The organism is Bacillus sp. m3-13, from assembly GCF_000175075.1.
Classification (GTDB): domain Bacteria; phylum Bacillota; class Bacilli; order Bacillales; family Bacillaceae_I; genus Sutcliffiella_A; species Sutcliffiella_A horikoshii_C.
This window is the reverse complement of sequence record NZ_ACPC01000046.1, coordinates 1-113,874: the sequence shown is the minus strand read 5'-3', so window position 1 is coordinate 113,874 and position 113,874 is coordinate 1. Positions and strand designations below refer to the sequence as shown.

Here is a 113,874-nt window from a genome sequence, read left to right as displayed (position 1 = left end):
TGATAATGATAACAATTAAAATGGTCGCAAGGTCGAGCCAAAAGTTCATCAAACCGGTGATAACAAAATTCTTAGTCTGTTCCACATCATGGATGACTCTTGAAATCACTTCACCTGCCCGGTTGTTGGCATAAAAACGCAAACTCAGCCTTTGAATATGATCGAACAACTTGTCCCTTAAATCATATAGGACCTTACTTCCTGTCCATTGTGCAAAATATTGTCTGTAGTACTCTATCGGCGGTCTTAACACCAAAAAGGTAATAAAGATTGCCCCCATGATTATGAGCAGCTCGTTCGTTTTCTCCTCTGCTGACCTACCGTCTACAAGCAATATATCATCTACTACGTATTTCAATAATAATGGAATTAATAATGGCAACCCGAATTTCAGCATTCCAATAAGGATGGTACCGACTATTTGCCACCGGTATGGTTTCACAAATTGCATGTACCGTTTTATACTATCCAATTGACTTCCTCCCAAATGATGACTGCTAGCTTACTATTTAGCTTCCGCTTTTCAATTTGAAACATGTATGTATTTCTTAAATACGCCGCTGTTGATTTCCGCACTGGGCTTCGCTTTCCTAGGGGCGGTGCTTGAGCCTCCTCACTTCGTTGCTGGGTCTCAAGCTACCGCTATCTCCCTCAGGACAAGGAAGGCTGCGGCAGCTATACATCGCACGAAGAAAATGCGTAGCATTTTCGAGGAGTCTTCGCCCTGTGCTCCAATCAACAGCTAGAGAACACTCATTAATTAAAGGGTGCTTTAACTCGCCATAAAACAAAAAAGGCCTGGCATATCAAGTTACCAGTTGCCTTTTGCATGAAACTATCCTCGGTATGTGAGGTATCGCTCGTACCACAAGTCAATAAAGTCCGGAGCAAACGGACCTTTTCGCTGCCTGATCCAGGAGATCAACGTTTGAACATTACTCTTCAAGATTTTATCTATTACCTCTGGATAGTTCATCTCTTTACGATGTTTCTCGTACTCATCTTCATCTAGCAAAATAAACGTCATATCCGGAAACACTTTTATATCCAAGTCATAATCTATGTATTTCAACGCTTCGTCATCCGCTATAAAGGGTGAACTAATGTTGCAGTAATAGTACACGCCATCTTCTCTAATCATGCCGATGATATTGAACCAATGCTTTCCATGAAAATAACAAATTGCTGGTTCTCTTGTGACCCAGGTTCTACCGTCCGACTCTGTCACAATGGTTTTGTCGTTTCCACCAATAACAAGGTTTTGCGTCCCCTTAAGCACAGTCGTTTCATCCCACACTCTATGAATGTGACCGTTGTGCTTGTAGCTATGTATTTGTATTGTTTCACCTTCTTTGGGACAACCCATTCCTCTTCCCCTTCTTTCTATTTTTATGCCCGCACTTCTCAGCTAAAAGCAAACCATTTTCTACTATTATAACGGTTCCCGTGAGATTTTAAAACAAAAGAGCCATCTTTATGAAAAGAAGATAGCTCCACCGTATTAATTAAACTATTATTTCATACGAAAATATCCGCTTAAATAGACTCCTGCAAGTGAAAAGATTTAATCGCCTCTTCTGTTTGTGTTTCAAAAATTGATTGAATTTCCGCGAGTTCTTCTTTCATTTTTGCAATATCTTCTTTTAGTTTTCTTAGCTTTTCAGCTTCCTCCTTTAACTGTTCCAACTGCTCTATCGCCTTTTCGTTCCGTTCGATCTCCCCTTGAAGTAACAATAGTCTATCCATCGTCTTCAACTGCTCTACCACCGCCACATCAAACCTATCCACCACAACATCCTCCTCCTTACCAAATACCATACCCTCTACCCATAACATTCTCCCCCTGCCCCCCAAACCCTTTGACTACATATGTTGAGCAGAGGGAAGTTTTGTCGAGTGAAAAAAATTTGCAAAAGGGGTCAGACCCCAGCAGGAATTTCGTCCTCCACAACGAAGAAGCACTCCCTATCGGTTTGATAAGGAGTGCTTCGTGTTATTGCTTGATTATTGTTGTTGTTGGTTTTGTTGGTTCTTTTTCGCTGCAGATTGAGCGTTTTGTTGTTTCACGTGTTGCGCGCTAGTTTCGCTCGCATACTCAGCACCGTATTGTTGTTGTTGGTTTTGTTGAGCATTTTGTTGTTTCACGTGTTGTACACTTGTACCAGAAGCTGTTTTACCTGCTTGGTTTTGTTGGTTGTTGTTTGCCATTGTTTATCACCTCCACGAAATTTAAGATAACCATTTCGGAAGGAAACTATGACAAAAAACAAAAAAATATTTTCTGTATATTTTAGACCAGTAAAGAACGGCCGCCATCCACGATAATCGTCTGCCCTCGAATCATGCTAGCCTGGTCTGATAATAAGAATAGAACCGCATTGACAAGGTCATCAGGTTCTACCATACGTCCAGCAGGGGTATTATTCTTTGCATCCTCAAGAAGTTCATCTCTATTTGGGAAGTGCTTCAAGGCGTCTGTATCTACCGCTCCACCGGAAACTGCATTCACAACAATATTCTTATCTGCAAGCTCGACTGCCAGATAACGAGTCAATGCTTCAATTGCAGCTTTGGAAACTCCAACAGTGGTGTAATTTTTCAAATAGCGAATGGAGCCTAGGGAGCTGATGCTGACAATCTTCCCGCCGCCGACCTTCTCCATTCTTTTGGCAGCCTCTTGCGCTAAAAATAATAAAGCCTTGGAGTTGATATTCATCGTCCAATCCCAATGAGATTCCTCCAGTTCCATTACGTGACGCAAGACACCAGATGCAGCGTTACTCACCAATAGGTCAAGTCGACCGAACTCTTCGTCAATTTTCACAAACATTTCTTTAATCTTTTCCGGCTGGCCTACATTCGCCTTCACGGTTAATGCCTTCACACCCAGCGCTTCAATTTCAGCAGCTGTTTCTTGCGCCGCAGATTTACTGCGATTATAGTTGATGACAATGTTATAGCCATCCTTAGCCAACTCCAACGCAATTTTTTTACCGATTCCACGGCTGCTTCCCGTTACTAATGCCACTTTATTTGTCATTTTCTCTACTCCTTTATGTATGGAAACTTTATATAATATCTTTCAGTATAAGGCTTATTGAATCATCAAACAATAACAGCATAGACATTGCCATAAAGGAGGCAGAAAGCTATGTACGTTGGACGTGACATGACCGAATTATCCATGCATTCCAAAAAAGAATGGAAAGATACTGAACTTGCTTACTTTCATCATTCTCTTCAACAAATGGTCCCTTATCTAAATGCAGAGGGACAGAGCATTCACAGGGAGATTGTGAAAGAAATCGAAGCCCGTGGCGGGTTTCAGCGCCACGAAGCAGATTGGACACATGGAACAAGAATAAGTTATGACTAAACATCAATAGGAAAGGATCAACCCGTAAAGGTTGATCCTCATTTTTTGCTTACTCCACTGATTTCAGGTATTCTTTCCACATGTTTTGATGCGAAACCGGAAAAGCAAACTCCTTCATTTCCTCTGCCGTAACCGCAACAAGATCACTTCCCTCAAGAAGCTCTCCGTCCCATCTTCCAACATACACATTAACATCCCAAACTAAATGGGAGAAAACATGTTTAATATCGCATACAAATTCACCTGGTGCCACATTTAAACCATACTCGGTTTTCATCAATTGCTGTAACTGCTGCTTCGCCGTTCCAAGCTCATCTACTTTTACAAAATTCGGGAACTCCCACAGATTTGCCAATAAGCCTTCACTTGGTCTCCGGTGAATTAAAAAACGACCATCATTATCTTTAAAGATTCCTGCAACAAGTGCTACCTGCTTTGTTGACTTCTTTTTAGTTTTAACAGGAAGTTCTCGCTGAATTCCTTCTGCAAAAGCACGGCAATGCTCGCGAACAGGACATAACAAACAGGATGGTGAGGTTGGTGTACATACCATTGCACCTAGTTCCATCAACCCTTGATTGAAAAAAGACGGGTTCTCTTTTGAAATAAGATCGCGGATTACTTCTTCGAAAATTTTCCTGGTCTTCGGTTTGGCAATATCATCTCTAATCAAAAGAATCCGAGATAATACCCTCATGACATTTCCGTCGACAGCAGGTTCTGGAACACCATAAGCGATGCTAAGAATCGCTCCTGTTGTGTATGGTCCTACTCCTTTTAATGTGGAGATTTCCTTAGGCGTATTAGGCACAATGCCTTCATAGCTTTCATGAACTTCTCTTACCGCACTTTGCAAATTCCGGGCACGTGAATAATAGCCAAGTCCTTCCCAAGCCTTTAATACCTTGTCCTCTTCTGCTTCCGCTAAGCTTTGGATGTTTGGGAATTGTTCAATAAAGGAATTAAAATAAGGGATAACTGTGTCCACTTTCGTTTGTTGGAGCATGATTTCTGACACCCATACTTTATAAGGATCCTGATCTTTACGCCATGGAAGATGTCGTTGCTCCCGCTCAAACCAAGTAATTAAATCATGTTGAAAACCATATATATCAAAGTCAACTAGTCGTTCGTGATGGGTACTTTCTTTTTTCAAAATAAACCTCCATGTCGTTAGCTAGAAATTTTCAAGCCGATATATTCAACCGCGCCGGCTTCTGTATCAATATATTGGGACAGTTCATGAAAAATGTTGCTCTGCCTGGAACCTCGCAATGCTTTCATGGCAAAATAATGTGATTCGGTTGGAAGTAAGAAAGATTCACGATAATAAGCAGCTCCTTTTTCAGAACCGGCTTTTGTCCAGCGGTAATCATTTGCTCCCATCTGATTCATAGCGTGCAGAACCCGCTGCATCGTTTCTTCGTATTGAAGAGTCACTGTTTCCTTTATAGGATATTGAATGAAAATATGCAACTGTTTTGTTATCATGTTTGAAAACACTCCTTTTGCATCAGACTAAATAGAAAAGAGAAAAGCATCCGTTTCACCGAAAAAACCGGAAGGAGGCCGACCATTGGATACTGGAACACATGTTGTAATGGGTATTGCTATCGGTTCCATGGCTACCATAGATCCATTTGTGGCAAGCAGCCCTGAAACAGCAACAGCTATCATGATAGGAGCAATAATTGGTTCACAGGCGCCTGACACGGATACCATCTTAAAATTCAGGAATAATGCGACATATATAAGAAATCACCGTGGAATCACACATTCCATTCCGGCTGTGTGCCTCTGGCCGCTATTAATCGCACCGGCCATTTATTTGTTCATTCCAGAAGCTAATTTTCTTTACTTATGGATTTGGACATTTATAGCAGTAATCCTTCATGTTTTTGTCGACATTTTCAACGCTTATGGGACACAGGCGCTCCGACCTTTTACAAAAAGATGGGTGGCACTCGGGATCATTAATACCTTTGATCCTGTCATATTTGGATTTCATATCGCCGGATTAGTCCTTTGGGGTGCTGGATTTCACCCTGGCTACACATTCTTGGCCATTTACGGCATATTGATTGCCTATTATGTGTTGCGATATCGCATGCAGCAAAAAGTGTTGCAACAAGTGAGGGAAATCATCCCAAGTGTGAGGCAGACCTTGATATCACCGACACTTTATTGGAACCAATGGCATCTCGCAATTACTACTAAAGATAATTTTTACGTGGCTCGGGCGGTCAAGTATCAGATTTTCATACATGATACTTTTGAAAAAGTACCGCTTCCGGAAAACGCCATTATCGAAGCGGCAAAATTCGACGACAATGTTTCCGCGTTTCTTTCCTTCTCTCCAGTCTATCGATGGGAAATGGAAGAATATGATGACCATTATGAGGTTCGGTTCATTGACCTCAGGTACCGTAGCAAAGATTATTATCCTTTTGTGGCCATCGTACAGCTTGACCACGATTTGAATATCATTAGCTCCTACACAGGATGGATTTTCAGCGAGGAAAAGCTGCGAACGAAACTGGAGATAATCCCAAATATAGACTAAACCGCCCGCCCAAACGATGGGCCGAGCGGTTTTTTAATGTGTCAGATGATCATCTGCATTCAAGAGATGCTTGTATTTGGGATTATTCGAAAAGAATTCGTGAAGGCTGTCTCCATGGCGGTCAATAATTTGCATGACCATTCTCTCTGTCATGTCTTTTCCCTTATATTCATATCCTGCCTTTGCATAGGAGCTCTCAAAATCTTCCCATAAAAGCTCCACCCAGGTTCTCGCCTTATCATATGTTAATGCAGAGTTCTTTTCCATCAGACGATCTGCCAATCGTTCAAAATATTGCTCCATCGTAACACTCCGCTTTCGTTTGGTTTAATTTCACTATGCTTATCATTACATATAATCACATCTAAAATCCAATATTAAAGATAGATGTTGGGTTATCTTACGGTTGATTTTTTCACTGAAGGTACCCTCATCCACTTACCGAGGAGGCGAGTCGCATGAGGAACAAAGCGAGAAACTTTCCAAACCCCAATGACAACAAGTTTGAAGGGGAAGGTCGTGCAAAGTCTGAATATGCTTCAAAGCGTGCTAATGGAACGATTAATACGCATCCACAGGAGCGCATGCGTGCTTCTGGTGCCAGAGAAGAAGATACATTCTAAACTTTGTGGATAAGGTTTTTTTCGTGTTTATAGCTTATCTGCCGCTATGAATATCGGATCTACCCAACTAATAGGAGGTTGTTATCATGGCAAAACAAAATCACAAGCCATCACGCAGTAATCCTTTTACGTTAAATGACCATCCGTTTCCGCAGCCTAATGCACATTCCAAGCACTCGTTCCGTCAAGTAAACGGTGAGACGCAACAAGCTCAGAATATCCAGATCTTAGAAGTGCAGACAAGAAAAAGATCTTAGTCAAGCAAAAAAGCAAAGAGGCCTCACGCTTCTTTGCTTTTTTCGTTCATAAGCATGGATATTGGTAATCCTTCTTCTTCTTTGCTAGTGGTATCGCCGTGCATTCTATGTCCCCACGCAAATACACCATTCATATATGTAATTTTAAAATGAACGCCGGGATCTCCTTCTATTTCATACACTTCTTCTGGCTTAAAGTCATCTGGATCTAACATATAAGCCTTTGCCATTGTGATCTTTCGTTCCAGGACGGCAAATTCATTTACAATACCGAGCTGTTCGGCCTTTCGCGCCTTTTCTTTTAATGTCGCGATTTCCTGATGAAGTTCATGTGGTGTCATTTGACTGTAACGCTTATCCTGTTCCACTTGCTTTCCCCCTAAAAAATCTATATAAAATAAGAATAGCACGATTCTCACATTACAAAAAGCTATTATGAAAAGAGTGATGTACATGCATACCATACTGATAACAGGTGCAGGCACAGGTCTTGGCAAGGAATTGGCACTGTCATATGCAAAAAAAGGTCACACAATTATATTGACAGGCAGAAGGTTAGAACCTTTAGAGGCTGTAAAAGAAGAAGTTCAATCTCTTGGGACGAAAGCATTCGCCTATCAAATGGATATAACCAATGCAGAAGATGTTAAAAAGACTGTAGGGATCATCACCTCAGAACATGAGGTTGACTATTTACTGAACAATGCGGGTGTAGGCTGCTTTGGTCCGTTAACAGAATTAGATTCCGATGAAATCGAAACAGCGATTCAAACGAACGTACTTGGGACGATTTTTTTGACGAAGGAACTACTTCCTCAATTGTTGAAAAGAGAAGACGCTAAAATCATGAACATCATCTCCACTGCCGGCCAAAAAGGAAAGGTCAATGAAAGCGTCTATGTTGCAAGCAAGTTTGCAGTCCGCGGTTTTACCGAAAGCCTTCAAAAAGAATTAGAGGGAAAAGTCCATGTTATCGCAACTTATATGGGCGGAATGGACACCCCATTTTGGAACGACACAGATCATATTAAAGACAAGTCTAGGTTGAAATCCCCCAGAGAAGTGGCGGAAATGATAGTTGCTCAGGATGACAAGTTGGAAATACAAATATGATTTAATAGTTGCCGTTTGGAACGAGGTTTGTCCCAAACGGCTGTTTTTCTCTAATTCCCCTCATTTTCCTCGAGCCACCGGTCAATTAAGTCCATTCCAAATCCCTTTCTATACAAAGCACCCTTCATTTTCATCTTATATTCGTATCCCTCTAGTTTTGCGTACTTTCGGTGGTATTTTTCTGCCTGTTTTGCAATTGCTTCCCACTCTTCAGATGTATCTTCTTCAAGTTCCGCTTCTTCCACCGCAATTTTAATAACAGAAAAAGCGTACCCTTTTCTCATTAAAGCTTGCTCCACCTTTTGAATCATAATTTTAAAGGAGTCTTTCTTATATTTTGGTGCATACTTTAAGACAAGCTTTACCGCATGCTCAATCTCTGTTTCCTGACTGTATTGTGCTTCAAGTACTTCTTGGATAATTTCCTTGTTCACGCCTTTTTCGAGTAATTCCTGTTCAATGACGCCTCGTCCCTTCAAGGTCGTGTTCACCTGAGTCCTTACATACGCGTTTGTGAATTCCCTGTCATTCAAATAGCCCTGCTCCTTTAGTCTTACGACAATTTCTTTACCGACAAACGGTTCATATTCTTTTTCTTTTAAATAGTCTAGAATCTCTTTTTCTGTTCTCATTCGAAACGAGAGATAGTGGACAGCTGTATGATATGCCTTATTTATTTGATCACTAAAGAGGATTTCTTCTATATCCAGATCATCTAGTTCCTTGCCTTTTACTAGTTGAAACTTCATTAGCGTTCCTTCGTACACAGCAAACGCATATTCCTCGTCCAAGAAAATATTGAACCGCTCTTTGTTTTTTTGCTGCACAGATATTTTTGTTATTTTACCCATTTCTGCTCTCACTCCGTTTCATAGCACATTGGCCCGTATTAAATAAAGGATAATTAGGGAAAAGAACTAATATAGTATGTAAGATATTCTCTATGGAGGGTGATATAGATGAAGATTGCCATTGCTGGCGGTACGGGGCTTGTTGGTCAAGCTCTGACAGACCATTTAACTGATAAAGGACATTCTATCTTTATTTTAACGCGAAACAGCTCGAATAAAAAGGAAAAAAGCAAATGTCACCTATGTAGAGTGGCTTAAAGAAGCTTCCTCCCCGGAAACAAGTTTGGATGGAATGGATGCTTTTGTTTAACCTAGCGGGCGAATCCATCAACAGTGGGCGCTGGACGGAAGAACAGAAAAAGAAAATAAATTGAGAGCCGCATTTCTTCGACAAAAGAAAATCAATAGAATTATCGGCTCCATGCAAAAATAAACCGGAAGTTTTGGTGAATGCAAGTGCCATTGGCTATTACGGCACTTCTGAAACGCAAACTTTTACAGAAGAAAACTCTACTCCTGGATCTGACTTTCTTGCTTCGACCGTTTATGCCTGGGAAAAAGAAGGCGGAACATGCGAAAGCTGAAGGTGTTCGCACCGTTTTTACCCGTTTTGGTATTATTTTGGACAAAGGCGAAGGTGCACTGCCAAGAATGATGCTTCCTTACAAAATGTTCGTTGGAGGGAAAAATCGGTTCTGGTGAACAATGGATGTCCGGGGTGCATATCAAAGATGTAGTTGGTGCAATTGCTTTTTGTTTGGAAAATAAAGAGTTAGAAGGGCCTGTGAATGTCGTGGCCCCAGAGCCAAAAACAAATGAAAGACTTTGGTAAAACGCTCGGAAAAGTGAAGGGCCGCCCACACTGGTTTCCAACGCCTGGTTTCGCTCTGAAAGTTGCTCTTGGGGGAAATGAGTGTGCTTGTACTTGAGGGTCAAAAAGTGTTGCCAGCAAAATTAGAGCAAAAAGGCTATAATTTCTTATTTTCCCATCTTGATGACGCTCTGTCCGACATATTACAATCATAGTAATGACAGAAAATTAGGAGTATTCTATGGGAATCGTTATGTTTCGAAACGCGACCGTCTACCCCGTCACTTCACCTCCGATTTATAACGGAGATGTGATTGCCGAAAACGGTAAAATAAAGATGATTGGCAAAAGATTAGCCGTCCCGGAGAACGGGAAAGTGATAGAATGTAATGAAAAATATTTAATGCCTGGTTTTATTGATGTACACACACATCTTGGCTTATATGATGAGGGTACCGGATGGGCGGGAAATGACGCCAATGAGACAGTCGAGCCCTTGACTCCACATATCCGAGCACTAGATGGAGTACACCCTTTTGACCCTGGTTTTCAAGATGCCATCCAGTATGGAATCACAACCGTTCACATTATGCCCGGAAGTGCGAATGTTATCGGAGGAACCACCTCGGTTATCAAAACGCATGGCGTGAACATTTCTAATATGATCATTCAGGAAACTGCTGGCCTCAAGGTTGCTTTTGGAGAAAATCCAAAGCGAATTCACAGTCAGGGCAATAAGGACTCCATTACACGTATGGGGATAATGGGTATGCTGCGCGAAGCCTTTTATCAGGCAAAACATTACGACAATCCTGAAAACCTGCGGGTAAAGCCCATTGTCATGGCACTTGAACAGAAGATTCCTGTACGCATCCATGCGCACAGGGCGGATGATATTATGTCTGCCGTCCGTTTTGCAGATGAATTCAATCTACGTTTTACGATTGAACATTGCACAGAAGGGCATCTAATCGCAAACGAATTGCGAGGACGAAACATGAAAGTCTGCGTCGGTCCGACAATGACAAGGAGATCTAAGATAGAACTGAAAAACAAAAACTGGAGAACCTATCAAGCATTAGCAGAAGCTGGTGTCGAAGTTTCCATTACAACAGACCATCCATATACCCCAGTACAGTATTTAAACGTGTGTGCTGCATTGGCAGTTAGGGAAGGTTTAGATGAACAAAAAGCACTAGAGGGAATAACGATTACAGCTGCTAAAAACCTTAATGTTTCCGACCGCGTCGGGAGTATAGAAACAGGGAAGGATGCCGACTTGGTACTATGGTCTCATCACCCGTTTCAATTCCTCGCAAAGCCTGTCATGACAGTGGTTGAAGGTGAAATAATTTACCAAAAAAATTAACAAAAAAGTTGTTTCTTTTTTAAATAAAATCGAGTATGATACGTAGGTAAACAAAATTAAATCAACTAACAATTTGTGTTTAAAATGTTAGGGAAGGCAAATGGTGCGCCACCAGTTTAACTGGTTCTAGTGGGTTCGATTCCCACCCCGAAATTTTTTGTAATTTAAAAAATTTCGAGGGTGGGCCAGTCTTCACGTGAACGTGACAGTTCTGCCCTCAATTGGAGGGTTAGACATGCTCAAAAAACGTGATTTCCAAGAATCTCAAACTCTTTATGAGTTAATGGTGCACCCTGAAGTCTTCCCTTTTGTGCGTCATAAAGCGTATTCCTACGATGAGTTTCTTTTCCTAACAAAACAAACCATCGAAGCGGAAGAACGCGGAGAATTGATTTCACGTACCATTCTTGATGAGTGGGGCACTCCAATTGGAACAATCAATCTTTTCGACGTGCAAGACGGAGCAGGCTTCCTCGGCACTTGGCTAGGCAAACCATACCATGGCAAAGGTTACAACCAGCCTGCCAAGGATCAATTCTTCGAGGAACTCTTTTACGAACTCGATATTCAATCCATTTTCATGCGCATCCGCAAGGTAAATGTTCGTTCCACTAAAGCGGCGGAAAAGCTACCTTATGTGGTCCTTGCAAATGAAACCCGGAAAAGCCTGTTAGATGAAATTAACGGCGGAGAAGATATCTACAATCTTTACGAAATCTCACGCGACCAATATACACTATACAAACTGCGCACAGGTCACGAAGTGCTGCATGAAGAGCATCAGTTAAAAGAAGCATAATAATATCGCGTCTGCCCTATGTTGTGGGGCAGGCGTTTTTTTAGTATATTTTCCCACCTTTTAGCTAAAACTATTGGTATGCAGATAGTAAGGAGGGATTCTTGATGAATGATAAAAAGCGTCGTGAAAAAACAAAAACTACATTGAGCAAAACGCAGGAAGTTACCTACTCTCGTGAGTTTAAAATGGCAGACCGAGTTGGAGGTTTTACGGAAAGACGCAGATAGTTTTTTTATCTTGGTGACTTGGTTGACTTGGTTGACCCTTTCCTTAAGGCTGTTAAGCTCTAAAGGGAAGGGGTTTTTCATTTGCCGGGGCTCGCTCTAAGGACTTGACTCGCTCGGATTTTCGAATCGGGCGATATCTGAGCATAATCGGGCGATTTTTCGATTTTACGGGCGATAATTGAGATTTACGGGCGACTTTTTGAAGTAATCGGGCGAAAATTTAAAAATTACGGGCGATAATAGAAATAATCGGGCGATTTGCAAAAAAAACCAAATTTTTGGACAGTAACAAATTATCCATCAGCCATCAGCATCTTCTTCCTCTCCAACATCTCCCTCACATCACCCTCCTCTTCTCCGGTTAACCTATTCAAGAAGACATAAAGGGTCAACAAACGTATGTACCTAATGTCTATCGCATATTCTTAGGAGGGGTTTCGAATGGGACGTTCACGCGGACATCAATCTGGTGGTAAGAAACAAATCGTCACTTCCACAAGTACCTAAGAACATGAAAAAAGTTGCACAAGATGCAGAATTCGCGAACGAGCAACATGCAGATAATGAAATCCTTGAAGCACAAGCTCGCGCATCAGCAGCTGGAATTAAACGGAACAGCAAGAAAGATACCTTTAGATAGTTCCACTTTTGGGCCGGGCTTGATTAAACCAAATCAAGCCCGGCTTTTTAATGAACTAAAAAAAGCACTTACCCTCAGGTAACTGCCATTTGCCAATATTAGATCATGGTCCCAAATGCTTTGTAATATCAGCCGGCCCCTGCCTTTGTGCTTCATCCTTGATTGATTCAATGCCTTCCTTCACCTTCTTATCAGACATGGATTTATAACGATCCGTTTTTCTATCTAACATATATCCAAAAACCAAAAATGATACAACAACGATAGAGACTACTATCCAAAAAATCATCAATCCCGCCCCCTTTATTACTACTCTATTCTACACGTATCCAATAATCCCCTTTTTGTTTTTCCCAAACTAAAAAAGCAACATGAAAACATCTCACGTCGCTTTCTCAAATCAATCTCCTATATTTAATGTGCCGCTACATAACCGCCATCCATGGCCTTACGCCCGTTCCCACCTTTACGTTTCATCTTGCGTTCATCCATTTTCTCTTTAATATATCTAATCGCAAACCGATCTAACCCATAGAAGGTAGCTGCCGTACCTGCTGCAATCAGTAGTATCGCTGCTGTATATAGTATCGGGTTCGTGCTGACTGTTCCGGCCAACAGGAAGTTCAAGTTCATAAATGCTGCTCCTATAAGTGCCGGTATTGTTGCTAAACCAAGTATTAGTGCAATTCCTACCAGTACTTCTCCCCAAGGGATTAGAATGTTAATCAAACCAACGTTAGGCAGTGCCACATTCTCAAGAAATGCTGCGTACCATCCTTGTACCGCTGGATGCGCTCCTTCCGCCTTTGCGATGGCGCCGTGCAAAAATCCCTCTGCATCAAATGTTCCTATTTTCGGCAAACCGGCCTTTAGCCATTGTACCCCCAACCAAACTCTTAAAATTGTCCAAAGGATTGCCATTTTCGGTCCACGTAACCATTTCATGATTTACTCCTCCTAGAATTTTAGTTTGTTAAGTTTTTCACAATGACCTGTAAAAAAATTTAGCCGGCTAGCTCTCTTACTTTTGCTTCAGAAAGTTTGTGAAGTTTTTCACTTACTTTCTATCTTTACTATACATCCATTTTCCATCCTTTACAATGGAGTTCACAAATTGTTCGCAATATTTATTTTGTTAATAACTTAAATATCATAATACGACCTTTTATCTTAATATAAATAAATCACTTAATTCTGAATAGTATTTTGTGAATAAATTTTCAGAATGTTGTTGATAATGTGGATAAACGTGTGTATATCCCGTCTATCAAGATAACTGGCTGTGCACAACTGCAAATATACATGACTTTAGCACCATGAAACATCAATTATTATGTTACCCAATACCTATATTGAAATAATTCTTATCTTTTTCAAACGGATTGATATTAACTGCTCACAACGATTAAAATAAAGATATTACGATAAAGCGAGGTGTGGCACATAATGAGCAACTATGTCATCGGATTGGATATTGGCACCTCCACAACCAGATCTGTCATTTTTAATAGAAATGGAGAAGTGGTCTCTGAATCAGAGCATGCCTATTCTACCTACCGTCCGAAGCCTAATTACTCTGAACAAAATCCATTGGAGATCGAGAGTGCTGCACGTCTTGCCATCTCTACTTCCATCAGTAAATTAAAAATCACACCAAACGATATTATTGGTCTAACTATTTCTGCTCCTATGCACAGTTTAATTTGTATAAATGATCAAAACGAACCGATTTCGCCCCTGATTACTTGGGCTGACGGTAGAAGCTATCCACAGGCTGCCATTATGAAGGAGTCGTACGGACAGGACTTATATGAGCAAACAGGAACACCCATTCATCCTATGTCCCCTTTTGTGAAGCTTGTCTGGATGAAAGAGAATCAATATACGCCATATTATGAAGCAACACGCTTTGTTTCTATAAAAGAATATATCTTATACAAATGGTGCGGGACGTGGCAAGTGGATTATTCTATTGCCTCTGCAACAGGGCTTTTCAATATCCATACACTCCATTGGGATGAGGAGGCACTTGCCATAGCAGGTATAAATGAGTCTCAGCTATCCAAAGTGGTTCCCTGTACCACACAAGTTGGACCACTTTCCGCTGAAATTGCAAAAGAATTACTTCTACATACTTCCACCCCCATTATCATCGGGGCTAGTGGCGGTGTGCTTGCCAATATCGGTGTAGGCGCCACAGAGGAAGGAGAAACTGCCTTATCGATTGGTAGCAGTGGGGCTATCAGAAGATTCACCACCCAAAAAACAATCGACGCGGAACAACGTACCTTTCAATATGCGTTTACGAAAGAAAGTCGCATCGTTGGGGGTGCAACTAACAATGGTACAATTTTAATGCAATGGCTGGCAAGACAATTTTCTTCCTTAACCAAAAAAGAAACGGTGGAAGTGGCAGATCTTGAAGCACTTGCTGCAACATCAAGCGCAGGGGCTAACGGGCTATTTTTTCTGCCACATATGAATGGAGAACGTGCTCCAAAATGGAATGCTAAAGCAAAGGGTGGTTGGATGGGGCTCACTCTATCTCATACGAGTGCTGACATGATTCGCAGCGTAATGGAAAGTGTTATTTTCAATATGTATGAGATTCACGAAACCCTTCACGAAAAAGAAAACCCTACTAAAAAGTTGATAGTCAGCGGTAGCTATGCTCGCTCGCCACTATGGGTACAGATGACAGCAGATATTTTTCGCAAGACTGTCATTTTAACGGATAGTACACATGCTACGGCGTGGGGCGCTGCCTGGCTTGGGATGTTTGCACTTGGAGAAGTTGAGTCCCTTGAAGCCATTAAAGCATATATCCCGATAAAGCATGAGGTATTGCCTACAGTCCGAAATGTGGCCATGTACGAGGAATATTACCACCTCTACCGTGAACTATATAATAAAAATAAACCATTATTTGCGGAAATAGATCGTTTGCAATACTGACTATTCTAAAGAATAATCCGGCAAAATACGCCCGGTCCAATCTAAAACTTTATATGATTGGTTAATCTCCGCTGTTCCTTTCCGCAAATAGCTGGAAAGTATAAATACTTAATGTTTATGTTTTACAGTTAACTCAGTGAGATAGCTTTTTATTTATCCTACATTGAATGAAACTTCTTTGTTGGTTGGAGTGGAAGACGCGCAGACGCCCACGGGAGAAAGGGACAGGTGAGACCCCACAGGCGGAAGCGAGGTCACTGAAAAACCTAGTAACCAATCTTTTGGATAATTTATAGCTGTTGATTGGAGCAATAGGCGAAGACTCCTACGGGGGAGTAGCGACAATGTTGAGACCCCGCAGGGCGTAGCCCGAGGAGGCTCAAGGTCGCCCCGTGGAAAGCGAAGCCGTTTGCGGAAATTAACAGCGGTGTCTTAAAATAATCTAACATCAAAGACTTTTTCAGTGGCCAAGCGGAAGCCGAGGAGGCTCACGGACCGCCCGCAGGCAAGCGAAGCGCCTGGAACGGAAATCAACTGTTTTATTCAATTTAGTATGCTCAAGAAAAGAGCTAGCAGCCATGTAGATGACTGCTAGCTCTTTATAATTTCAATCACCTTTACCCTTTTACTTCTTCTCTTTTCCTAATACTGATCCCTGTAAAACCATAAAACAGGCTTAATAAAGGACTAACCAAGCAAAAGAGGGCAAAAGGCAAGTAATCCAACACAGGCACTTCAAGCACCCCTGCCATGAACACACCACTTACTCCATACGGAATTAATGGGTTGATGACTGTGCCGGCATCTTCTAGTACTCGTGCTAAATTTTTTGGTGCAATTCCTTGTTTTTCATATTCCTTTTCAAAAGCCTGACCGGTTAATATGATGGACATATACTGCTCACCAACTGTTACGTTTACTCCAATTGCGGTTGCAACAGTGGCGAAAATCAATTTTCCAGTAGATGAAACAAACGATTGGATCATGACGAGTATGCGTTCCATTACACGTAACTGCTGAATTAATCCACCCATACTTAAGGTAAGCAACACAAGGGATACCGACCACATCATGCTTTGGATGCCGCCCTTTGTCAAAATGCTGTCTATCGCTTCGTCACCTGTTGCTCCGGTATATCCATTTTGCATCACCTCCATAAGTTGGGCCACTTGAACGCCAGGTTGAAGAACGAATGTCATCACAGAACCAACGATAATGCCGACCATCATGACAAAAATAGCAGGCACGCGTTTTAGTGCAACTCCAAACATGATAACAGCCGGTAATAATGCCCAAATGCTGACCATGCCTTCTTCTTTTAATACCTTAGGCAACTCTGCAAAATCTCCTACCTGCCCACCGCCATTACCAAAAGAGAAAAATCCGAATACCACCAAACAAATGACGGTTGCAGGTATGGTTGTCCATAACATGTGACGGATATGCTCAAATAAATCAACCTTGCAGACTGCTGATGCAATATTGGTTGTATCTGAAAGAGGAGACATTTTATCTCCTAAAAGGGCCCCCGAAATGATCGCTCCTGCAACAATAGCCGGGTTAAACCCCATGCCTGTTCCAAGCGCGATAAAGGCCACTCCGACCGTCGCGGCAGTAGTGAAAGAACTACCGATGCTTATCCCGATAATAGCGGTAATGATAAACACGCTGGGAAGAAAGAATGAAGCGGAAATGAGCTGTCCTCCATAGTAGATGAACGTTGGTATGGTACCAGACAGCATCCATACCCCGATTAAAATTCCAATTAGAATAAATAATAAAATGGGGGTAAGCCCTTCCTTTAAACCATTTTTCAAGCCCGTTTCAATATAGTCCCATGAATGCCCTTTAACTAAGGAAAATACAATCAAGACCATGATACTCGCAAAAATAGGTATATGAGGCTCTGCTTTAAAAATAAACAATGATATAGAAATAATTGTGATAATGCTAAAAATCAAGAAAAGAGCTGCAAGGCCGCTAATGTGTATCTTTTCTTTTTGTATTTGCTGCTCCATGATGTTCCCTCCAAAAATAAAATTGCCTACCTGTTAATTTGCAACAAAAAAGCTCCTTCATCCCTAAAGCAAGGGACGAAGAAGCTCCGCGGTACCACCCTAATTGGCAAAAATAATGATTGCCCACTCATCTGCATGGATAGCCGTTAAAAAATATGTACTGTACTTCATTTTCCTCTATGCCTGGATTTTCACCAACCATCCAGTCTCTATCTGCTGCAATAAGGAGAACTACTTTTATACATGGCTACCATTCTATTTATCTACTAAGCTCTACTCGTCTAAATTTCGCTAACACACTTAAACGCTTAAACGCTTTTAGGTGTTAAAGTGTTGTTATTAAGATAATACATATTTCAACGCTTGTCAACAAAAAAAATCCTCCTGCATGTTGCTTAGGAGGATTTCTGACTTTTTAAAGTGTTAGGTAAACGAATAACAAAACTGGTCTTGTCATCATTTGAGCGACAATATATTTCCCCATCATGCTTTTCAATTAGTTTTTTGCAAATATACAAACCTATCCCTGTACCTAAGTCCTTAGTTGTAAAGAACGGTTCAAAAATAGCGTGGATTGCTTCCTCTTCAATTTTCGGTCCATTATTGGTAATGGACAGCTCGGTAAATGCTCCGTTTTCCACACATACTACTTGAATGGTACGAGATCCGTCCGTCATCTGTTGCAGCGCATCGATTGAATTAATAATCAGATTCAGAAAAACCTGCCTTAATTCATCTTTATTGGCCACCATGTTTATGGAAGGATCAATGTCCAATTGTATGACCACGTCTCCATCTAGTAAGCTCGGATACAAGAACTCTACCAATTCCTGCAATAGGAAGGACAGATTCACTTCTTCTCGCTTACTCTCAATCAACTCTTTTCTAGAAACATGTAAAAATTGAGAGATACGATAATTAAGTTGATCCAATTCATGACGCATTATTTCCAAATACGGATGATCAGGAAGTTCGTTTTGCAAGAGCCTCGTGAACCCGATAACAGAGGTTAGGGGGTTTCTGAATTCATGGACAAAGCTCGAGCTCATCTGACCGAGAATCGTGAGTCGCTCTTTATGGGTTTGGTTAATATATAGTTTCTTTTCTTCCAACTGCTTTTCTTTAATTTGCGTGTATTTTCTAACTGCCAGATAAGAAAACTTGTCAAAAAGAGCATTTATTTGGTCGATAATAGGTTGCAGTTCCTCACTTGGAATGCCTGAATTCCACACCCACTTAACAACTTCACTCCTGCCCGTATTCACATTGAAAACGAACTCGCTGATGTTTACATTGGCTTGGACTCGTTCATGCGCTGTCTTGTTTGCGAGCTTAATGATTTCGTCTTCAGTCAATGGATCTTTAATGGCTTTTTTAATAAGCTGATACATTTGCCAGCCGTTGCGCACTACTTCTTCCTTGTATATATCATCTTCCGAAATGACACTTTTATTTCGCCAATTCCGAATAAATTGATCATGATTTTCTTCTAAAAACAAAATGAGTTTCTGAGCAGCGTCCATACTTGCCAGCCACCTTCTACATTATTTTCGGAGAATCTATATCTATCATACCAGAAAATTCAAATAGAAGATAAAATATTCTGAACATCAATACCGATAGTAGGACACTTCCTATTTTTTCATCATGGAAAAAGGACATTTACCTTCCATAGGTTTTACATCGTCTCCAATAAAATATTGTTTCCATTCTCGATGGTCAGGGTCTCCGTAGTGACTGATATTTGGGTGTGTTGGAAGCTGATCCCATTTCTCTACACGCTCCCTTACCTTCTCACGGGACATAATACCACCCTTTGATGTACCTTCCAGTCCTTCAAATATCCTTCTTGGCTGGAACCCTAGGATGAGGCTGTTCCCTAAATCTCTTGTCTTTCTCTGCTTGTAGGCAGGAGCATTGCCGAAGACGAAATACGGCTCTTCTGCAAAGGAAAAGGCCCACAGGTGATGATCTGGATCTGTTGGATAATCTTTAGGCCATGGTTGATCATCTTTCATATGTAAAAATTGTAATATATCCCAAAAATATTCCCGATAGTATGAGATAGTTTTTTCTTCTTTCTCTGGCTCCACAAAAAGAAACAGTCCATGTCGAACGAGTGGTTTCTCAGGATCAAACAAGGCGTTAAATTCCTTTAACGTATCCGGTAGATGGCTCCAATTATCATGACTAATATACGAATACCGAAGTTCACCTTTCTTCTCTGCACTCATTCCAAAATAACAAGGGAATGTTTTATTTGTAACAACTTCCCGGAAATTTTTATATTCTTGCACCACCCATTTGGGTACAATCTTCTCATTTGTCATTTGTTCCTTTGTCAGCAACTTACCTTTGGTGGAACGAACTGCGGTTTCCATTACATCACCTCTAAAGTTAGTAGTTAAACAACCTTCCTAACAAGCAAACTACCCTTAAAACTTGTAACCAAAACGTGGACAAACTTTCAGCTAAATATATTGCAAAAAAAGGTTTTATCTATATATTGAAAGGGTATAAACATATGGGGTGTTTACCATTTTAGAAAGATAGAGGAGACAAAAGGATATGGGCATACTAATTGTAGATGATAACCAAGTAAATTTATTCGTCATAGAAAATATCTTAAAAAGAGCGGGATATAAAGATTACTTATCCTTCACATCCGCTAATGAGATGTTTACATATTTACATAACGATAATTCCGCTTCAACTAAAATGCCCGTCGATATCATCTTGATGGATATCATGATGCCTGAAATTGATGGTATTGAAGCGTGTAGAACTCTCCAGACTATCCCACACTTGAAAGACATCCCTGTCATTTTTGTAACGGCACTAGAAGATTCTAATAAAGTAGCAGAAGCATTGGATGCAGGTGGATTGGATTATGTAATGAAGCCAATTAACAAGACAGAACTATTGGCGCGCATCCGGGTGGTCCTTAGGCTGAAACAGGAGAAAGACAAGAATAAAAAACACGCAGAAAAAATCAAAAATCAGTTGGATCTTTCCCAACAAGTGCAAAACAGTCTGTTGAGTGAACCCATCATTGAAGACAGATTTGTTGTAAAAGCCTCCTATATCCCCGCTTATAAACTGGCAGGCGACATGTACTATTGGTATAAGATCGACGATTCGAGGTATGCGGTCATACTGTTGGACATGATGGGACACGGAATTTCCGCTTCCTTAGTATGCATGTTCATCTCTTCGGTACTGCGTGACTCCATCAGAGGATGTGCTGACCCTGAATTCGTTATCAGTGAATTGAATCGATGGATGCATGCGCTGAATTTACGCAATCAGCAAATTCCATATTATTTTACAGCTATTTACCTTGTCATAGATACAAAAGAAAAATCAATGGAATATGTTAATGCTGGTCACCCCGCTGGTTTTGCACTCATTGATGAAGATGAAGTAGTGGAGCTATCTAATAGAACATGTGCCCTTGGATTCTTCGAGAACGTGGATGTTAGAAAGACGAAGATCCCTTACAAAGATTCCGTTCAAATCATGCTTTATACAGATGGTGTGGTTGAAACAATGGAAAAGGTGGGCATGAATCAATACCCTCAGTTCATTAAATCAGCCTCAAAACTCTGGGATCTTCCAAACATTCCAGAACCTATTAATCTAGTTTTACCTGATGACATGCAAAAAGAAGCCTCAGACGATATGTGCGTCGTAATGATACAAGCAAGATAATAAACTTAGAGTAGAATTATACAGTTAATATAATCCCTATTGATCGAAGTGGAAAGCGCGCAGACGCCCCCGGGAGGAAGGGACAGGTGAGACCCCTCAGGCGATGTCAGGAGGCTCACGGACCGCCCCCAGGCAAGCGAAGCGCTTGGAACGGAAATCAATGTATTTAGGATAACCTAAATAAAAAACGGAGAGCAGGATTAGAATCCTAGCTCTCCGTTTTTTTGCGGTATAACTTATCATACAAATCAAACTCTTCAAAACCAGGATGTGCATCAAGACGCAACGCCTCTTTGCTCCCAAGACCCAGGAAACCCTCTGCTCCAAGACTCTCCTGAAACAATTGAATCACATTGTGCTGTAGCTCCAAAATTAAAATAAATCAATACATTACGGCAAAACAATTATATGAAACTCATTGAACGATCGGTCTGTCACAAGATTATGCTGTGCAAAAATAATTCTATTCAACAAGTCTTCATTAATATACGCAAACTCATGATCAGAATGATAATATTCCGAAAAGGCCGTTTTTTCCGCCAGCTTGCATATTAATTTTTCGTGTAGGTCTTCATTTTAGAAAGGGGGATAATCCCTTTTTGTGCTTTCTCCAATATCTTCTCATTCATGTCGGTCGCATAGATTTTCGCCTTATGGCCTACTCCTTCTTCCTCCAAAAGGATAGCCATCGAATAGGCTTCCTCACCCGAAGAACACCCTGCGTGCCATACCCGAATTTCCGGCAATTCTCTTAAGAGAGGAATTACCTTTTCTCTGAATGACAAGAAAAAGGAAAGGGTCACGGAACATCTCTGTAACATTGATAGAAAAGTCATCTAATACTTTTTGCAAAAATACATCGTGGTGTATCACTTTTTCCGTCAGCTGAGAGATGTTTTTCAATCCTTCCAGCCTTAATCTATTTTCCACTCTTCTCATAATGGAAGACTTCATATATTTCCGAAAATCAAACCCTGAGAGACGATAAACTGCGGTTAAGAATAAATCTAACTCCAAGTCTTGCTTGTCCACTTGTAATCTTGCCTCCAAAATCTCAAATCTTACAAAAAGGAACGGCTACTCGCGTCCAACGAACCGTAACCGTCCCCTTTGTCTATACCTAATTTTTCGCTACCCAAACTCGCATCGCAGATAATAGCTGATCTAGTTTAAGTGGTTTGCTGATATAATCCGAAGCTCCCACTTCCAGACATTTTTCTCGATCACCTTTCATCGCTTTAGCCGTTAGGGCAATGATTGGAACGTCTTTATGTTTTTCTAGATTACGTATCGTTTTGATAGCTTTATATCCATCCATGACCGGCATCATGATATCCATTAAAATGATATCTACATGCTCATTTTCATGCAGAATATCGAGGCACTGCAACCCGTTCTCGGCTGTTAAGATATTCATATCCTCTTTATTTAAGGCATTGTTAAGGGCATAGACGTTTCGGTGGTCATCATCTACCACTACAACCGTTTTCCCTTTCAGGATATTGGAAATGTCATCCTCTTCCACTGTTTGCGGCTCTCTAGTAACTCCCTCTTTTCTTGCCATATTTAGAACCATGTTTTCTTCTTCCAACAGTTCTGTTTCAGAAGTGGATGCTACTTCTTGCCACGCTGCTTCTACTTCTTGCAGTTGAGGCATGCCTTTTGGCAAACTAGGAATTAATAGAGTGAAGACACTTCCTTCGCCCTCTTCGCTTTCCACAAACACACTGCCTCCCAATAGATTGGAGAATTCCTTGGAGATGGAAAGGCCAAGTCCAGTTCCGCCGTACTTTCTCATAGTCGCACCATCGCCTTGGTGGAAGGCTTCAAAGATGAGGGACTGCTTGTCCTTGGAAATACCGATTCCGGTATCTTCCACAGAAATCTTCAACCAAGTATCGGCCTTTACATTTACATTTGCTCTTAGAAGATCCCTCTTTGGAGCTTTTTCAATTTTCACGGACACTTTTCCTTGTTCTGTGAACTTAAAGGCATTGGATAATAGATTTTTTACAATCTGCTGTAGACGCTGTTCATCGGTGAAAAACACATCAGGTAACTGATTGCCGCGGACTATTTCGTAATTCAGCTTTTTATGTTTTGCGATATGGGTAAACTGGAGCTCCAGACGGTTGATGAACTCTTCCACGTTCACTTCCCCAAACATTACTTCCAGCTTTTTCACTTCTACTTTGGAAAGATCCAAGATGTCATTGATTAGATTCAACAGATCCTGACCAGAAGAATTGATGACACGGGAGAACTCTCTTTGTTCATCTGTCAGTTGGTCTTCCGGATCTTCTGCCAGCATTTCTGATAGAAGTAGAATACTATTAAGCGGTGTTCTCAGCTCATGGGACATATTTGCCAAGAACTCTGATTTATATTTGGAACTAAGTTGAAGCTGTTTCGCTTTTTCTTCAAGCTCCGTTTTCGCTTTTTGAAGATCAGAGGATTTCTGTTCCGCATCACGAGAACGCTCTTCAAGCTGCTCGTTGATCATGCGCAGCTCTTCTGATTGAGTTTGTAGCTCTTCTGACTGAGCCTGTAATTCTTCGGATTGAGATTGGAGCTCTTCTGTCTGCGCTTGTGATTCAAGTAACAAACGCTCGACTTCCATTCTTCCTAAAATATTCGTAATAGCAATACCTAGGGTTTCAAGCACTTTATTTAAAAGCTGGCGATGTGTCTTTGTGAATCCCGTCAGCGTTGCCATTTCAATGACGGCAATGACTTCATCTTTTATAATGACAGGAGCAATGATAATGCTCTTCGGTTTAATATGGCCAATTCCTGTTGTTACGACGGAATATCCTTCAGGTACATCTTCAAGGATAATCACCTTTTTGTCCCAAGCACACTGCCCTACCAATCCTTCACGAAGCTTATATGCTTCTCCACCAATATCTTCCGCACCGTCGGCATATGTGGCAATCTTCTTGTAAGTACCATCTTTTCCTTCACTGTCCAACAGGTAGAACGCGCCAAGTTTTGCATCCATCAGAGGTGTCAAGGTGGCGATGAACTTTTCAGCAAGCGAATCGGTGGAAACATTCCGATGGTAAAGGTTGATAATATCGGCAGAATTCGTTTGCACCCAGTTTTGTCTGCCAATCTCTTCTGTAAACTGTTTTTCTTTCAAATGATAGGATTCAATGGAAGACGCCATCGTGTTAAAAGCTTCCGATATCTCTCCTATTTCATCCTTTATGTTTGTACTTAGTCTTGGCAAAGTGGATAGGTCATCATAGTTAATGTCCTTAATTCCATTCTTCACTTCATCTAGTCTTCTGTTAGTGCTTCGTATCACCCAGAGTGTGGTCATGATTATTATTAGCAATGAAAGAATCACAGCCGCAACCATGGTGATTATAAGAGTTTGATAGGTTTCATTGGCGCTTGCCAAAGTATCTTCCATATCCGATTCCTGTAAATCTTTGAAATCTGATATGTCTTGCAGAAGCGCTGATCTTGTATCTAGTTGAGAGACATAAATTTCTTGCAGGTCTTCATTGGAAGCACCATTATTAATTTGAGAGACAATTTCTTGCTCCATACTCCAAAAAGAGTTGTAGCGCTCTTCAATATTCCTCAATAAAACTTTCGTCTCGTTTTTATTCAGTACAGCTTCCAATTCAACTATATTGTTTCTGACAGTTTCCCTGTTTTCTGCAATATTTTCTAGATTATCAGTAATATCCTCCGCATCGTCCCTATTGATAACAAACAACAGCTGTCTGTCTGTCTCATAGAACAATTGCCTGATATCAGTTGCTTTGTTAACTTTGTAATACCTGTCCTCAACTATTTCCAGCATATTTGTCTTCATCGAATTGGTCATAATTAAAATTACAGACAATAGCACAACAAGCGAAATTACCGTAATTCCCAGACCGACAAATTGTTTTTTCTTAAAGCTCACCGCAACTCCCACTTTCATTGGTTTTTGATGCTGAAAACGTGCATAAATATATAGATTGATTATACCAGTAAGAGGAAACCGTGGTCGAGTTTGGATACTCGAATCGACAGATTTTTTCACAAAAAAAGGGCTCTGTCCATTAATTGTTGGATTTGCCCTTTCTTCTTCATATTTCCTTTGATGAAACTGGCAGGAATAGTTTAATCCCTCTTTTATTGAAAGGCAATACTTTCATATCAGCAATTAAGTGGCTGATATAGGAAATGGTGCATGTTATGAATACGCCGTTGATAGAAAGAGAGTGTTCAAGTTTTAAAGCTATGTAAGCGAAGAATGCTGCACCAAGTATGGAGTGGGTATAACTCCTGTGGGATACCAGTGAAGCTATTATGATGTAGACACCAAATAGTATCATCCACATTTCCTGCAAGGACACCCCTCCAAGTAGAACACCGGCACCAGTGATGGTCAGCATATGTTTCTGTTTTATTAAAGAAGAAATAAGAATCATAAGTGCTCCTATTCCGATCCCTCTCAATTTTTCCTCCATTGTTCCCTCATATAAACTATAAAGAATCATCATTGTCCCTATAATTTGTGCGATTGTTCTTGTCACCGTGTGGGATAACGTTATGCGTCCACGGAGTTTTCCGTCAATATCAAGGTCTGGCACAAGACCTGATATGGTTCCCAAGCTGACTAAAATAAGAGTTGTAGTTGGTGTCGTCTGCAACGTGTTTGCCACGGCAAAACCTGTTGCTGCCCCAATGGCTGCATGCGCTGTACCATTCATGTTATGTTTCACCTCTGTCTGACCTTCTGTAGTAGTGATGTGTCGGGATTTTTAAATCACCGGGTTATACAGCACCATATTTCAGCTATTTTACACGAAAACATTTGTTCTGTTTAGGGGCAAAAGTCCTGATTGGTGGGGGTATGTTCGGTAAATTCAGGTTTATTTTCATCTTTTGGCGGAGTTGAAATTACGAATCGCCCGATTGCACCTGTAAATCGCCCGATGATCTCAATAATCGCCCGTAAATTGAAATTTTCGCCCGATTCGTCGCTATTTTCGCCCGATTACCATGGATTTTCGCCAGATTACCGTTTCGAATACCCCCTGAAGGTATATACACATCCTCCTTTTAGTAATACTTCCATCTAGCATTTCATGTAAAAGAGCCCTCTCGCCACTTAGTAACGCGAAAGGGTCTCATCCTCACTCCTTCTCCTTCAAAAAATGCTCCACCAGCTCTACATGTTCGCGAAGGTCCGTTTTCCCCTTCTCGCTTATCACATAGGTCCCCCGTTTCACTCGCTCAAACCATCGGTAATAGTTCTTTGTCAAAATAGAAGAGGTTTTTTCACCAGTACCTAAATCGCGCAGTGCCTTTGGGGACAAAGGACCGAACTTCTCCAAATAACAGGCAATCTTAACGCAATTTTCTTTATAAGCCGTTCTTATCTTAACCCGGCTGCTTCCGCCAAGGTTCACATCCGAAGAACGGCCGTCCATTTCCTTCAACAACGCGTCACGCTTGCGTTTATTTTGGCGCATGCTTCGCGACCGATCAAACGGTACTGGATCGAACATGACCTCCACACGCTTACCACGCCCGCTGAATGACACGACAATCAAGCCCAGGTCAAGCCGCTTAATTAAATGGCATAAATCTGTCCAACGCTTTGAACGTCTGCTGAAAGACGGTTTCGGGATTGCTATATACACAAGATCCGTCAACTTTTGCCTTTTTGTCGCTTGGATGAGTAGCTGAACATTTAAAGTCAGTTTTAACTCCACAACCACTACTGCATCTCCCTTCACCATCGCAATATCGCAGTCGTTCACTTCCCCGTAAACCTCATAGCCTTCTTTTACAAAATGCTTTTGAATAGGCTTATACAAGTCTACTTCATATAATTTTTTCTTTTCTGTCATCGCTCACACACCAACCTCCCCTAAATGGACAGAATCTCTCGGATGTCGTCCTCCGTCAATGATTTTGATACTCTCTCGTCAGGGTCTATAATTTCTTCTATTAAATGTCTCTTTTTATCTTGCAGTTCGTTCATTTTTTCTTCAATTGTTCCCCGTGCCACAAGCTTAATCACTTGGACCGTCTGCGTTTGCCCCATTCGATGTGCACGGTCCGCAGCCTGCTCTTCCACTGCCGGATTCCACCAAAGGTCATATAAGATAACAGTATCGGCACCAGTCAGGTTAAGACCAGTCCCACCTGCCTTCAGCGAAATCAAGAAAAAGTCTCTTTCCCCAGAGTTGAACCGTTCACAACGCTCTACCCTTTCTTCTGAAGGGGTTTGGCCGTCTAGATAAAAATAGGGCAGTCCCTGATAGGCAAGCTCTCTCCCTATCAACTCCAACATCTTTGTGAATTGGGAGAATATAAGCACCCTTCTGCCTGAACGCTGAGACTCTTCAATCAACTGTAGGAGCATTTCGAACTTAGCAGAGCTACCCTTATATCCGTTTACGAAAAGTGAAGGATGGCAGCAGATCTGACGAAGCCTTGTTAGCCCCGCTAGTATACGAATTTTATTTTTCCTCAAAGTGTCTTTGTTCAAATGCTTTAATGTATCATGTCGAAGTTTTGCAAGATAGGCCGCATAAAGCTTCTTTTGCTCAGGTAAAAGCTCTACCGATTCCAAGCTTTCGATTTTCTCTGGCAACTCTGCCAATACATCCTCTTTCACGCGTCGAAGCATAAATGGCCGGATCCGCCGCGCTATGGTTTTCCTAGTCAGATTGCTGTATTCCTTCAATCCCATAAACAACTCAGGGAAGACAACATGAAAAATAGACCACAGCTCTTCCAAAGAGTTTTCTACAGGTGTCCCGGTTAAAGCAAATTTATAATCAGATTTCACTCTTTTCACTGCTCGAAACGTCTGTGTTACTGGGTTTTTGAAGGCCTGTGCTTCGTCAAAAAATACTGTATGGAATAGGTTAGTCGCATAAAGGTTAATATCACGTCGCAGCAAAGGATACGAGGTGATGACTACATCCACTTCTTTTAGTCTAGAAAAGGCCTGTTCGCGATCTTTCCGAGTCCCATCCATAATGATTGCCTTGATCTCTGGTGCAAACTTCTTCAGTTCACTCAGCCAGTTATAAGTTAGAGAAGAAGGCGTTACAATTAAAGCCGGACATTTTTTTTGGCGAATATCAGGTAGCTCTGAGAGGATGAATGTGATACTCTGCAAAGTTTTCCCGAGCCCCATATCATCTGCTAAAATACCGCCAAAACCATAGTGAGCCAACGTTTTCATCCATTTGTATCCATGTATTTGATAATCTCTTAAAATCTTGTCCACTTGCTTTGGTACTGGAATATTTTCACTGGTGGGGTTTCGGATTTCCTCCAAGAATTGTCGGAAGCTTTCTTCTAAAGAGAACACGGCATCATCTTTTACAGAATCCAGCATCTTGAATCCTTTAATAATAGGCACATTCAAACCATGTTCTAGATCCTCATCCTGCACTGGATTGGCTTGCAAGAAGCGTTGAATCTCTTCAAATTCCCTGGTTTCCAAGGAAAGCAAGGAACCATTGTTCAAGCGATAATATTTTCTTTTTTCCTCCAGTGCACTTAACAGCTCCCTGATTTGTGATTCCGGAATGCCATCCATTTCAAATTTGAATTCAAGCCAATTGGTACGCTCTTTTTTTACCCTGATACGAATACGGGGTTTAGCCGACTCCCTGAAAATTCTATTTCTAATAGCAGTCGTTGCATACACTTGTACAAAACGTTGCAACTTAGGCAGCACATGATAGAGAAAATGATACTCCAACTCTTCGTTGTGCAGAAAGTATCCTTCTTCCGTACTTCCGAATTCACTGTCCTCCATTAAATCAAGGATTATTTGCTCCTTATCATAATCGCGGATAACCATAGTGTTCATGCGATGTTCTTTTGGATCTAACGGATTGATCATCACCTGTTCATATTGAAACTCAATACTTGCTAAAAGCCGGTTTTTTACTCTGTCCAGATAGAGCTTCGCTACTAACGGAGTTTTGGCAAACCGTTTGGCAACCGTTTCATCAAGTTCCACTTTTCCAAGTTTCCGTAAACCTGGGACTACCTTTTCGACAAACATCTGCACTTGATTGAGAGCAATAGGGATCGAATTTGTCTTAGAAGCATCCAACATTCTTTTCAATTCAGCAAGTCTACGACAGTCATCTGTGTCCAAGGAAATAAAGGAACCGTCCTTGAAAACAGTATTATAGGCTCTAAAAACGAATAAATCATTTAACCCATCAATCTTCAGCACAACCCCATTTGCATGTTCTTCTGTAAAAGAAAAATGAAGGGAAAGGGGCTCTTTTACTAACGTAAAGCCATTGTATGCTTGTTTATTAACATGCATTTTCACATCTACCTGCTGTAAAAGCGTTGCGACTTTTCTAAAGGAGGATGGTGGGAGAATTAGTTCTTGCGGCAATAAATCTATTTCCTCCAAAAATGTTTTTTCATCATCAAGCATGTCTATCAAATACTGAATAACAGCATCCGCTTCTTTATTAAAGCAATGACCCTCTGGATCAAACAAGTCACTACGTTTTCCATTCTTTATCGCCTGTAGTAGTTTACGTGGATCTTGTACAATGCTCTGGTTCAACGAAAGCTCTATACCAAGGAAATTCTCCTTGTCTTTTACTACCGGTTTCAGAGCAAATACTACGTCTACCACTTTTCTTTTTTCAAAATGAAGCTGACTGCCGCTTGTTGGTTTCTTATCTGCTTGGAATAGTCGGAACACTTCTTCTGACAGGTCATGTTGTGACAAATGGTTTTCATAGATCGTCAAAAGCACAGCTGCAATATGCTGACATTCTAATTTTACAGAAGCAAGCTTTGGACAAGTACAGCTCGTGTGAAAGTCCCCCGTACCAACCGCCGTCACGACAACATGGAAATCCTCAGACGTTGAAACGACAGCAATACACCTATCGTTCGTCCATTCTTCTATTTTCACTTTATCCGCTCTGCGAAATGCCTCCCCGCTTTTTAAGGAAACAGAACCACATCTTTCTTGGATGAGTTTTTTATCTACTTTTATGTTCATGTGGTGTTCTCCTTTCAGGGTGGATTTCGACTTTCTAAAGTAGATTGTAACACACAATAAGAAGCACAGCCCCCTAGTCTGGCAAGCTGTGTCTCCGCTTTTCTATATAGTTCTTATACTTTTTGATTTCATATCATCAACTGCTTCGTTCATTCTTGCTAGGTCATAGATCCCCTTCATCAGAAAGAATCTGGCTACAAGGTCTGGGATATCATTTCCGGATAAGGAATACCCAGCGGCACCAAGCAGGTCTTCTGTTTCTTCCTCATCAAGTCCCAAGGCAAAAGCCAATGCTACCATCGTCGTTTTTCTTGGGCGATATTCTGGGTTTGTTCGTATTTTTGAAAAGTGTTTGCGGTCCAAACCGGCCTTTTTATATATTTCCGCATCTGTTCCGCCATTGCGGTCCATATACTGAAACAGGACCTGTTGCAGAGTCGGCTTTTTATTGTTTTTAATGAACTCTTCAATTTCAAAGATATCACTTTTTTCATGTAAAACAGGTGATTCGTTGTAGCAAATGTACTCTTTTGCCTCCAGCTCATCATGTATTTGATGCTGCCATATAAATTCTTCGAGTTCCTCCAAAAACTTTTTATCTACCATTCTCCGACCTCCAAATGTCGCTTTGAAGGCGACCATTTAATGGATATTATTAGTTATTATTATAGCATGAAGGAGGATGATGAAAATGAATAAAAACTTAACAGAAATTATTTTTCTAATGGACAGAAGCGGGTCAATGAGCGGCCTGGAAAAGGACACGATTGGAGGATTCAACTCATTTCTAGAGAGGCAATGCAGACATGAAGGCGAGACAATTGTCACCGCCGTTCTTTTCGACGATGAAGTGGAAACTCTGTGGAACGGGGTGGATGCGAGGAATGTTACGTTAACAAGAGAAGACTATTACGTTAGAGGCACTACTTCCCTTTTGGACGCAATCGGGAGAACGATAATGGACGTAGGAAACCGTTTATCACGTACTGAGAAAGCTTTAAGACCAGGAAATGTAATCTTTGTCATTACTACTGACGGTATGGAGAATTCAAGCGTAGAGTTCACCTATCCGAGAGTAAAGGAGTTAATCCGTCACCAAGAAGAAAAGTACAGTTGGCAGTTCATCTTCATGGGAGCGAACATTGATGTTGCAAAGGAAGCAGAAAACTTGGGGATACACGAGGATCAAGCATTTAACTTTGAAGCTACCAACCAAGGCGTGGAGATGATGTATGAAAATGTCTGTGACATCGTATCTGAAAAAAGGATACAAGTAATAGAAGATTGATAGTATGTAAGAAAAAGTAAAAAGGGAACCGCAACTTCTACATCTTTTCGGGTTCCCCTCATTTTTTCTACTATTTTGCAGCAATGGATAGTAACTCTTCCATACCTACCCAAAGCTCTGTTTTTTCTATCTGCCCTGCGATCTGCAAGAGCAGGTCTTCTTTCCCGCGCCCTGCCATAAACTGGACACCTACAGGGAGGCCTTCCTCTGTTACATGCACTGGTAACGACATTGCTGGCTGGCCGGTCAAATTTGCAAGCTGCGTAAAAGGGACTCTCTTTAAACTTTCTTGCACGAGTTGTTCCACGATACCCATTTTCTTTAGGAGCGTGGCAGATCCCAATTTCCCCGTCACTTGGAGTGCAATGCTTTCAAGGGGCTTTAGCTTATGATCACCAATTTTCGCAGGTGGGAAGGCTGTTGCAGGTGTTATATAAAAATCATAGGTTTCATGGAATTCTTCCATAGCATATGCGGCCACATCCCACTCCCTCATATTGAGAACGAATTCTTGCGCAGACATGGACTTTCCGATTAGACTAAGCAGCCAAGTCGCAGGCTCCACATCATTCAGCGTCGCTTTTCTCCCTAGTATCTCCTCAAGAGCAGCAATCATGGCGCTAACTTCTCCAAAGTAGAGGGAGAGATAGCTTGTGGCAACTTTTTTTCCATCTACCGGTGCATCGATTTCTTCTATACTATGACCTTCTAATTCTAAATACTTCAACGTTTTCTTGACCGCCTCTAAACATTGTTGGTCTACTTCTGTACCAATTGGTGATTTAGTAGAGTACGCGATGCGCAGCTTTTTCTCTATCGGTTGTGGAAGGATTTCCAAATAACTTCTATTATAATCTGGGATGGAAAATGCTGCTCCTTTTTCCACTCCCTTTAATTCATCTAGGACAGCCGCGCTATCTCTTACTGTGCGTGTAAGCACATGTTCTACTGCCGCCCCCTGCCAAAAACGGCCAAGTTGCGGCCCTACAGGGGTCCTTCCTCTCGTTGGCTTTAACCCAAACAGCCCGCAGTAAGCTGCTGGAATTCGGATAGAACCCCCTCCATCATTAGCACCGGCAATTGGAACCATACCTGATGCCACTGCCGCTGCCGATCCGCCACTTGAACCACCAGGGGTGTGAGTAAGTTTCCATGGATTTCTTGCAGGTCCGTATGCAACAGGTTCTGTTATGGCCATTAAACCAAACTCTGGTACATTTGTTTGCCCTAAAAACTGAAAGCCACTTTTCCTTAACCGACTAACATATTCAGAGTCCCTCTTTGATCTATATTTGCTTAGAGCTCTAGATCCCAGCGTTTTCGGTTCACTTTTTATTTCTTGACCTATATCTTTTAATAGAATCGGAACTCCTGCAAATTGCCCTTTAGGATCCATTTCTGTAACAGCTCTTGCCTGTTCGTACATCCTATGGATAACCGCATTCAGTTGGGGATTTTGCGTCTCAATTTCACTGACCGCCATTTCTAACAGTTCAATGGGCTTGACTTCCTTCTTTTTGACCAATTCTGCCAGTCCAAGTCCATCATATTTTTTGTATTCTTCCCTCTTCAACGTTTATCACCTCTTTATACTCTATTCCTCAATGAAGGTGAATAAACCTCTGTCTCAAAATCAAACATTATTCCATTTGCCAGATGAAGTCCTTCCTATCAACACCAAAGCCCACCCTCCAACATAGGCTATATGACACAGATATATTTTTTAGATCTTGGGCTTGTTCGCCTTAGAGAGGAGCTTGGTATAGATGGAGTTGACTGCAGCACATTGGATGTACTTGATTGGGACACTCGTTATTATCTTTACAATGTTGTTCAGGCAGAATGTGGTGGTTCCTGCCATCCTAGTAACGTTTTTAGTTGGGTGGATTTTCAGCGGTTCATTCATTTTTGGGCTTCAAACCATATTTAACGCCAGCTTGGTTGCAGCGGGAGAACTGTTCAATATCTTCCTGATTATAGCCATCATGACGGCACTATTACATTCCCTTAAATCTTTGGGTACTGATGAACAAATGATTACACCTTTTCAACGGGTGATGAAAAATGGGCATATCTCGTTTTGGGTCATTGTGTTTGCCACCTATGCAATTTCCCTTTTCTTCTGGCCGACACCAGCCGTACCACTTGTGGGCGCACTTTTAATTCCAGTTGCCATTAGAGCGGGACTTCCTCCGATTGGAGCAGCTATTGCCATTTCACTAGCCGGTCAAGGAATGGCCTTATCATCGGACTACATTATTCAAATAGCCCCATCCTTAACCGCTACCGCTGCTGCAGTTGATATTGGAACGGTTGCTGATCGCGGGTTCATTTTGTCACTTGTTACGGGAGTGGTAGCTATCACTCTTGCTTATTTTTCAATCCGCAAGCTTATTGCACGGCCGTCAAATGAGCATTTAGTAAAATGGAACGAAACAGACAACCAGAGCGGGGAGACAGAAGGACTGTCAGAAGGCGGACCAGTGACAAAAAGTAAATACAGTTCTTTGTTTGCTATTTTAGTTCCAGGCACTTTTCTCGCCATCATTATTTATATGGTACTGGCGAAGTTTTCCGATGTTCTTCCTTCTCTAGAAGGTGGAGCCGGTGCCGCCCTTATCGGTGGGGCTTCACTATTATTATTAATTGGAGCGTCGTTCTTCCTTAACGCCCGAACCTCCCTTCAAACAGTCAGTGACAATATCGTCAAAGGTTTCTTATTCGCCTTTAAGGCGATGGGTCCGGTTATTCCGATTGCTGGTTTCTTCTTTATTGGTAGCGGAGAACTGGCTTCTAGAATCCTGGGCACATCTGCTGATGAGACTCCTTCCTTCCTATTTGATCTCATACTTGCAGGCCAATCCTATATTCCGGAAAGTTTCTTTTGTTGCAGGGTTTGGGATACTTCTAATTGGAATGATAACAGGCTTAGATGGTTCTGGATTCTCAGGCCTTCCTCTTGTGGGGGCACTTTCTGGTGCACTTGGGGAGAGTGTTGGTGTGGAGGCTGCCACTCTTGCTGCGATTGGACAGATGGGATCTGTCTGGGTTAGCGGAGGTACGTTGATCGCCTGGTCTTCCCTTGTGGCCGTTGCAGGATTTGCTAAGGTTCCTGTCATGGAGCTTGTGCGGCGGAGTTTTGTACCAGTCATTATTGGATTGATTGTGGCGACGTTAGTTGGACTGTGGTTGTTTTAGTGGTAAAGCCCTTCATTCAATTGTGAATGGAGGTTTTTTCTTTGTGTTTTGAAACCTTTTATATCGTTTGTCCGTATCTTATGATATACAAAATTCAAAACACTCTTTTCGGAGGCTCATGATATATGATTAAAAAAATGATGAACTATTTAAATATCGGTTCTCCTCATGTAGATCTTGTTCTAGATAACCATGAATTGAAGCCAGGTAACAAAGTGACTGGTGCCTTTCATGTGGAAGGCGGATGGGCGCAGCAGCACATTAAAAGGTTGGAGTGCGATTTGGTGAAGGAGTTTCAAGGAGACACGATTGAAACAGTGGAAGCTGTTACCACCATCCTCATGTCCAAAAGCTTGGGGGCGAACGATAAAGAGGAATATCCTTTTTGCTATCAGTTGCCTAAAGATATCGAACCTTCCACGGAATATATAAGCTACCGCTTAAACACAAGGCTAATCTTTCAGGATAATGTAAAAAGAATTGATCATGATGAAATTGTTATTCTCGGCTTAAAATCAATGAAGGCCTGACTCTTTTTTGTGGAGGCAGGCCTTTTTATTTATATCATTATTTCAATAACTCTATCCAATTTCTTTTCCCATACAGTAGCCTAATTACATATACCTGTTTTTTTTCTTCTGAGACAATGTAGAAAACAAGAAAATTATGGATAATTAATTTTCGGTATTCCTTTGAAGCGAATTCTTCCTCCTGAAGAATAGGGCTTTTATACGGAAACTGCTCGAGTCCCAGCACTGATTCACTGATATCTGCTATTATACTGAGTCCTAACTCTCTTTCCTGCAACTCATATAAGTAATAATCAAATATATTCCTTAAATCTTTTTCGGCAGTAGCAGTTATTTGTACAGTATAAAAATTCATTTCCTGCGTTCCTCTTGCAAGTCCTCCATCACATCTCGAAATGGCCTCACTTTTTCATTTCTAACATCTTCTAATCCTTCATCTAATAGATTATGAAGCTCAAATTTACCAACAAGCCTCTCATACGTTTCAATACTCATTACCGCTAAGTCTCCTTGGCCATTTTTTGTGATAAATACTGGTTCAGAATATTTGTGACATAACTCAGATATCTCATTATATTTATTTCTCAAATCAGAACTTGGTCTAATGTTAGGCATATATTCACCTCCAGATAGCATTATATATATCGTTATTTTATCTTAATTACGATATATAAACAAACGGAAAGTTACTTTTTAATTAATGCCACATCATTATCTAAAACTTTTTTTAAACACATTTTGAACATTTCTGGATAGTTAGCTGATAGTTGCGCTTGAGGAGAAGCCAATCCATCTTCCAAGTTGCATGTGTACTGAATAATTTGCTTGGCAAGAGACGGCGAGAGTTTATATGGGACAGCAAAGAGGTCAAAGAGGGTCATATAATAGTGGTTTCCTAGAGGTAAAAGGATCCCTGTCATGAGATCACCGTGGTTAGGTTCGAAATAATTAATTTCACTAACACTTGTGAATCTTGTTTTCCCTAAAAACATGTCAGTAAGGGACCAAACATATTTTGCATGCACGTTCTCTAAGTAATAAAAGCCAGGAGTCGCATATTGCCATTCTTGGAGGAGACGGTACAGTATTCTTTTATTCTTGAATTTCTTCTTACGTCTCTTCAGATACATTTGGTAGATTGTTTGACGGTTTGGAGCAATTTTCGAACAGAGAATAATCCACCAGTAGTAGTAAACCAATACATACTCCAATTCTTCCTCAGTAAGGGTATATTCCTCAAAAAAACTCACAACCTTTTCTTCCATGAGGTCTCCATATTCTTCAAAAGAAAAATGGAGAATATCCGATAGGATACTAGGAATATCTTCTAAGGCCTTGTCCATTAGAGATGTAACACTATTTACTTTTAATTTCTTAGTCAATCAAACACTTCCTTTCTTGTTTGTAATTAATAAGGGTCTAAAGTTTTGGAAATTCACATCAGATGAGTTTGTAAAGAGAAAAGGAGAAAATCAGGAGAAAAGGAATACACTTCAAGTATAAATAACCAACAGCCGAAAGACAAGAAAAATTTTCCATATAAATTCACAGTGATACGTTAAATAATTAAAGAGGGGTCTGACCCTCACCGCTCTAAAGCGATAAAGCCATCCCCCACTCTTACAGGTTTATTCTGCTGTTGGTAGTGTCAGTTTGTATTTGGCGAAGCCGTTTTGGGAGGATCCATCGTATTGGATAGGTCCGTTTTCCGGTAGTGCATCGACAGCATCAGGTGAGGAGTCGAATGTTACGTTGACGGGATCATTGATTAGCGCGTATGCGAGTTCGTGCCAAAACGCATCTAGTAGTTGCTGCCAAATCGATATCTCCCCCCTTCTACACAACATAAGCTCATGTCAGAAGACAACGAGTTGATACTATAATTTGACGAGATTATTTCCCACTAGCTTTTATCGTTCTTTTTTTCCAATTTCGCTTTATCTTTTATAATATCTTGTTTGTTTTGCTCTATTAGTTGTTGCATCAGTTTCTTTCTCATTATCCGTGTCCTTTCTATAGATAAGTACTTGTTACGCGGACTTCTTTAGTTTCCCAACCACTTCTAAGACAAATTTAATAATCTCTTCTTCATCCTCCGGTTCAGGGTTGAACTCTATTTTCAGCGGATCAGACAACACGGTCCCCCCACGGGTTTCAAGCAATTCTTTAAGATGGTCAAGGGCACCGCAGAATTCAGGATAAGAAGTGTCCCCAGAGCCGAAAATCGCAAAAGAGCGACCTTCAAGATCCATTTCCTCCAGTTCTTCTACTATATCTAAGCATTCATCTGGGTAATCACCATCCCCCCAAGTATACATACCTAAAATGGTAATGTCATAGTGTAAAAGTTCCTCAGCACTATCTAGACTATGAACGTCCTCCAATACCACCTCATGTTGATGTTTTTTAAGTTTTTCTGTGATACTGTCCGCTATTGCCTCTGTGTTCCCGGACATGCTTGCATAAAAAATTCCTATTTTCATCTTCTATCACTCCTCTCAATGTAGCAGACTTGGAACTTGATATCTGTTGTTGATTCATTTACTTTCCAAGGGGGATGATATAAACAATTGGTCCTCAAAACCAGCACCTCTGAATCCATGCCCCTCCACACAGTCCCTATTGGAATTAAACTCATACTCTCTTTATGTATCTCATAAATCCTCGAATACCCGAATTCATCTCGGCTTGTAGTAGCATGCAACCTATTATTGGCCAGGATTATATCCTAAAAAGCTTTCTCTGAAAGAGGCTGATTAAAACAAATCCATGAATTTTCAGCCTTTCTCATTTCCACAGAGCCTTCGCCTGTCTTAACGTTTCCTTTGGAAATGAACATAGAATCCCTATCTGAAATGTAAATCGATGAAACCTTCGAATTCTCTTCTCTTTTCACAAGATTTAATTCCCCTGTTAAGAGGGAGTACTTCCATACGCCACCGTGCTCCTTATTTACTTGTGTACCAATGTAAATGCAATCATCTGAAAAAAAGAGCGACCTGATTAATGGAGGCCACTGAAAAACCTAGTAACCAATCTTTTGGATAATTTATAGCTGTTGATTGGAGCAATAGGCGAAGACTCCTACGGGGGAGTAGCGACAATGTTGAGACCCCGCAGGGCGTAGCCCGAGGAGGCTCAAGGTCGCCCCGTGGAAAGCGAAGCCGTTTGCGGAAATTAACAGCGGTGTCTTAAAAAAATCTAACATCAAAGACTTTTTCAGTGGCCAAGATTAATGGGGGAGCACTAAAAGATGCGAATGGCTTAACGACAGCCCAGCTAGAACCATAGTTTCTGGACATATATAATTTACTTCCACCATGTGTTACGATTAGGCCCTTATCGTTTCCGGCTATATCCCATAAACGCTAGGAAACGGAAAATGTCGTATGGGTCCACTTTTTCTGATATGGTTCATATCGTAAAATCGTCCCATAATCCCCAATGCCAAAAATAAACCTTCCTAGTCGTACAAGCTTATAAATGTCTTGGGAAAGGCCATATTGCAATACCCATTCCCCCTCCTCGAAAGAATAGATACCAGATTTCTTTACCGCAACAATGAATGGAATGTCAGGAGTAGATAAAACGGCAGTGGATCCTTTGTTAAACATAATGAAAATTCTCTTCCACTTTTTTAACCCATGTAATGAATCTTTGAGCAAATTGTCTACATTCCAATTCTTGTTCCTGTGTTTCAGGACTAGACTCCACCTTTAATGTTTGATCATAAACGGCGGCCCCACAACTCTTTAGCTTCTCAGAAAAGGTATCCACTGCTGCACAAAATTTAGGATATGTGTGGTCTCCTGAACCAAAGCATGCTGCAGGAATACTGTTTAACTTTAATCCATTCAACTCTTCATAAAAGTCCTCCGCCTCATATGGGAGATCACCGTCCCCCCAGGTGTAGGAACCGATAAAAATACCGTTATAGGTTGTGATTTCCTCTACATCTACTGTATCCAAACACTCCAAGACAACCTCGCATCCTTTTGCAAGCAGTTCATCCTGCAAAATATTAGCAATGTCTTCTGTGTTTCCCGACATACTTACATATCCAATAAATATTCGCATTCCAGAACACCTCTAGTTGATAATTGTTTTCAATTAATATACTGGTATCATAGTTAATAATGATTATCATTGCCAATTGTTTTCTATAAAATTTTGAGAAAGATTCTCATTTTGGCACATATAATCTTCATGTAAATGTCATTTAGAGGAGGCGGAATTAATTGAACAGCGTGAATGATTATCGGCTGAGAAAGATACAAGGACTCGCACAAGAAATCATGGATGAAGTCAACAAACATAAACTGGCGGAAAGTGATCTGGAATTGTTGCACTTAGTAATAGATAACTTATCAAGAGCTGTCGTAGATGTAACAGATCCAAATGGAAATTATTCAATAGATTATTTAGAAAAAAAGGTAGTAAAAGCTCACTCACTATTAATGAAACAGGGATAGCCAATTTCCACAAAAAAGAACCGTTGCAACTTGAAATGCAACGGTTCTTCTCATTTTTCAATTTATGAAATAGTTACGCGACCCTTTTCCCCAACTCTTACACTACCATCCTTAATTTCAACTGCTTCACCAGCAGCCAAGTTTGTAAATATTATAGGTGTGATGATGGATGTCGCTTCTTCTGACACAATGCGCAGGTCTACGTTCAGTAACGCTTGTCCTTGCTCCACTGTGTCGCCTTGTTCTACTAAACTTTCAAAACCTTTTCCTTTTAAGTTAACTGTGTCGATTCCCACATGCACAAGGACTTCGCGTCCGTCAGCCGTTTCGATGCCGATTGCATGTTTTGTCGGGAACAGGTTCACGATTTTACCTGCAACAGGTGAAACCACTTTGCCGTCCGTTGGTTCAATGGCAAAACCGTCACCCATCATTTTTTGTGAGAAAATCTTATCAGGAACTTCAGTAATAGGTAGTAGTTTACCAGTCATCGGCATAACTACGTCAAACTCTGCTGAAGGTGAAGTAGCAACTGCACCAGCATCCGCTGATTCAGTTTCAGAAGTTGCCGCCACTTCTTGCTTCACTGGAGTTTTTCCACTCAAGATATCTTGGATCTGTCCTTTAATCGTTTCAGAACGTGGTCCGAAAATTGCTTGGATGTTGCGGTCAATTTGCATAACGCCCGCAGCACCTAACTTTTTCAATCGCTCTTTATCTACTTGCTCCACATCTTTTACACTTACACGAAGACGAGTGATACAAGCGTCAAGGTTTGTAAGGTTTTCTCTTCCGCCAAGTGCTTCTAGTACTCCGAATGGCAGTTCATCAACGGAACCAGTACCAGCTTCCGCTTCCTCTGTTTTTTCCTCACGACCTGGAGTCATCAAGTTAAACTTCTTGATCGCAAAACGGAATCCGAAGTAGTAGATAACGGAGAATACTAGTCCAACAGGAATTACCAACCACCATGCTGTTGCATTTGGAAGGATACCAAATAGAATGTAGTCAATGACACCACCGGAGAATGTCATTCCGATTTTTACATCTAAAATATGCATGACCATGAAAGAAAGTCCTGCAAACACTGCGTGAATTCCGAATAATACTGGTGCTACAAATAAGAAACTAAACTCAAGTGGTTCTGTGATGCCTGTTAAGAAAGATGTTAATGCAGCAGAACCCATGATACCTGCTACAAATTTTTTGTTTTCTGGACGTGCGCAGTGATAGATTGCTAGCGCTGCTGCTGGAAGACCGAACATCATGAATGGGAATTTACCCGTCATGAACGTTCCTGCCGTAAGCTCGGCACCGTCTTTCACCTGCTCCATGAAAATACGTTGATCACCGCGAACCAATTCTCCTGCAGCATTTGTATAAGAACCAAATTCAAACCAGAATGGAGAATAGAAAATATGATGCAAGCCAAATGGAATCAATCCACGTTCTATGACACCAAAAATAAATGCTGCCAACGTACGGTTTGATTCTGTCATAAAGTAAGAGAATGTATTTAGTCCATCTTGCGCGAACGGCCAGATGAAGTTCATGACCACCCCAAGCACAAGTGCGGAAGCTGCCGTTACAATCGGTACGAAACGCTTACCGGCAAAGAATCCTAAGTAGGATGGCAATTCGATATTGTAAAATTTATTGTACATATAGGCACCGAGCACCCCGGCTATGATACCCCCGAACACCCCGGTTTGAAGGGTCGGAATTCCTAAAACATTCGCAAGCGCAGGGTCACTTCCAACCTGGTCAGCGGTAACTCCACTGATAACACTCATCGTAACGTTCATAATTAAGTAACCGATCATTGCTGCAAGACCGGCAACCCCGTCTCCTCCAGCAAGTCCAATGGCTACCCCAATGGCGAAGAGTAGTGGCAGGTTGGAGAATACGATGCTTCCCGCCTGTTCCATAATTTGTGCCAGTAGCACAAGTGAGTCTGCCTCTAGAAAGCCGAGGCGGCTTGTTAAGTTCGGGTTTTGCATGGCATTACCGAATGCAAGCAGGATTCCTGCTGCCGGTAGCAATGCAACAGGAAGCATGAGGGCTTTCCCGATACGTTGCAGTAAACCGAATGATTTCTTAAACATATGTGTTCCTCCTAGATATTTTTATATGCTTGGCAGGACTTTTTTAAGTTTAGCCGTTGATTTCCGTTGCAGGTGCTTGCTTTCCGCGGGCGGTCCGGGAGCCTCCTAGGCTTCGCCTGTGGGGTCTCCCCTGTCCCTTCCTTCCGCAGGAGTCAAGCACCTTCCACTGCAATCAACTAGTCACTTAAACTCTAAAACAACAACAAAAAGGCATGAGTGAAAAGAAAAGGTACACGAAGGAAAGGTAGATAGACTTCTACCGTGTTTCTTCGTTTACGCTTTCTTCCGCTCATGCCTGCATGACCAGTAACACGTGAAAAAAGTGTTTTGGATATTTATTGTTTTGCAAGCCTTTGCAAATGTAGGGTCAGGTATACCGCCTCAGCATCTGGGACTGGCTTGTGTAAGTTCTGCTGCATAATTTTTATCAATTTCCAAGCTAGATTGTAGCACACAGGATATTCGGCTTGCAACACTTTTGCGAGCGCTTCCTGATTTTCTGGCCGGTTCTCGTCTTTTTGCACCCTTTCAATTGACGCGTGAAAATGACGAATGAGTCTCAGATAGTTCACATCAGTGCGGTCAACGGACATTTTCAGGGATTCCTCTATCACATCCACCATTCTGCTGATCAACTGTGTATGTTTGTTAACCTCAGACAACTCACGGTTGGTTAACGCACTATGGATATGCAATGTAATGAAACCTACCTCTCCTACTGGTACCGAGATCCCAAGCTTCTCATTTAACCACTCGACGATTTCAAGTGCCACCGTATATTCTTTAGGGTAGGCGAGTTCCGTCTCCGTCAGGAAGGGATTTTTTATATCCAGTCCCTGTTGAATTCTTTTTACGGCAAAATAAAGATGATCCGTCAAACCGACATGGATATGTTCATTCAACCTTACCTCAAACCTTTTTTCAATTCGCTCTATACATTCATTCATCAGACCGATGAATGACTCATCGACATAACTAAGTAACTGTTTATATTGTTGCTGCTCTTCCTGGTCACGAAGCACAAAGAACTTTTCCGCACTCTCGACGGAAATATCCTCACCGGTACGTTTCCCAAAGCCAATTCCTTTTCCTGTCAGGATCACTTCATTGTACTCCGGGTGGGCAGCAATCAACACATTGTTATTCAAGACTTTCTTTACACGCATGGCCATTCCTCCGGTGTATCTAAAACTGCAATATATACTAAAGTACGCTACGGAGGAGGCAGAGTCAAGCGAGCAAATTTTCCAAATGGTTCCGTCGTGATAAACACTGATCCATAATCCATTTTCCAACGTTAAGAAAGTAGGAAAACCTTATTTCTTCTTTTAAACCGACAAATAAAGATATAATGAAGATAATCACATAAAAAAGGAGAAAACCTATGCAGAATAAGGACTCTCTTCTGTATGAGCGGATCAGGAAAAAAGATAAAACCGCTCTGGAAGAACTGTACGACAGGTACGAAAAGATCTTGTATTCTTTTTTATTGAAAATAACCAATGACCACGACACTGCCGAAGAAGCGATGCAGGATGTCTTTATTAAAATTTGGCAGGGAACAGGAATCTATGACGAGTCAAAAGGGAAGTTTCGATCATGGCTGTTCACCATCGCCCGTAATAAAGCCTTGGATATTATTCGTAAGCAGCAACGAACACAAAGTGCCCCGATAGAAGATGTGGAACCATTTCTGCAATCTAACGACTCCACCGAAAAAGAAACAGAGTGGAAAGAAGAGCAAAGTGTCATCAGAGAGGCGGTCTCCACCTTATCTGATGACCAAAAGAAGATGGTTCATTATATGTATTTTAAAGGCTATACCCAGCAGAAAATAGCGGATTTGACCGGCATACCGCTTGGGACTGTAAAGGGAAGGATACGGCTGGCGCTGAAGAAACTGAAACCGTTGCTTGCAGATAGGAGGGGGAGTATATGAGTCAGAAATGTGAGTTAGTGTTGGACTATTTCAATGGCCACCTAACGCAAACAGAGAGAGAAGAATTCGAACAGCACTTAGCCACCTGTCCCGAATGTCAGGAAGAATTAATGGAACTTCAAGATCTGTTAGGAGATGTTGCCCTTGTGTCAGAGCAGGCCTCACCCCCACCAGAAATGAAGAATCGAATTTTGGATAATGTATTTGCTGAAAATGTTAATTCAGAAGGAAATATTGTTACACCGATCCCTTCTAATAATGAAACCAAAACACTCGTTGCAAAAGAAGCACCAAAATCAAAACCCTGGCTGACGACGTTGCTTGCCGCATCTCTTTTGCTTTCTTTAATTGGAAACGGCTACTTGATGATGCAAAATGCTGAAGGAAATGACTTGGCTGCTGAAGAACTGAAACAACCTGATAATGTAGTAACGTTGCAGCCTTCAGATGTTGCCAGCAGCGGGTTTGCAGCACTTTTCCAACAAGAGCAAGCACTATCTGTCATGATCCAAACGCAGAACTTACCTGAGCTTAGTGGAAACGAAGTGTACCAGGTATGGCTATTGAAGGATGGTGCACCAATACCGGCTGGCGACTTTACTATTGATAATCAAGGTAAAGGATATGTGTTCCATAACATCGAACAGACTGCTTTGGAAGATTGGGATACCATTGCGATTACGTTGGAACCTCAGAGTGGGAATGAATTGCCTGAAGGGGAGATTCATCTTTCGGCGGGGTTGTGATTGATGAAGACCTCTGTTACCAGATAATCTTAGTACTAATGTCATCATGACGTTGATGAAGACATCAATCAACTAAAAATTTTGAAACTCCGGTCTTCATAAGCTTTATGAAGACTCCTGTCACCCAATAATCTTAGCACTGATGTCTTCATGACGGTGATGAAGACACCTAATGCTTAAAAATCTTTGAACTCCGGTCTTCATAAGCTCTATGAAGACTCCTGTTACCCAAAAATTTTGAAACTCCGGTCTTCATTACCATTATGAAGACTCCTGTTACCCAAAAATTTTGAAACTCAGGTCTTTATCGGTCAAGATCACAAAGAAAAAGCTCGGAGTACCACCCCGAGCTTTTCTTTTGTTTATATTTATTCGTCGCTTTCCTCACCTTGTCTTGAATTCTGGAAAGGTAGCGTATCCCAAAAGCTTGTATCAACACTATTAATAGATCCATCAGCAATGGCTCTCACAGTAGAATCAAGCGTATTCACCGTCTGCTTGATCAGATATCCATTACTCTTCTGACCAAGAACGGCGGTTGGATTTGTATGGTCGGACATTCCTCGCATTTCAAACAATAATGTCGCGATATCATATCTCGAAGCAATTCCATTTCGGCCAATGTTATCCGTATTTCCACCCCTGTACTTGCCAAGATGCCCCCAGCCTTTTGACTCAATCTCATGGAACACTACTGCACCCAACTGCTTGGACTGCTCCACTACTGCAGGATCAACATTAGGGCTAGTCGGATGTAAAATAGATCCGGAAACCAGCTTCCCATCACGTTCACTTTGTGTTCCTTGATGATGTAAATCAATCAAGTAGTCAATGTCATACTTCTCCAACACATTTGTATGAAGTGCCGCTGCTTCAGGTTGCATCGCTTCTACCGCTTTGTCATGCTCACGGTTTAAATCAAAGTTATTTGCATTTGCCCGCGTCAAATGACGGTCTCCGTCTGCAATGTAATTATCTGTAGAAAAGTTCACATCACCCATTGCGCCGTCTGCATTCAACATTGGTATCACAAGGATATTGACATGATCCAATACCGATTGATTTTTCCCGGTTCCAAGATGCTTAATAAATTCCAACGCACCCTCTGTTGTCAGCTGCTCATTTCCATGTTGCTGAGTCAAAAACAGAATGGTTGGATTGTCCTCGTTTCTAATATATTTGGCCATGTAAATATCACGGTCTTTTACTGTTTCACCAATAACCTCAAGCTCCATCGCCTGCTGTTTTGCTTCTTGTTTGTGTAAGTATTCTACCAACTCGTCATATGTAGTAAGGATGGAGGTTTGGATAGACTCATTGCCGTTATAGTTGGGACCATTTCCAACAGCACTTGTTGGAAGAGTTCCTGTTGTTAACGTACCGATTGTCATAACACCTGTTAAAGATAACGCTAATACCGTTTTACTGATCTTTTTCATAATTTCCTCCTCAATTCAGATATTTAGTGACCCTACACATTTTATACTAGAGTTTATTGAATAATCTGTAAATGAGGATAAACTCCTTTCTTTCTACACATTCAGACAATAAATAGATGGAAAGAAATGGGCAGATATACTTATGCAAGCTTTTAGTGAATTTCTTTATGTTGGGAATTCTAACTATAGAGGTGAAAGAAATGAGAAGACATATATTAAATACGGGGATCATTTTATCGGCTCTTTTCACTGGTGCCAATACTTCTTTAGCATCTGAACGTGTAGTCCTATCAAGCATTCCTTCCGATGTGTGGCATCAAACTGTTTACTTGATTGCAGACAAGAAAAACTGGATGGAATACGATAACTTCACTGTGCAGATCGGTGACATGGGACAGTACGTTTATAATTTCCCTGACTGGTACCATGGAAAATATGATCCTTACGTGGCAAAAGCAGATATTAATGACGATATGCTGGATGACATCATTATTATGTTGAACAATGAAAAAGCTGCGATAGACCAGCCTCTAAAGGACATACATATCCTAAATCAGTTTCAAGATCCCGATCGCCGGTATAAAGAGGCTCCCATGGAATCTATTAGTTCGGTCATTATAAATAAGGTCGCTATAAAACAAATAGAAAATAAAGTCAGTATCCAAGTCGACGGAATGAATCATACAATCGACATTTCTAAATTTAGTTATGTCAATCCGAGAACACCCTATTTAAGTATTGAACTTGTTGACTATTTTATTGAAGGTGATAAGCTATATGCCACTATCCCTGTATTTATTTTACGCGACGATAGTGTTAAAGGCGGAATAATTGGCAATATAAAAGTGCGATACGAATGGGATGGAAAAGAGTATGTCGCAAGAAAGTTAACTTTCGCAGAATTTAAGTCAGAAAACTAAGGGGTTATACCTTATTCTTTGATTGCCCAGACAAAAACAACCCCATTAGCAACATCAGAGTACCCAAAGCCAAGAACCACCCTTGCCCTTCATGAGCTAAGTAGATGATGTTTCCCCAAAAGTATTCATGTCCTGACACTCTATTATTCGGTAAAGGTTCAAAAAGTGGAAGAATGCCTAACGCTGTTGCGATTAGCCCTAAGAAACTCAAGGTACTAGACATATTTTTCAAATAAACCACCCCTTGCTCTTAATTTTGAAAGTTTGTCTTCTTATTGTTATGTTAATTAAGAACGAAAAAAAACGCTTGGAATAAATTTTACCAAGCGGTTAATCCAAAGCTTTGTTTAATCTACCAACATCTCCAAATCCCTCTGTTTTTCAAAAGCCTCTCTATCCATGCGCTTCAGAATTTCCACCCAAAAATCTTCATTTATCCCATTTTCGCTTAATTCTTCCCTCTCCTCCGTCGGCTCCACAGAAGTATCTGTAATCACGAATCCCCGCACATGTTTTCCTAAAGTATTAAGACAACGTTCATTAAACGCCTCCAAAAACTCTACTTTTTCAAGAAACTCATTGTCCAGTTTGACCTTCACTTGATCTGTTCCTTGAATTTCGGCTATCTTACGGTTAAAGACTGCTTCTGTTACAAAGGCCGCGTCTACGATGGAATATCCTTTATTTTCGTATCGATCCAGGTTCATTGCCAAGCGATTATAGTCTTCATAATAGTTTATAAGAGTATAGTTGTCTTCACTAATAAGTTCTACTTGAGTTTGTGTCAAAGTCCTTGTTTGGATAATTTGCTGAAGGACTTCTTGTTTTCTTTGAAAGCTTCCTATCAGCCTGGAGGTATCATTCATTAATGACTCGGAATGATACTGTGTATAACCTCGGGATTCTTTAAACAAGGTAAAAGTAAAAAGGGAAAATACTAAGACAATTGCTATTGATCCAATTACCAGCCACTTTATCTGTTTGGCCATTTTAATACCCCCATTTTTTAACTTTCGCTAATAAATTCCCCAAGTTGCTTACTCATCTCTTCTGCATTTGTCCAATGTAAATAATGATGACCTTCGAGTGGAACAATTTTATTTTTCTCTACATTCTCTAATTGTTCTTTATAAAAGGTGATGGTAGATTTCCCGGCAGGGTTTGTCTTTTCTTCCTTAGGTGTAAAAATCATTACAGGTATATCGACCGGAAAAGACATGTTAATCGTTTTAGCGATATTATTACTAATCTCATTTGCTTCCATGATGATATTTTTATTGTAGCCATTCCAGACAGTTAAAGTTTTCGTTATTTCTAGGTTAGCAGGTGAGTATGTCCCTTCTGCTGCCAGTGGTAAAAAATCCTCTTCATTTCCCGCTATCACTATCCTTGCAATACCACTCGGAGCTACAGCCCTAAGGAAACCTGGCATAGTAGGAACAGGTACATCAAAATAATCAACCGCAGCCGGAAGTGTTGGATCAATTCCGACAATAGCCTCAACTTCTTCTGGATATGTATTTGCATAGTACATACTATAAATTCCGCCAATAGAGTGCGGCATCAGAATATACGGGCCTTCAATGCTTGCTTCTTTAAGTGCCGTCCTTACTTCTTCTACCATATTTTCTACCGTTCTATCCTTTTCTGTCTTCTCGCTCCACCCATAACCAAATGGCTCCACGACTACCACTCTATTACTCTTGCTCAACTCATTCATAAGTGGTTCAAAATCTAGCACGGGCGCTGACGTTCCCAATCCAGGAAGTAGAATGATAGTGTTTGGTCCTTCCCCTTCCACGTGAACATGTAAACTGTTACCACCCACTTCCACCAGTTGCCCAGTAGCTTCATACTTGTTCTTTTCGAAAAGAACCATTATTTGATGAGACGCAACCCACAGAACCACCAAACTTACTAATGATACCGATATATATTTTATTGCTTTGCGGAAACTGAATTTCTTCTTAGTGTTCATCTTTTCCTCTACTTTCTTTTATGAAAATTACATTCATTAACTATACGAAATGAACACTAATTTAGTTCCACAGTTTTTTCCAATTCACGACTCGAAATTCATCATTTAATTTATATTTAACTCTTCCTTATTTTCTCCAAGTATCTCCACATAGTAGGTACTTGCCAAATTCGAAACCATGGTGGTAACAGGAGAACTTAAAGTTACTTTTTCGGATTGATGCTTTCCTGTAAAGACAGTGATTTCAAAGCTAACCTCTTTATCCGGGAGAAAATTGACATGATTAAAGTCCAGCGTGAACGTATCCCCCTTTTTTATCTTTGAGTTATCGGCATATTGCCCTCCACCGCTTCCACCTCTGCGTGTTCCTTCTTGGGAATATCTGACCTCATATCCGTAGACATCAATATCAGTGTTATTAATTAGAGACAAATGAAAAGTCCCTTTCGCTGGAATATCGGCTACTGCATATCGATTACAGCCTGATAAAAATAATATTAGAATAAATGATATCAATATCGTTTGTTTCAATTCCTCATCCCCCTCTTCAAAACTTTTACATTAATTAACAGTATGATATCAGATTATTTATTGATATTCAATAAATATATTTTGAATTAAAATAAAAAAAACTTATCTCATGGTGAGACAAGTTCTACTAATTTAATTATTCAATACTCGCAAATTCTAATTCGTCTATAATCTCTACCGCTTTTAAAACAGTCCATTCTTCTACCGGCAAATCAGGATTTTTCTCTAAATACTCCTGCATTATTTGATAGCCCATTCTATAATTGGACCAACTAGGAAGCTCTTTAGAAATGCTCCCATTGTGGAGCACACTGTAATCCTCCTCACTAACGGAGTATTTGTTCTCATCCATGAAGCTCCAGACTCTATCTCTTTCATCATTACTCAACCGCTCTATCCAATGCGCTTCATAATCGGGATAGAGAATTTTGGTGAAAGTTTCCGCCTTCCCTTCCATAACAACTTTTTCTAAAAGATGAGCCGTACGTGTGTTATATTCAGAGATTTCCATGTACACTAAGTGATGATATTCATGGGCAATAAGCTCTTTAATGCTTTTCTCTGTCATATTATATGGATCCAGCATGAGAATCATCGCATTCTTTTCGGCAAATCCTGTAACCCCATGAAACTCTTCCGTATCCACGTCAGAATTAAACGGGGCCAGATATATATTATAATTTCCACCAGAAAGAAGGGAGGTTGAATCAGTCAAAGCTTCTTTAATTACTTCTACAATTTCTTTATGACGTTCATCCAATTTCACAATATAATCTTTTAGTTTGTTTCTATTATAAGGTGGCTTAAAGTATATGCTATTCTGGTAACCATAATCATATCCCAATACTTCATTACTCAAAGGGTTTCCAACAACCTTCTGGAAATTGTCACTCCTTGCTTCAGCTGAGCTATATTCCTCGTTCAAATACTCAACATAATATCCATACCACGGATGAATTTCAAATTCCTGGCTATTGATTGAAAAAGTTTCAACACTATTATTTGTCAGAACTATTTCTTTTTCCTTCTCTACTGTCTCCTCTTTTGGTCCACTCTCACATCCCGCAAGAATCAACAAACTTATTAAAAGAATAATCCTCATTTACTACCCCCTGTTCTCCCCTTATTAGAATTAGAGCTCCAACACCATCAATTCTTCGTCAAAATAGGTGTCTTCGATCTTCAAACCATTTCTATCTACTCCGTATGTAACAAAACCCAATGATGTATATAACCGCTTTGCAAATTCATTGCCCGCTGTCACTGCGAGGTAGATTTGTTCAATCTCCTTTAAATCTTTGGCCTTGTTTATTGCTTCATTCATAAGAGCTTTTCCAACGCCTAATTTTCTTTGATCAGGCTTCACATACATGGCTACTATAGTAGCTCTATGCTTGATTTTCTTCTTTGTCTCACATATTAAGGTCACCGTACCGACCAGATTATCTCCTTTAAAAGCTCCAAAGGTGTAGGTGTGGTCATTGTTAAATCTTCCTCTATATTTTTCAACTGAATAATCTATTTCATCTTCATAACTGGAGCTGAATGCTTCCGGTTTATTTTTCAATGCCTCCAACCTAATGGTTCTATAGTTTTCTGCATCAGTTGGGGTTAGCTTTCTTATTTCCATTGTGAGTTCTCTCCTTTGAACAACATCAATATGTAATTTAATTAGATGAATCTACTTTCTCCATATTCTCTATAATAATGTCTAACTTTTGCTCGATGTTTTTTAATCTTTGATTTTTGTAAGATGCATTAATAAGCAGCCTTCGGATAAATAGAGTGAAAGATAGACTACCAAGTATAATAAGTCCAAATACAACAAATTGAAAAATCGCATCGCCCATTCAAATTCCCTCCTTCTGTTACCGTTTTGACTTACATTTGAGCTTTTCGGGTCTTGAGAAGGCCCCTCTGTTACCGTTCTTGTTTTCATAGCGATGCTTCGGGTCTTGAGATGGCCTCTCTGTTACCGTTTTCACTTTCATTTCAACTTTTCGGGCGTAGAGAGGCCCTCTCTCTTACCGTTTTCCCTTTCAATGGAACAATTCGTGTCTTGATTCACTGCCAAAAAGTAAGTTTCCTTTAGTCTCCCACTCCAAACCCACTTAACTCCAATATCTCATCCGCTCTCATTTCGGTCCATTGCTCCAGAGTGATTTCTGGATTCTTTTCCAAAAAATCTTCCATAATTAGATAGCCGATTCTGTAGTTAGACCATTTAGGAATGCCAGATGATGGCTGTCCCATATGTAGCATCGTCACATCTTCCATTTCATACGAACCCTTATTTTCTTCAATGAAACTCCAAACTTTTTCCTTCGCTTCAGGACTTAGAGGTTCAATCCACGCAACATCATAGTCCGGGTACACCAGTTTTCCAAAAGTGTCTGCCTTCCCTTCCATGATTACCCGGTCCAAGAGATGGTGTTTACGATAAGACCAGTCGGAAACTTCCATGGTTACTACATGGTGGAATTCGTGTGCAATAGTTTGTTTAATACTTTTTTCCGTGTACTTTCGCGGATCGATTTGCAGAACCATCACATCTTTATCTGCGGCAAAGGCCACAACCCCACCCATTTCTAAGTAATTGAAATCCGGACTGTGAGGCTGAAGATAGATTCTGACCTTTTCGCTTCCAGTCAGTAAAGCGGTAGAGTCCGCTAACCCCTCTTTAATAAATCTACTAATCTCCACATACTGATCATCCAGCTGTACAATCATCTCTCTAAGGATATCCGTATTAACTGGTGGAACGTAGAAGGGGTCATCCCTGGAAGAATATTCATACCCATAGATTTCTTTACTAAAAGGCTTAACGACATGGGCTGAAAACAAATCCGCCCGGTTACCTTTTTTCGCTTCAAGCTCTTCCATAAAGTCTAAATAAGGTTGATGATAAGGAATAATTTCAAACGTTTGCCCATTGATGCTATATGTTTCCACGGTACCATGTTCTAATATCACTTTTTCTTGAACTTCTTCACTCACAGCTGCTGATACATTTTCGCTCTCTTGAAAGTCCTCTTCCTCAAACACTAGATCCGTATCAATCTCACCAAATCTTATTTTGATATTTTGGTTCTCCGTCATATAATGAAGCGCCTTGCTATCTCCACTTTCATTTTCGAAAATAAGGCTAGCGAGCTCATAGTTATACCAGGGTTTTTCTGCACCGAAACTTCGTGGACTTTCATTAATGGCATCAATGATTTCTTCAATGCGTTCCTTCTCATCAATGACAGTCACGCCTTCATTTGGCATTTTAATTGTTAGTTTAGTATATTCCTCATTAATAACTTTATGATGATGAAACCAGAGGACAAAAAGTATTGGGATAATTACTACTATTAATATCTTGCTGACTACTGTTTTCAATTATTATAAAATGCCTCCTTACCATATAACTGTTTATTCGCTCTTGTTTAAATACGATTAAAAGCTAGAAAAGTTTCCAATTTTCATATTAAAAGAAAAGACGCAGAAGAATGTGTACCTTCTACGTCTATATAAAATATATTTATACCCTTAATATTCCACGAAACCCTCGTGCACCATAGTAGGAGTCAGCTCCATTGTGGTACACGAAAACGTGATTAAAGCGACGATCACAGAATAATGCACCGCCAAGCTTTCTAATTTCTTCCGGTGTTTGCACCCAGCTGGATGTTTTTAAATCGAACTCTCCAAACTTTTGTAACTCTCGATATTGCTCTTCAGTCAACATTTCAATTCCCATTTCATTGCTCATATCCATTGCACTATTTTCAGGCTTAAACTTTTTTCTTGCCTCTAGTGCTGCGCGATCGTAACACACACTTCTGCGTCCTTTAGGACTCTCTTTAGAGCAATCACAAAATAGAAACTCATCCTTTTCCTTATCATAACCAATGACATCTGGTTCCCCTTCAGTACGTTCCATTTCTGAGAGGGACCAAAGTTTTTCTGGATTATTTTCCAACTTCGCCTGAACTTTATCCCATTCGATCCCTTCATGGCGTTGTATGTTTTTCTCAAACCGTTTCTTTAATACGGAAATTAGTTCTTCTGTTTGTTCGGGTGATAGATTCTTTTCACTAGTAGTATGATTTGTCATTTGAGTTCACTCCTGTATATAGGTTGTAATATACATTATACCCTTAATGAAACCCGTTAGAAAAATTGTCTTGAATCGTTAGAGTCTGTTAAAATACTTTTCTTTAAACTTCATACTCAACTCGCTCCACACATCAAATTTATTTCCATCAAGATCTTCAAACACAAAATTTCTTCCAGTGTGGCCTCTGTTTTCTATTTCGCCTACTTTAATCCCTTGCTTGATGAAATCATGGTGCATTTTCTCCAGTGCTCCTAAACCATCGACTTCAAAAGTTAAAGAGAATCGTACCTTTCCGTTTGCATCAATAAAATTCGAGGTTTGACCTTCTTTCGCTTTTACAAGAAACAGACTTTGATCTGCGAGATTAACAATTGCTTTATCCTGATCGTGATAACTCAATTCCGCTCCCAACTTGCTGACATACCAATCAGCAGAAGCATCAACATCTGTAACGGGAATATATGTCGTTCCCACTCTCCATAGTTTCTCATTCATTTAACTTCCTCCTTTATTCAATCGTATCTAATAATTCCACTACTAGATTATTGGGATCATCCCAAGACTTGAATTTCTCGACATGCCATTTGTCTTTAAGTCTTTTGTACCCTTGGTCTGCAGCCCAGTTATGTAATTCTTCATATGCGTTAAAAATGCCTATGTTTGGACCCTCATGCTTTGCTGATGCATACCTTTGTGCAGGAATTGTTAGCGTGACCATTTCCTCAGGAGTACCTTCAAACTCCTCCACTTCGACCGTCACCCAGTATCCATCTTCCTCTTCTGAGTTAGTATCCACAATGAAGGCCCCAAACTGAATATCTTTATTCTTTACGTTTTTAATTTCAGACAGCCGTGATTCTAATAGTTTGGAAGCTTTCGGTATTTCGACTGCATACTCTTCACCTGCACATACTACCCGGAACCCTGTTAATTTGAGTTCCTCCAGATTTTTAACCACTGGTTCTTTAATCCTTTTCACCTTCAATACAGTCCACTCCTTTTCCGCTTTATATTTCTGATTATTTCAAATTTTAACGGTAAATACAATCCATCTTTTCCATACATAGTCAAAAAGGGCTGTGGAGGAATTTTTTCATCCACAGCCCTTTTGATTAATTTAGTTAGAATTCAATTCTTCGTAAATATCTTCTATTGTTCTTCCATTGTGTTCTTTAGCTGGTACAGGTGTCTCACTTGCCGATGCATTAACCATCAAATAATTGTCCAATACAAACTGTAGGTCTGTAGCATTAACCACTTGGTCAAAGTTAATATCAGCAGCGCGATAATTGGTACCCCACTGTTCTTCTATTAGAAGTGCGTCATGGATATCTATTACCCCGTCTTCATTAACATCTCCTGGGGTAAGCTCTCCTACGCTTATTCCAGAATACCATTGTCCTACCACTTTTCCTGTATCATCTGGAAAGCCCACTCGGAATTCCTGATAAGAAGTGAAGTGTCCTGGAATTTTTGCGATAAATTGCATTTCTTTTAAAGTAAGAGGAAGCTTCTCCACATAAAGTTGACTAGATGTATTAATAGCAGCATCATGTCTATTTCCTTCCTGATCCACTACATATACTTCCGCTCCAATGTTAGAGGCATTCAATCCTGGTCTCCAACTAGGTCTGCCTTCTTGTTGTAGCGCCTTTGGTGGTGCAATACTTCCTGAAATTTTGGAGTAGCTTGGTTTAATCCGAACATGATCGATTGTAGAAATCATGTTTATGGATTGCTCCTCTAGATCCATATAACTAGCTTGAGAGTTGTTGAAGAAAGTATAAAGAGCATAGTTATCATCTTTAACCTTTATTGTCAGCTTTGCTACAGCAGTATCGCCTGAGAAACTACCCTCTGACAATTTAACATTGACTCCCAACCTCGATGTGGTCGAATTCACTGTCGAAATTGATTTGGTAATGTCTGTTTCTCCAAGAGCTTGAAGTTCTTCATGAGCTTTCACATCAAGTATTTCAATGTATCGATGATCATAGTTGAAGTTTGTGCTGATTGCATTTGCATCCGACATAGTTTTGGCATTTAGAGTCAATACCACTGTATCTCCACTTCGGACTTGCTTTTCAGCTAATGAACCATACATGTATGGAGTTCCTTTTTCTACCAGAGTGAAGGATTTAACATCTCCTCCAACACCTGTTGAATTATAAGCTTGGAAATCAATTTTTGAATTTTTCAAGCTAGGGTTGATTGGCATATGGTATTCAAAGCTTCCATCTGGATTTACATAGAAGCCATTAGTGAATGATGAGCTGTTGTATTTCTCCATAATGAAGTTTTGTGATTGATCAATCTCAACTCCCAATGCTTTATAGGACTCATAAGTTTGATCAATAAGACTACCTTTTAATCGATAGGAAGTTGATCCTGCTTCGTATTCAATGACACCTTCTTCTATGTCAGTTAAAAATTCAGGTCCTGTATAATCTATAAAAGTGTGATCCGTCAATGTATATGTCTTCCCATTCTTATCAGTTGCAATCATTTTTACTTTGTAATGCCCCGGTCCATGATTCACATAAAGTCTTTGTGAAGAGATTGGTTCCTCTGGATTCCCGGTAAATGGGAAGTAGCTGCCATCAAAAACATTAGAGACATAATAATCTGTTTCTTCCAAAAGACCTGAAGTTGATAGTTGTCCCAAGAAACCTATTTCTTCCTCTGTTTTTCCGTCAAGTAAGATAAAATCTAGCGTTTTTATGACAGATTTAGTTCGGAAAGATACCCCTGTTGTGTAGGGAACAAAAGGGTAAAAGAATTCAAAGTTCCTGGTGATAGCTTTTGGATCTGTATTCATGTAATGAAGTCCTTCCTCTACTACTACTAGGGCAAACGGAATACGGTATTTTTCATTGGAGTACTTCTTATTTTCCAATGTTACGTATCCTTCATATACACCTGGTTCAGCATTAGCAGGGACATTCATTTTTAATGAAGTGGTTTTGACTTTATCCCCTGGAGTGGTCACTACCTTATCGTGTTGTAAAACTACTTTGTTCGCCTTTGCATCCTTAGAACCTTGTATTCCTACTTGAAATTCTGCTTTCATTTCGAAAGTTTTTGGTCTATTATCGTTGTTCTTAATCGATACTTCCCTCGATACAGAACCATTTGTTCCCTCCAGTAACAATGGGCCGAAATTAAGTGCCCCTGATTTAGAACGGATTTCTGTTGCTTCTCCATCCAATATAGAAACAGCCGGGTTATCCACCATAATTTCTACTTTAGTGGTTAATGCTTCAAGCGGATCCACCTGACCACTACCTGCTTCAAATACGCTGTATTGAGCGTTTAATGGATTTGCAGAGTTCATTAAAATAGTCTTGATTTGTTCAGGAGTATATTGATCATTTTTCTCCATTAATAATGCTGCTACACCTGCAACATAAGGGGAAGCCATGGATGTACCAGAATAACGCTTATAAGCAAGATCATAGTTTTCTAAATAATTTTTCCCATTAATATATGCCGGAATGGTAGAAAGAATCTGCTCACCAGGAGCCGTCACTTCCGGTTTGATTTCATAATTCAGCCTGGAAGGTCCGCGAGAACTGAAATTCGTTAAGTATCCACCTTCTAAAGTAAACTCTCCTGCACGGTTTAGGGTGATAGTTAATTCTTTATTAGAGAGCAAGTCCTTTACGGCTTCTCCTTCTGATTTTTTTAAAGAGAAAGTTGGGATAAAGGTAATTGTCTCCCCTAAATAATGAGGGATATGACCTTGATTCTCGTCATTATTATACAAGAGGATAGCCTTTGCTCCTTTATTTTTTGCAAGAATGATTTTCTGATCAAAAGATGTGACACCTCTTGAAATCAGAACTACTTTACCCTCCACATTCTTCCCCACATAATCGATATTTTGTCCTATACCCCCATCAACAATCGAAAGTGTTTCTCCTTCTAGTAAATCAACAGGCTTCTCTATGTTTGTGGCCATTAAACGCAAGCCCAATGAAGAAGCATTTGAGCCAGCAATTGTCCCGTTGAAAGTAGGGACTGTGATAGAGGTGTTGTTTGCTCCAACGGTAATTGCTAGTGTGGAAGTTCCGGGAGAGTTAAGGGTTCTCATCTCACTTCCTGCATTCCCTGCAGCAACAACGGTTGTTACTCCTGCCAGCACTGCGTTATTTACTGCAATGGATGTAGGGTAAAAAGGATCATTGATGTTTGCCCCTAGTGATAGATTAATAATATCCATCTCGTCTTGAACTGATTGATCTATCGCTGCGATAATATGACTTGCCATACCACTTCCGTAAGGACCAAGTACACGGTAACCGTATAAATCCACCCCAGGGGAAATACCTGTTACGGCGTATTCTGTTTCATTGGTGCCTTGACCAGCAATGATTCCAGCAACATGAGTACCATGAGCGGTATAATAGGTATTCCCTGCATAAACTTCCACCATACCCGATTGCTTCCAATCCTCGTAAGTGGTTTCCATTGGATCATCATCGTTATCTACGAAATCGTATCCACCTTTATATGCATCTTTCAAATCTGGATGATTGTAATCAATTCCTGTGTCAATTACGGCTACTTTAACTCCTTCTCCGGTAAAGCCGTTTTCATGTAAAGTTTGAGATGAAGAAGAAGTAATCAATTCTTCCGCATTTTTTTCAACTTCTATTGGAGAAATGACCTGTATTTCCTTATCACTCCAAATTGCTTTTACTGCTTGAGATTCCAATAAGGTTTCCACTTGATCCGATGTAACCTTCATGGAAACCCCATTGAAAGCATGTTTATATTCATGTTGAATAACTAGAGTATCAGACTTACTCTTGGATTTTTTCTGTAAAGCTGCAACATCTTTTTTAAATTGAGCATGGGAAGCCTCAACATTCTTTTTTGCATTAGCAAGATCTAAAGTTCTCTCACTCGTATTCACTGCTGTTTCAGCTGGCAGCTCCTTAAACTGCACAATAACATTTAAGGAATCATCTCCATTTAAATCTACAGAAGGATCTAGATGCAAGCCCGTTTGTTCAGATGTTTCAAGTTGATGAAGCGCCTTTCGTTGCTCCGTTGTTAAAGAGGAAAGCATATTCTTTGCATTAAACTCTTTATCAACTGCATTTGCAGGAAGAACCGAGTGAAAAGGTGAAACTAATAATAGTATTGCTAAGAGCACGAATGTTACTTTTTTTATAGTTGTAACCATTTAATCTCCCCCTACTTTCTACCTTATAATGAATAAGTGATGTGTTGTATGAAGCTAGTATTTAACAGGTATTTCCCCTCCTTATTTGAATTTTGAATATTTAGTTATGTGCATTCCATGGATATTCTAGCATAGAAACAAACTAAGGTAGATTGGGGTATTATAGAGGTCAAAACCTAGACTTTTGAACTACAAAAATCTCATTAATAGAGACTATTACAATAAAACTTTTAAACTCATTATCAAAATACAACCTAAATACCTATTTTCAGTTGGGGTTTATTAACTTTCTAATGTTTAAAACCTTGCAGATTCTTAGGAGTTTCTCCTATTAAGTTATTATCCTAATTTGACGGGTAAACAAATACGGACACTACTTTTGAAAGGAGTTTTTATTATGTTAAGTAATGAACAGCACCAAAAATGTTTAGAGGAATGTCTCGCATGTATGGAGGCGTGTAACACCTGCTTTGATGCATGTTTGAATGAGGAAGATGTGAACATGATGGCCGCCTGCATCCGCTTAGATAGGGAATGCTCGGATATTTGTGCACTTGCAGCAAGAGCAATCCAATCTGGCAGCCCGTTTATGGAGCAGATTTGCAGCTTGTGTGCAGAAATATGCGAGGCATGTGCAGAGGAGTGCAGGAAGCATACTCATGATCACTGCCAGAAATGTGCGGAAGCATGTAGACGTTGTGCGGCGGCTTGCAGGGAAATGATTAGCCACTAATATATAAAAAGCTTGGAAATAGAGACAACCACTTCTCTCTGCTTCCAAGCTTTTTTCAATTCCTATTCTTCTTTTGACAACTCACTCTCTGTTACCCATTTATGGTTCGTCACTTCTTCGCCACTGTCAGTGAGGGTAAAGTCCACCATATAAACCGTTGTTTCTTCAGCAGAGTCAATGGTTGCCGTAGCACCTTGCATGCCTTCCATATGGTCGGCATCCACTTCTACTTTGTCGCCAACTTGATAGGGCTCTTCTTGGGCATCTTTCACTTCTTCATGGATGATCCACTTATGGTCTTCCACTCTGTCTCCTCCGTCAGTCGGGTCATAAGAAATAGAATAAACAGTTGTTTCATAGGCTCCGACAATCGTCGCTTCCGCACCTTCCATACCTGGCATGTGCGCGTCAGTAATCGTAGCCGTGCTTCCTACTTCAAAAGTTGGATTTTCTTTTTCTTTCAATCCTTCAGGAACCTCACCCGAACCGGACATATCCATGCCGGAGTGATCTCCGTGTCCACCATCGTGGGATTCTTCTTCTGCATTATTTGCTTGATTATTATTTGGCGCTTCCACTTCATTTTCCACTGCTGCACAACCGGATAATATGATGGCCGCAGCCATGGTCAGGGTTCCTAATAGCTTACTTTTTTTCATGTAAATTAACCTCCTTGGAGTTCTATATAAGTAGTGTACCCAAAAGGTTTGCAGAAAATATGGAGAGAGCACATCCTCTTAATGTTTCTAGTTATTAGGTTGGAGCCCTTCTATTATCCGACTATATTTTTCCACCACAATATTTGCACCCTTACTGTTCAGGTGGACACCATCAATAGTCAAATGCAGCCCTCTCTCTGCTGCCAACCGGTCTACTCGCTTCGGATTTCTGTAAAAGAATACATCTTTCACTAGTCTGCCTAACCCGGTACTGAGGTAATCAGAAGTATGTAAGGTTTCTAACTGCTCTGTAAATGCCTGATGCAAATCAATAAATGTAATATTTTTATGCTCTTTTGAAATTTCTTTTATAATCATAGAAAGGTTAAGCAATCCTCTGTTAGAAGAGTTGATGTTTTCTCCGATTACAGCAGGTGACACAGCCACAACTTCTTTAGATGATTGAGATACTAACTCTAGCACCTGTTCATAGATTTCCCGGAACTCTTCTGAATTTCTCGTGATTGGTTGAGCTTGTACTTTTAAAAGTTTAGAGTAGATATCATTGACTCCAATCCATAGAAAGGCAAGATCATAATCTTGATCTAATTTGTTCTTGCTCAGTCTTGTATGTAAACTTTTAACCGTTTCCCCACCCTTTCCAAGGTTGACGAACTTTATGTCAGGGTATTTCCTTTTTAACATATTAAAGAAGGAAACACCTGGTTTCCCCTCTGTTAAACTGTCACCGATGCATGCGATTTTCATAGAAGATACCTCCGCTTTTACAGTTGGTCTAAAATAGCAAATTTCAATACAGTTAGCAGTACAAAAGCTGCCACTAAATTGCGCCAATTGACAACTATTCTACCATTTTTCGGCTGCACAATTCCAAATGCTATGATATGCCAGAACCACTTGCTGTCAGTCCATCTTTTCTTCACCGGAATGATACCAGCTTCTTGGGCCTCTCTCTTTCTGTTCTCGTTACGCGCCCAAAGTAGGATGATGACAATATCGAGGATGGATGCCATGATAAGGATTGGTGCAGCGATATGGTTCGGCACATCCCATAACGGCTCTTTTTCCGCTTTCTCCTCATTCACTTTCTCCGTGTGGGCCATTCCCTTTTCAAAAGACTGCACAATATCTTCCGTGCTACCTCCACCGGAAATATCTGCAGATGAAGAAAAAAAGATAAGTGCAACAATCAAGAATAAATATCCACCGAAAAAATAGAATAAAAACTTGTTAGAATTCAGCTTAGTCTCCAACCACATCTCCTCTTTTCGCATGTTAGGATTTATCTTTATATCCTAATTTTACTAAATTAAATATAGTAGGGTTGCTGGGAGATGTGTCGTATTTATGGAAATTTATAGTGGGATAGGTTATGTTTGTTGCCTGCCCACTCCTCGGTCGTATTGGAAAGCACCGATTATTAAAATGGTGAAGAGAAACATAGGGGTTAGATATACAAGGATGATGTCGAAAAATAGTGACACATCAAAAACTATTACATACCTGTTTAGATGGTAACTTATAGCCATCACGACAAGAATAATAAGCGGTAAAAGAACCCTGTTTATATTCGGCGCTACCTTATAGAAAATATAACTAGCTGCCACTAATAAAAGTAGAGTAGATATGATTAAAGAAGGAAACCAGAAGATGATAATGATATTCCAATCAAACTCAATTCCCATCCATAAGCCCGTTCCCCAAGTCACCAAAAAAAGACCAACTGTAAAAAGATTTAGATAGCCAATCTTCTTTTTCCCTATCCGAAAGTACAAGATTGGGCTTGCAGTAATGCTGAGAATAACGAGAATAATGATAAAATCTTGCATGTTGGTTCACTCCTTTTCTAGACTCACTCTCTTCACAAGGTCTTCAATTGCACCCATGATCTTCTCGACGTTGTCTAGATGATAAAATGTGCTGGTCGTTTCAAAGTTATCTATATCATCATTCTCTGAAAACAAATATATTTTCTTTCCTTGACCAAGGGCAATACCGAATTCTATATGACTGCCTTTTCCGGCAGGCAGTAAGACAATGAGAAAGTCTGCTTCTAGCACGGCTGAAAGTTCCTTCGACCCGATTACCTTTAGGTCTTCTAGAGTGTTGGCCCGCTCGTTTCGGGTCCAATCATAGGTTTGGGTGAAGCCTCTATTTTTAAGAAGGCTACTTACTTCTCTCACTTTTTCTATATTGCTGAAGCTTGATGCTATGTAGAATTTTTGCATTCATTTCACTCCTTCTTTTTAAAAACCCAATCTGGATAAGGCAACGCGAGCTTCGGAATGTTGTCTTCTTTAAAATACTTTAATATCTCCGACTCTCCATCCACCGCATCCAAGGTACCCCTGACAATTTTGCATTCATATACTGTTACTTGATATACCACTTGATCTCCATTTGCATAGGTGTGGCGAAATTCCTTCCCACCAAAAACACCAATTACGCTGGTCGGCTCTACCTCGAGCCCTGTCTCTTCCCATACTTCCCTTACTACTGCTTCAGCTGGAGACTCTCCAGGTTCAATGGCACCCGCTGGTAAACTCCAGTAATCACTGTTTCTAGGATACTGAAACAATATTTCCAATTTTTCGTTTTTTATTACTGCTGCAACACTGGGGAGAAGCAGAAGGTCGCTCCCCACTTTTTCACGTAACTTACGGTAATAATTTGATATCGGCATTCAGTTTCCACCTCTCCTTTATTTAACAATAGGTCGGCTCTGTTTTGTCAGAAGATCCTCAATGAATACTCGATGCTCGGTAAAAATATTTCCTGCCAAACTATGTAGATGGAAATATTCGTTTTTTTAGTGACTCGATATTACTGGTAACTAGTTTTCCGCTAAATTGCTTACAAAGTAAAAAGTACTTGCACTAACGATACCTGATCTCCATTAGCGAAGGTCTTATCATACTCTGGACCTGAGTAAATTCCGAAAAGCTCAAGTTGTTCTAAATGGAGACCGGTCTCTTCTTGTACTTCTCTTCTTGCGGCATCAGTTATGTTCTCTCCAAGCTCCATGAAGCCGCCAGGTAGCCCCCCACTGTGCATTATCTGTACGTTGTTGGAGGAGCAGCTTTCCATCTGCGTCAAAAACAAATGCTCCGGCAACCACCATAATTTACTTTTTCGCTGCCTACCATTGATCTTAGGTGTTTTATGTAATCCATTTCAGTATCAGCCCTTTTCTATTTATGTATATGACGTATTGGTCGAGGGATAAGTTTTCAGGAGGGAGTGTCGGATTTTTAGAGATTTTGTCGAACGGCATGTATTTTAGTGATTTCCGACAGTATTTATGGTGTTTTGGACAGTATTTTAAATTTCCCGACAGTATTTGGTGAGTTTTGGACAGTATTCGTTGCAAAAACCGACAGTATTTTGTAGAAGGCGTTGTTTCTGAACCCTCTTTTTAGTCACATTTACATATGTAAATGAAACAACGCCAACCTCCCAAGAGATTAGCGTCCCGAATCTAGTACTTCTTCCTTCTCATCCACTGCGTTGCCCGCCCATTTATCACCCACTACAACAGGAGATCCACCATGTAAGGTCAATTCATTCAGTTTCTTGGTCATCGTAGAAATACTCGAAGTATACAGCCATTCCCTTTTGTGGGGAAACGGAAAATTTCACCTTAGGAAAATACGTTTCTCCGCCTTCTTCCACATCGTTTAGGTACATGACAAGTGTGCTGATTCGTGGATTGCTAACTGGCTTACTGGAAGACTTGAAAAAAATCAAAGTGAGCCTTGTATTCTTGTCCAACTTGATAGTTTAGGATTTGCAAGCCTTCTCCGTGTTCCACAGGGACATTCATAATCTGCGAAACTCTTTTTTCAATCCTAGCAACAAGCTCATTTTCGCCTTCATGGAAAAAAGTACTGCTGCTTGTCCTAATCGCATCCACTTCAAGGCCATTAGAAACTTTCGAACGCTTCATCTTATCCTTGGACAGTCGAATAAGCGCATCACATTCCTCATCGCTAAGTACATTTGCAAGCACAACGACAAGCGGCTCTTCCATTCGGGCAATAATCGCAATCTCTCTATCTTCTGTTTTTATTTTATTGCCAACATGAGGGAAAATAGTCTGTTCCTTACCAGTTAAATCTCTTGTATCCATCGTCAACTAACATCAACCTCTTTTATAGTATTATTAATATTCCGAAAAAATAACCTGAACTATTTGCAACTACAGTCAACTGCATTCTATTTGCGGGCATTTCTCCCTGTTAACATAAATTAAATGGAATTGATTTGAGATAATTTTACACTGTGGAGAGATTTTTTACTATCATTATTTGATGGGAATAATCTAAACTACGTTTGAAATAGTAGCAAATATTACATTCCACCACAGTAATTGTTATCGGTGTGTAACTCCCTTAAAACCTCGCTGTCATCTGCGCCTGTTAGTATGGGACAGGTCAGATTACATAAATAAGGGGATGATAGTTTGAAAAGATTAACAGCAGGATTAGCATTAGCAGGTGTATTGGCGTTCAATCCGGTGATAGGTCATGCGGAGCTTGGAGATCAAACGCTCAAACCTGGAATGTATCATGAAGATGTAAAAGAACTACAAAAAGTCCTGGACGATAAAGGATATTTCGGTTATTCAGAAACCACTACCTATTATGGAGAATATACAACAGATGCCGTGAAAAAATTTCAGGCTGATAATGGAATCACGGTGAATGGTATTGCCGGAGAGGAAACATTTGAAGCCCTTGGGATTGAAAGTAACGAGGCAAATATCGTTGAAGTTGCAAAGAAGTATGAGGGGACACCTTACCAGTGGGGTGGGGAAACACCTGAAGAAGGCTTTGACTGCAGTGGTTACTTAAATTATATATTTGATGAAGCAGACAATAAAGACCTACCACGAACGGTTAAAGACATTTATGCAGCAGGAACCAATGTCGAGTCTCCAGCTGTTGGTGATATTGTTTTCTTTGATATTGAAGGAAACGGACCGAGTCATGCAGGACTCTATATCGGTAGTGGGGAGTTTATCCACGCATCATCTACAGAAGGCGTTAAAATAAGTGAAATCGGAAGTTCCTACTGGAAAGACAAATATATTGGTGCGAAAAGTTACTAACCAAAAACACACGAGTTTGCTATCTCGTGTGTTTTTTTCATTTCACCAAATAAACCACCAGTTCCTCAAACCAGATCCCATCTTGTTCATAATGATTCAAGAAAAAAGCGTCAAAGGTATAGGCATCGTTCTCGAAATGAATGCTGTTTGATTTTTCAATCGCCATCATAAGCCCGCTCAAATCGGAAGTGTGAGTTTCATAGATCAACTCACCGTCACAATAATATTTGACATCCATAACATCACCTCGTTATCTTTTTACATCCACCAATTCAAATCGCTCACAAACCAAAAGCATATCTTCGGAAAACTCCCTACCGATTTCACGCAACTCCTTTGTAAAAAACCGCTCATGCGCGTCCCACCAGTACTTGTATGTTCGGTCTCCTTCTCCCTCTGAAATCGCAAATTCCTCTGGTACTTCGTTCATAGGCATGATCTGCACATCCACCGTTTTAATAATGGCTACAGGTTCGTCTTTACTGTTCAGAACGACACTGTAATCTTCTGTTGTTGGTAAAGGTTCATTCTCCAATTCATAAAAGACATAACCAGAACAGGTTGCTTTTTTCACCCCATCTATCACTAATTGCGCGAGGTAGTCTGGAATCCCACCGAACTGCCAAGCCGTCACTCTTCCCGGCTTTTCTTGACCTTTCCAATAATTATCCCAGTACTCTAAAGATGCTTTATTCATCATTTTGTTCCTCCATTACTATGTATTTCATCAACCTATTCGAATCTTCTGTGGTGACATTTTCAGAAAGCCTTGCTGCCGAGATAATCGGTGCCCATTCCAATATTTCTTTTCTGCTCCAACCACTTTTCTCACAATATAGTTTCAAATACAATTCGGCCATCTCAACAGAAACTTGGGTATAAAGAATATATGTACGGCATACATCTGCGCGCGGATCCCCGACACTTGCATCGACCCAATCAATGATGAAAACCTCATCACCAGATTTTATTAAGTTATAAAGGTGAAAGTCCCCGTGGCAGAGTCTATTTTCCACATTCATCGACTCCAGCTTCTTTAACAATGACGTTTTAACTAGCTCATCTAATCCTTCAGCTGCTTTTATTTGCCGCTGGAGTTTTACACGCATAGATTCTAACAACTCCGCACTTACAGTGTGAATCTCCATCTGAATATCCACCGACGTTTCCAGAAAAGACTCCACTTCATCCATGTTTTCTGTCACGAGTTCACCTAGTGTTTTCCCCTCCACATATTCCATGATGATGGCCTGTTTTCCGTTCACTTTTTTAATATCTAGTATTTTAGGTACGCGCAGCCCGCTTTCAAAGGCAACCTTTTGTTTATGAGCCTCATTTTCAGATTCGGTATCTGGTAGGTGATCCTTAAAGATCTTGATGATTTTATTTTCATAAAGATAGATTTTGGCCGTGTTGCCAGAAGCAATTGGCTCGCCTAAGTTCATTGCATACTCACTCCCTCTAAAAGTACTCATAAAGGTTGATGAAATATTCATAATCCCCTTTAGTCAGAATGTTGCTTCCATACCCTTCAAAAAAGTATAACTTATCCGATTCCCATTCGAAGATGTGAGGTTTTGGCCGTATAGCTAAAGAAACATCGTACCTTGGATCACCAAATGCTCCACCGCTCCAATCAATGATTCCTGTGACTTTCCCGTTATGTACTAATACATTATCCACTGTCAAGTCACCATGGATAAGGGTTTGTTTCCTATTACCTGGTCGGTTTTTCTTAATTTGTTCCAACAAGTCTTCCGAACCATCCACCTCGTAGTTTAGAAGATTGTATGCGGCTTGATCCAGCATATCATCCAACCAAATTTTCTGGTTCTTTAAACCTTCCGGACACGGGGTAGCATGGACATCATAAACGACTTTGCCGAAGTTAATTAACAACTCTTCTCTCTCCCCTTTATGATGGGTTTTGGTTAGAGCAGCCCTTACTGTTTCCCCTTCTAGAAACTCTAATAAAGCCCAAGATTGTCCGTCTATCTCTACAAATTTTTCAACCTTTGGAACGGGCAAAGAGGTTTCCTGATTTAAGTATCTTAATACCATTATCTCTTTCTTAAGCCACGCATTGAATTGTGGTGTCTTAGTACGTTTTAGTGCATATCCACCGTTGTCACTTTGAATGATGCCAACATCAGATGTACATCCTTGACGGGGGAAGGTGATGGAATGAATGTTGCTTACATACTCTTTTATTTCAGCCGGTATTTCTTCATGCTGAATTGGTTTCATCGTGATCACTCCAGTTAATTAAACTCTATGTAAAAAGGGTTCATTTCTTCCTTTAAACAATATTCAATTCGCTCTCTAAAATTCTTATAAGTCACCATTTCCAATGCCTGATCTACTGGGTAAAAACCAACTTCCAAACTCTCCGGTGAAGTAGTCGGAGTGCCACCTATCGCTCTAGCTAGGAAAAGCGTGTTACAAATGGAGCCACTGACATTTTGGAAAACGCCACAGAATTTCACGATTTCCACGTCGATCCCCGACTCCTCCTTCGTTTCCCTGATGGCAGCATCCTTCAGGGATTCTCCCTCTTCCACTTGTCCGCCAGGCATCTCCCATCCACGGCGTGGTCCTTTTATTAAAAGAACTTCATTCTTGTCATTCAAAACAACTGTCGCTGCCGAAATGATGTGTTTTGGTGTCACTCTTTCTTTTTGTACCATTGTATATTCCTCCTTGTTATATTGGTATTGAATTAATTGATTATCTTTTCCCATGTATTCCTCGGACCCGATTCTACTTATCTCAGTGAATCCTAGTTTCTCTAACATATTTTTAGAGCGCATGTTGGTTTTATGCGTTTCTGCATCAAAAACTTGAGTACCATACTTCTCGGTTGCATAGATCATTAATTGCTTCAAAGCTGCCGTACCGAACCCGCGTCCCCACGCCTTGCTTTCTCCTATGGCTATGCCAATCTCTGCGCTAATAGTATTGATGTTTGCCAAATCTGCATAGCCAATCAACCTTGACTCAAATTCGATTACTAATCTAAGAAAGTTATGGGAGTGGTTATGCACACAATTATGCCACCATGAAAAAAGTTCATCCTTGCTTCTACCGGTTTCCCAGCCGTTTGCGAGGCAGAACGCATGATCTTTGCTCCACTTTTCCACCACAGGGAAATCTTCAATTTGAAGGGCTCTTAATTGAATAGGCAAGCACTCAGTTCTGGTAGATTTCACCACTCTTTCACACCCTCTTGGTTGAATTCTTGATATATTCCTAGAATTCTTGATATATTGCAAAATTTCTTGATATATCCTGAACTTTATTGATATATCTCGAAAATTATTGATATATTCCCAGATTTCTTGATATATCATCCTAGCACCCTGCTGCCTTACCAGGAAGAGGTATTCCGTTTGTACTTATAGCCTCATTTCAACTAACTTTCTACACCAACCACACTATATTTCTTCAAAAACCCGTTTAAAATCTGGTTATAGACCTCCGGCTGCTCGGAATGTACAAGATGTCCGGCAAATGGTAAGACTAATACGTGGATTTGCTTATTTAACTTTGGAACAATGACGGCAGCTTTCGTTTCATTCGCGTTCCCTTCTCCTACCATTAACAATGTTGGCGTCTCAAGCCCACCCAAATCGGCTGTTTCCTCAAATGGATAGGAATCTTCTTGCCTAGCCAAATTGATAAACTCTCTCCATCCATCACCATGAAGCTGGTCAAAGTAGGCTCCTACTTGTTCATTCTCTAAAAGACTATTTTGCTGTTCCACCATATTCAGATGTATTTCAGACCAATTAGCAGGTTTCTCCGTCATCATCCCAGAAAGTGTCAATGTCTTCACTTTTTCAGGAAACTTTTTCGCAAAGAATAGCCCAACCAAAGCACCAATGGAACAGCCAACAATATGGGCTGATTCCACTTCTAAGTGATCAAGCGTGTCCTTTAAATCAGCAGCACTAGCCTCATAATAGTTAGATAGCTCTTGTGATGTGGATTTCCCATGACCTCTTAAGTCCGGCAATATCACTTTAAATTCCGACTGGAAATACTCCCGCTGTTCTTCAAAATCAGTCATCCCCGTCTGCAAACCTGTATGTAGAAAAACGATTGGTTCCCCTTCTCCAAAAACCTCTGTATGTAATAACATGTATCTCCCACACCTTCCTCCATCTACTGTTCCCACAACCTACTCACCCCAACCAACACATCCCCATCAAACGTTAACTTATAAATATCCGGCATATCCAACCCATTCCAAAACGAGAAATCATACCGCTTGTCAAAATAGTTCATGATTAAAACCATGATGTTTCCATGCGTTCCGATCGCCACGTTTTTACCTTCGTACTTTTCCAATAGGTGATGAATGACCTTAACGCCTCTTGCCTGCGCTGCTATATTGGATTCGCCACCTTCCCATGCGAAATTGGGGTCCTCCCAGACCTTTGTGATGGCTTCTGTGAAATCTTCAGCAGGCTTACCTGTCAACGTGCGTTCTTTCAAGTCTTCAAAAATTTCAATTTCCCGATTAAAATACTCCGCCACACCTTCTACAGTTTGAACCGCTCTTTTATAAGGACTGGATACTACCACATCAATACTGTCAGGTTGGATTAAAGCTAGTATTCTCTCAGCATCTATGTAACCCTTTTCTGATAACGGCCGCTCCCATTCATCAGGTGTGTAAATGGAATGAGCATGCCTAACGAAATACAGATTAGTCAACTTTTCTCCCCCCTCTATTAAACGGAAACCTCTTCCCTAAAGTAGCTTGCTTTCGATGGTCTTAAAATAGCAATTAATAAAATCAATGCAAAAACGGTAGAAACACCTGAAAATATTAGGCAAACAAGTTGCAATGAGAAGACCTCTGCTGCAAATCCAAGTAGAAGGGTAAATGCTATTTGCACCATCCCTTGGAACATTTCCGTTATACTCGCGAATCTCCCCATGATGTCCACCGGTACAGTATTTTGGAAAAATGTCGCGTACCCTGTATTGGCAAATGCCATAAAGAAGCCTAGGAAAATAAAAGCAGCGGTTGCAGACACAAAGTCGTAGGAGGCATAAAACGCTGCATAACCTGCTGAGGTCAAAAACATCCCAACTCCTAAATAAATTTTTAATGACACTTTTTTTGCTACCAAAGCCGAGACAAACGCACCGCCCAATGCCCCGAGTCCTGTTAAACTTACGATTAAACCGTAATTACGGTCCGACAGTTCCAGGACTTGTTTGATAAATGTCACCTCTTGTGAATCCAAAGCAAACCCAAGTAACATAGCGGATTGAAACAGGAGATAAACTGTGATGAAAAATTTCGCCTTCTTTGAGAAGTCTTTGACAACGTTCCAATCCCCCAATAGGGTTTGCAAACGGATAGGTTCCCGTTTCTTTTCAACCTTCTCATCCACATCTGGTAGCAAGAAAATGAAGAAGGCACATACTAAAAACGTCACTGCGTTGATCAAAATACATAAGTCTGTACTCACATACATGATAAGGAATCCTGCAATGGCTGGCCCCAAGAGGAACGCACCAGAGCTTGTCATGCTCATCAGTGAGTTAAATCTTTTACGTTCGCTGACTGGAATAAGTTTCGTTATGTATACAGAAGAACTCGGTCCAAAAAATGCCCCCACCATATTGATAACTAACAAAAGAAAGTAGATGGTCCAAAGAGAATCAATGAAAGGTATGAGAAACACGAGTCCCCCACGTGCTACATCCACCCATATCATGAGCTTCCTTTTATTCACCCTATCAATGACACTTCCTGCCCACGTATTCGTTAATAAAATAGCGATAGGCCTGATTATGTATAATCCCGCTACAGCGGCTGCAGAACCTGTCATATTTAGAATAGAAATATTTAGTGCAATTAAGTAAATCCAGCTCCCCAAATAAGATACGCCAATGCCGGCAATCAATAAGAAGGGGTACTTCCATGAAGACATGTGACCACCCTTTTCACTTTTTCACATATAAAAGAACAGCACCGGAATTGCTCCGATGCCGTGCATCTCTTTACAAATATTACTATATCATACTATTCAGAAAAAGGTTCCGGGATTTATGAGTTATCACCCTGCAATCCCCATGACAACAATCGTGATGACGATCATCGTTGCGATGAATAGAAATATTAGTTGAAATGCCCCCAGTTATTAAACTGGCGTCCGTGAAATGGACTTAAATAGTAATCTTGTTAAACTAGTTATGCTCATTAGCAATGTACACAGTCCTGCAATAAAGAACCCGATTGCATAATTTGGGATGTTCGCTTCTAATACTCTGTCGTTAATCTCCAATCCTAAAAAATACACACCAATACCGTTTCCATCAACAACTGAACCGTGTGACCAAAGTTGGAGACCTTCTAACATTAATAAAACCGTAAAAATTGCCAGTGCGATTGAAACCAACCAACGTATTTTTGGATTCAAGTTTGTATCCCTCCCCTATTTCCCTACTTATTTTGTTTATCAGTGTTTACATTTCTCTCATTGCCTCTTTTAAAATTCCCAGTTATTTTAGCCATTATCAATTGCTCTGCTTTATCATCCTCAGCAGCTTCCATCCGCTCAAGAAATTTATTCGCTTCTTTTCCTTTTAGGATTTTTACTTGTCGGTTTTCATAATCAAGGAAAATGGTATTATCCTTTGAGATGCGGTAGCTAAAAGGTGATTCATCCAAACGGTTTTTTTTATCGATATTTTTCATTTTTTCGTCCTTCCTCGGACCATTATTTTCTTAAATGTCCGAAGTTTTCGTGAATTTGACCGAAGTTTTTCGGAAGTTGACCGAAGATTCTCCGAGATTGACCGAAGTTTTCGAAAAGTTGACCGAACCAAATTTTCAAATGACCAACCACTCAAATTATTTGACCGAAGGAAACATATAAATGACCGAAGCTCCACCTATATCATCAACTATATGTCCGAAGCTGAAAGGAAGTTGACCGAACCAAATTTCAGAGGTGCATTTCTTCGCAATTCGATACAACTTTACTGCAAAAATGACACTAACCGTAAACAGATTGATCCCCCACCCTACAGGTTCTCCCCCGTCACTTTCTTATACACCCCAGCACCAACCATCCCCACTCCGATTAAAAATAAAATAGGAACCATCAGCCACATGACTGCCACTGCAGCAAAACCGTCCCCTACACTCACTCCAACAAATATCGCAACAATCCAACTGAAGAAAGGAGCAATGGAAAGCATGGTAATAAGTCCCCATATAATCAATGCTCTATTTTCATATTTACGGCTTAATACGATACCTATACCTAATGATAAAACCAATACAATAATTGCAAATGGCATATATGTTTTTCTCCTTTTTCATTCATCTGAATTTCACTCTATACATTTCCATAAAGTGGGGTTGAATTCCTTCTCTAACACTTACAATTTATAGAAATAATTATTTCGCTTTCTCTCCTCATATCAAGTAAAATATATATTACTTAATGTTGCTGATCTAAGGGGTGGTTCGATTGCATAGCAAGATGTATCAACTGTTTAAGGAGCAGAAAAGTGTTCATGTTCTGTATCCTTATGTTGGGGTGAAAAATTACATAAGTACAGTTGTAGATTTTGTGTTTAATGGCATAATGGCTGGAGATTATGTGATTCTAATTGAAAATGAACGTAATTATCGATTGATTCATAGAGAGTTAAGTAACAGGTTATCATTAGAGCAATTTAGGTTTTTACACCGGGTGAACAACTTCGATTTCTATTTTACAAATGGCAGTTATCAACCCCCTGCAATATTAGAATACTTTAATAAAACGGTTCAACCTTATCTAGACAAAAATCTCTCATTTCGAACATGGGCACACGTAGAATGGGCTTCAGTAGGGGATCCACTACATTTAATAGAAGATATTGAGCGAACTGCAGATGAAAAAGTGATAAGCCTATCCTTCCCATTAATCTGTGCATATGAAGCAGAGCAAATGCCGATACAACTTCAAACAATTTTATTCGAAACACACCCATATATACTATTAGAAGAGAATTTTATTTCATCAGAACTTTACATACCACTTGTAGATGTAGAATAAAATGAGGACATATCCGATATCTGGATATGTCCTCTTTTTGAATCTTTATAGATTTATTCCCACCACCAAGACTGTGTACCATACGGATATTCCACTCGGCTATCCATATGCGTAAAGCTGCCTTCGCTGTAGATGCCGCTAAATCCTGAACTTTTCGCAGCATTGCGTACAGTGGTAGTGCTCACACCGGATACGCTGATGTCTGCAGCAATCCCATAGGTGTGCTGGCTGTTGGAAGCTCCGCCAACATTGCGGTTGTGAGAGATGCTTCTAAAACCGGAGTTGACATTCATTGGACGGTTTCCAATTTTCACTCGGATCGCCTCAAGCTTGTACATCATACGACGTACATTTTCGCGTACGGTTGTTGCCGATACATTACCGCCGTTGAACCCGCTTCCGTCTTTAGAATAAAATTCGCTATAACTGAAGTGTTTCGTTCCGTTTGGTGATTCTAATTCATTTAACTTTGCTTGTGTTTGCGGTCCAACTACCCCATCTGCCGTCAATCCGTAAGCACGTTGAAATCGGATGACCGCAGCTTTCGTACCCGGTCCAAACTGACCATCCACACTGACTACTGTTTGTTGCGGTGAATCAGCTGCCCAGCCTGCTACCCGGATCTGCAATTCTCTTACATCCGTACCACTAGAACCTTCACTTAACGTCCTCGTCCAGTTATAAGCAGACGCCTCTTCAGCCGCGACCAATGACAATACCATCCCAAGCATTAAAGTAAAACTGAAAACCAACATCTTCTGATAAGCTTTTACCATCTTTCCATCTCTCCCAACCACAATAATTTTTTGAATGACTTGTTCAAATCAAACTGCAGCTACGACAACGATTGATTGCTAGATTTAGAGATTAATTTTAAGGTATGTAAGTAGTCCTCCTTCACTATGTTCTATTAACATAGTAAAGTATTTCTGCTAAGAAAAAATCCAAATATTCCTATAAGAATGGAAAAAATTTAAAGGGGACAGGCACTTCGACCCACATTTTAAATGTAGGTCATCGTGCCTGTCCCCTCGATTCCCTCTTTTAGTGATGACTCCCGTGCTCCCCATCATCCCCGCTATCATGATTTTCTTCTTCCGCTTCATTTTCCATAATGGCATCTATTTCTTCCTGACTCATATCCCCTACTACCAATTGCTTCGTTGGCATCACATGCATATCACGTGCCGTCACATGGGATTGCACACGGTAAACCCCTTTCTCACCGAACGAATGCTTCACTTCATAAACTCCATCACCCACATGCTCTGCATCAAGAAGCTCACTGTTTTCTTTTCCTTTTTCCACATTCCAAATCTCAATTTGTACTCCTTTAGCATCTTCCACTTTTTCCTCGCCCTGCGTTACTAAGGTCTTAACCACTACTTCCTCTTCTTTCTCCACTTGTTCAGGCAGTGTTATTTCAACCTCCACGACTTCCAACGAAGTTTTCTCCTCAGATGCACTTGTACACCCTACCAACAATAATAAGAATGGAACAACCACTAGAAGTAATTTCTTCATTTCTAACACACCTTTCTTTCTTACCCTAACCAGGCTTTTAATCGTTTTATTCTTACAAATACAAGCTTATCTAATAAGAGCACCACAATGATCGAGATTCCAACCAACGGCATGACAAGTCCCAGTAGCAACATGATAATAGTTACAGCCCTCTTTATCTTGATATCTACATTTCGACCTGGAGCGCCCAACCCGTTTTCTGGTTTTCTTTTTCTCCACATAACAAGAGAGCTTACCATCATGCCTACAAGTCCAAGGCATAATAACAGTCCTATCAACTGATTAGCCAATCCGAATAGTTTCCCTTCATGAAGGGCGATTCCAAGCGTTATTGCTTTCCCCATTAATCCATAATCCTCATATCTGACATCTGTCAGCACCGCACCACTGTATTGATCAACATGCAAAGTAGCATTATCAAACGGTCTGGAATGAGATGTAGCAATGGTAAATACACCGCTTTCCCCTTGTGGCATGGAGATGGAATACGGCTTTTGAACATTTTTCATTTCCGCAATACCTGCCGCGTCATTTAGGGTTAATGGCACATATTGATTAGTTGACGATGAAGGAACTGGAATATTTTCTGCAGCCCAAGGAACATCTTCGGCAACATCTTTTGTCAACGTAACCGATTCAGGTTTTGGTCCAAAACTGAAAGAGAATGCTGGATAACCAGTATTTGTCGCAGTTGCCAATCGGTTGATTTGCTCTCCCATGACTCCGGACCATGGGAGCCCTGTCAAAATTAAGACTAAGAGTCCAATAGACAGCCAGAATGCTGGTACTGCATGCATGTCACGCCAGAACACGCGGCCTTTGCTTCTTAATCTCGGTAGGATGGTTCCCCAAATAGAGGATCTATTCCGAGGCCACCAAATATACAGTCCTGTCAAAATAAGAATGATAGCCCAACAAGCAGCAAGCTCCACTAAACGGTTGGCAACTGTCCCTCCGACAATTAGTTCGCTATGCAACTTCTTAAATATGGTCAAAAACTCCTTTTCAACTGGTAAAGCGCCCATGACATTTCCGGTGTATCCATCAACAAAAACACTCACAGGTTGACCATCTTGCATGGTAACAAACTTAGTTGTGCGATCTTCCTCATTAAAAATGGACACTCCGCTAATGGAAGCGTCAGGATACTCCTCGCGTACCTTATCAGCTTGAGTGTTTACGGACAACCGTGTTTCCTGTGTCTCTTCTACATAATAAAGATCTTTATACATATAGGACTCAATCTGAGGCTTAAATAAGTAAACAGCACCACTGAAAGCCAAGATGATTAAAAAAGGAGCAAAAATGATCCCAGCAAAAAAGTGCCATCTCCACATGGTTTGGTAGAGGCCATTCCTGGTCTGATTTTTGCTCTTATCTTGATTCGTTGTATTCTCCATAAGCATACTCCTTCAATTTTACTTCGTATGCTTATATTCTGACGGGCAATTGTGAAAAAAGAATGAAGGATTAATTAAAATGGAACAACGGAATTTCCACTGTCACTACAGTGCCTTTTCCACGCTTTGAATCGATATGAATCTTGCCTTCATGCTTATTTATAATCTGCTGAACAATGGAGAGGCCAAGGCCGGTTCCGCCACTTTTCCTAGTCCGGGCTTTTTCGACTCGGTAAAACCTTTCAAAAATATAAGGAACATCCTCTTCTGGAATTCCTACTCCTTCATCCTCTATTTTAAGGATACCCATCGTTTTTACCTCCACGACAGAAATTCTAATCGTCCTATTATTAGCGGAAAATTTGATAGCATTGCTCAATAGGTTATCAATTACTTGATCGAGTCTCCCGTAATCGCCATTCACGACTACCCCTTCATCAAGTTGGACCTCCGCAATAAGATTCTTGTCATTCAGCTTTAAGCGAAAGCGGTCCAGCACTTCTTTTACCAGTTCCGCCAGTATGACCGGTTCCTTGTTCATCGGATACGAGTCTCCCTCTAGCTGAGCAAGATCCAAAAGGTCATGAACAAGTCGTTCCATTCTGTCTGTTTCTTTTTTTACCGTTTCTGCAAACTTTTCTATTGGAATAATTCCTTCCTCCAATGCCTCACTGTACCCTTTAAGATAGCTAATCGGCGTCCTTAATTCGTGGGAGACATTGCCGAGGAATTCCCGTCTGTTCCTGTCAACTTCATCTAGATTGGATGACATCGTATTGATGGACCTTCCAAGGCTTGCAATTTCATCCTTGCCTTTTATGGATAATCTTTTAGAAAAATCCCCTTGAGCAATGTCTTTTGCCACTCTTTCCATTTGCTTAATCGGTTGTACAATCCTATTTGTTATCTTTGTCCCAACTACAATCAGAAGAATAACCACTAAGAACACCCCAACTATTAGAAAATTTCTGATTGGCTCAAAGGCCTCAGCAATGGCGGTTAAAGGAATATATAGAAAAATGACGGCTTCCAACCTATCTTCCACGCTTAATGGAATGACTACCGCACTTATTTCTTGGTCAAGTCCGGTATGGTATTTCGTGAAGGTCAGCGTTTTCCCTTTCAATAAGTCCTGTCTTTCGGAAAAGGTGATTAGATTTTCCTCTGCAAAAGAGTCAAAAGGTGCACCACTTGCCAATAGCATCGGGTCATCCGTAAAAATCACAGAGATATCCGAGCTTTCATCCAACCAGTCTAATTCTTTTGAAAAATTCTCCGGATTATTTTCATAGTAGGATTGTTCCAAGACTTGACCTTGCTTTAACAGGGTTTCTGTCTGTTTTTCGATATACAATGTTTGATACAGATAATAGGAAACGACCACCACCAGAATGATGGTCAAGACGGAAACGGAAATGATGGTCAGCCAAATTTTATTGCGTATGGATAATGGCTTCATTCATCCTCACCGTCAAATTTATAACCAATGCCCCACACTGTTTTTATTTTTGCTCCTGCATCCTTAAGCTTAAAACGCAGTGTTTTTACGTGAGTGTCCACGGTACGGTATGAACCCTTTTCCGTATCCAGCCCCCAGATGACATCATGCAGTTGTTCTCTGGAGAAAACTTTCCCCTCATGCTCCATTAAAAATAGTAAGAGGTCATATTCCCTTCGTGCAAGGTTAATCCGCTCTCCGCCCACTAGTACTTGCCTAGCGCTTTTCTGAACCGTTATCTCCGAATGAGAGACCACATCAAAGAATGCTTGATTAGATCTGCGCAGCAATGCCTCCACCCTGGCTAAAAGCTCCTTAGGGCTAAAGGGCTTCATCACATAATCATCCGCTCCAAGTTTTAAGCCTCTGACCTTGTCCAACTCGTCACTTTTGGCTGTCAACATCAGAATTGGCATCATGTATTTTTCGCGTATTTTTTTACAGGCAGTAAAGCCATCCATGTCTGGCATCATCACATCAAGGATAATCAGGTCCACCTCATGATCATAGAGCATATCCAGTGCTTCCTCCCCGTTTTCCGCATGGAGGACTTGATAATTTTCCTTCTGAAGATACATGCCAAGCATTTCTCGCATTTCCGCTTCATCATCCACCACTAATACACAAAAGGCGTTTTTCATTTTCCATCGCCTCCTTTAAACAATAGATAGGGACCGTTCGCTATTTCATACTTGTCAACAACATCCAAGCTATCTTGATCTAGTACAATCACTTCGTCACCATCAAGGCTCGACACATATAAGTTTTCCTCATCGGCAATCATAAAGCTCGGATTATCCCCAACATTTATTTTCTTTTCCACTTCAAAAGTGTCTGGGCTGAATTTTGTCAGACTGTGGTCACCATGGCTTAGCACATAAATAGAAGAATTCCCGCTTACCTGTGATATCTGAATTGGCATAAGGCCGGTTGTCACCGTTTTCACCTCTCGTCCTGTTTCCGGATCATAAGCGAAAACTTCTTCATTCAATTCACCGGTAGCACCATGCCCGCCTGTCCATATATTCTTCCCATCAAAGTGCAACCCTTCCGGCCTCTCATTCACCGGAAACGAGTTCGTCAGATTGTTAGTCGAAGTGTCTATCACATATACTTCCCCACTCTTAGAGGCAAGTACAAAGAGCCGCTCTCCATTGTGTACCATCTTAGACGGATACTCTCCAACACTTACATCTTTTAGAATCTCTTTCTTCTCGATATCTATCACTTGTATCGTGTTGTTTTTTCCATTTGCGGTGTAAAGAAATCCATTTTCGCTATCATATTTCAGCTCAAGAATACCCGCTTCTATTTCCATGTATGGAGAAACTTTATTTTCTTTTATATTAACTTCATAAAGGCTTTCTTCCTCTTTAACAGATGCCATATAAACACCTGATTTTATTTCAACAATTGATGAAAATCGGAATGGCAGACTTACTTTTTCCTCCTTACCTGTGGAAAGGTCCAAGGCTGTTATGGCATTTTCTTTCAAGTGGCTGATATACATAACCGAATCATCGTTCTCCATTTTCGGCAATGCAATATCATTGCTTGTACACCCGGTTAACGTCAACGCTATTAGTATGGCAATTATAATAAAAGGATTTTTCATCCGTAACACTCCTAAATAGAAATATTAACCCTTATTTTACTCCAAAAATGTGAATAAAGTGTGAGCAAAGAAAAAAGATGATTCTAGTTGTTAGAATCACCTTACCCTCTTACATCATGCTTCACATATCATATTTATTCTTATAGTGGCTAAGCGCTTGCAATGGCCAGATATATTTATAGCTGTGATAGTGAATATAGTACCCACCGGGAATCCCTGCACCTGTAGGATACGTGCTTCTCCAATCATCCGCTTCTAGTAAACATAATAGTGCTTGAATTCCCGATTCTATTTTAGGGGTTGGAGTTTCAGATACAGTAATGAGAGCGTCTAATGCCCAGGCAGTCTGTGAAGGAGTACTCTGATTCAAAGGAATATAGCGCTTTTTGATATCACTTGCACACGATTCTCCCCAGCCCCCATCCTCATTTTGTATGGAAAGTAGCCACTTCACAGCAAGACGGATTACGGGATCATCATTGGAAACTCCGATAGCCTTCAAGCCTGTTACGGCAGCCCATGTCCCATAAATATAGCAATTTCCCCATCTTCCATACCACGACCCATTCACCTCTTGATTACGTTCGAACCACTCTTTTGCTATTTGAAAAATTTCAGACTCCATAGAAATGGTTGTATACTCCCCTAAAAAATATAAAGTCCTCCCTGTTAAATCTGCAGTAGATGGATCAAAAAGCACCCTGTCTTCATATTTAAAAGGAATGAAAGACAAAAGATAGTTATCCGTATTTTTCTCAAAAGCCGACCAGCCACCATCATCATTTTGCATAGACAGGATCCACTCTACCCCCTTGTTCCACGCTTCTTTATATAGAATATTCGTTTGTGTTAACGGTGTGATGGCTCTTAATGCCGCGGTCGTGTCATCAATGTCAGGAACAAAGGTGTTGATATCTGAAAAACCCCATCCGCCTGGAGTAACGTCTGGATTTTTGATGGCCCAATCACCGTATTTCTGATGCTGTCTTGAGAAAAGATAGTTGTTTGCATTTATAATGGAAGCATGTTGATGAGGGACTCCAGCCTGTTGCAAAGCAGCTGTGAGAAGCGCCGTGTCCCATACGGTAGAGGGAGAATTTTGAATAAAGGGTTGTTCAGCATTTCTGCAAAGATAGGACTTCATCCCTTGAAAGGCGTTACGGATAAGAGGATGATTAGCATCATAGCCTAATGCAAGAAACGCAAAAACCATAAAGAAACTTGCACTGAAATAACTATACATGGTTCCATTTTCTTCGATTCTCTCGATAATATAATCTTCCGCTTTGGACAAAGCTTTTTGCTTGAGGACTTCAGGTGCTTCTGAAAGCTTTTTTAGAGCATTTTTAAAATAAAGTTGTAGATTCTGCATTTCTTCCAAAATACGTTCATTTTCAGAATCACTTAATCCTTCTTGTAGATGAGATATGTTGGGGGTTTGAGGTGTAACAAACGATTTATTCAGGTTGCTGCAGATAAGAATCGGAATCCAGTGTGCTCTTGCATACCCTACAAGCTGATAGATCGTAATGGGGGACCACTTTGGAAATAACATTATTTCGATCGGAATAATTTTTATAATAATTGGCCACTTAATTTGTCCTGTTAAAGCAAGCATCATTTTGGTCAACCAATCACTTTTTGCAAGTCCTCCTTTTTCCCGTATAAAGTGCTCCGCTTTTCGCATATAGGTCGCTTCTTTGGCAACGTACCCTGAATACAATAAAGAAAAATATCCCTCTATTGTGGCACTCAAGTTTCCTTTGTCCTCATCAGGGTACACTTTCCATGCTCCGCTCGGCGCTTGCTTAGACTTTATCCGCTCTACCAGGCTTTTTATCAATATTTCCTCATCTGTGATTTTAAGTGTTCTTATTAGGATGATCATATAAGCATCTGTCATGATGCTACCTTCAAAACAAAAGTTCCAAGCACCATTATCCGACTGTGCGCTGAGTAGATTGCTTATCATATCCTTTAGCTTCTCGTTTATTTTATTTACTGTATTCATATGTCCCTCCACTTTGTTCACGTCATACTAAAATTTATGTACGTTTACACAATTTAGAAGGCCGTCCGAAAACCTACTTCAAACCATCATTCCATCACTAACTCTTCCTGTTTTCTTATTCGCTTCAAGAATCAATGCATCGATATCTTTATTTATATACTTTAGTCTGTCATGTAAACTATTTACATCTTCTGCTCTTTTCAAATTTTCCAGCTTCGTCAGTTCTCTTTCCAATTGGACCATTTTCAACTTTGTATCTGATATTGAATTTTTAAAATTCATTTTTCCGTCCCCTCTCCTGTTACTCCTAACTTTGCTCCTTAATTAATGGAAAAACAACTTTTAATGTGTTGTGCTGAAAGTGAAATTTTTTATTGAAAAGGAGGGATCGTTTCAGTATAATTTGGTGGAGAAATTTAATAATAAAATGGTTCTTGTGGATTTTTCTAGAGATAACTCTATTTTCGCCACACGATTGTCTTCGGACAGTTGTGTGGCTTTTTTGTATTTTTCTTTAATCAAATCATTGAAAGAAGGTAAATTATATGAAGACTTGGCATTATGCGTTGATGGTATTTTTAGGGGGCTGCTCTCTGGGAGTCTTATCTACATTCGTGAAGCTTGCTTATGCTGCCGGTTATTCCATGAGTGAAGTAACAGGTAGTCAGGTGTTAGTTGGTACGATCATTATTTGGATTGTTTCTTTCTTTATCCAAAAGAAAAAATTACATGGCATTCAAACATTGAAGCTTGTGTTAGCTGGGATACCGATGGGACTAACAGGATTGCTTTACTATCAATCCTTGCAAACACTAGAAGCTTCCCTAGCTATCATTTGTTTGTTTCAATTTATTTGGATAGGCACATTGATTGAATGGATTTTTTATAAGAAGTGTCCTTCAAAAGGTAAGATTTTATCAATTGTGATCTTACTTTCTGGATCTGTTTTGTCAGCTGGATTTTTGGGAGAAAGTATAGAGTCCATTTCGTGGCAAGGCGCTATTTGGGGGATACTTTCTGCTTTTACTTTTTCTATTTTTATATTATTGAGTGGAATCGTCGGGAAAGAAACCCCTGCCATTCAAAAAAGCGCACTACTTTCCACCGGTGGCTTGATTATTACTTTCATCTTGTTTCCTCCTATGTTTTTAATCGATCTACCAACCGTAATAGGAATAGCTCCTTATGGGTTAATTCTAGGTATATTTGGTGTGGTGTTTCCCCCATTACTTTTTTCTATCGGGATGCCGCATGTGGGACCAGGCCTTGGCACGATCCTTACAGCCTCCGAACTCCCTGTCGCAGTAATCATGTCGGCACTTGTATTATCAGAAGAAATCAATATGTACCAATGGACCGGGGTTGCACTTATTTTAATAGGGATTGTGGTTGGAAATAGAAAGTTTTGATAAAACAAATTCCTGCACCTTATTAGTTGCCCACCAATGTGCTGTTAGGTTAATAATAGAAGATAAGACGTGACCGGAAGGAAGATCTCCATGGTGAAAAAGAATTGGATTAAAGGAATACTGCTAGCTATAGTAGTAGGTTCCTTATTATTCATCAATCACAACTATATAAATATCAGACCCGAAGGAATTCGAGAATGGATTCTATCCTTCGGTATATTTTCGCCGATAATATACGTTGCTCTATACACAATTCGGCCACTCATTTTATTTCCAGCATCTATTCTCTCTTTAGCAGCAGGACTTGCTTTTGGGGCTTTATGGGGAACGGTATATACCATTATTGGAGCGACATTAGGAGCTGTTGTAGCCTTCCTAGTTGCGAAGAAATTCGGAAAAAATATAACGAGGAATAAAACTTCGAACGTGAGAGTTCAAAAGATTCAATCACAAATGGAGGTCAATGGATTTTTCTATGTCCTACTTCTTCGCTTAATACCATTGTTCAATTTTGACCTAATAAGTTACCTGGCGGGGCTTTCCAAGGTGAAGCTGTCGCATTTTGTTGTGGCTACAGTAATTGGGATTATTCCAGGTACTTTTGCTTACAATTTTCTAGGATCCAGTTTTGTCGGCGATAATAAATCGGTCGTTATTTTTGCAGTTGTTGTTTTTATTTTGATAAGTGTCCTTCCTTTAATTTTAAGTAAAAAAGTCCGTTCTAAATTAGGTTTTGCGAAAACACAAGAAAAGAGGTGAAGGTTTTTATGAAAAAGTATGACCTCATTGTCATTGGAGGAGGAGCCGGAGGATTAACGGTAGCCGCCGGCACTGCTTCTTTAGGAGGAAAAGTTGCGTTAATAGAAAAGGAAGAACAGCCTGGCGGCGATTGTCTACATTATGGTTGCGTGCCATCCAAAGCTTTAATTGAGATTGCAAACCGCATTAACAGCGCACGTTCCCTTGAGGAATTTGGTGTTCACATTTCTGAGAATATTCGAATGGAAGCTGTCATGAAGAAAGTGAAGGAAGCCATTGACCATATTCAAGTTCATGATCATGCGGATCGGTTCCGTAAACTAGGGGTTGATGTTTATATTGGAATGGGGGCTTTTCACACTAAGAATGAAGTGATTATCAATAGTGGAGAAATTATTTATGGGAAGAAAATTGTGATTGCTACAGGTTCAAGGCCCTTTGTTCCATCAATTCCTGGTTTAAAAGAAAATGGATTTATCACAAATGAAACCATCTTTTCTTTATCCAAATTACCCAAAAGGCTTTTAGTCTTAGGCGGTGGTCCGATTGGTATTGAAATGGCTCAGGCAATGGCTAGATTAGGAAGTGAAGTGACAGTTGTTGAGAGATCTGATCGTGTACTAGGAAAAGAGGAGGAGGATGTACAGCAACTCATGAATGATGTTCTTTCTAAAGAGATGAAGCTACTCTATAATGCTAACGTCAAATCTATTGAATCTGGACCAAACGGAAAAGTTGCTCATTTAACGTCGGAACCAGGAGAACAGGAAATCTCTATTGAAGTGGATGAAATACTGGTTGCCACAGGAAGAACACCTAATACAGACAAACTCCAGTTAAATAAAGTGAATGTACAAACAGATGATCGAGGACATATAAAAGTGAATGCGCGTCTGCAAACAAACATCCCTCATATCTATGCTGTAGGTGATATAAACGGAACATTACCTTTTACGCATGTAGCAGGAATGGAGGGCAAGCTAGTCGTCCAAAATGCACTGATTGGTTTAAGGAGAAAAATAGATTATTCAAACGTTCCATGGGTCACCTACACTTCACCGGAAATATTTCATTTGGGTTTAACCGAAGCAGAAGCAAAAGAACAAGGATTAGACTATGATGCCTATAAGGTAGACCTTTCCGAAGTCGATCGATTCGTAACAGATCACCAGACAACTGGCTTTGTAAAAATTATCACGGATAAAAAAGGTCATATCTTGGGAGCTCATGCCATTGGAAAACATGCCGGGGACTGGATGCAAGAGGCGGTGTTTTCCAAACAGTTTAAAAAGAAGCTCGGTAGCATATCAAATGTCATTCATCCATATCCAAATCATAGCGCAGCCGTTCAACGTACAGCAGACGCCTATTGGAGGAAGAAGCTATTTGAAGGTTTCCTACCTAAAGTGATGGAAAGGTATATTAGGTGGTTTAGATAATTCAAAGAGTAAGACCACGGTGTCTTACTCTTTGCTCTAATAGGTTCCATCTACTATCCACATGAATGAAAAACAGTCTCAGCTTCTTATAACCATTCCTCTTGGTAGTCCATTATGTAGTTCTTCATTTTCCTGGGCTTTATTTTCGTTAGTTTTTCATACTCATTGGTAATCCCTTTCGCCAATCCAAGTTTAGTTGGGAAATGAATACCGACGACCACATTAATAAATTGTTCCTTTGCACCTTTTTTCAGCATACATTTTCTAAATTCTTTCACTGAAGGATTAGTATAGTGAATATCTACATGCATCACATCAGTCATCATTTGAGCCACTTCATAAAAGTCCAATGCTTCATCACCTGTGATGACATACTTTTTATTTTGATGCTCTTCCGTATTTTGAAATGCTATGGAAGCAACTTCGGCAAGATCCCTAGTATCTACAAAGCTCGTTTTACCTTTCCCAGCAGGTACAAATATTCGCCGATTTTCTCTCAGTTCTGCACCTAGAAAGTCATTTAGATTTTGCATAAAATACCCGGCACGTATGAATGTAAATGGAATACCTGAATTTTTAATTAATTTTTCATTCTTATAATGATGGATAAAGGGCAAGAATTGTACATCTTTAACAGATAAATAAATAATATGCTTTACTTTTTTTTTGCTTTGCAACATTTAAGAATTCTTCAAATTTGATATCTGCTCCTGGAGGATAAATCAAAAATATTTTATCTATCTCGTTTAAAGCATTATCAAATGTGGATGGATTTGTAAAATCAAGTGACACAAATTCATATGTATTCTGCTCTCTCTTTAAGCTATCTACATTCCTCACTGCGCATTTGATAGATAATCCTTTTGCTTTTAAATTTTTGGCTACTTCCTTCCCGACTTTTCCGTTAAATCCTGTGACAAGTATGTTCATTGAATTCCTCCAATGGGTTTCTCCAGACTTACAATGTATTTATAAAAGCCTAATAGAATCAATAACAGTATTACATCTTCTACCATGGAATATTGCAACTTCCACCAACCATAGTGAAAATAACCATATGGTTCAGGTAGAGCAGCAATGATCTCATAAATAATAATAAAGGCAAGCCATGCACTAAAATAAAGAAATTTTCTATAGAAGTTGTTCCTAAAAGGGAAAAAATTCAGGAACAAGATATTTACTGGAGCGATTAATATCGTATGAGCCAAGAGCCCTGCCCAATCAACCCCGGGATTAAAATACCAGTATCCCCCCAATTTAAATTCCACAATGAAATCATGTGTTTGCTGGAAGGCAATCGTAAAAAACCAAATATGAACCATTTGATTTCGAGATAGTTTTTTATTTACTTTCCATGCAATTCCATTAAATATGAGGATAGCTAAAATTAATCCAATCATGATTTGTCCTTTGTATATAAGATTTTTTTATAAACACTAATTTTTATAATTATTTTCTAGTTTAACCCGTTGAGCGTGGAAAAAATATTTATACACGTTTCCATTCTTACTCCCCATCATCTCTAGTTGACTTCTGATAAATAGGCGATTTGTTGAACAACCCTTTCTGACCTGTTGTATCAATTCTAATATCAACATTCACAGTAAATAAAGCTTCTTTAAACCCTTCTTCCTTCCACTTTAAGGATTCAAAATAAGTTTGATCCTTTATCCATATTCTATGTCCCAATAGCCATGGCTCCACATTTGCTTTCTTCATTTTTTCTATCGTTTGTTCTATATCCGTTTTAATCTCTTTATTTAATTGGGATTCGAGCTTTTCAATAAAACCTTTGGATGTTTCACCTGCAGAAAGTTCAACAAGGTTCCCTTCACCCTTCACATAAATCTCAAATGTTACCGGAGTTATCTTTTTTAAATCCACTTTACTTTCTAGCATTATTCTAGATAATGAAACAGATACTTTTTTTCCTTTTGATTCTATATGCGTGATATAATTCATTTCTTCCACTTTCTCGCCTTTTATCAGCTGACTTGCTGCCACTTCGTTCCCTTTCAATATTTCTACTAATGAATCGTCTTTTAATACTCCCATATCTTCAATAATAATTTCACTGTCAATTGTTTTTGCAAAGGGAATAACTGCCGCTGAAGATACGGTATTTCTATCACGTCTATATTGGAAAACTTTAATTGGCTGTGTACGAGAAAGCTTTTTGTCAGCCCGGAAGAACCGGTTAACATACAATGCCGGTAACTTTATCAGAGAGGACTCTGTTTTTAAAAACTTACTAGCTTCTTCATCCTTGCTTATTATGAGAAAGACCTTGTTCCCTATATCGGGAATTCTGTCCACCAAATCTAACGAACCATTAATACTAGTTGCCGCAATCTTCTCTGAAATTACGATAACCTTCAGGTGACCAAAAAATAATACATTCGGTGTTTTTGATTCCAAGTTAGTAATTGCTTCCCAAACTGTATCCCCTTCACTCCACAACACCTCAAACTCTCCGGACTTAGCAGGACCTCCTCCTCCGTTTTGACTTTTCCCCAGAATCGGTAACTGGATGCTTATTTTATACTTTTTTTCCTCTCCTTGATCAATAGAGATTCCTAATACCATTCCTCTTTGGTCAATTTCACGCATATCATTGCAACCGCTTAAACACAACATTAGCAGTAATGCCAAAGAGAGCGTCTTTTTTCCAATCATGAAACCATCTCCCGAGAGTTACGGTGTTTTGCAATGACAAAAAGTAATAACAGACAAGGGAGTAGCAATGAAGCTACTAAGACATTGATATTATAAACCTGCCAGCCTTCAATAAATTGAAAAGGAACCCAATTCGCATAAGCAAAAAATAAGGGAGTAATGGAGACAATTAAAACCCCTCTTTTTATTTTAGGGAATAGTTGCTCTAACAAATAAATCGAAAACCAAAAAAGAATACAGGAAACTTTTATAAAAGAGATCACCCAAAACCCCAAAAACAAGAGGTCCATCCTTTCTAACAGACCAGTACTAGGCGTAATGGATTGAACCAATGTAATAATTGGGGATATAAGATGGATTGCCTCTTCATATCCGAAAACTCCTAACACAACCAAGCTCAAAGATACATAAATTAGCATGATACATAATATACCGGCACTCATCGCACGAAAGGTCTTTTCCTCTTGTTTTACATATTGTATAAACCCAAGGAGCGTAACTATTCCACCGTACCGTGCAGCATCTGATATAGAACTCTTCAGAAAAACGGGTACTTCTACATTCATAACAGGTGGAATGAAAATCCAATTGAAATATTCACTAAGAAATCCCCAAGTTAAAAATGTCGCAAGTAGTAGTATCTCTGCGACAACAAAAAATGAAACAAACCTAACAATTGTTAGTAATCCATAGTGAACAGCAATTGAGATAAGCAGAATGAATGGTAATATAATGAAAATTGTAGGGGTAGTTTTTAACATAAACGTTCTTACTAGGAAAGTTAGGTCTTGTGTTACTTTCATCGTGCTAAAAATGGAACTAAGTATCAAGTAAGCCATTATGATGAAATATAGGAAAGAGCCGGTATGATTTTTCATTACTTTAAAAGAAGTCCCTATTATTATATAATTGAAAATATTTAGATATTAGCCAGACCTGAAAAAAGAAAGGGAATGGACGTTATGATTAGCTTTAACCAAGCACTTCTGATTTCCCCATCTGCCACATACGGTAAAAAAGCTACTCCCAAAGTAATAGTGGAGGAAAAACGTAAAGGCAAACAAAATCAAAGCCTCGAAATTGTTGAATTGTATTACGCAAGACTTCTTCCTCCTTTCACTTTGGTTTAGAAAATTGGTTTGTTTTTTAATCTAGAAAAAATGTTCCATAATTCTTTCGTATTAAGAGGAGATGCTGGTGATAAATAAGGTTTCCCAAAAGAACTAAGGTTACATAAGTGAAATGTAAGATACGCTATACCAATTGTTAAGCCAAATATCCCTAATAGTGAAGACATTATTATTAATAGATACCTCGCGATTCTCCATGAAGAAATTAAATGCCATGTTGGTAATGTGAAAGATGTAATCGCGGTGGATGCACTAACAATAATCATTGTATTACTAACTAAACCTGCTTCAACAGCTGCCTGACCGACAACAAGTCCTCCTACAATACCAATGGTCTGCCCTACAAAACTCGGAAGCCTTAGACTTGCTTCCACTAATACATCCAAAGCAAATATCATCATTATCGCTTCCAGGTAAATGGGGAATGGGATATTGTTTCTGGAATCAGCTATCGTTAAGGCAAGTGTTGTCGGAAGCAGTTCTGGATGATACCCAACCAAGGCAACATATAGGGCAGGAAGAATAGTTGCTACCAGTATGGATACAATTCGCAACAAACGGATAAAGGTATTATCCAATGCCATCCGAAAATTGTCGGGACTTATCTCTATAAGATTAAATAAGGTTGCAGGCAAAACGACACAAAAGGTGGAATTATCAACTACCAACACAATTTTCCCCTGTCCTAATGCAATGGAGGTATAGTCCGGTCTCTCTGTTTCATACACTTGTGGGAAAATGGACAGGGGATAATCCACTATTTTTTTTGCAAGTTCTCCACCATCGTTCAATTGCTCCATTGTCAGGCTTTCTAATCTACTTGTAACCAACTCCAATAGATCAGTATCCACATATTCCTCTAAATATAATAAACCAACATGGGTGTGACTTAATGTTCCGACGGTAAACTCTTTTAACTTCAACCTCGGGTCCTTAATTAGTTTGCGAATAAGAGAAATATTTGTTCTGCTATCTTCAATAAAACCGATTTTCGGTCCATATACTTGATACTGCGTCGTTGGTTCTGTTACGGTTCGTAGTTCTTTTTTTACATAGTTCACTAAGAAAGGTACTTCTCCTGGTAAGTGAATAATTACCTGACCTTCCAAGCATCCCTGGATACAAGACTTCCAAGAATCAGCCTCATAGTAGTCATAGTTTCTAATGTTTTCTTTTAATACCGCTATTTCCAATTCATCTGAAAGTAGTAGCTGCTCTTCTAATTTAGTTACGTCTGTTATCCCCGAGATGTAATAGACATACAACCCTGTTTCATCGTTTTTAGGTATATACCTAACTTGAAAATCACCTACATCTTCAAAAACATGTTTAATAATTTCCTGAAAAGATATTTGATCATTAGGAATGGTTGTATCATCTACTTGAATTTTCTTTTTCAAATATTCTTCATAGTTTGGCTTCATTACTGATTGAAGCTGTTTGCTCCCACGAGAAGGTCTCTTATTAAACACACAATTACCTCATTTTTATATAAGTCTCTGACTGATTAAATACTTTTGACTGTACTACGGAATATTATTTTACTTATTACTTTTTTTATTCGAGAAAAGTGTTTATTTAGAAGAAGTCTATGTTAGAGGTCATGAAATAAAGAAAAAAAATGCACATATAAGCGTGCATTTTTCAGTGGTTATTTGAGGATATTGTTTCTACATAACTGATTCCATATAAAGCCTAAAAATGGTACCTTCTTTTACTTATCTTTTCATCTTCCCTCTCCAGTCAACTGAGTACCATTTTCAGGGAAAACTTGATCTAAATAGTATCGATCGTCTCTCGTTGAAGAAAACGAAAACAAATAGGTTTCTTCTGCTTCAATAAGGTTATAAACATTAGCATCCCTAATGTAAACCTTGAAATACTCCCTATTCTCTTCTTTCTCAGCCCCGTTATAGCCAATAACCCACATCTCCATATACTTTCCTGGTTCTATATGATGGTCTTTTTCCTCTACATAGAAGACACCAAATGTATGGCTATTTGTTATCACTTGAACATCTTTTTTTCCTATGAATAGAAAAACTATTCCTACTAAAATTAATAGTCCTATTAGCTGGGCTCTTCGTTTTTTCATACGTTAAACTTCTCCCATTTCAGATGCTCCAAATCTTTAATACACTTAACATCATTTTTAAACCACTCCATATTCCCAGCAAACCTTTCTGAGCATTCGAATTCAATTCTTGCAGCTTTTTGTCCTTGTACACAACGGAGGTTTGCAAGGAATTTTTGTTTACCATTTGGTTTGTCTAGACTTACACCAACATAGGGGAGTAACTCATAATGATAGCCTACTTCTAGGCTATCAAAATAATTATTTTTGACGATATCTCTAATTTTTATATAATCTTCATCATCAAGTCCCCACCTGATTACTATTCTTTCATCGAGAAGCATGACCTCAAGCTTAAGAAGGCTTCCAAAACGATCTTTGGAAGCCTTCAAGATTTTCATGTTTTGATGATTTGCTTGGATAGCGTAACCCATCTTAGTTAGATCCCCCACCATCGCTTCCGCCACCATGATTGTTCCACTGGTTGAATTGATTTCTAGTTGTTTCGGATTCAATATTTTGATTGCCTCTGTTCACATCCGGAGCCTGGCCCATTCCTTTATTCCTTTTATCCATATAGATAGTTATTCCGACAAGTAGCACTATTGGTACGATGATAAATAACCAGATCATGTGACACTCCTCCTTTTGATCTTATATATATTTATACGATTACTTTTATGAAAAGTTTCATTTATTTAATATTCTGTCATTTTTCAATATGTTGAAGACAGTTGAACCTGTGTTGGGGATGCTTCGGGCATATAGAACCTATATAAAAAGAGTGGCCCATCAACAGAACTTCCCCCACACCTAATTTTAGTTAGCTTCCATAATCACCCTGATATGAAATTGAATCATCTTCCATCTCTTTTAGCATATCTACCCAACCTGTTCGGCTTAATAAATTGCTCGGTAAGCCTATAAAAGGATTTGTTGCTTCACTCCATCCAGCTGCAGTGTCATGTATGCGGACTAATGTCGCTTCAACTTCCGTAGGAAAAGCGACTGTATCCAATCTATCCATATCCTCTTCCAACAATGTTTCCTCGATATATCTTAATTCCTCTGCAATTAAACTAGCACTAGTTTTAGTTGCAAACTGTAATCCATCAGAATGTTGTGGATAAATCGCTTTGGCCAGCTTTTCAATTTCATAGCTAGTATCCTCTATGTAGTTGAATCCATTCTTCAATTGAACCCATTGGGCATAAGGAATCTCTTTTTCACTCATCAGCCTTTGCATGATACTTGAAATAGTATTGGTCTCCGATTGCAGGTTCCCTACCATTTCCTTAAGATGCGGTTCCAAAAAATCTTGTTGCTTATTCACTTCCACATGCTTCTGAAATCCATAGAATACAGAAATAAATAAAAGAAACACCAAAATATAATATTGCTTGCTTGATTGTTGAAACATTTCTATTACCTCAAATCTTCTTTACTAATTCTTTCAGGCCTATTCCAAATTTTCAGGATTTAACTGTGTCATATGGTAGAAATAATTCCCACCATAAGAACCTCCCCCACCGCGTCGGAACGTATGCTCAAGACGAATTGATTCTCCGTCGTCACTAAAAGCCTGCCATTGATACATATACGAATGGCTAGAAGGAATATTTCCTGTTTCAGCTGGATGCGAATCAAAGGATCCAATCACTTCTTTCCATTCACTTGGCACTTTTACATACCCATAACTTCCCTTTTCTACTTCTACAGAATGTTTCATCTGTATCTTTGGATAATAAACCTCTAACTGATTATTATCCCCTACAGAAGTTACAGAATAATTCCGCTCAGATGTTAAATAAAACTCCCATTCACGTACCTCATCCTTTGGGTGAACATTCCAGTAAATATAAGAGTTCCCCTCATTAACTACTATTTGTGGATCAGAAGCGGTCGTTGCACCAACACATTCCCATTTCCAACCACTCCACACCCAAATGCTAGAACCATAGGATTTACCATCATTTGATAAGTGTGGGACAAAATAAGTTTTTTCATCTAATTGCATACTATCTAACACTTCAATTTCTTGAGTTAAATAATCCATATTTTCAATGATTTCGTCCTCTGAATAGAACGCTTTTGGTGTCATCATTATGTACGTTATAATAGTGCCGGTGATTAAAGCTACTAAAATAAATAACAGAAAGATTGCTTTTCTCCTCATTCAGCATTCCTCCTTTCTTCTAAAAAGGAAGCCGTCTTTGATCGATAGTAATGCTGTTTTTCCTTCGTGGTAACAAGCAGTCCCTTACCGTTTTGTTCCACATAAACACGAATCTTGTCACCAGTTTTCGACTTTACGCCTGTTAACAGATATGGAAATTTCTCTTGAATTTCGACTGGCTCTTCACTCTCTTCTTCTGGCCAAATCTGCTCTCGTATTTCTTCAAACCATTGAATGACGTTCGAGCGTTCGTAATTAAAAGTAGATAGGGATTCATCAAACTTTTCTTCATTTATTTTCACTTCTTCTCCAGATGGATGAGTTACCAATAATTCCACTTCTGAAACATCTGTAAGATACGTCCGCACTTCATCGTCCGGATAGAACACACCAGCTAATCCAATCGCAAGAATTGCTGTACTCAAAAATATAAAGTTGCCTCCAAAACCTGTCCAAGCATATTTCCGGTAAGCTTCCCATCGCCCTTTTCTTTTCAAGATTCCATACAAAATCCAAACTCCAAGTGGAAGAATTGCAATGGAAAATGGCTCATTAAAAAGTGAAAAAGTGAAGGTAAATGAAAACAGCCCCAATAAAACAGCAATAATTATCTTCCATAATTTTGGACGTTCTTCTGCATCTTGCCCAAGATAAATACGAATAACAAGCACAGCAATGATCACCCAAGCAAGAAGGATACAAAGCAACTCCATAATGTTCTCCGTATACCCGAAATTAATAGTCAGATTCCACACCCCATTCCAAGTAAAAACCATCTCTACAATTCTACCATTCTCCCATTTAAAACCCAATAACAGGAAAAAAATTTATCTTTTCCTAAAAAAAAGAGAACTCCGCATAGCTGCCAAAGAGTCCTCTAATAAGTAATGATAGTTGATTCACGTATAAACACTTGCACAAGTACCCGCAATCGGTTCGTAATAACAATGCTGTTTGAATTGACCGGAAAAAGGTTGGTCATACCAGGTTGGAGGACAAGGTGCGTATGGATTGAAATACCATAAAGCGTATTTTGCTGGATGCTCTCTCCAAGAAGTCAACGTCTTTCTTGCTAAGTTTTTTTCAACTGATCTTGCCCTGTTATAAAATAAATTACCTTTTTGGACCGCTTCAAATGAATAATTTCCGCCCTGCACTTGATAAATGACTTGAGGAATGGTCCTTACTTCTTTGAAGTCCAAACAATCTGCTACTGCACGATTGGTTATAACATTGCCGACATAAAGCATTCCCTGCTTTCCTTCACCTTCTGCTTCCGCTCTCATCATCCTTGCCACTAACGCTACATCTGAATCCGTAAACTTAACTCTAGCCATAATTTCACCTCAACACCATAGTATGAAAAAACGCCTAGATTGGTTTCAGATATTTTCAAAAATCGGTTGTATTAGATTGGTTTTGCTGTTTGAACGGCAATCCCCTTCTCTTGTAGCATATTTGTGATTCGCTCGAGCTTTAGCTGATGGTCGGAAGAAGAACCCGATTTTGAAACTAAGAACTTATCATCCTTCCCTTTTCCTTTGCCTACATAAAATAATAAATTACGTTCTGTTTCGATGACGGTTAAGGATTGGTCAGCAGGAATTTTCATCTTTTCCTTACCGAGTATAAAGGAATCAAAACGAGGATCATACCCAATAAGATAGTTAGAATTGGAGTCAAAATATAGAGAATGGAGTTTGTTGCTTCTATTCTCTATAATTTTTCTAAAGAATAGTCGGATCAAAAAAAGAATGACATAGTACATAACAATTCCAATAACCACGGTAACAATATTCAAAATAAGAAATTGGGTGCCATCTTGGGCAATCTGAAGGTTGGCTATAATGTTGTATCCACAAAATAAAAAGAGTGCAACTAAATTCCCCACAGTGGCCATCTTAAAAATAGATTTAAAATACGGCATGTATCGGAATAATTCGGTGTAATCTTGCTTTTCGATTGGAAATTGAAACGATATATTTTTTTTCAATGTGTACCTCCTGATGTTCAATGAATGTTCGCTCTTATGGGTAATTTGTAAATTCCAGCTCCTGATCTATGATGATTCCCTGTTTCACATAACTGATCAGCTTAGCAGATTCTGCCTCCACCCGTTGTCTACCATAGGGATTGAGGAACCAGTTGTCCTCTCGTGTAGTTCTATCATTGACTGGACAAAGAGAATAATCAATCCAATCTGGCATATAGGTTCGTAGTTTAAGATTCATTCGCCTCATATGATAATGACTTGTCACCACGATCAGGCGACTTATTTTATGGAGATGAAGCGCTCTATCCAATACAAGCAAAGATGCCAGGACATTTTCCTTTGTGTGGAGTGACTGGTTCTCAATGAGGATATCCTCAGAAGGAACCCCTAATTCCATGGCCTTCTCTGCTAAGAGCTGTGCCTCGCTAAGCTGATTCCCGTCCCATACGACTCCACCGGAAAACAATATCTTCCCTGCTCTTCCTTCCTGATAGAGCTGAATAGCTGGAGGCAACCGGTATTGGACCGCCTTGCTGCTCCCAGGAACAAAAATACAGTCACCGTTTCTATTATCATCTTTTATATTTTTAAATAATAGGTCGGTCATTTGTGCATCGGTAAGTTTGTGGACATCTAATTTTGAAATAGGTAGCTTCATGGTATTACTCCCACGATATGTATTTTTCAACCACTTCTAATTCCCATTATACAGACAAAGTGGAAGACTTTTTTATTTTTTTCTAAAAAAAGTGATCCAGTTTCTGATCTGCTCCGTTAGGTAAGTGAAACCAACTAAAAAGGAGTGCTTAGAACATGAACTGGAAAAAAGCAATCGTAGCTGTACCACTTAGCGTAGGATTATTAGTACCGACTTTTCAAGTAGCAAGTGCACACGATGGAGAACATCATCATCCACACGCATCTGTATCCACCCCGGCATCTGACTTGAGAGCGTCATTGGATGCATTATTATCAGAGCATGCTTTCTTAGCAGTCGTAGCAATGCAAAAGGGAATTGACGGAGCAGAAGACTTCGATCAAGCAGCTGGCGCATTGAATGCAAACACAGATGATTTATCCGCAGCAGTCGCTTCTGTTTATGGGGAAGAAGGCGGAGCAGCATTTAAAGAAATCTGGAGCAGCCACATTGGTTACTTCGTAGATTATGTAACGGCAACTGCTGAAGATAATGAAGAAGGCAGACAACAGGCGTTAGCCGAATTAGATGAATATACAGTAGAACAAGCAGCGTTTCTTGACACAGCAACAGAAAGTCGCCTAAAAGCAAGCGAACTAGAAGCTGGACTAAAAATGCACGTGGAACAATTAGTTTGGGCATTTGATAACTATGTCGCTGGAGACTTTGAAAAAGCATACGAAAACATGCGTCACGCAATTGAGCACATGTATGAGCCAGGAAAAGGTTTATCTTGGGCGATCACTGACCAGTTCCCAGACAAATTCGAGAATACTAGTGTTGATACACCAGCAGCTGACTTACGCGCTGACTTGAACCACCTTTTCGCTGAGCATGCTGCACTAGCAGTTCTAGCTATGCAAAAAGGAATTGATGGCGCCGGTGACTTTGAAAATGCTGCAGGTGCATTAAACGAAAACACAGCTGACCTATCTGCTGCTGTAGCATCCGTTTATGGGGAAGAAGGCGGAGCAGTATTTGAAGAGATCTGGAGCAGCCATATCGGATATTTTGTAGATTATGTAGTTGCTACTGGTGAGGAAAATGAAGAAGCCCGTGAAGCGGCAATCGCTGAGTTGGAAGAGTATAAAGTAGAGCAAGCTGCATTCCTAGACACTGCGACAGAAGGCCGTCTGAAAGCAGCTGACCTTGAAGAAGGACTGAAAATGCACATTGATGAACTACTTCTTGCTTTCAACAGCTATAATGAAGCAGACTATGAAACTACTTACAACACCATTCGTGAATCTTATGCCCACATGTTCGGTGTAGGCGAAATGATGTCTGGTGCAATTGTAGACCAGTTCCCAGAGAATTTTGAAAAAGACATGCCAACTGACATGCCTGCAGCAGGTATGGGTGGTACAGCGGACAATGGAATGAACGCTGCTATCGCTTGGACGGTTGCCGGACTGATATCCACGATTGTCTTAACGCAAGTCATTGCTTATAGAAGAAAAGCAACACAAGAATAATAGTTTGAAATAAGAAGAGAGGGATCGCTCCCTCTCTTTCCTACTCTCATTTTCTAAAAGGAGAAGAACTATGAGACTACTAACCGCTTTAGCATTCATGCTTCTATTACTGGCCGGATGTAGTTCGGGGACAGCTGGTGATCAGGCTACTGAAAAAGAATCTCCAAACGAAGCAACCGCGGCCAGCGAAACTGCGGCCTCTACCAATCAAAAAACTCCCCTCCCTACCCGTACACAAACAACAAACGAAAACGGGAAAGTCATTAAAGATGAATCGATCAGCATCGAACCCCACCGAATTGAAATCCCCTCCATCGGTGTCGATGCACTAGTGGAACAAGTAGGCGTTATCGAAAACGGTCAAATGGGAGTACCCGAATCTTTCGAAACCGTCGGCTGGTACAATGAAGGCCCCATGCCAGGAGAGCGCGGAAACTCCGTCATCTCTGGACATGTCGACAGCCGCAACGGCCCAGCAGTGTTTTTCGAGTTAAAAAATCTAGAAGCTGGTGACGAAATTATCGTTTCTAATGCAGATGGCGAATCCCTAACTTATGTGGTTGACAGAATAGAAACCTACCCTGAGGATGAGTCTCCTGTAGAGGCCATCTTTGATTATTCTTTCCAGAGCAATTTAAACCTGATTACCTGTACAGGGACGTTTAATCGGGAGAGCAGGAATTATTCTGATCGGTTGGTTGTGTATAGTAGTTTGAAGAAGTGAGGGTAGATGTTTTTAAGGAGAGAGGTCTTCGTTAAGACCTCTCTGACTAAGATTCTCCCCTTCTGATGTCTTCATACTACTTATCAAGACCTCTCTGACCTCATTTCTCACCAACAGATGTCCTCATAACCGCTATCAAGACCTCTCTGACCTCATTTCTCGTCAACAGATGTCCTCATGACCGCTATCAAGACCTCTCTGACCTCATTTCTCACCAACAGATGTCCTCATAACCGCTATCAAGACCTCTCTGACCTCATTTCTCGTCAACAGATGTCCTCATAACCGCTATCAAGACCTCTCTGACCTCATTTCTCACCAACTGATGTCCTCATAACCGCTATCAAGACCTCTCTGACCTCATTTCTCGCTAACAGATGTCCTCATACCATCTATGAAAACATCCCTACCCTCAATTCTTTCCAACAGAAGTCTTCATACTCTCTTACATTACCGTGCCACACTCCCCGCCTCCACAACACGGCCACTCTGCTTCTCACCAATCTCTGGATGCACTTTTTCAATAACCGACGGCCTCGCCATGATGAGTGTTATAACGATGAGCATTCCCGCTGATAAGAGCAAGATCCACTCCCCCGGTAAGACATCATACAATACACCATAAATTACCATACCAAGAGGAATAAGTGCCATCGCCATCGTTTCGATAATGGAAAACACGCGCCCCTTGAATTCATCAGCAACGGACTTTTGAAGCATCACTTGCAATGGGGTATTAACGATAATAATGAGTGAACCAAAACTGAACATTAGGACCATATAATAAGAGAACATTATCCAGTATGACATCGACCACAACAGCGGAAGAGAAATCGCTCCCATAACCGCTCCCATTCCTATGATTCCCCTTTTGGAAACAAGCAGTGGAAATTTCACTTCTTTACGTCCGGAAAAATAAAACGACATTAACAACATGCCTAGAGAAAACGCTCCTTGTGTGAAACCAAAATGCTGGGATTCCATTTTTAAATTTTCAATCAGAATATACGAATACCCAACTTCATAAGCCCCAAAGAGAAAATTAATAAGTAAAAGTATCCAGATTATGGCCAAAATTGAATTCTGCAGACGCAAGTAGCGTAAACCTGCTTTCATGCTCTGCATCATGGATTCTTTCTTCTCCCCCTCCTCTAAGCTACTTTTATCCTCAGAAAACAGGCGGAAATTCATTGTTGATTCCAAAATGACAGCAATGACAGAAGCAACAATAAACATGATAAGGAATACAGGAATCGGCACTGTTCCATAAAGAAGCCCACCAACTGCCGGGCTCCCAATGGCAGCAAAAGAGATCGCCATCTGGTTCATCGCCGTTGCTTTTTGAATTCTAGCCTTATCAATCAAACCCGTAATGGATGAAGTAAAGGCAATTCCTGAAAACATGGAAGTTAAAGAAAGGATACAAGTTGTTGTGTAAATCGCTATGAGGGAGAGTCCTGATGTAAGAGTGTAAATGAGAAGTCCTGTAATGGCTAAAGTGGTGGCTACTTGTGAGATAATAACAATCTTTTTTCTAGAATACCGATCAGTGATGGTTCCAGCAAATGGTCCAGCAAGCGTTCTTGGGAGAATATTACATAAAAGATTTGTCGCAAAACTAGTAGCAGATCCAGTAAGCTGCAAAATATAAAAACTAACGGCAAATGCATATACCTGGGACCCGAAGGTGGAGATTAATTTACTAATCATAAAGGTGTACAGGTGATATGTCGCTCTTTTTAACTTTAAGCTTTCCTCCATTAAAAGCACCCCGTTTTTTAAAAGTTTAATTTAATTAAACAAATCGTACCATATTAAGGTATTCCAATTCAAGGAAAAGTTTAATATAATTAAACAAATATATTTTTTTACAAGGAGTGCACACCTCTATGCTCGGAGATCGGATACGAAAATTAAGAAAACAAAAGAAGATGACGTTGGAAGCATTGGCGGGGGCAGGACTGACTAAAGGGATGCTTAGTCTGATTGAAAACAACAAAGCAAACCCTTCCATGGAAAGTCTTACATATATTGCACATCAGCTTGGGGTGGATGTGTCAGACTTGTTGGGAGAAGGCAACACCGAGGAGTTGCGGAAAACATTAGAACGTGTGGAGCAGATTTACAACGTTCCGTTTAGCAAATCAGACTTTCCTGATAAATATAAGCAACTAATTGAACTAATCGACCCCCATATCCAGAAACTCTCCAAAGGATATGAGAGTGCCAGGCTGATGGAGATTTACAGCTATGCCATTCAGCGAGAAAATAAAAACGGATGGGAAATTTCACTAAAGAAGGCATCTGATATGTATGATGAGATGAACATTTCTTCCAATCGGACTTCTATTGGGATTTTCCGAGCAACTATCGCCTTCATGGAGCATCATTATGAGGAAGCTCTATATATATTCATGAAAGAACGGAAAGAAATTGAAGACAAACACGCCTACATAGAACCAATCGCCAGACTCGATCTTGATTATAATGAAGCTATTTACTTATATGCTGTGGGGGATTCGAAGGCAGCGATCGAAACGACGGAAAAGGCACTTGCCTATTCTAAGGAAAAGCGAATCTTTTATCTTACAGATGACCTATATCGCTTGGCGGCTGCACATGCATTGATGGAAGAGAATGAACATGAAAAAGAGTATTATTTAAGCAAATTGAAGCAATACGGAGAGTTTGCAGATCATGCCTCCTCCCTCTACTTTTGTGAGTTGTTCTCCATAATGGATTTGATTACAGAGAAAAAGGAATATGAAAAGGCGCTCACTAAAATTGATCAATATCTTTCCTCAGAAGAAATTGCGAGATACTATTCTCCTTGGTTCAATCTAGAAAAAGCAAAAGCGCTATATTACATGGGACGCTATGAAATGGCAGCTCTGGCATTAGAATTGTTCGTAATGCCTGACAATCACCATCCAATTGATCTATCTTTTTTATATGTAAAAGATTCCTACCAAGCACTCATCCTATTAGAGCTCGGAAAAATAGAAGAATCCTTAACTGCCGCACAAATTGCTGTCGACAACTTCAAACCGCTCCTAGATTCCAAGATGAAAGCTTTCAGTAAAAAGGTACTAGAAACAGTTCTCGAAAAGAGTCGGTAACAGGGACAGGCACGGCGACCCACTATGGGTCGCCGTGCCTGTCCCTAAAACCCAAAAAGCACTTTTAAAAATTCTGATCTCTGTTAGAATGAATCTTAATATATTTTACAAAGATTGGGGTTTTCATTATGGAGAACTTTTTTCTGTTTGTCGTTATGAGTGTCTTATTGATTATTCTACCCGGCCCTGACACGGCTATCGCCACCAAAAACACCTTATCTGCCGGGAGAGTCGGCGGATTCAAAACCATTCTAGGTACCTTTTGTGCCATCCTCATCCATACCATCGCAGCCGTCGTCGGTTTATCTGCCATTATTGTTAAATCTGCATTTCTGTTCTCTGTTCTTAAATATGTTGGTGCCGTTTACCTTGTCTACCTGGGGGTTAGAACAATCTGGGCACTCCGCAACAACAAAGCGGAGAATGTGATGGACGATACTAGTTCTAATAAATATAAAAACCAATCTCACTTTAAACAAGGTTTCCTAACAAACATGCTAAATCCCAAAGTTGCGGTCTTTTTTCTGACCTTCCTGCCACAATTCGTTGACCCGGGAACTAGCACAATCGGACCCTTCCTCCTGATGGGAGTTACCTACGCTGTCCTGACAGCCATTTGGTTTGTCCTTTACATCTATCTAGTTGACCAGATTAGTGCATTTATGAAAAGACCACGTACCACCACTGTTATTGAATCCATTACCGGTCTAGTGTTGATTGGGTTTGGAGTCAAGTTGGCGTTGGAAAAAGGTTCAGAGTGAAAATTAAACAAACATAAATAAGAAGCCAAACAACCTATTTTGATCAGGTCGTTTGGCTTCTTTTAGTTTTTACATGAAGGCATCCCTGGCACTTCCCCACTTGAAGGTTCCAACCTCTTTTGCTTGCACTGTTCCTCTAAACCCAGCATCAGGAGCTTCTGAATAGCCATTGTTTCTGGTGTTCGATTGTCTGAATAGGCAAGATTGCTTTCTTCCAACGGATCTTTAGTCAAATTGTAAAGTTCATACTGATCTGGTACTGGTCTCGTTTTAGTGGACATGATGCACAATGCACAGTCAATATGCTCACCTGTAGATGTTTTAGAAACTTGAGTGGTTGTGACGTTCTCAACTCCAGGATTACTCCAAAACTGTGGGCTATCGTAATAACGTGTAAGTTTCCAGATTTCCTTTGTGCCATTTTCTCCTGTGGAGATCTTAGTGATAATGGCTTCCATGTGGTTTGGTTGAATGACAGCATGATAAGGTTCCCCCGTTGCCGAAACTTGGTTAGGGCCCTGGGTAACATCGTCGTCACTCATAAAATAAAGCGGCTCGTTCGCACGGTAGAATTTATTTTTCCCCATGAGTAGTGGTGTTAGATCACGACCTACTAATGGGTGAACTTCTGTGTGATCACGCTTAAGTTGTTGTTGGATTTCTTCTGCGTCAATGTCTGCAAGTCCTAACATTGTCGGTAGCACATCGACATGGCTTGTAAGCATGTCGGTGGTTTCTTTTCCGGAAAAAAGTTTTGGGCTATGGATAATCAAAGGCACATGGATGGATTCTTCGTAAGTGTTATTCCATTTCTGATAAAGGCCGCCATGCGCACCAAGCAACTCTCCGTGGTCAGATAAAAAGATCACAATAGTATTTTCGTAAAAGGTAGAATCCTGCAAGGTTCGGAAAACCTTCCCCAATTCTTGGTCTGCCTTCTTTTGCAAGGAATAATAAAGCTGTCTGTATGAAACGTTGTCTCTTATCGGCTGGAGTGCCTTTGGGTAAATCTCACGATAACTCTCTTGGGCGGAAGGCTTGGTACTTAGTGATTCATTGTCGGTCGGCGATGGCGGGATGAAAGGCACGGATGGGTCAATTTCAAAGTTAAACATTGGGCTTAGTTCTGTGTAAATGCCATAGATGGCAATGTCATGGGGGTTGACGAGCGAGCACATAACAAACCACGGGGAAGAGTCTCTATGACATTCATTTTCCAATGACTGAAGGAGCTCAACAGTTTCTTGAGCATAGATGACATCTCTTCCGCTTACCCCAATTGCAGCAGAGCTTGCCGAGTTCCGAGGAGAGGAACCATGTGGCTCTGGTCCGACCCAACCGTCAAATCCGTAATCACTTAGGCGGTTGGAGGCGAGATACTTCTCTACATTTCTCTTGTCCGGTCTGCCTGTAGAGGTATAGCTTGCCAGAGAGTTTTTCGTTCCTGGTATTAGAATGTCTTCTTCAGACGCATGCCATTTGCCTTTCCAAAAAGTCTTGTAACCTGCTGCCCGAAAATATTCCCCCATAGTTGGCACGGTATTAGGATCAAGCCAAAACATGTCTGGATCAAAAGAGGTTTTTGCTGCACCACTCGTTTGTGTCACACCATGAAGGGATGGATATTGTCCAGTATATAGAGTGGTTCTGCTTGGAGAGCAAGCGGTGCTTCCAACATAGTGTTTTGTAAATTCAAAACCATTCTTCTTTAGTAGCTCCTGAGTTTGCAAGTTTTCCCGTTGCCATCTTCTAAGTTCTTCGTTTTCATATACGCTCGGGTAACGTTGCTGATCTACCATCAGGATGAGAAAATTGGGTTTCTTGATTGTCTGTGATTCTTTAGCCATCGTTGTCCCACCTTTACTGTTCAATCTGTTCCATCTTAACTATATGCACAGAAGTTTTAGCTTATTTCAGGGACAGGCACCTTGACCCCTATTGGTTCGAATTGCCTGTCCCTTCTACCCACAACCGTGTTATAATCTGATGGAGGTGTTAGATAATGAATAAACGATGGACTATTAGTAAAATAAATGAGTTTGTGGAGAAGAATTCAGATAGTAAATTGCTATCCACTGAATACCACGGCTTTTCTCAGAAGTTACTTTTTAAATGTGATTGTGGAAGCAACTTTGAAAAGACTTTTACAAAATTTAAGAATAACAACCAACGCAAATGTGACGTGTGCCAGCCACCAAAGGATTCACGTTAATAGATACCCTGAAAAGTGCCAATAGAATTTGGCACTTTTTTGTTTTGTCTCCCAATTTGCAGGAACTCCTAATTGTTTTATCGAAATAGTTGTTACCGAAAACTTTTAAGGAGGAGTGGTCTTTGAAACATACATATACCGTCATGTCCTTTAATCTGCGTGTTATTGTTGCTTCTGACCCATTTAGCTGGGATGATCGAAAACACTGGATTGCAGACACCATAAATACTTATACGCCTGACGTTATCGGCACACAGGAAGCAACCATTCCAATGCTTGAATGGTTAAAAGAGACTTTCGAAGAGTCCTATGAAGTATACGCAGTCAATCGAACCGAATCCACGGAGGTTGGAGAATTCAGTGCTGTATTTGTTAAAAAGTCCCGTTTCATCATAGGTTCAAAAGGATCCTTTATGCTAGCAGAAACTCCAGATATTATTGGGACTATGGGATGGGATGCACACTGCGAAAGAATTTGTTCCTGGGTGGAGCTTATTCCAAAGAGACAAACCGAGCCAGTTTTGCGCTTTTTTAATACACACCTTGATCATATGGGGAAGCTTGCAAGGAAGGAAGGATTGAAACTAATTTGTGATGTGATTCGTAGGAAAGATAACGAGCAAAGCTTGCCAGTTATCTTAACCGGGGATTTTAATGATGCGCCTGAGAGTGAAGCATTAGCAGAAGTATCGTCCATGAAAAGCTGTTATTCTTGTTTTACTGAAGAAGAAAAGGAAAACAGCCTTACTTTTCATGCTTATGAGGGTGGAACAAAAGGGAGTCCCATCGATTACATATTCGGTTCAAACGGGGTAGAGTTTCTTACTGCCCGCATTCTTAGAGACAGTTTTAATGGAGGGTACCCGTCAGATCATTATCCTGTTTTGGCAACAGTAAAAATTTTAGAAGGTGATGAAGATTTAAAAAAAAGTACAGGTACTCTTATTAGCCATGACTGTGCTGGCAACCATTTTCCTGATATGGGCAGGACTCTCAGGCAACAATGATATTTTCCCACTTCTTCTAACTTTGGTTGTCACACTTTCTATGGGAAACCTTATGCTCCAACACCGGAATAATAGAGGATTTCACTTATATCGGATTGCATTTGGCTTTGGTTTGTTTTCATTATTGTTGAGTGCTACTTATTTTGTGACTGGATAAATGAGGAGGAGAGAAAAAATGACTACCAAAACCATTTTGCAGATCACATCTTTATCAGGCTATGAACCGGAAATTGGCCGTTCTCTATGGTGTTTAGAAGATGTACGCCACAACCTAACTGAAAAATTAAAAGGGGTCAGCCAAAGTGAGCTTGATAGAAAAATAGAAACCAGACAGTCCATCGGATCTCTGTTGTATCACATTGCTTATGTAGAAGCTGGTTGGCTATATGGGGAAGTAATGGAAAAAGACGCGTGGGACTTAGAAATAGAAAAACTTTTCCCATTGGATGGATGGCCTGACGGGAAGTTGGTACATATTGAAGGGGATACTCTCGAAACCCACCTTCACCGATTAAATAAAGTGAGAGAGACCTTGCTTTCCCACTTTTTTTCTATGGATCTGGAAGATTGGCGCAGGGTTAGGGTGCTTGATGAATATGAAGTAACACCTGAGTGGGTGATTTATCATCTAGTTGAACATGAGGCACATCACCGGGGGCAGATTTTCCAGTTATTGAGGGAGATTCGGGGAGGTTAAAACCTCCCTTCACGCATTATACAATACCTATAATTAATACAATCGCAAGTCCAATGATTGCCCCAATATCAACCGCGTATCTACTATTCTCTTTCTTCTTTTCAAATACACTAATAAACTTACCGAGTATCACCAACAATATTGCTATAGATATTAGAATGTTACTAGTCACAGAGCTAAAATAAGTATCTGCTATAAACACATACATGGTTGGAATCACAATCAACAATCCTGCAACTGTGTACAAAAACCACTTTACTTTTTCCAAATGATCACCTTCTTAAATTTATATGAAAATATCTACTATTCTCTACGTTTATGAGCTAAATAAGGTTCCCTTATTTGAAAATAAAATGCCTGAAGACCATTTCATATTGTTTTTCTCGTTAAAAATGTGTTCATACCTGTTATGAACACATTTTTACATCGATTTCCAATCTGGGATTGTCTTCATCGTGTTCAAACTCAGCCCATGAGCCGAAATATCGTGCATTAATTAGCAAGGGACGACTCCTATGCTTTATAAGCAATCCAGCCGCCATTTCATTTATCTCAAAAAAGATTGAACGACATCTCCTAATACCTGAATACCTTTCTCAATATTCTTCTCACTCTCATAGCTGAATGAAAGGCGGAGGTACTCTTCCCCTTCTGTCTGATCGAGGAAAAAGTATTTACCTGGAAGGAATGATACCCCTGCCTCGGTTGCTTTTGAAAGTAGTTTCTCTGTATCTACACCTGGGATCTTCACCCAGACAAAGTAACCGCCTTTTGGTACAAACCAGGACAAATTTTCAGGAAGGTACTTTTCAAGGGCTGCCAGCATAACTTGGCATTTTTTCTGATATGACTTACTTAAAGTTCCCAACCGCGTTGAAAAATCTGTATTCTCCAAAAGTGTGGCCATGGTCGCTTGTGAGAAAGGATGCTCCAAATCTTTTTTGAACCAGAATAAGGCTTGGATGAATCTTTCTGTAGCATGCACCCAGCCAATTCTCATGCCTGGGGCCACAACTTTTGACAAGGATCCGACGTAAAGAACTCTGTCCTTCGTATCAAAAGACTTAAGCGTCTTCGGATTGTTAATAAAACCAAGCTCACCATATGCATCGTCTTCCAGCACCAAGAAATCGTATTCCTCTGCTAGATTTAGAACCTGTCCCCTCCGCTCTTCTTTCATCGTCGTACCAGTTGGATTGTGGAAGGTTGGGATGGTATATAAAAAACTTGGCATCGTCAACCCTTTTTTCTTTCTCTCCGCAAGCAACTCCGCTAACTGTTCCGTTTGAAGACCGTCCTTATCTATTGGAACTGTTACTATCTTATCTGTGTAATTTTGAAAAATCTCGAGTGCCTCCATATAGGTTGGAGACTCTACTATCACGACAGCTTCCTTATCAAGAAAGATACGTGCAATAAGATCAATAGCCTGGCATGCGCCGGCTGTGATTAAAAGCTCGTCATTTTTTGCAGCCATACCTCTTACTTCCTGCCTCAACCGTACCCATTCTTTCAACTTATCAATTCTCGGACTTCCTATGTAGTGTAGTGGAAGGTCATTTTCTTCTTCAAGCAATTGAGCAACTGCTTCTTTTAATTCCTTAGATGGGACTAAGTGAGGTGCAGGGTAGCCGGAATGCAAACGTATTGCGTTAGCTGGAACGGACGGGATCCATTCGCCGGGAGGGTTATTTTGTAGGGCCGCTTTGATGTTTTTAGGAAAAAAAGATTCCGTGTTCATTGGTACCAGACACCTTTCCAATTTATAAGTTCTTTCTATTTTAAACTTACTTTCACTTGATAAACAATAGAGCAAACCCGATTTAGGGTCTGCTCTGTTCATTTTTTCATGCTATTAGTTTTTCGATGCATCAAGCGCTTGATAATCTGTTTGATACTTTCCGCCTTCTGCCACTTCAGAGTGATAGAGAGCTTTTAAGGCGAAGTTCTTTTCTAAGCCGTGCTCGTCCATCATTTCTCTTAAACGTTGCTGCAATTCATCATTGTCTTTAATAAGCTGTTTCATTTGTGATTTTAAAAATTTCATCAGGTGTTAGCCCCTTTCGGTTATGGCATCTATCAGCTTAGTATACATGATATCGAATAATTAATATCCAAAACAAATAAAAAAGGGAGTCCCAAGACTTTTCATTTCTTGGAACTCCACTAATCTTTTTAAAATGCCATTCTATTTTTGCCCGTTCGTTTTACCTTATAAAGGGCCTCATCAGCTCTCCTTATTATCTCGTTCACTTTACTCGTATCAAAAGTAGCCGGGTCCCACACAGCTCCCCCTATACTACAACCGACAGAAACTTCTTGTACGTTCACTTTGAATGGCTTGTTGATGGAGGCGATGATGCCTTCCCCCCACTTTCAATCCTTTCTTTTTCAGGGTGAGCAGCAACAGGCAGGACCATGACAAATTCATCTCCACCCATTCTGGCAACCATCCCCCCTGCAGGTGTCACTTCACTAAGCCTCTCACTAACATCTTTTAGAAGAATATCCCCTGCTTCATGACCTAGATTGTCATTTAACTTTTTTGAAACCATCCAAGTCCATATAGAGAACACCGAATGGAAGATCCTTTTTCATTGTTTCCTCTATAAAAGCATACAACGGGATTCGGTTTGGCAGTCCAGTTAAATGATCGCGATGGGCGACGTTTTCCATTTTCTCTAGCGCAGTCTCTGTTTTCGTGAGCTTAGAGATCAGTTTTTTTAAAGAATACGAGAGAACTTCTATTTCCTTAATGCCTTTGTGGTCAGGTATAGTTACCCGTTCCCCACGCCTCAACTGATCCGCAGCAGTTGTTATATTTTTTAGCGGTGAGGTTATTTTACCGGCAACAATCCAACCAAGGATCGCAAGCAGCCCAGCCAAAATAAATCCAAACTTGTAGATGTATTGCTGTGTTTCTCTAATTGGAGCATATGCATCATCTATTGGTTGCCGGACAAGAATCACCCAGTCGAGCCCAGGATAATCTTTGTACCCGCTTGCCAGGACATATCCGGTCAGATACTCTTTCCCATTCGGCCACTGTTCAAGAACCCAGCCGTTATCCCCTTTTCGGGCTTCTTTCACGCTTGTCAGTTGCAGCATACTTCCGAGCTCTTCTTCTGGTCCAAGCAACACACTATCATCCACTCCACTTACAATAAACATATCCAAACTGTTTCTTTTCTGAAGTGGTTTCATCATAGAATCCTCAATTTCCTTGGCCCATTCCCAGCTTAAATGAGCCGCCAATACACCAATAAATTGATTTTCTTCATTATATACTGGCGTACTGATATCCACGAACTTCATTACTTCACCGGTAGGGTTCGGTAGCAATTCTGCAAGTAGTACCGCTTCATGGACATCGCCGATAAAAGTTTTATTTTGTGCTTCTGTGAACACCGGCCTTTCTGATATGTCTGCCCCTTGTAAAATTCCATCGGTTGAGGACAGGACAGCACCGTCCTTATCTGTCATTCCTATCCAAGAAAAAGAAGGGAATTTCTCCTTCAGCCGATCAAGAATTTGCTGTTGTCCAACCAAATCTTCTGTCTGTCTCATTTCTGATAGAGTGCTCAGCATGGAGACCTCTCCGTAACGCGACCACATATAATGATCTAATTTCCCCGCCATAATATAGGATGTCTCTTTAAGCGAATTTCCTATCTCACTTCGAACCTCATCATTGGAACGGTGTCCAATCGCAACGCTCAACACAATCGTCAAAACAATAATCAATGTTGCAAAACTTGCTGATAATAGTGCCTGTAAACTGAACGATCTTTTCATAATGCCCCCATGTTTATCTATGTAAAATTACTTTATAAATATAGCATAGGGATGGTGGAAGGAATATACATTGTTAATTTCATTAAATTAATTTAATCTAAAATCCCCTGAAGTCGTTCTTACTTTTAGCAAGAATTCCCCGTCTCCAATTTGCCCTTCTATATTCCTCTCACTTTTCTCTTTATATTGCATTCCATCTAAGTTTACGGTTCCCTTTCCTGATCGCCCTTTGAAGTCAACTGCTAGAGAGGAAGGATTTTCGTCGAACTTAACTCTCACATCTCCGCTTGTTACCTCCACCTCCAGATTGCCTGTTACACGTTTATTATCTATCTCGATATCCCCAGAAGTAGTCTCAACGTCTACATTCCCTTCAACACCCCAGACATTGATATCTCCTGATGTGGTATCCACTTGAAGATCCGATAGAACTTCCTTAAAGGTGATATCGCCGCTTGTTCCTTCAATAGTTATGTTCTTGGCTACCGTGTTCTCAATGCGAACATCACCACTTGTCAGTTCAATGGAATAGCTATCTTTTATGGTAATATTTTCGACCATAATATCCCCAGAAGTCACCTCTGTTCTCAAGGAATCCACTTGCAACCCTGACATTTGAATATCGCTTGATGTGGAAATGGTGGATAACTCTGTATAAGTTTTTTCCGGTACTTCTATTTCGACTTTCAAGCTTGTTATGTTGGTACCAATTTGGAATTCCATGTTTGGTTGTACGACTTCAATTTGTATTGTTCCGTCGACTTCCTTAACTATAAGTTTATACTTGCCCTTGTTTTTCTCACTAACATCTCCGGATAATTTCGCATAGATGTCCTCTCTTTCCACAGAAACCACTTTGATATCCGCGGATGTGGCGCGGATTTCTATGTTTTCCGCTTCACTGCCGTCCACTGTTTCTTCTTGTTCAATTGGAGACGTACTGAAATTAAAACTAAACGTTTCTTTGAATTGACCAAAAACCACTGTCGCTCCAATCACCAATAAAATGAGAACAAACAAAAACGATAATACTTTTTTCACGCATGTTCCCCCTCCCTATCTTTTAATCTAACGCTATAGTGTCGCATGGATTTTGGTATCCCCTTTATCTTGAAGTAACCTTCAAAAGCAAGAGTTCGAAGGCGATATTCTAAAAACGCAGTATTGAATTCCCCTTCTAACTGACCATGCATTTCACCGATAATACGCGTTGCCTTTACAAAATCATTTTCGGCAAAATCCCTTTGGACTTTTTGAGCACAATGAAGTAATTCTCGGTCTATATAGTCTTCAGGAACCCCTCGTATCTCCTCGTTCTTCCAAATACGAAGCAGGTCCTTCGTTTCTTTTAGTTGAAGCCACTCGTCTGATAATTGGTTTCTAGCATTTATGGGCAGAATATTTTCCGATTCATTTTCAAAAATAACTTTCAACGTTTCCGGCATGATTTCACCCGAATGGAAAGGTGTGAATTGATTGGTATGAGGAAGCTTTCCATATCCCTTGGTTGCATTAATAAGGACCACTTCATTGTCACTGTTACGCAGCAGGTGAAGGATGTATCGATGAAAAATTTGTTCATGAGCGTTATCGGCTGTCCACAGGACTATAGGGATATGTGGAGGGATATGGGTCAATTCTTCAATCGCTTTTTTAAAAGTCCTACTAAACTCTTCCTCTAAGGAATCTTCGAAAATATTAATATGATCTTGCAACCATTCTTCCCTTTCGGATGAATCACCTAAGGGGCCGATATCAAACATTTCCCAAAATCCTATCACTTTATGGTTTCGCTCCAAGCCAACCTTCAGCGATCCGGCAGTAGATTCACTCCCAGCAATATGTATCATGTCATAACTTGTTCGAGGTGGTGACTGGTGGTCCATTATTTGTACTATATGCTGTATTTCTTCTATAATCTCTTCTTTTGGCACATCTATTTTCGTTAATTGATCTAATCGGAGCAAGGTTAAGTGCAGACATGTTTTCGCATCCTTTTCGGATAGTTGTTCAATCGTTTCCTTTAACTTCTCTAACATAGTTCAACCCCCAAGGAATATTTTACCTATAGCCTAACTATATCACCTCTAAAAGGCTAATTCTACCACTATATTGTTTTGATCTTTCTATTCAAATTTTTCCAATTTAATAGTAAGATAGCATCAGAAACTTTCTAGTTTGTACATACGTATGTAAAAGATACAACTTAAATGGACGAAAAGGTCCCGTCCCGAGGAGGATACAATGGTAATAAATTACCGGTATATAACAGTGTTAGTTTTGAGCATCAGTTTAATTCTCTCTGCCTGTTCAGATAAAAATACAATTGTCGAAGAAAATCAGCCTACTGAGCAAGAAGTAGTAATAGACGAATATGAACAACTTGTGGATAAAAAGAATGCAGAATTGGAGCTAGAAGCACTTGAGCTAACTTCTTATGCAGAAGAAGTTAATGCGACTTTCAGGACACCTGAGTACAAAGAATTCAGTGCAAACGGGTACTTAGAAATCGCCGGAAATGTTGAAAAGCATGCTGATTTAAAAGGAGAGTACGTTTGGATTAAGGTGCGTTCCGATGAGGACGGACCGACAGGGGATCTGATGGAATATTACGCACCAATAAAAGATGGCGAATTTAAGGAAAACATTTCTTTTTTTAATGGCGAAGGGCAATATCGTGTCACCGTTCAACTCCCTGACACAAAACGTGAAAATTATTATTACGATACTGCTAGTTTCACCGTCCATAATGTGAACCCGGAATCAACCTATGATATTTCTTTAACTCCTTTTGGACATGATGCCGGACTTCAGTTCGATGTAGAATCTTCATTTTTAAAGGAAAATGAGCTATTCTCTTTCGAAGGGAAAGCAAGTAATCTCTTAGACGGGGATACCATCATGCTTCAGTTAAAAAAGGACTCCGATATTTGGAAGCATATGGTCACTGTTGAAAATGGAAAATTTTCAACAGACATTCCACTGTTCTATGGAAAAGGACTTCACCAACTGGAAGTCTTGGTCCCGGATGGTGAGCGGGAAGACTACTATCAACTTGCATCGACTCTCTATATAGACAACGCCTCTGAACGAGTGATGGAGCCTTTAGAATATTATTCTGCATATAAAGAGCGTGGCGTGACACTTGAATCCCCTCAATACGGAGGGGACGAGGCAGAAGGAACCTATTCAGTAAAAGGTAGAATTGACCCTGAAGCTGAGTTTGGGCCACAGACTACCCACATTTATGTAACGACGAAAAAAGGCGACGATGAGGCACTAGATGTAATCCCTGTAGAAAACTATGAGTTTGATGGATCCTTTCATCTTCGTTTCGGACCTGGTGAATATGAAGTAACATTGAGCGTCCCAGAAATCAAAGAAGAAAACAGTGATTTTTTCCGCTATTATGGATTTGCTAAATTTGATGTGACCGCTTCTGCTGAAGATAAACGCGACCTACTGCCTTCTCGGGGCGTTCAGTCTGATGCGCCTGAGATTATTAAACTTGCTGAAGAGCTGACTGGTGGTAAGAATTCTGACCGCGAGAAGGCAATAGCCATTTACGAATATGTTGCTAAGAATGTCAGCTATGATGTGCAAAAATACAGAAACAATGAGTTTGAATGGGACGACAGTGCACTGAAGACTTTGGATTCCATGACAGGTGTCTGTCAGGATTATGCCTACCTGGCAATTGCTCTAATGCGTGCAAGTGGGGTCGAGGCTAGATATGTGGAGGGGCGAGCTGGCTCTCCATGGCCGGGGAATCATGCATGGGTCGAGGCGAATTTGGACGGCGAGTGGATTGAGATGGACCCTACATGGGGATCAGGATATATCGATCGTGATGATAAGTTTGTTGCTGCTTATAATGAGGACTATTTTGATCCAAATCCGGATGAGTTTAAGAAGACGCATACGCGGACTGGGGTAAGGTATTGATGGGTTGAATTGATTTATTAGTTCATGTTGGTGGTCACATAGAAGTTATCTATGTGGCCACTTTTTGTATGGATTTCGGGACTGAACTGAGGGAGATGAGATATGCATTTAGTGAAATATGGATTCTATTAGACAAATTCCCTGGATTTCACTGAGCTTTACGCTTTGAGACATCTTCACTGTTACCGTTTGTCACTTCCCCACCACGCTTCGGGCCTTGAGTCGCCTTCTCTGTTACCGTTTTCCACTCCCCAACCTCGCTTTAGGCCTTGAGACGCCTTCTCTGTTACCGTTTGCCACTCCCCAACCTCGCTTTAGGCCTTGAGACGCCTTCTCTGTTACCGTTTGCCACTTCCCCACCACGCTTCGGGC

The 113,874-nt window shown here is 40.2% G+C and carries 127 protein-coding genes and 5 pseudogenes (1 of these 132 only partly in view); 35 read left to right on the top strand and 97 right to left on the bottom strand.

Translation table 11 applies throughout. From position 1 onward, the window contains the following. The 5 genes from M313_RS0119095 to fabL form a co-directional block, all read right to left on the bottom strand. Positions 1 to 472 carry the 5' end (the start) of an ABC transporter ATP-binding protein gene (locus tag M313_RS0119095; protein WP_010199011.1) on the bottom strand. The gene continues 1,274 nt to the left of window position 1, outside the view, so the window shows 472 of its 1,746 coding nt (coding positions 1-472); the start codon lies at positions 470 to 472; its stop codon lies beyond the left edge, outside the window. A gap of 363 nt (positions 473 to 835) precedes the next feature. Then, positions 836 to 1,366, bottom strand: a complete 531-nt coding sequence (gene ntdP, locus M313_RS0119090; protein WP_010199009.1) for a nucleoside tri-diphosphate phosphatase — start codon at positions 1,364 to 1,366, stop codon at positions 836 to 838. A gap of 170 nt (positions 1,367 to 1,536) precedes the next feature. After that, positions 1,537 to 1,836, bottom strand: a complete 300-nt coding sequence (locus M313_RS0119085) for a YgaB family protein (RefSeq protein ID WP_010199008.1) — start codon at positions 1,834 to 1,836, stop codon at positions 1,537 to 1,539. Between the two features lie 168 nt (positions 1,837 to 2,004). After that, positions 2,005 to 2,208: a gamma-type small acid-soluble spore protein gene (locus M313_RS0119080; protein WP_010199007.1), complete on the bottom strand. Its 204-nt coding sequence runs from the start codon at positions 2,206 to 2,208 to the stop codon at positions 2,005 to 2,007. 82 nt (positions 2,209 to 2,290) lie between these two features. Beyond that, on the bottom strand, positions 2,291 to 3,040 hold the full coding sequence (gene fabL, locus M313_RS0119075; RefSeq protein WP_010199006.1) for an enoyl-[acyl-carrier-protein] reductase FabL: 750 nt from the start codon (positions 3,038 to 3,040) through the stop codon (positions 2,291 to 2,293). A gap of 111 nt (positions 3,041 to 3,151) precedes the next feature. Here fabL and yfhS point away from each other — a divergent pair, with 111 nt between their 5' ends. Continuing rightward, entirely contained in the window at positions 3,152 to 3,376 is a 225-nt protein-coding gene (gene yfhS, locus M313_RS0119070) for a mother cell protein YfhS (protein ID WP_010199004.1), read from the top strand. A 49-nt stretch (positions 3,377 to 3,425) separates the two neighbouring features. Here yfhS and mutY read toward each other — a convergent pair whose 3' ends face one another. Both mutY and M313_RS24110 read right to left on the bottom strand, forming a co-directional pair. Continuing rightward, the gene (mutY, locus tag M313_RS0119065; protein ID WP_010199003.1) at positions 3,426 to 4,532 is read right to left on the bottom strand and encodes an A/G-specific adenine glycosylase; all 1,107 of its coding nucleotides are present in this window, start codon (positions 4,530 to 4,532) and stop codon (positions 3,426 to 3,428) included. 17 nt (positions 4,533 to 4,549) lie between these two features. Then, complete coding sequence (locus M313_RS24110) at positions 4,550 to 4,867, bottom strand: hypothetical protein (protein WP_010199001.1); 318 nt, start codon at positions 4,865 to 4,867, stop codon at positions 4,550 to 4,552. An 85-nt stretch (positions 4,868 to 4,952) separates the two neighbouring features. Between M313_RS24110 and M313_RS0119055 the strand changes: the two genes are divergently transcribed. Then, positions 4,953 to 5,939: a metal-dependent hydrolase gene (locus M313_RS0119055; RefSeq protein WP_010198999.1), complete on the top strand. Its 987-nt coding sequence runs from the start codon at positions 4,953 to 4,955 to the stop codon at positions 5,937 to 5,939. 33 nt (positions 5,940 to 5,972) lie between these two features. Here M313_RS0119055 and M313_RS0119050 read toward each other — a convergent pair whose 3' ends face one another. Next, the gene (locus M313_RS0119050; RefSeq protein ID WP_010198998.1) at positions 5,973 to 6,242 is read right to left on the bottom strand and encodes a YfhJ family protein; all 270 of its coding nucleotides are present in this window, start codon (positions 6,240 to 6,242) and stop codon (positions 5,973 to 5,975) included. Between the two features lie 155 nt (positions 6,243 to 6,397). Here M313_RS0119050 and M313_RS0119045 point away from each other — a divergent pair, with 155 nt between their 5' ends. Together M313_RS0119045 and M313_RS25455 are read left to right on the top strand one after the other, a co-directional pair. Beyond that, positions 6,398 to 6,562, top strand: a complete 165-nt coding sequence (locus M313_RS0119045) for a small, acid-soluble spore protein K (protein WP_010198995.1) — start codon at positions 6,398 to 6,400, stop codon at positions 6,560 to 6,562. 86 nt (positions 6,563 to 6,648) lie between these two features. Beyond that, on the top strand, positions 6,649 to 6,819 hold the full coding sequence (locus M313_RS25455) for a YpzG family protein (RefSeq protein WP_010198993.1): 171 nt from the start codon (positions 6,649 to 6,651) through the stop codon (positions 6,817 to 6,819). Between the two features lie 23 nt (positions 6,820 to 6,842). Here the strand turns inward: M313_RS25455 and M313_RS0119035 are convergent, their stop codons facing one another. Next, positions 6,843 to 7,187 carry a YfhH family protein gene (locus M313_RS0119035; RefSeq protein ID WP_010198990.1) on the bottom strand — a complete coding sequence of 115 codons (345 nt, stop codon included), beginning with the start codon at positions 7,185 to 7,187 and terminating at the stop codon, positions 6,843 to 6,845. Positions 7,188 to 7,272: 85 nt separating this feature from the next. On the opposite strand from M313_RS0119035, the gene M313_RS0119030 reads away from it, so the two are divergent. Then, positions 7,273 to 7,932 carry an SDR family NAD(P)-dependent oxidoreductase gene (locus M313_RS0119030; RefSeq protein WP_010198987.1) on the top strand — a complete coding sequence of 220 codons (660 nt, stop codon included), beginning with the start codon at positions 7,273 to 7,275 and terminating at the stop codon, positions 7,930 to 7,932. A 50-nt stretch (positions 7,933 to 7,982) separates the two neighbouring features. Here M313_RS0119030 and recX read toward each other — a convergent pair whose 3' ends face one another. After that, complete coding sequence (recX, locus tag M313_RS0119025; RefSeq protein WP_010198984.1) at positions 7,983 to 8,783, bottom strand: recombination regulator RecX; 801 nt, start codon at positions 8,781 to 8,783, stop codon at positions 7,983 to 7,985. Between the two features lie 108 nt (positions 8,784 to 8,891). Here recX and M313_RS27075 point away from each other — a divergent pair. The 5 genes and pseudogenes from M313_RS27075 to M313_RS24100 all read left to right on the top strand — a co-directional run bounded on the left by M313_RS27075 (position 8,892) and on the right by M313_RS24100 (position 12,629). Next, positions 8,892 to 9,809, top strand: a pseudogene (locus tag M313_RS27075) (TIGR01777 family oxidoreductase). Between the two features lie 26 nt (positions 9,810 to 9,835). Next, positions 9,836 to 10,963: an amidohydrolase gene (locus tag M313_RS0119000; protein ID WP_010198967.1), complete on the top strand. Its 1,128-nt coding sequence runs from the start codon at positions 9,836 to 9,838 to the stop codon at positions 10,961 to 10,963. A 235-nt stretch (positions 10,964 to 11,198) separates the two neighbouring features. Beyond that, a complete protein-coding gene (locus tag M313_RS0118995; RefSeq protein ID WP_010198965.1) occupies positions 11,199 to 11,762 on the top strand; it encodes a GNAT family N-acetyltransferase in 564 nt (187 codons plus the stop codon). A 104-nt stretch (positions 11,763 to 11,866) separates the two neighbouring features. Next, positions 11,867 to 11,989: a YfhE family protein gene (locus M313_RS25445; protein WP_010198963.1), complete on the top strand. Its 123-nt coding sequence runs from the start codon at positions 11,867 to 11,869 to the stop codon at positions 11,987 to 11,989. A 441-nt stretch (positions 11,990 to 12,430) separates the two neighbouring features. Continuing rightward, positions 12,431 to 12,629 (top strand): annotated as a pseudogene (locus tag M313_RS24100) (YfhD family protein). 103 nt (positions 12,630 to 12,732) lie between these two features. Here the strand turns inward: M313_RS24100 and M313_RS0118980 are convergent. After that, positions 12,733 to 12,918 (bottom strand): hypothetical protein, encoded by a 186-nt coding sequence (locus M313_RS0118980; RefSeq protein WP_010198949.1) that lies wholly within the window; start codon positions 12,916 to 12,918, stop codon positions 12,733 to 12,735. Positions 12,919 to 13,043: 125 nt separating this feature from the next. Beyond that, on the bottom strand, positions 13,044 to 13,574 hold the full coding sequence (locus tag M313_RS0118975) for a DoxX family protein (protein WP_010198948.1): 531 nt from the start codon (positions 13,572 to 13,574) through the stop codon (positions 13,044 to 13,046). Between the two features lie 501 nt (positions 13,575 to 14,075). Between M313_RS0118975 and M313_RS0118970 the strand changes: the two genes are divergently transcribed. Next, positions 14,076 to 15,584, top strand: coding sequence for a gluconokinase (locus tag M313_RS0118970; RefSeq protein ID WP_010198947.1), 1,509 nt, complete (start codon positions 14,076 to 14,078; stop codon positions 15,582 to 15,584). Positions 15,585 to 16,201: 617 nt separating this feature from the next. Here M313_RS0118970 and nhaC read toward each other — a convergent pair. From nhaC to M313_RS0118955, 3 genes are all read right to left on the bottom strand, one after another. Further along, positions 16,202 to 17,602 (bottom strand): Na+/H+ antiporter NhaC, encoded by a 1,401-nt coding sequence (gene nhaC / locus M313_RS0118965; RefSeq protein ID WP_010198946.1) that lies wholly within the window; start codon positions 17,600 to 17,602, stop codon positions 16,202 to 16,204. Between the two features lie 395 nt (positions 17,603 to 17,997). Next, positions 17,998 to 19,125: a histidine kinase N-terminal domain-containing protein gene (locus M313_RS0118960; protein WP_010198943.1), complete on the bottom strand. Its 1,128-nt coding sequence runs from the start codon at positions 19,123 to 19,125 to the stop codon at positions 17,998 to 18,000. 111 nt (positions 19,126 to 19,236) lie between these two features. Beyond that, positions 19,237 to 19,983 (bottom strand): YqcI/YcgG family protein, encoded by a 747-nt coding sequence (locus M313_RS0118955; RefSeq protein WP_010198941.1) that lies wholly within the window; start codon positions 19,981 to 19,983, stop codon positions 19,237 to 19,239. A 187-nt stretch (positions 19,984 to 20,170) separates the two neighbouring features. Between M313_RS0118955 and M313_RS0118950 the strand changes: the two genes are divergently transcribed. After that, entirely contained in the window at positions 20,171 to 21,313 is a 1,143-nt protein-coding gene (locus M313_RS0118950) for a SpoIIE family protein phosphatase (protein ID WP_010198940.1), read from the top strand. A 208-nt stretch (positions 21,314 to 21,521) separates the two neighbouring features. On the opposite strand, the pseudogene M313_RS24095 reads toward M313_RS0118950, so the two are convergent. From M313_RS24095 to M313_RS0118910, 6 genes and pseudogenes are all read right to left on the bottom strand, one after another. After that, positions 21,522 to 22,366 (bottom strand): annotated as a pseudogene (locus M313_RS24095) (CheR family methyltransferase). Between the two features lie 67 nt (positions 22,367 to 22,433). After that, a complete protein-coding gene (locus tag M313_RS0118930; protein ID WP_010198930.1) occupies positions 22,434 to 25,235 on the bottom strand; it encodes an ATP-binding protein in 2,802 nt (933 codons plus the stop codon). Positions 25,236 to 25,401: 166 nt separating this feature from the next. After that, positions 25,402 to 26,028, bottom strand: a complete 627-nt coding sequence (locus M313_RS0118925; RefSeq protein WP_010198928.1) for a metal-dependent hydrolase — start codon at positions 26,026 to 26,028, stop codon at positions 25,402 to 25,404. 426 nt (positions 26,029 to 26,454) lie between these two features. Continuing rightward, entirely contained in the window at positions 26,455 to 27,174 is a 720-nt protein-coding gene (locus M313_RS0118920) for a DUF2161 domain-containing phosphodiesterase (protein WP_010198925.1), read from the bottom strand. 20 nt (positions 27,175 to 27,194) lie between these two features. After that, positions 27,195 to 30,329, bottom strand: coding sequence for a DEAD/DEAH box helicase (locus M313_RS0118915; RefSeq protein ID WP_010198922.1), 3,135 nt, complete (start codon positions 30,327 to 30,329; stop codon positions 27,195 to 27,197). Positions 30,330 to 30,431: 102 nt separating this feature from the next. Continuing rightward, on the bottom strand, positions 30,432 to 30,935 hold the full coding sequence (locus M313_RS0118910) for a hypothetical protein (protein WP_010198919.1): 504 nt from the start codon (positions 30,933 to 30,935) through the stop codon (positions 30,432 to 30,434). Between the two features lie 85 nt (positions 30,936 to 31,020). On the opposite strand from M313_RS0118910, the gene M313_RS0118905 reads away from it, so the two are divergent. Then, positions 31,021 to 31,617 carry a vWA domain-containing protein gene (locus M313_RS0118905; RefSeq protein ID WP_010198917.1) on the top strand — a complete coding sequence of 199 codons (597 nt, stop codon included), beginning with the start codon at positions 31,021 to 31,023 and terminating at the stop codon, positions 31,615 to 31,617. A 70-nt stretch (positions 31,618 to 31,687) separates the two neighbouring features. Here the strand turns inward: M313_RS0118905 and M313_RS0118900 are convergent, their stop codons facing one another. After that, positions 31,688 to 33,190, bottom strand: coding sequence for an amidase family protein (locus tag M313_RS0118900; RefSeq protein WP_010198915.1), 1,503 nt, complete (start codon positions 33,188 to 33,190; stop codon positions 31,688 to 31,690). Between the two features lie 193 nt (positions 33,191 to 33,383). Here M313_RS0118900 and M313_RS24090 point away from each other — a divergent pair, with 193 nt between their 5' ends. From M313_RS24090 to M313_RS0118890, 3 genes are all read left to right on the top strand, one after another. After that, positions 33,384 to 34,670, top strand: coding sequence for a hypothetical protein (locus tag M313_RS24090; protein ID WP_326929619.1), 1,287 nt, complete (start codon positions 33,384 to 33,386; stop codon positions 34,668 to 34,670). After that, positions 34,618 to 34,815 (top strand): hypothetical protein, encoded by a 198-nt coding sequence (locus M313_RS26850; protein WP_326929618.1) that lies wholly within the window; start codon positions 34,618 to 34,620, stop codon positions 34,813 to 34,815. Before M313_RS24090 ends, M313_RS26850 begins: the two co-directional genes overlap by 53 nt. 125 nt (positions 34,816 to 34,940) lie before the next feature. Continuing rightward, complete coding sequence (locus tag M313_RS0118890) at positions 34,941 to 35,345, top strand: sporulation protein (RefSeq protein WP_010198912.1); 405 nt, start codon at positions 34,941 to 34,943, stop codon at positions 35,343 to 35,345. Positions 35,346 to 35,382: 37 nt separating this feature from the next. Here M313_RS0118890 and M313_RS0118885 read toward each other — a convergent pair whose 3' ends face one another. The 7 genes from M313_RS0118885 to M313_RS0118850 form a co-directional block, all read right to left on the bottom strand. After that, a complete protein-coding gene (locus M313_RS0118885) occupies positions 35,383 to 35,700 on the bottom strand; it encodes a type II toxin-antitoxin system RelE/ParE family toxin (protein ID WP_010198910.1) in 318 nt (105 codons plus the stop codon). After that, a complete protein-coding gene (locus tag M313_RS0118880) occupies positions 35,697 to 35,960 on the bottom strand; it encodes a type II toxin-antitoxin system prevent-host-death family antitoxin (protein WP_010198906.1) in 264 nt (87 codons plus the stop codon). Before M313_RS0118880 ends, M313_RS0118885 begins: the two co-directional genes overlap by 4 nt. Before the next feature lie 71 nt (positions 35,961 to 36,031). Next, on the bottom strand, positions 36,032 to 36,727 hold the full coding sequence (locus tag M313_RS0118875) for a hypothetical protein (RefSeq protein ID WP_010198903.1): 696 nt from the start codon (positions 36,725 to 36,727) through the stop codon (positions 36,032 to 36,034). Between the two features lie 246 nt (positions 36,728 to 36,973). Beyond that, positions 36,974 to 37,192 (bottom strand): hypothetical protein, encoded by a 219-nt coding sequence (locus M313_RS25955; protein WP_157182512.1) that lies wholly within the window; start codon positions 37,190 to 37,192, stop codon positions 36,974 to 36,976. A 183-nt stretch (positions 37,193 to 37,375) separates the two neighbouring features. Further along, positions 37,376 to 37,828: a flavodoxin gene (locus M313_RS0118865; RefSeq protein WP_010198890.1), complete on the bottom strand. Its 453-nt coding sequence runs from the start codon at positions 37,826 to 37,828 to the stop codon at positions 37,376 to 37,378. A gap of 885 nt (positions 37,829 to 38,713) precedes the next feature. Beyond that, the gene (locus M313_RS0118855; protein ID WP_010198872.1) at positions 38,714 to 38,959 is read right to left on the bottom strand and encodes a hypothetical protein; all 246 of its coding nucleotides are present in this window, start codon (positions 38,957 to 38,959) and stop codon (positions 38,714 to 38,716) included. Then, positions 38,952 to 39,422 carry a flavodoxin gene (locus tag M313_RS0118850; protein WP_010198869.1) on the bottom strand — a complete coding sequence of 157 codons (471 nt, stop codon included), beginning with the start codon at positions 39,420 to 39,422 and terminating at the stop codon, positions 38,952 to 38,954. The genes M313_RS0118855 and M313_RS0118850 overlap by 8 nt, the downstream gene beginning before the upstream one ends. A 218-nt stretch (positions 39,423 to 39,640) precedes the next feature. Between M313_RS0118850 and M313_RS0118845 the strand changes: the two genes are divergently transcribed. Continuing rightward, entirely contained in the window at positions 39,641 to 39,817 is a 177-nt protein-coding gene (locus M313_RS0118845; RefSeq protein ID WP_050780698.1) for a hypothetical protein, read from the top strand. A gap of 62 nt (positions 39,818 to 39,879) precedes the next feature. Here the strand turns inward: M313_RS0118845 and ptsG are convergent, their stop codons facing one another. Both ptsG and glcT read right to left on the bottom strand, forming a co-directional pair. Then, complete coding sequence (gene ptsG, locus M313_RS0118840) at positions 39,880 to 41,922, bottom strand: glucose-specific PTS transporter subunit IIBC (protein WP_010198867.1); 2,043 nt, start codon at positions 41,920 to 41,922, stop codon at positions 39,880 to 39,882. A 335-nt stretch (positions 41,923 to 42,257) separates the two neighbouring features. Beyond that, positions 42,258 to 43,088 (bottom strand): glucose PTS transporter transcription antiterminator GlcT, encoded by an 831-nt coding sequence (glcT, locus tag M313_RS0118835; protein ID WP_010198866.1) that lies wholly within the window; start codon positions 43,086 to 43,088, stop codon positions 42,258 to 42,260. A gap of 218 nt (positions 43,089 to 43,306) precedes the next feature. Between glcT and M313_RS0118830 the strand changes: the two genes are divergently transcribed. Next, positions 43,307 to 43,861 carry an RNA polymerase sigma factor gene (locus M313_RS0118830; RefSeq protein WP_010198865.1) on the top strand — a complete coding sequence of 185 codons (555 nt, stop codon included), beginning with the start codon at positions 43,307 to 43,309 and terminating at the stop codon, positions 43,859 to 43,861. Further along, positions 43,858 to 44,607: an anti-sigma factor gene (locus tag M313_RS0118825; RefSeq protein WP_010198862.1), complete on the top strand. Its 750-nt coding sequence runs from the start codon at positions 43,858 to 43,860 to the stop codon at positions 44,605 to 44,607. Before M313_RS0118830 ends, M313_RS0118825 begins: the two co-directional genes overlap by 4 nt. Before the next feature lie 368 nt (positions 44,608 to 44,975). Here M313_RS0118825 and M313_RS0118820 read toward each other — a convergent pair whose 3' ends face one another. Further along, on the bottom strand, positions 44,976 to 46,046 hold the full coding sequence (locus M313_RS0118820) for a M14 family zinc carboxypeptidase (protein ID WP_010198861.1): 1,071 nt from the start codon (positions 46,044 to 46,046) through the stop codon (positions 44,976 to 44,978). Between the two features lie 200 nt (positions 46,047 to 46,246). Between M313_RS0118820 and M313_RS0118815 the strand changes: the two genes are divergently transcribed. Further along, entirely contained in the window at positions 46,247 to 46,966 is a 720-nt protein-coding gene (locus M313_RS0118815) for a hypothetical protein (RefSeq protein ID WP_010198859.1), read from the top strand. A gap of 4 nt (positions 46,967 to 46,970) precedes the next feature. On the opposite strand, the gene M313_RS0118810 is transcribed toward M313_RS0118815, so the two are convergent. From M313_RS0118810 to M313_RS0118755, 12 genes are all read right to left on the bottom strand, one after another. Further along, the gene (locus tag M313_RS0118810; protein WP_010198857.1) at positions 46,971 to 47,198 is read right to left on the bottom strand and encodes a hypothetical protein; all 228 of its coding nucleotides are present in this window, start codon (positions 47,196 to 47,198) and stop codon (positions 46,971 to 46,973) included. 115 nt (positions 47,199 to 47,313) lie between these two features. Next, complete coding sequence (locus M313_RS0118805) at positions 47,314 to 47,955, bottom strand: hypothetical protein (RefSeq protein ID WP_010198854.1); 642 nt, start codon at positions 47,953 to 47,955, stop codon at positions 47,314 to 47,316. 17 nt (positions 47,956 to 47,972) lie between these two features. Continuing rightward, the gene (locus tag M313_RS0118800) at positions 47,973 to 48,944 is read right to left on the bottom strand and encodes an alpha/beta fold hydrolase (RefSeq protein ID WP_010198849.1); all 972 of its coding nucleotides are present in this window, start codon (positions 48,942 to 48,944) and stop codon (positions 47,973 to 47,975) included. 105 nt (positions 48,945 to 49,049) lie between these two features. Further along, on the bottom strand, positions 49,050 to 49,475 hold the full coding sequence (locus tag M313_RS0118795; RefSeq protein WP_010198848.1) for a hypothetical protein: 426 nt from the start codon (positions 49,473 to 49,475) through the stop codon (positions 49,050 to 49,052). Positions 49,476 to 49,611: 136 nt separating this feature from the next. Continuing rightward, on the bottom strand, positions 49,612 to 50,577 hold the full coding sequence (locus M313_RS0118790) for a DUF2268 domain-containing putative Zn-dependent protease (RefSeq protein WP_010198847.1): 966 nt from the start codon (positions 50,575 to 50,577) through the stop codon (positions 49,612 to 49,614). Positions 50,578 to 50,607: 30 nt separating this feature from the next. After that, positions 50,608 to 51,105, bottom strand: a complete 498-nt coding sequence (locus M313_RS0118785) for a GNAT family N-acetyltransferase (protein ID WP_010198845.1) — start codon at positions 51,103 to 51,105, stop codon at positions 50,608 to 50,610. Between the two features lie 37 nt (positions 51,106 to 51,142). After that, a complete protein-coding gene (locus M313_RS0118780) occupies positions 51,143 to 51,325 on the bottom strand; it encodes a DUF4083 domain-containing protein (RefSeq protein WP_010198842.1) in 183 nt (60 codons plus the stop codon). Positions 51,326 to 51,563: 238 nt separating this feature from the next. Then, a complete protein-coding gene (locus M313_RS0118775) occupies positions 51,564 to 52,859 on the bottom strand; it encodes a DUF2268 domain-containing putative Zn-dependent protease (RefSeq protein ID WP_010198840.1) in 1,296 nt (431 codons plus the stop codon). 142 nt (positions 52,860 to 53,001) lie between these two features. Further along, positions 53,002 to 53,577 carry a DUF4256 domain-containing protein gene (locus M313_RS0118770; protein ID WP_010198837.1) on the bottom strand — a complete coding sequence of 192 codons (576 nt, stop codon included), beginning with the start codon at positions 53,575 to 53,577 and terminating at the stop codon, positions 53,002 to 53,004. A gap of 78 nt (positions 53,578 to 53,655) precedes the next feature. Then, positions 53,656 to 54,075 carry a VOC family protein gene (locus tag M313_RS0118765; protein ID WP_010198834.1) on the bottom strand — a complete coding sequence of 140 codons (420 nt, stop codon included), beginning with the start codon at positions 54,073 to 54,075 and terminating at the stop codon, positions 53,656 to 53,658. Between the two features lie 13 nt (positions 54,076 to 54,088). After that, positions 54,089 to 54,559 carry a GyrI-like domain-containing protein gene (locus M313_RS0118760; protein WP_034775146.1) on the bottom strand — a complete coding sequence of 157 codons (471 nt, stop codon included), beginning with the start codon at positions 54,557 to 54,559 and terminating at the stop codon, positions 54,089 to 54,091. Positions 54,560 to 54,697: 138 nt separating this feature from the next. Then, positions 54,698 to 58,771: a S8 family serine peptidase gene (locus M313_RS0118755; RefSeq protein WP_010198830.1), complete on the bottom strand. Its 4,074-nt coding sequence runs from the start codon at positions 58,769 to 58,771 to the stop codon at positions 54,698 to 54,700. Positions 58,772 to 59,168: 397 nt separating this feature from the next. Here M313_RS0118755 and M313_RS0118750 point away from each other — a divergent pair, with 397 nt between their 5' ends. Continuing rightward, positions 59,169 to 59,504 carry a four-helix bundle copper-binding protein gene (locus M313_RS0118750; RefSeq protein WP_010198829.1) on the top strand — a complete coding sequence of 112 codons (336 nt, stop codon included), beginning with the start codon at positions 59,169 to 59,171 and terminating at the stop codon, positions 59,502 to 59,504. A gap of 62 nt (positions 59,505 to 59,566) precedes the next feature. Here the strand turns inward: M313_RS0118750 and M313_RS0118745 are convergent, their stop codons facing one another. The 8 genes and pseudogenes from M313_RS0118745 to M313_RS24080 form a co-directional block, all read right to left on the bottom strand. Continuing rightward, positions 59,567 to 60,163 carry a YdhK family protein gene (locus tag M313_RS0118745; RefSeq protein ID WP_010198828.1) on the bottom strand — a complete coding sequence of 199 codons (597 nt, stop codon included), beginning with the start codon at positions 60,161 to 60,163 and terminating at the stop codon, positions 59,567 to 59,569. 87 nt (positions 60,164 to 60,250) lie between these two features. Beyond that, positions 60,251 to 60,931 carry a GDSL-type esterase/lipase family protein gene (locus M313_RS0118740; RefSeq protein ID WP_010198827.1) on the bottom strand — a complete coding sequence of 227 codons (681 nt, stop codon included), beginning with the start codon at positions 60,929 to 60,931 and terminating at the stop codon, positions 60,251 to 60,253. 17 nt (positions 60,932 to 60,948) lie between these two features. Beyond that, positions 60,949 to 61,437, bottom strand: a complete 489-nt coding sequence (locus M313_RS0118735; protein ID WP_010198826.1) for a hypothetical protein — start codon at positions 61,435 to 61,437, stop codon at positions 60,949 to 60,951. A 117-nt stretch (positions 61,438 to 61,554) separates the two neighbouring features. Then, positions 61,555 to 62,013 carry a hypothetical protein gene (locus tag M313_RS0118730; RefSeq protein ID WP_010198825.1) on the bottom strand — a complete coding sequence of 153 codons (459 nt, stop codon included), beginning with the start codon at positions 62,011 to 62,013 and terminating at the stop codon, positions 61,555 to 61,557. Positions 62,014 to 62,019: 6 nt separating this feature from the next. After that, positions 62,020 to 62,412: a nucleoside 2-deoxyribosyltransferase gene (locus M313_RS0118725; protein ID WP_010198820.1), complete on the bottom strand. Its 393-nt coding sequence runs from the start codon at positions 62,410 to 62,412 to the stop codon at positions 62,020 to 62,022. Positions 62,413 to 62,417: 5 nt separating this feature from the next. Beyond that, entirely contained in the window at positions 62,418 to 62,867 is a 450-nt protein-coding gene (locus M313_RS0118720; RefSeq protein ID WP_010198819.1) for an NUDIX domain-containing protein, read from the bottom strand. Positions 62,868 to 63,037: 170 nt separating this feature from the next. Then, complete coding sequence (locus M313_RS26500) at positions 63,038 to 63,271, bottom strand: NUDIX domain-containing protein (protein WP_234946587.1); 234 nt, start codon at positions 63,269 to 63,271, stop codon at positions 63,038 to 63,040. A 391-nt stretch (positions 63,272 to 63,662) separates the two neighbouring features. Then, positions 63,663 to 64,313, bottom strand: a pseudogene (locus M313_RS24080) (2OG-Fe(II) oxygenase). 333 nt (positions 64,314 to 64,646) lie between these two features. On the opposite strand from M313_RS24080, the gene M313_RS0118705 reads away from it, so the two are divergent. Then, positions 64,647 to 65,294: a C40 family peptidase gene (locus M313_RS0118705; protein ID WP_010198806.1), complete on the top strand. Its 648-nt coding sequence runs from the start codon at positions 64,647 to 64,649 to the stop codon at positions 65,292 to 65,294. Between the two features lie 37 nt (positions 65,295 to 65,331). Here M313_RS0118705 and M313_RS0118700 read toward each other — a convergent pair whose 3' ends face one another. The 12 genes and pseudogenes from M313_RS0118700 to M313_RS0118650 all read right to left on the bottom strand — a co-directional run bounded on the left by M313_RS0118700 (position 65,332) and on the right by M313_RS0118650 (position 72,620). Continuing rightward, a complete protein-coding gene (locus M313_RS0118700) occupies positions 65,332 to 65,532 on the bottom strand; it encodes a hypothetical protein (protein ID WP_010198799.1) in 201 nt (66 codons plus the stop codon). Between the two features lie 12 nt (positions 65,533 to 65,544). Then, entirely contained in the window at positions 65,545 to 65,991 is a 447-nt protein-coding gene (locus tag M313_RS0118695; protein ID WP_010198797.1) for an ASCH domain-containing protein, read from the bottom strand. Then, a complete protein-coding gene (locus tag M313_RS0118690; RefSeq protein ID WP_010198795.1) occupies positions 65,984 to 66,739 on the bottom strand; it encodes a phosphotransferase family protein in 756 nt (251 codons plus the stop codon). Before M313_RS0118690 ends, M313_RS0118695 begins: the two co-directional genes overlap by 8 nt. Positions 66,740 to 66,755: 16 nt before the next feature. Continuing rightward, positions 66,756 to 67,541, bottom strand: a complete 786-nt coding sequence (locus M313_RS0118685) for an aminoglycoside phosphotransferase APH(3') (RefSeq protein ID WP_010198793.1) — start codon at positions 67,539 to 67,541, stop codon at positions 66,756 to 66,758. 14 nt (positions 67,542 to 67,555) lie between these two features. Further along, positions 67,556 to 67,981 (bottom strand): NUDIX hydrolase, encoded by a 426-nt coding sequence (locus M313_RS25625; RefSeq protein WP_029326595.1) that lies wholly within the window; start codon positions 67,979 to 67,981, stop codon positions 67,556 to 67,558. A 96-nt stretch (positions 67,982 to 68,077) separates the two neighbouring features. Further along, a pseudogene (locus M313_RS25620) lies at positions 68,078 to 68,644 on the bottom strand (GNAT family N-acetyltransferase); the annotation flags it as partial. Positions 68,645 to 68,706: 62 nt separating this feature from the next. After that, the gene (locus M313_RS0118675) at positions 68,707 to 69,435 is read right to left on the bottom strand and encodes an alpha/beta fold hydrolase (protein ID WP_010198788.1); all 729 of its coding nucleotides are present in this window, start codon (positions 69,433 to 69,435) and stop codon (positions 68,707 to 68,709) included. Positions 69,436 to 69,458: 23 nt separating this feature from the next. Further along, complete coding sequence (locus M313_RS0118670; RefSeq protein WP_010198786.1) at positions 69,459 to 70,013, bottom strand: histidine phosphatase family protein; 555 nt, start codon at positions 70,011 to 70,013, stop codon at positions 69,459 to 69,461. Between the two features lie 17 nt (positions 70,014 to 70,030). Then, positions 70,031 to 71,245: an MFS transporter gene (locus tag M313_RS0118665; protein ID WP_010198784.1), complete on the bottom strand. Its 1,215-nt coding sequence runs from the start codon at positions 71,243 to 71,245 to the stop codon at positions 70,031 to 70,033. Between the two features lie 210 nt (positions 71,246 to 71,455). After that, positions 71,456 to 71,734: a hypothetical protein gene (locus M313_RS24075; protein ID WP_010198782.1), complete on the bottom strand. Its 279-nt coding sequence runs from the start codon at positions 71,732 to 71,734 to the stop codon at positions 71,456 to 71,458. Positions 71,735 to 71,757: 23 nt separating this feature from the next. Then, on the bottom strand, positions 71,758 to 72,012 hold the full coding sequence (locus M313_RS0118655; protein ID WP_010198780.1) for a hypothetical protein: 255 nt from the start codon (positions 72,010 to 72,012) through the stop codon (positions 71,758 to 71,760). A 329-nt stretch (positions 72,013 to 72,341) separates the two neighbouring features. Beyond that, complete coding sequence (locus M313_RS0118650) at positions 72,342 to 72,620, bottom strand: hypothetical protein (protein WP_010198778.1); 279 nt, start codon at positions 72,618 to 72,620, stop codon at positions 72,342 to 72,344. A gap of 173 nt (positions 72,621 to 72,793) precedes the next feature. Here M313_RS0118650 and M313_RS0118645 point away from each other — a divergent pair, with 173 nt between their 5' ends. Next, on the top strand, positions 72,794 to 73,366 hold the full coding sequence (locus M313_RS0118645; RefSeq protein WP_010198776.1) for an MEDS domain-containing protein: 573 nt from the start codon (positions 72,794 to 72,796) through the stop codon (positions 73,364 to 73,366). Between the two features lie 53 nt (positions 73,367 to 73,419). On the opposite strand, the gene M313_RS0118640 is transcribed toward M313_RS0118645, so the two are convergent. From M313_RS0118640 to M313_RS0118605, 8 genes are all read right to left on the bottom strand, one after another. Then, positions 73,420 to 74,142: a D-Ala-D-Ala carboxypeptidase family metallohydrolase gene (locus tag M313_RS0118640; protein WP_010198774.1), complete on the bottom strand. Its 723-nt coding sequence runs from the start codon at positions 74,140 to 74,142 to the stop codon at positions 73,420 to 73,422. A 268-nt stretch (positions 74,143 to 74,410) separates the two neighbouring features. Next, complete coding sequence (locus M313_RS24070; RefSeq protein WP_010198772.1) at positions 74,411 to 74,890, bottom strand: FixH family protein; 480 nt, start codon at positions 74,888 to 74,890, stop codon at positions 74,411 to 74,413. 20 nt (positions 74,891 to 74,910) lie between these two features. Continuing rightward, positions 74,911 to 76,290, bottom strand: a complete 1,380-nt coding sequence (locus M313_RS0118630) for a PepSY-associated TM helix domain-containing protein (RefSeq protein WP_010198770.1) — start codon at positions 76,288 to 76,290, stop codon at positions 74,911 to 74,913. Positions 76,291 to 76,360: 70 nt separating this feature from the next. Continuing rightward, the gene (locus M313_RS0118625; RefSeq protein ID WP_010198769.1) at positions 76,361 to 77,749 is read right to left on the bottom strand and encodes a sensor histidine kinase; all 1,389 of its coding nucleotides are present in this window, start codon (positions 77,747 to 77,749) and stop codon (positions 76,361 to 76,363) included. Next, the gene (locus M313_RS0118620; RefSeq protein WP_010198767.1) at positions 77,746 to 78,429 is read right to left on the bottom strand and encodes a response regulator transcription factor; all 684 of its coding nucleotides are present in this window, start codon (positions 78,427 to 78,429) and stop codon (positions 77,746 to 77,748) included. The genes M313_RS0118625 and M313_RS0118620 overlap by 4 nt, the downstream gene beginning before the upstream one ends. Beyond that, a complete protein-coding gene (locus tag M313_RS0118615) occupies positions 78,426 to 79,403 on the bottom strand; it encodes a YncE family protein (protein WP_010198765.1) in 978 nt (325 codons plus the stop codon). The genes M313_RS0118620 and M313_RS0118615 overlap by 4 nt, the downstream gene beginning before the upstream one ends. A gap of 121 nt (positions 79,404 to 79,524) precedes the next feature. Then, a complete protein-coding gene (gene shc, locus M313_RS0118610) occupies positions 79,525 to 81,414 on the bottom strand; it encodes a squalene--hopene cyclase (RefSeq protein WP_010198762.1) in 1,890 nt (629 codons plus the stop codon). 78 nt (positions 81,415 to 81,492) lie between these two features. Continuing rightward, positions 81,493 to 81,696, bottom strand: a complete 204-nt coding sequence (locus tag M313_RS0118605) for a hypothetical protein (protein ID WP_010198761.1) — start codon at positions 81,694 to 81,696, stop codon at positions 81,493 to 81,495. Positions 81,697 to 81,959: 263 nt separating this feature from the next. Here M313_RS0118605 and M313_RS0118600 point away from each other — a divergent pair, with 263 nt between their 5' ends. The 3 genes from M313_RS0118600 (at position 81,960) to M313_RS0118590 (ending at position 85,021) form a co-directional block, all read left to right on the top strand. After that, positions 81,960 to 82,823 carry an EamA family transporter gene (locus tag M313_RS0118600; protein ID WP_010198760.1) on the top strand — a complete coding sequence of 288 codons (864 nt, stop codon included), beginning with the start codon at positions 81,960 to 81,962 and terminating at the stop codon, positions 82,821 to 82,823. Positions 82,824 to 82,913: 90 nt separating this feature from the next. Continuing rightward, entirely contained in the window at positions 82,914 to 83,582 is a 669-nt protein-coding gene (locus tag M313_RS24065) for a TVP38/TMEM64 family protein (RefSeq protein ID WP_010198759.1), read from the top strand. A gap of 8 nt (positions 83,583 to 83,590) precedes the next feature. Next, complete coding sequence (locus M313_RS0118590) at positions 83,591 to 85,021, top strand: dihydrolipoyl dehydrogenase family protein (RefSeq protein WP_010198758.1); 1,431 nt, start codon at positions 83,591 to 83,593, stop codon at positions 85,019 to 85,021. Between the two features lie 86 nt (positions 85,022 to 85,107). Here the strand turns inward: M313_RS0118590 and M313_RS24060 are convergent, their stop codons facing one another. The 5 genes from M313_RS24060 to M313_RS0118570 form a co-directional block, all read right to left on the bottom strand. After that, positions 85,108 to 85,701: an NmrA family NAD(P)-binding protein gene (locus M313_RS24060; RefSeq protein ID WP_010198757.1), complete on the bottom strand. Its 594-nt coding sequence runs from the start codon at positions 85,699 to 85,701 to the stop codon at positions 85,108 to 85,110. Continuing rightward, positions 85,652 to 85,951 (bottom strand): NAD(P)H-binding protein, encoded by a 300-nt coding sequence (locus M313_RS26495; protein ID WP_010198755.1) that lies wholly within the window; start codon positions 85,949 to 85,951, stop codon positions 85,652 to 85,654. Before M313_RS26495 ends, M313_RS24060 begins: the two co-directional genes overlap by 50 nt. Continuing rightward, the gene (locus M313_RS0118580; protein ID WP_010198753.1) at positions 85,948 to 86,421 is read right to left on the bottom strand and encodes a hypothetical protein; all 474 of its coding nucleotides are present in this window, start codon (positions 86,419 to 86,421) and stop codon (positions 85,948 to 85,950) included. The genes M313_RS26495 and M313_RS0118580 overlap by 4 nt, the downstream gene beginning before the upstream one ends. 106 nt (positions 86,422 to 86,527) lie before the next feature. Continuing rightward, complete coding sequence (locus M313_RS0118575) at positions 86,528 to 87,697, bottom strand: Ger(x)C family spore germination protein (protein ID WP_010198751.1); 1,170 nt, start codon at positions 87,695 to 87,697, stop codon at positions 86,528 to 86,530. Beyond that, positions 87,694 to 88,596 carry a GerAB/ArcD/ProY family transporter gene (locus M313_RS0118570; protein ID WP_268741885.1) on the bottom strand — a complete coding sequence of 301 codons (903 nt, stop codon included), beginning with the start codon at positions 88,594 to 88,596 and terminating at the stop codon, positions 87,694 to 87,696. Before M313_RS0118570 ends, M313_RS0118575 begins: the two co-directional genes overlap by 4 nt. A gap of 63 nt (positions 88,597 to 88,659) precedes the next feature. Between M313_RS0118570 and M313_RS25950 the strand changes: the two genes are divergently transcribed. Further along, complete coding sequence (locus M313_RS25950) at positions 88,660 to 88,827, top strand: hypothetical protein (RefSeq protein WP_010198746.1); 168 nt, start codon at positions 88,660 to 88,662, stop codon at positions 88,825 to 88,827. Here the strand turns inward: M313_RS25950 and M313_RS0118560 are convergent. The 10 genes from M313_RS0118560 to M313_RS0118515 form a co-directional block, all read right to left on the bottom strand. Beyond that, on the bottom strand, positions 88,824 to 90,299 hold the full coding sequence (locus tag M313_RS0118560; protein WP_010198744.1) for a spore germination protein: 1,476 nt from the start codon (positions 90,297 to 90,299) through the stop codon (positions 88,824 to 88,826). The two genes, M313_RS25950 and M313_RS0118560, sit on opposite strands and share 4 nt — an antisense overlap. 254 nt (positions 90,300 to 90,553) lie before the next feature. Next, positions 90,554 to 90,922: a hypothetical protein gene (locus tag M313_RS0118555; RefSeq protein WP_010198737.1), complete on the bottom strand. Its 369-nt coding sequence runs from the start codon at positions 90,920 to 90,922 to the stop codon at positions 90,554 to 90,556. Beyond that, complete coding sequence (locus tag M313_RS0118550; protein ID WP_010198735.1) at positions 90,919 to 91,335, bottom strand: hypothetical protein; 417 nt, start codon at positions 91,333 to 91,335, stop codon at positions 90,919 to 90,921. The genes M313_RS0118555 and M313_RS0118550 overlap by 4 nt, the downstream gene beginning before the upstream one ends. Position 91,336: 1 nt before the next feature. Beyond that, a complete protein-coding gene (locus M313_RS0118545) occupies positions 91,337 to 91,534 on the bottom strand; it encodes a hypothetical protein (protein ID WP_010198732.1) in 198 nt (65 codons plus the stop codon). Between the two features lie 190 nt (positions 91,535 to 91,724). After that, complete coding sequence (locus M313_RS0118540; protein WP_010198730.1) at positions 91,725 to 92,321, bottom strand: hypothetical protein; 597 nt, start codon at positions 92,319 to 92,321, stop codon at positions 91,725 to 91,727. Positions 92,322 to 92,360: 39 nt separating this feature from the next. Beyond that, positions 92,361 to 93,077, bottom strand: coding sequence for a hypothetical protein (locus M313_RS0118535; RefSeq protein WP_010198727.1), 717 nt, complete (start codon positions 93,075 to 93,077; stop codon positions 92,361 to 92,363). After that, the gene (locus M313_RS0118530; protein WP_157182511.1) at positions 93,074 to 93,790 is read right to left on the bottom strand and encodes a hypothetical protein; all 717 of its coding nucleotides are present in this window, start codon (positions 93,788 to 93,790) and stop codon (positions 93,074 to 93,076) included. The genes M313_RS0118535 and M313_RS0118530 overlap by 4 nt, the downstream gene beginning before the upstream one ends. Before the next feature lie 186 nt (positions 93,791 to 93,976). After that, on the bottom strand, positions 93,977 to 94,414 hold the full coding sequence (locus M313_RS0118525) for a cell wall hydrolase (RefSeq protein WP_010198722.1): 438 nt from the start codon (positions 94,412 to 94,414) through the stop codon (positions 93,977 to 93,979). Positions 94,415 to 94,485: 71 nt separating this feature from the next. Beyond that, on the bottom strand, positions 94,486 to 95,070 hold the full coding sequence (locus M313_RS0118520; RefSeq protein ID WP_010198717.1) for a hypothetical protein: 585 nt from the start codon (positions 95,068 to 95,070) through the stop codon (positions 94,486 to 94,488). Between the two features lie 34 nt (positions 95,071 to 95,104). After that, on the bottom strand, positions 95,105 to 95,728 hold the full coding sequence (locus M313_RS0118515) for a YdcF family protein (protein WP_010198714.1): 624 nt from the start codon (positions 95,726 to 95,728) through the stop codon (positions 95,105 to 95,107). Positions 95,729 to 95,883: 155 nt separating this feature from the next. Here M313_RS0118515 and M313_RS0118510 point away from each other — a divergent pair, with 155 nt between their 5' ends. Next, positions 95,884 to 97,242 (top strand): hypothetical protein, encoded by a 1,359-nt coding sequence (locus M313_RS0118510; RefSeq protein ID WP_010198711.1) that lies wholly within the window; start codon positions 95,884 to 95,886, stop codon positions 97,240 to 97,242. A gap of 70 nt (positions 97,243 to 97,312) precedes the next feature. Continuing rightward, positions 97,313 to 97,966 carry a class F sortase gene (locus M313_RS0118505; RefSeq protein WP_010198708.1) on the top strand — a complete coding sequence of 218 codons (654 nt, stop codon included), beginning with the start codon at positions 97,313 to 97,315 and terminating at the stop codon, positions 97,964 to 97,966. Positions 97,967 to 98,416: 450 nt separating this feature from the next. On the opposite strand, the gene M313_RS0118500 is transcribed toward M313_RS0118505, so the two are convergent. Then, the gene (locus M313_RS0118500; protein ID WP_010198707.1) at positions 98,417 to 99,727 is read right to left on the bottom strand and encodes an MFS transporter; all 1,311 of its coding nucleotides are present in this window, start codon (positions 99,725 to 99,727) and stop codon (positions 98,417 to 98,419) included. A 128-nt stretch (positions 99,728 to 99,855) separates the two neighbouring features. Here M313_RS0118500 and M313_RS0118495 point away from each other — a divergent pair, with 128 nt between their 5' ends. Beyond that, entirely contained in the window at positions 99,856 to 101,085 is a 1,230-nt protein-coding gene (locus tag M313_RS0118495) for a helix-turn-helix domain-containing protein (protein ID WP_010198706.1), read from the top strand. A 128-nt stretch (positions 101,086 to 101,213) separates the two neighbouring features. After that, positions 101,214 to 101,846, top strand: a complete 633-nt coding sequence (locus M313_RS0118490) for a LysE family translocator (RefSeq protein WP_010198705.1) — start codon at positions 101,214 to 101,216, stop codon at positions 101,844 to 101,846. 62 nt (positions 101,847 to 101,908) lie between these two features. On the opposite strand, the gene M313_RS0118485 is transcribed toward M313_RS0118490, so the two are convergent. Then, entirely contained in the window at positions 101,909 to 103,693 is a 1,785-nt protein-coding gene (locus tag M313_RS0118485) for a sulfatase family protein (protein ID WP_010198704.1), read from the bottom strand. A gap of 155 nt (positions 103,694 to 103,848) precedes the next feature. Here M313_RS0118485 and M313_RS0118480 point away from each other — a divergent pair, with 155 nt between their 5' ends. The 3 genes from M313_RS0118480 (at position 103,849) to M313_RS0118470 (ending at position 105,762) form a co-directional block, all read left to right on the top strand. Next, positions 103,849 to 104,058 (top strand): hypothetical protein, encoded by a 210-nt coding sequence (locus M313_RS0118480; protein WP_010198703.1) that lies wholly within the window; start codon positions 103,849 to 103,851, stop codon positions 104,056 to 104,058. A gap of 122 nt (positions 104,059 to 104,180) precedes the next feature. Continuing rightward, on the top strand, positions 104,181 to 105,065 hold the full coding sequence (locus M313_RS24055) for an endonuclease/exonuclease/phosphatase family protein (protein WP_010198702.1): 885 nt from the start codon (positions 104,181 to 104,183) through the stop codon (positions 105,063 to 105,065). Positions 105,066 to 105,240: 175 nt separating this feature from the next. Beyond that, a complete protein-coding gene (locus M313_RS0118470) occupies positions 105,241 to 105,762 on the top strand; it encodes a DinB family protein (protein WP_010198700.1) in 522 nt (173 codons plus the stop codon). 16 nt (positions 105,763 to 105,778) lie between these two features. On the opposite strand, the gene M313_RS0118465 is transcribed toward M313_RS0118470, so the two are convergent. The 8 genes from M313_RS0118465 to M313_RS0118440 all read right to left on the bottom strand — a co-directional run bounded on the left by M313_RS0118465 (position 105,779) and on the right by M313_RS0118440 (position 111,596). Next, entirely contained in the window at positions 105,779 to 106,009 is a 231-nt protein-coding gene (locus M313_RS0118465; RefSeq protein ID WP_234946586.1) for a histidine kinase, read from the bottom strand. A 300-nt stretch (positions 106,010 to 106,309) separates the two neighbouring features. Beyond that, positions 106,310 to 107,503: an aminotransferase-like domain-containing protein gene (locus M313_RS0118460; RefSeq protein ID WP_010198696.1), complete on the bottom strand. Its 1,194-nt coding sequence runs from the start codon at positions 107,501 to 107,503 to the stop codon at positions 106,310 to 106,312. A 114-nt stretch (positions 107,504 to 107,617) separates the two neighbouring features. Then, entirely contained in the window at positions 107,618 to 107,809 is a 192-nt protein-coding gene (locus M313_RS0118455) for a hypothetical protein (RefSeq protein WP_010198693.1), read from the bottom strand. Positions 107,810 to 107,937: 128 nt separating this feature from the next. Further along, positions 107,938 to 108,093 (bottom strand): diguanylate cyclase domain-containing protein, encoded by a 156-nt coding sequence (locus tag M313_RS26690; RefSeq protein WP_157182510.1) that lies wholly within the window; start codon positions 108,091 to 108,093, stop codon positions 107,938 to 107,940. Then, complete coding sequence (locus M313_RS26685; protein WP_010198686.1) at positions 108,090 to 108,317, bottom strand: diguanylate cyclase domain-containing protein; 228 nt, start codon at positions 108,315 to 108,317, stop codon at positions 108,090 to 108,092. Before M313_RS26685 ends, M313_RS26690 begins: the two co-directional genes overlap by 4 nt. Then, on the bottom strand, positions 108,295 to 109,557 hold the full coding sequence (locus M313_RS24050) for a sensor domain-containing diguanylate cyclase (protein WP_010198683.1): 1,263 nt from the start codon (positions 109,555 to 109,557) through the stop codon (positions 108,295 to 108,297). The genes M313_RS26685 and M313_RS24050 overlap by 23 nt, the downstream gene beginning before the upstream one ends. Before the next feature lie 87 nt (positions 109,558 to 109,644). Next, positions 109,645 to 110,598, bottom strand: a complete 954-nt coding sequence (locus M313_RS24725; RefSeq protein ID WP_010198681.1) for a DUF4097 family beta strand repeat-containing protein — start codon at positions 110,596 to 110,598, stop codon at positions 109,645 to 109,647. Next, positions 110,595 to 111,596 (bottom strand): DUF1835 domain-containing protein, encoded by a 1,002-nt coding sequence (locus M313_RS0118440; protein ID WP_010198678.1) that lies wholly within the window; start codon positions 111,594 to 111,596, stop codon positions 110,595 to 110,597. The genes M313_RS24725 and M313_RS0118440 overlap by 4 nt, the downstream gene beginning before the upstream one ends. A gap of 205 nt (positions 111,597 to 111,801) precedes the next feature. Here M313_RS0118440 and M313_RS0118435 point away from each other — a divergent pair, with 205 nt between their 5' ends. After that, positions 111,802 to 113,502 (top strand): transglutaminase-like domain-containing protein, encoded by a 1,701-nt coding sequence (locus M313_RS0118435; RefSeq protein WP_010198675.1) that lies wholly within the window; start codon positions 111,802 to 111,804, stop codon positions 113,500 to 113,502. Positions 113,503 to 113,874 lie beyond the last annotated feature (372 nt).

What these genes read in the sequence shown, in the direction of transcription:
- ntdP (WP_010199009.1), bottom strand. Translation starts at nt 1,366, where the DNA reads ATGGGTTGTCCCAAAGAAGGTGAAACAATACAAATACATAGCTACAAG.
- M313_RS0119085 (WP_010199008.1), bottom strand. Translation starts at nt 1,836, where the DNA reads ATGTTATGGGTAGAGGGTATGGTATTTGGTAAGGAGGAGGATGTTGTG.
- M313_RS0119080 (WP_010199007.1), bottom strand. Translation starts at nt 2,208, where the DNA reads ATGGCAAACAACAACCAACAAAACCAAGCAGGTAAAACAGCTTCTGGT.
- fabL (WP_010199006.1), bottom strand. Translation starts at nt 3,040, where the DNA reads ATGACAAATAAAGTGGCATTAGTAACGGGAAGCAGCCGTGGAATCGGT.
- yfhS (WP_010199004.1), top strand. Translation starts at nt 3,152, where the DNA reads ATGTACGTTGGACGTGACATGACCGAATTATCCATGCATTCCAAAAAA.
- M313_RS24110 (WP_010199001.1), bottom strand. Translation starts at nt 4,867, where the DNA reads ATGATAACAAAACAGTTGCATATTTTCATTCAATATCCTATAAAGGAA.
- M313_RS0119050 (WP_010198998.1), bottom strand. Translation starts at nt 6,242, where the DNA reads ATGGAGCAATATTTTGAACGATTGGCAGATCGTCTGATGGAAAAGAAC.
- M313_RS0119045 (WP_010198995.1), top strand. Translation starts at nt 6,398, where the DNA reads ATGAGGAACAAAGCGAGAAACTTTCCAAACCCCAATGACAACAAGTTT.
- M313_RS25455 (WP_010198993.1), top strand. Translation starts at nt 6,649, where the DNA reads ATGGCAAAACAAAATCACAAGCCATCACGCAGTAATCCTTTTACGTTA.
- M313_RS0119030 (WP_010198987.1), top strand. Translation starts at nt 7,273, where the DNA reads ATGCATACCATACTGATAACAGGTGCAGGCACAGGTCTTGGCAAGGAA.
- recX (WP_010198984.1), bottom strand. Translation starts at nt 8,783, where the DNA reads ATGGGTAAAATAACAAAAATATCTGTGCAGCAAAAAAACAAAGAGCGG.
- M313_RS0119000 (WP_010198967.1), top strand. Translation starts at nt 9,836, where the DNA reads ATGGGAATCGTTATGTTTCGAAACGCGACCGTCTACCCCGTCACTTCA.
- M313_RS0118995 (WP_010198965.1), top strand. Translation starts at nt 11,199, where the DNA reads ATGCTCAAAAAACGTGATTTCCAAGAATCTCAAACTCTTTATGAGTTA.
- M313_RS25445 (WP_010198963.1), top strand. Translation starts at nt 11,867, where the DNA reads ATGAATGATAAAAAGCGTCGTGAAAAAACAAAAACTACATTGAGCAAA.
- M313_RS0118980 (WP_010198949.1), bottom strand. Translation starts at nt 12,918, where the DNA reads ATGATTTTTTGGATAGTAGTCTCTATCGTTGTTGTATCATTTTTGGTT.
- M313_RS0118975 (WP_010198948.1), bottom strand. Translation starts at nt 13,574, where the DNA reads ATGAAATGGTTACGTGGACCGAAAATGGCAATCCTTTGGACAATTTTA.
- M313_RS0118970 (WP_010198947.1), top strand. Translation starts at nt 14,076, where the DNA reads ATGAGCAACTATGTCATCGGATTGGATATTGGCACCTCCACAACCAGA.
- nhaC (WP_010198946.1), bottom strand. Translation starts at nt 17,602, where the DNA reads ATGGAGCAGCAAATACAAAAAGAAAAGATACACATTAGCGGCCTTGCA.
- M313_RS0118960 (WP_010198943.1), bottom strand. Translation starts at nt 19,125, where the DNA reads ATGGACGCTGCTCAGAAACTCATTTTGTTTTTAGAAGAAAATCATGAT.
- M313_RS0118955 (WP_010198941.1), bottom strand. Translation starts at nt 19,983, where the DNA reads ATGGAAACCGCAGTTCGTTCCACCAAAGGTAAGTTGCTGACAAAGGAA.
- M313_RS0118950 (WP_010198940.1), top strand. Translation starts at nt 20,171, where the DNA reads ATGGGCATACTAATTGTAGATGATAACCAAGTAAATTTATTCGTCATA.
- M313_RS0118925 (WP_010198928.1), bottom strand. Translation starts at nt 26,028, where the DNA reads ATGAATGGTACAGCGCATGCAGCCATTGGGGCAGCAACAGGTTTTGCC.
- M313_RS0118920 (WP_010198925.1), bottom strand. Translation starts at nt 27,174, where the DNA reads ATGACAGAAAAGAAAAAATTATATGAAGTAGACTTGTATAAGCCTATT.
- M313_RS0118915 (WP_010198922.1), bottom strand. Translation starts at nt 30,329, where the DNA reads ATGAACATAAAAGTAGATAAAAAACTCATCCAAGAAAGATGTGGTTCT.
- M313_RS0118910 (WP_010198919.1), bottom strand. Translation starts at nt 30,935, where the DNA reads ATGGTAGATAAAAAGTTTTTGGAGGAACTCGAAGAATTTATATGGCAG.
- M313_RS0118905 (WP_010198917.1), top strand. Translation starts at nt 31,021, where the DNA reads ATGAATAAAAACTTAACAGAAATTATTTTTCTAATGGACAGAAGCGGG.
- M313_RS24090 (WP_326929619.1), top strand. Translation starts at nt 33,384, where the DNA reads ATGGAGTTGACTGCAGCACATTGGATGTACTTGATTGGGACACTCGTT.
- M313_RS0118890 (WP_010198912.1), top strand. Translation starts at nt 34,941, where the DNA reads ATGATTAAAAAAATGATGAACTATTTAAATATCGGTTCTCCTCATGTA.
- M313_RS0118885 (WP_010198910.1), bottom strand. Translation starts at nt 35,700, where the DNA reads ATGAATTTTTATACTGTACAAATAACTGCTACTGCCGAAAAAGATTTA.
- M313_RS0118880 (WP_010198906.1), bottom strand. Translation starts at nt 35,960, where the DNA reads ATGCCTAACATTAGACCAAGTTCTGATTTGAGAAATAAATATAATGAG.
- M313_RS25955 (WP_157182512.1), bottom strand. Translation starts at nt 37,192, where the DNA reads ATGTTGTGTAGAAGGGGGGAGATATCGATTTGGCAGCAACTACTAGAT.
- M313_RS0118865 (WP_010198890.1), bottom strand. Translation starts at nt 37,828, where the DNA reads ATGAAAATAGGAATTTTTTATGCAAGCATGTCCGGGAACACAGAGGCA.
- M313_RS0118855 (WP_010198872.1), bottom strand. Translation starts at nt 38,959, where the DNA reads ATGTTTAACAAAGGATCCACTGCCGTTTTATCTACTCCTGACATTCCA.
- M313_RS0118850 (WP_010198869.1), bottom strand. Translation starts at nt 39,422, where the DNA reads ATGCGAATATTTATTGGATATGTAAGTATGTCGGGAAACACAGAAGAC.
- M313_RS0118845 (WP_050780698.1), top strand. Translation starts at nt 39,641, where the DNA reads ATGGATGAAGTCAACAAACATAAACTGGCGGAAAGTGATCTGGAATTG.
- ptsG (WP_010198867.1), bottom strand. Translation starts at nt 41,922, where the DNA reads ATGTTTAAGAAATCATTCGGTTTACTGCAACGTATCGGGAAAGCCCTC.
- glcT (WP_010198866.1), bottom strand. Translation starts at nt 43,088, where the DNA reads ATGCGTGTAAAGAAAGTCTTGAATAACAATGTGTTGATTGCTGCCCAC.
- M313_RS0118830 (WP_010198865.1), top strand. Translation starts at nt 43,307, where the DNA reads ATGCAGAATAAGGACTCTCTTCTGTATGAGCGGATCAGGAAAAAAGAT.
- M313_RS0118825 (WP_010198862.1), top strand. Translation starts at nt 43,858, where the DNA reads ATGAGTCAGAAATGTGAGTTAGTGTTGGACTATTTCAATGGCCACCTA.
- M313_RS0118820 (WP_010198861.1), bottom strand. Translation starts at nt 46,046, where the DNA reads ATGAAAAAGATCAGTAAAACGGTATTAGCGTTATCTTTAACAGGTGTT.
- M313_RS0118815 (WP_010198859.1), top strand. Translation starts at nt 46,247, where the DNA reads ATGAGAAGACATATATTAAATACGGGGATCATTTTATCGGCTCTTTTC.
- M313_RS0118805 (WP_010198854.1), bottom strand. Translation starts at nt 47,955, where the DNA reads ATGGCCAAACAGATAAAGTGGCTGGTAATTGGATCAATAGCAATTGTC.
- M313_RS0118800 (WP_010198849.1), bottom strand. Translation starts at nt 48,944, where the DNA reads ATGAACACTAAGAAGAAATTCAGTTTCCGCAAAGCAATAAAATATATA.
- M313_RS0118790 (WP_010198847.1), bottom strand. Translation starts at nt 50,577, where the DNA reads ATGAGGATTATTCTTTTAATAAGTTTGTTGATTCTTGCGGGATGTGAG.
- M313_RS0118785 (WP_010198845.1), bottom strand. Translation starts at nt 51,105, where the DNA reads ATGGAAATAAGAAAGCTAACCCCAACTGATGCAGAAAACTATAGAACC.
- M313_RS0118780 (WP_010198842.1), bottom strand. Translation starts at nt 51,325, where the DNA reads ATGGGCGATGCGATTTTTCAATTTGTTGTATTTGGACTTATTATACTT.
- M313_RS0118770 (WP_010198837.1), bottom strand. Translation starts at nt 53,577, where the DNA reads ATGACAAATCATACTACTAGTGAAAAGAATCTATCACCCGAACAAACA.
- M313_RS0118765 (WP_010198834.1), bottom strand. Translation starts at nt 54,075, where the DNA reads ATGAATGAGAAACTATGGAGAGTGGGAACGACATATATTCCCGTTACA.
- M313_RS0118755 (WP_010198830.1), bottom strand. Translation starts at nt 58,771, where the DNA reads ATGGTTACAACTATAAAAAAAGTAACATTCGTGCTCTTAGCAATACTA.
- M313_RS0118750 (WP_010198829.1), top strand. Translation starts at nt 59,169, where the DNA reads ATGTTAAGTAATGAACAGCACCAAAAATGTTTAGAGGAATGTCTCGCA.
- M313_RS0118745 (WP_010198828.1), bottom strand. Translation starts at nt 60,163, where the DNA reads ATGAAAAAAAGTAAGCTATTAGGAACCCTGACCATGGCTGCGGCCATC.
- M313_RS0118740 (WP_010198827.1), bottom strand. Translation starts at nt 60,931, where the DNA reads ATGAAAATCGCATGCATCGGTGACAGTTTAACAGAGGGGAAACCAGGT.
- M313_RS0118730 (WP_010198825.1), bottom strand. Translation starts at nt 62,013, where the DNA reads ATGCAAGATTTTATCATTATTCTCGTTATTCTCAGCATTACTGCAAGC.
- M313_RS0118725 (WP_010198820.1), bottom strand. Translation starts at nt 62,412, where the DNA reads ATGCAAAAATTCTACATAGCATCAAGCTTCAGCAATATAGAAAAAGTG.
- M313_RS0118720 (WP_010198819.1), bottom strand. Translation starts at nt 62,867, where the DNA reads ATGCCGATATCAAATTATTACCGTAAGTTACGTGAAAAAGTGGGGAGC.
- M313_RS26500 (WP_234946587.1), bottom strand. Translation starts at nt 63,271, where the DNA reads ATGGAAAGCTGCTCCTCCAACAACGTACAGATAATGCACAGTGGGGGG.
- M313_RS0118700 (WP_010198799.1), bottom strand. Translation starts at nt 65,532, where the DNA reads ATGGATGTCAAATATTATTGTGACGGTGAGTTGATCTATGAAACTCAC.
- M313_RS0118695 (WP_010198797.1), bottom strand. Translation starts at nt 65,991, where the DNA reads ATGAATAAAGCATCTTTAGAGTACTGGGATAATTATTGGAAAGGTCAA.
- M313_RS0118690 (WP_010198795.1), bottom strand. Translation starts at nt 66,739, where the DNA reads ATGAACTTAGGCGAGCCAATTGCTTCTGGCAACACGGCCAAAATCTAT.
- M313_RS0118685 (WP_010198793.1), bottom strand. Translation starts at nt 67,541, where the DNA reads ATGAAACCAATTCAGCATGAAGAAATACCGGCTGAAATAAAAGAGTAT.
- M313_RS25625 (WP_029326595.1), bottom strand. Translation starts at nt 67,981, where the DNA reads ATGGTACAAAAAGAAAGAGTGACACCAAAACACATCATTTCGGCAGCG.
- M313_RS0118675 (WP_010198788.1), bottom strand. Translation starts at nt 69,435, where the DNA reads ATGTTATTACATACAGAGGTTTTTGGAGAAGGGGAACCAATCGTTTTT.
- M313_RS0118665 (WP_010198784.1), bottom strand. Translation starts at nt 71,245, where the DNA reads ATGTCTTCATGGAAGTACCCCTTCTTATTGATTGCCGGCATTGGCGTA.
- M313_RS0118655 (WP_010198780.1), bottom strand. Translation starts at nt 72,012, where the DNA reads ATGAAAAATATCGATAAAAAAAACCGTTTGGATGAATCACCTTTTAGC.
- M313_RS0118650 (WP_010198778.1), bottom strand. Translation starts at nt 72,620, where the DNA reads ATGCCATTTGCAATTATTGTATTGGTTTTATCATTAGGTATAGGTATC.
- M313_RS0118640 (WP_010198774.1), bottom strand. Translation starts at nt 74,142, where the DNA reads ATGGTAAAAGCTTATCAGAAGATGTTGGTTTTCAGTTTTACTTTAATG.
- M313_RS24070 (WP_010198772.1), bottom strand. Translation starts at nt 74,890, where the DNA reads ATGAAGAAATTACTTCTAGTGGTTGTTCCATTCTTATTATTGTTGGTA.
- M313_RS0118630 (WP_010198770.1), bottom strand. Translation starts at nt 76,290, where the DNA reads ATGGAGAATACAACGAATCAAGATAAGAGCAAAAATCAGACCAGGAAT.
- M313_RS0118625 (WP_010198769.1), bottom strand. Translation starts at nt 77,749, where the DNA reads ATGAAGCCATTATCCATACGCAATAAAATTTGGCTGACCATCATTTCC.
- M313_RS0118620 (WP_010198767.1), bottom strand. Translation starts at nt 78,429, where the DNA reads ATGAAAAACGCCTTTTGTGTATTAGTGGTGGATGATGAAGCGGAAATG.
- M313_RS0118615 (WP_010198765.1), bottom strand. Translation starts at nt 79,403, where the DNA reads ATGAAAAATCCTTTTATTATAATTGCCATACTAATAGCGTTGACGTTA.
- shc (WP_010198762.1), bottom strand. Translation starts at nt 81,414, where the DNA reads ATGAATACAGTAAATAAAATAAACGAGAAGCTAAAGGATATGATAAGC.
- M313_RS0118605 (WP_010198761.1), bottom strand. Translation starts at nt 81,696, where the DNA reads ATGAATTTTAAAAATTCAATATCAGATACAAAGTTGAAAATGGTCCAA.
- M313_RS0118600 (WP_010198760.1), top strand. Translation starts at nt 81,960, where the DNA reads ATGAAGACTTGGCATTATGCGTTGATGGTATTTTTAGGGGGCTGCTCT.
- M313_RS24065 (WP_010198759.1), top strand. Translation starts at nt 82,914, where the DNA reads ATGGTGAAAAAGAATTGGATTAAAGGAATACTGCTAGCTATAGTAGTA.
- M313_RS0118590 (WP_010198758.1), top strand. Translation starts at nt 83,591, where the DNA reads ATGAAAAAGTATGACCTCATTGTCATTGGAGGAGGAGCCGGAGGATTA.
- M313_RS24060 (WP_010198757.1), bottom strand. Translation starts at nt 85,701, where the DNA reads ATGTTGCAAAGCAAAAAAAAAGTAAAGCATATTATTTATTTATCTGTT.
- M313_RS26495 (WP_010198755.1), bottom strand. Translation starts at nt 85,951, where the DNA reads ATGAACATACTTGTCACAGGATTTAACGGAAAAGTCGGGAAGGAAGTA.
- M313_RS0118580 (WP_010198753.1), bottom strand. Translation starts at nt 86,421, where the DNA reads ATGATTGGATTAATTTTAGCTATCCTCATATTTAATGGAATTGCATGG.
- M313_RS0118575 (WP_010198751.1), bottom strand. Translation starts at nt 87,697, where the DNA reads ATGATTGGAAAAAAGACGCTCTCTTTGGCATTACTGCTAATGTTGTGT.
- M313_RS25950 (WP_010198746.1), top strand. Translation starts at nt 88,660, where the DNA reads ATGATTAGCTTTAACCAAGCACTTCTGATTTCCCCATCTGCCACATAC.
- M313_RS0118555 (WP_010198737.1), bottom strand. Translation starts at nt 90,922, where the DNA reads ATGAAAAAACGAAGAGCCCAGCTAATAGGACTATTAATTTTAGTAGGA.
- M313_RS0118550 (WP_010198735.1), bottom strand. Translation starts at nt 91,335, where the DNA reads ATGGGTTACGCTATCCAAGCAAATCATCAAAACATGAAAATCTTGAAG.
- M313_RS0118545 (WP_010198732.1), bottom strand. Translation starts at nt 91,534, where the DNA reads ATGATCTGGTTATTTATCATCGTACCAATAGTGCTACTTGTCGGAATA.
- M313_RS0118540 (WP_010198730.1), bottom strand. Translation starts at nt 92,321, where the DNA reads ATGTTTCAACAATCAAGCAAGCAATATTATATTTTGGTGTTTCTTTTA.
- M313_RS0118535 (WP_010198727.1), bottom strand. Translation starts at nt 93,077, where the DNA reads ATGAGGAGAAAAGCAATCTTTCTGTTATTTATTTTAGTAGCTTTAATC.
- M313_RS0118530 (WP_157182511.1), bottom strand. Translation starts at nt 93,790, where the DNA reads ATGGAGTTGCTTTGTATCCTTCTTGCTTGGGTGATCATTGCTGTGCTT.
- M313_RS0118525 (WP_010198722.1), bottom strand. Translation starts at nt 94,414, where the DNA reads ATGGCTAGAGTTAAGTTTACGGATTCAGATGTAGCGTTAGTGGCAAGG.
- M313_RS0118515 (WP_010198714.1), bottom strand. Translation starts at nt 95,728, where the DNA reads ATGAAGCTACCTATTTCAAAATTAGATGTCCACAAACTTACCGATGCA.
- M313_RS0118510 (WP_010198711.1), top strand. Translation starts at nt 95,884, where the DNA reads ATGAACTGGAAAAAAGCAATCGTAGCTGTACCACTTAGCGTAGGATTA.
- M313_RS0118505 (WP_010198708.1), top strand. Translation starts at nt 97,313, where the DNA reads ATGAGACTACTAACCGCTTTAGCATTCATGCTTCTATTACTGGCCGGA.
- M313_RS0118500 (WP_010198707.1), bottom strand. Translation starts at nt 99,727, where the DNA reads ATGGAGGAAAGCTTAAAGTTAAAAAGAGCGACATATCACCTGTACACC.
- M313_RS0118495 (WP_010198706.1), top strand. Translation starts at nt 99,856, where the DNA reads ATGCTCGGAGATCGGATACGAAAATTAAGAAAACAAAAGAAGATGACG.
- M313_RS0118490 (WP_010198705.1), top strand. Translation starts at nt 101,214, where the DNA reads ATGGAGAACTTTTTTCTGTTTGTCGTTATGAGTGTCTTATTGATTATT.
- M313_RS0118485 (WP_010198704.1), bottom strand. Translation starts at nt 103,693, where the DNA reads ATGGCTAAAGAATCACAGACAATCAAGAAACCCAATTTTCTCATCCTG.
- M313_RS0118480 (WP_010198703.1), top strand. Translation starts at nt 103,849, where the DNA reads ATGAATAAACGATGGACTATTAGTAAAATAAATGAGTTTGTGGAGAAG.
- M313_RS0118470 (WP_010198700.1), top strand. Translation starts at nt 105,241, where the DNA reads ATGACTACCAAAACCATTTTGCAGATCACATCTTTATCAGGCTATGAA.
- M313_RS0118460 (WP_010198696.1), bottom strand. Translation starts at nt 107,503, where the DNA reads ATGAACACGGAATCTTTTTTTCCTAAAAACATCAAAGCGGCCCTACAA.
- M313_RS0118455 (WP_010198693.1), bottom strand. Translation starts at nt 107,809, where the DNA reads ATGAAATTTTTAAAATCACAAATGAAACAGCTTATTAAAGACAATGAT.
- M313_RS26685 (WP_010198686.1), bottom strand. Translation starts at nt 108,317, where the DNA reads ATGGTTTCAAAAAAGTTAAATGACAATCTAGGTCATGAAGCAGGGGAT.
- M313_RS24050 (WP_010198683.1), bottom strand. Translation starts at nt 109,557, where the DNA reads ATGAAAAGATCGTTCAGTTTACAGGCACTATTATCAGCAAGTTTTGCA.
- M313_RS0118440 (WP_010198678.1), bottom strand. Translation starts at nt 111,596, where the DNA reads ATGTTAGAGAAGTTAAAGGAAACGATTGAACAACTATCCGAAAAGGAT.
- M313_RS0118435 (WP_010198675.1), top strand. Translation starts at nt 111,802, where the DNA reads ATGGTAATAAATTACCGGTATATAACAGTGTTAGTTTTGAGCATCAGT.